The organism is Bradyrhizobium glycinis (assembly GCF_016031655.1).
Taxonomy (GTDB): Bacteria; Pseudomonadota; Alphaproteobacteria; order Rhizobiales; family Xanthobacteraceae; genus Bradyrhizobium; species Bradyrhizobium glycinis.
Window position 1 is genome coordinate 1 of record NZ_JACCHQ010000034.1, and the last position, 81919, is coordinate 81919.

At 58.8% G+C, this 81919-nt stretch carries 48 protein-coding genes, 15 pseudogenes and 1 riboswitch; of the genes and pseudogenes, 35 read left to right on the top strand and 28 right to left on the bottom strand.

Features of this window, described 5'->3' with window-relative positions; all coding sequences use genetic code 11:
- Positions 1–234: transposase (locus tag HZZ16_RS32495; protein ID WP_197949286.1), on the bottom strand; the 234-nt coding region annotated here is incomplete at its 3' end.
- A gap of 76 nt (positions 235–310) precedes the next feature.
- Positions 311–453 (bottom strand): annotated as a pseudogene (locus HZZ16_RS38475) (transposase); the annotation flags it as partial.
- Positions 454–1241: 788 nt separating this feature from the next.
- Here HZZ16_RS38475 and HZZ16_RS32505 point away from each other — a divergent pair.
- Positions 1242–1851 (top strand): annotated as a pseudogene (locus HZZ16_RS32505) (isocitrate lyase/PEP mutase family protein); the annotation flags it as partial.
- A 33-nt stretch (positions 1852–1884) separates the two neighbouring features.
- A riboswitch (cobalamin riboswitch) is annotated at positions 1885–2106 on the top strand.
- A 90-nt stretch (positions 2107–2196) separates the two neighbouring features.
- Positions 2197–4541, top strand: a pseudogene (metE, locus tag HZZ16_RS32510) (5-methyltetrahydropteroyltriglutamate--homocysteine S-methyltransferase).
- 266 nt (positions 4542–4807) lie between these two features.
- Here metE and HZZ16_RS32515 read toward each other — a convergent pair.
- Positions 4808–5020 (bottom strand): hypothetical protein, encoded by a 213-nt coding sequence (locus HZZ16_RS32515; RefSeq protein WP_197954308.1) that lies wholly within the window; start codon positions 5018–5020, stop codon positions 4808–4810.
- A gap of 1070 nt (positions 5021–6090) precedes the next feature.
- Here HZZ16_RS32515 and HZZ16_RS38020 point away from each other — a divergent pair.
- The 4 genes and pseudogenes from HZZ16_RS38020 to HZZ16_RS32530 all read left to right on the top strand — a co-directional run.
- Entirely contained in the window at positions 6091–6225 is a 135-nt protein-coding gene (locus HZZ16_RS38020) for a hypothetical protein (protein ID WP_283815890.1), read from the top strand.
- Between the two features lie 982 nt (positions 6226–7207).
- Positions 7208–7798, top strand: a complete 591-nt coding sequence (locus tag HZZ16_RS32520) for a DUF6088 family protein (RefSeq protein ID WP_197954309.1) — start codon at positions 7208–7210, stop codon at positions 7796–7798.
- Positions 7791–8807 (top strand): nucleotidyl transferase AbiEii/AbiGii toxin family protein, encoded by a 1017-nt coding sequence (locus tag HZZ16_RS32525; RefSeq protein WP_197954310.1) that lies wholly within the window; start codon positions 7791–7793, stop codon positions 8805–8807. Before HZZ16_RS32520 ends, HZZ16_RS32525 begins: the two co-directional genes overlap by 8 nt.
- A gap of 103 nt (positions 8808–8910) precedes the next feature.
- A pseudogene (locus HZZ16_RS32530) lies at positions 8911–9048 on the top strand (transposase); the annotation flags it as partial.
- A gap of 502 nt (positions 9049–9550) precedes the next feature.
- Here the strand turns inward: HZZ16_RS32530 and HZZ16_RS32535 are convergent.
- On the bottom strand, positions 9551–11203 hold the full coding sequence (locus tag HZZ16_RS32535; RefSeq protein WP_197954311.1) for an NEL-type E3 ubiquitin ligase domain-containing protein: 1653 nt from the start codon (positions 11201–11203) through the stop codon (positions 9551–9553).
- Positions 11204–12636: 1433 nt separating this feature from the next.
- On the opposite strand from HZZ16_RS32535, the gene HZZ16_RS32540 reads away from it, so the two are divergent.
- The 7 genes from HZZ16_RS32540 (at position 12637) to tssG (ending at position 21152) form a co-directional block, all read left to right on the top strand.
- Positions 12637–13269 carry a Ulp1 family isopeptidase gene (locus HZZ16_RS32540; RefSeq protein ID WP_197954313.1) on the top strand — a complete coding sequence of 211 codons (633 nt, stop codon included), beginning with the start codon at positions 12637–12639 and terminating at the stop codon, positions 13267–13269.
- Positions 13270–14332: 1063 nt separating this feature from the next.
- Entirely contained in the window at positions 14333–15988 is a 1656-nt protein-coding gene (tssA, locus tag HZZ16_RS32545) for a type VI secretion system protein TssA (RefSeq protein ID WP_197954318.1), read from the top strand.
- Between the two features lie 38 nt (positions 15989–16026).
- Positions 16027–16518, top strand: coding sequence for a type VI secretion system contractile sheath small subunit (gene tssB, locus HZZ16_RS32550; protein WP_197954327.1), 492 nt, complete (start codon positions 16027–16029; stop codon positions 16516–16518).
- Positions 16519–16553: 35 nt separating this feature from the next.
- Complete coding sequence (gene tssC / locus HZZ16_RS32555) at positions 16554–18038, top strand: type VI secretion system contractile sheath large subunit (RefSeq protein ID WP_197954334.1); 1485 nt, start codon at positions 16554–16556, stop codon at positions 18036–18038.
- A 12-nt stretch (positions 18039–18050) separates the two neighbouring features.
- Positions 18051–18446 (top strand): type VI secretion system baseplate subunit TssE, encoded by a 396-nt coding sequence (gene tssE, locus HZZ16_RS32560; RefSeq protein WP_197954340.1) that lies wholly within the window; start codon positions 18051–18053, stop codon positions 18444–18446.
- Positions 18447–18453: 7 nt separating this feature from the next.
- Positions 18454–20202: a type VI secretion system baseplate subunit TssF gene (gene tssF, locus HZZ16_RS32565; RefSeq protein ID WP_197954348.1), complete on the top strand. Its 1749-nt coding sequence runs from the start codon at positions 18454–18456 to the stop codon at positions 20200–20202.
- Complete coding sequence (tssG, locus tag HZZ16_RS32570) at positions 20166–21152, top strand: type VI secretion system baseplate subunit TssG (RefSeq protein WP_197954352.1); 987 nt, start codon at positions 20166–20168, stop codon at positions 21150–21152. The genes tssF and tssG overlap by 37 nt, the downstream gene beginning before the upstream one ends.
- Positions 21153–21360: 208 nt before the next feature.
- Here tssG and HZZ16_RS32575 read toward each other — a convergent pair.
- Positions 21361–22292: pseudogene (locus HZZ16_RS32575) on the bottom strand (IS630 family transposase).
- 164 nt (positions 22293–22456) lie between these two features.
- Here HZZ16_RS32575 and HZZ16_RS38025 point away from each other — a divergent pair.
- From HZZ16_RS38025 to HZZ16_RS32610, 7 genes are all read left to right on the top strand, one after another.
- Entirely contained in the window at positions 22457–23050 is a 594-nt protein-coding gene (locus HZZ16_RS38025; protein ID WP_197954353.1) for a papain-like cysteine protease family protein, read from the top strand.
- A gap of 1161 nt (positions 23051–24211) precedes the next feature.
- The gene (locus tag HZZ16_RS32585; RefSeq protein WP_246510571.1) at positions 24212–25933 is read left to right on the top strand and encodes a type VI secretion system-associated FHA domain protein; all 1722 of its coding nucleotides are present in this window, start codon (positions 24212–24214) and stop codon (positions 25931–25933) included.
- Positions 25933–26442, top strand: a complete 510-nt coding sequence (gene tssJ, locus HZZ16_RS32590) for a type VI secretion system lipoprotein TssJ (protein WP_197954363.1) — start codon at positions 25933–25935, stop codon at positions 26440–26442. Before HZZ16_RS32585 ends, tssJ begins: the two co-directional genes overlap by 1 nt.
- A gap of 37 nt (positions 26443–26479) precedes the next feature.
- Positions 26480–27859, top strand: a complete 1380-nt coding sequence (gene tssK / locus HZZ16_RS32595) for a type VI secretion system baseplate subunit TssK (RefSeq protein ID WP_197954373.1) — start codon at positions 26480–26482, stop codon at positions 27857–27859.
- Positions 27860–27873: 14 nt separating this feature from the next.
- Positions 27874–28752 carry a type IVB secretion system protein IcmH/DotU gene (gene icmH, locus HZZ16_RS32600; RefSeq protein ID WP_197954375.1) on the top strand — a complete coding sequence of 293 codons (879 nt, stop codon included), beginning with the start codon at positions 27874–27876 and terminating at the stop codon, positions 28750–28752.
- Positions 28753–28784: 32 nt separating this feature from the next.
- Positions 28785–32327 carry a type VI secretion system membrane subunit TssM gene (gene tssM, locus HZZ16_RS32605; RefSeq protein WP_197954383.1) on the top strand — a complete coding sequence of 1181 codons (3543 nt, stop codon included), beginning with the start codon at positions 28785–28787 and terminating at the stop codon, positions 32325–32327.
- A gap of 297 nt (positions 32328–32624) precedes the next feature.
- The gene (locus HZZ16_RS32610; RefSeq protein WP_197954385.1) at positions 32625–33494 is read left to right on the top strand and encodes a serine/threonine-protein kinase; all 870 of its coding nucleotides are present in this window, start codon (positions 32625–32627) and stop codon (positions 33492–33494) included.
- Positions 33495–33527: 33 nt separating this feature from the next.
- Here HZZ16_RS32610 and HZZ16_RS32615 read toward each other — a convergent pair whose 3' ends face one another.
- Complete coding sequence (locus HZZ16_RS32615) at positions 33528–35027, bottom strand: hypothetical protein (protein WP_197954387.1); 1500 nt, start codon at positions 35025–35027, stop codon at positions 33528–33530.
- Between the two features lie 1480 nt (positions 35028–36507).
- On the opposite strand from HZZ16_RS32615, the gene HZZ16_RS32620 reads away from it, so the two are divergent.
- Positions 36508–38007: a type VI secretion system Vgr family protein gene (locus tag HZZ16_RS32620; RefSeq protein WP_197954388.1), complete on the top strand. Its 1500-nt coding sequence runs from the start codon at positions 36508–36510 to the stop codon at positions 38005–38007.
- 541 nt (positions 38008–38548) lie between these two features.
- A complete protein-coding gene (locus tag HZZ16_RS32625; RefSeq protein ID WP_197954389.1) occupies positions 38549–39061 on the top strand; it encodes an Hcp family type VI secretion system effector in 513 nt (170 codons plus the stop codon).
- A gap of 977 nt (positions 39062–40038) precedes the next feature.
- Here the strand turns inward: HZZ16_RS32625 and HZZ16_RS38030 are convergent.
- The 8 genes from HZZ16_RS38030 to HZZ16_RS32665 all read right to left on the bottom strand — a co-directional run bounded on the left by HZZ16_RS38030 (position 40039) and on the right by HZZ16_RS32665 (position 48977).
- Complete coding sequence (locus HZZ16_RS38030) at positions 40039–40173, bottom strand: hypothetical protein (protein ID WP_283815891.1); 135 nt, start codon at positions 40171–40173, stop codon at positions 40039–40041.
- A gap of 78 nt (positions 40174–40251) precedes the next feature.
- Positions 40252–40551 (bottom strand): hypothetical protein, encoded by a 300-nt coding sequence (locus HZZ16_RS38035; RefSeq protein WP_197954390.1) that lies wholly within the window; start codon positions 40549–40551, stop codon positions 40252–40254.
- 266 nt (positions 40552–40817) lie between these two features.
- On the bottom strand, positions 40818–42524 hold the full coding sequence (locus HZZ16_RS32640; RefSeq protein WP_197954391.1) for a tetratricopeptide repeat protein: 1707 nt from the start codon (positions 42522–42524) through the stop codon (positions 40818–40820).
- Between the two features lie 71 nt (positions 42525–42595).
- The gene (locus HZZ16_RS32645; RefSeq protein ID WP_197954392.1) at positions 42596–43252 is read right to left on the bottom strand and encodes a DUF3540 domain-containing protein; all 657 of its coding nucleotides are present in this window, start codon (positions 43250–43252) and stop codon (positions 42596–42598) included.
- A gap of 17 nt (positions 43253–43269) precedes the next feature.
- Positions 43270–44223, bottom strand: coding sequence for a hypothetical protein (locus HZZ16_RS32650; RefSeq protein WP_197954393.1), 954 nt, complete (start codon positions 44221–44223; stop codon positions 43270–43272).
- Between the two features lie 33 nt (positions 44224–44256).
- Positions 44257–44664, bottom strand: a complete 408-nt coding sequence (locus tag HZZ16_RS38480; protein WP_197954395.1) for a DUF4150 domain-containing protein — start codon at positions 44662–44664, stop codon at positions 44257–44259.
- Positions 44665–44680: 16 nt separating this feature from the next.
- Positions 44681–45742 (bottom strand): pentapeptide repeat-containing protein, encoded by a 1062-nt coding sequence (locus HZZ16_RS32660; RefSeq protein ID WP_197954397.1) that lies wholly within the window; start codon positions 45740–45742, stop codon positions 44681–44683.
- Positions 45732–48977: a DUF2169 family type VI secretion system accessory protein gene (locus HZZ16_RS32665; RefSeq protein WP_197954398.1), complete on the bottom strand. Its 3246-nt coding sequence runs from the start codon at positions 48975–48977 to the stop codon at positions 45732–45734. The genes HZZ16_RS32660 and HZZ16_RS32665 overlap by 11 nt, the downstream gene beginning before the upstream one ends.
- 447 nt (positions 48978–49424) lie before the next feature.
- Here HZZ16_RS32665 and HZZ16_RS32670 point away from each other — a divergent pair.
- Together HZZ16_RS32670 and HZZ16_RS32675 are read left to right on the top strand one after the other, a co-directional pair.
- A pseudogene (locus HZZ16_RS32670) lies at positions 49425–50798 on the top strand (alpha,alpha-trehalose-phosphate synthase (UDP-forming)); the annotation flags it as partial.
- A 2105-nt stretch (positions 50799–52903) separates the two neighbouring features.
- A complete protein-coding gene (locus HZZ16_RS32675; protein ID WP_197954400.1) occupies positions 52904–53839 on the top strand; it encodes a M35 family metalloendopeptidase in 936 nt (311 codons plus the stop codon).
- On the opposite strand, the pseudogene HZZ16_RS32680 reads toward HZZ16_RS32675, so the two are convergent.
- Positions 53836–53958: pseudogene (locus tag HZZ16_RS32680) on the bottom strand (DUF7146 domain-containing protein); the annotation flags it as partial. The gene HZZ16_RS32675 and the pseudogene HZZ16_RS32680 overlap by 4 nt on opposite strands.
- Before the next feature lie 9 nt (positions 53959–53967).
- On the opposite strand from HZZ16_RS32680, the pseudogene HZZ16_RS32685 reads away from it, so the two are divergent.
- Positions 53968–54415 (top strand): annotated as a pseudogene (locus HZZ16_RS32685) (DUF2493 domain-containing protein); the annotation flags it as partial.
- A gap of 332 nt (positions 54416–54747) precedes the next feature.
- Here HZZ16_RS32685 and HZZ16_RS37665 read toward each other — a convergent pair.
- Entirely contained in the window at positions 54748–55152 is a 405-nt protein-coding gene (locus HZZ16_RS37665) for a hypothetical protein (RefSeq protein ID WP_246510575.1), read from the bottom strand.
- Positions 55153–55446: 294 nt separating this feature from the next.
- Between HZZ16_RS37665 and HZZ16_RS37670 the strand changes: the two are divergent.
- A pseudogene (locus HZZ16_RS37670) lies at positions 55447–55887 on the top strand (hypothetical protein).
- A gap of 378 nt (positions 55888–56265) precedes the next feature.
- On the opposite strand, the gene HZZ16_RS32695 reads toward HZZ16_RS37670, so the two are convergent.
- Entirely contained in the window at positions 56266–57969 is a 1704-nt protein-coding gene (locus tag HZZ16_RS32695) for an outer membrane beta-barrel protein (protein ID WP_197954401.1), read from the bottom strand.
- A 330-nt stretch (positions 57970–58299) separates the two neighbouring features.
- On the opposite strand from HZZ16_RS32695, the pseudogene HZZ16_RS32700 reads away from it, so the two are divergent.
- Positions 58300–58950: pseudogene (locus tag HZZ16_RS32700) on the top strand (integrase core domain-containing protein); the annotation flags it as partial.
- A gap of 160 nt (positions 58951–59110) precedes the next feature.
- On the opposite strand, the gene HZZ16_RS32705 reads toward HZZ16_RS32700, so the two are convergent.
- Positions 59111–60436, bottom strand: a complete 1326-nt coding sequence (locus tag HZZ16_RS32705) for a DUF3422 family protein (protein ID WP_197954402.1) — start codon at positions 60434–60436, stop codon at positions 59111–59113.
- Positions 60437–61746: 1310 nt separating this feature from the next.
- Here HZZ16_RS32705 and HZZ16_RS32710 point away from each other — a divergent pair.
- Positions 61747–62300, top strand: a pseudogene (locus tag HZZ16_RS32710) (7-cyano-7-deazaguanine synthase); the annotation flags it as partial.
- An 11-nt stretch (positions 62301–62311) separates the two neighbouring features.
- On the opposite strand, the gene HZZ16_RS37675 reads toward HZZ16_RS32710, so the two are convergent.
- The 3 genes and pseudogenes from HZZ16_RS37675 to HZZ16_RS32720 all read right to left on the bottom strand — a co-directional run bounded on the left by HZZ16_RS37675 (position 62312) and on the right by HZZ16_RS32720 (position 64732).
- On the bottom strand, positions 62312–63043 hold the full coding sequence (locus tag HZZ16_RS37675; RefSeq protein WP_246510576.1) for a DUF1016 domain-containing protein: 732 nt from the start codon (positions 63041–63043) through the stop codon (positions 62312–62314).
- Between the two features lie 66 nt (positions 63044–63109).
- On the bottom strand, positions 63110–63646 hold the full coding sequence (locus HZZ16_RS37680; RefSeq protein ID WP_246510578.1) for a DUF1016 N-terminal domain-containing protein: 537 nt from the start codon (positions 63644–63646) through the stop codon (positions 63110–63112).
- Positions 63643–64732 (bottom strand): annotated as a pseudogene (locus HZZ16_RS32720) (tyrosine-type recombinase/integrase). Before HZZ16_RS32720 ends, HZZ16_RS37680 begins: the two are co-directional and overlap by 4 nt.
- A gap of 204 nt (positions 64733–64936) precedes the next feature.
- Between HZZ16_RS32720 and HZZ16_RS38600 the strand changes: the two are divergent.
- Positions 64937–65952, top strand: a pseudogene (locus HZZ16_RS38600) (IS110 family RNA-guided transposase); the annotation flags it as partial.
- Positions 65953–66265: 313 nt separating this feature from the next.
- Here the strand turns inward: HZZ16_RS38600 and HZZ16_RS32730 are convergent.
- The 4 genes and pseudogenes from HZZ16_RS32730 to HZZ16_RS32745 all read right to left on the bottom strand — a co-directional run.
- Positions 66266–66873: pseudogene (locus HZZ16_RS32730) on the bottom strand (IS256 family transposase); the annotation flags it as partial.
- A gap of 1985 nt (positions 66874–68858) precedes the next feature.
- A complete protein-coding gene (locus HZZ16_RS32735) occupies positions 68859–69743 on the bottom strand; it encodes an Effector protein NopP (protein ID WP_246510582.1) in 885 nt (294 codons plus the stop codon).
- A 1294-nt stretch (positions 69744–71037) separates the two neighbouring features.
- Entirely contained in the window at positions 71038–71841 is an 804-nt protein-coding gene (locus HZZ16_RS32740; protein WP_197954403.1) for a GH12 family glycosyl hydrolase domain-containing protein, read from the bottom strand.
- A gap of 1046 nt (positions 71842–72887) precedes the next feature.
- The gene (locus HZZ16_RS32745; RefSeq protein WP_197954404.1) at positions 72888–73103 is read right to left on the bottom strand and encodes a hypothetical protein; all 216 of its coding nucleotides are present in this window, start codon (positions 73101–73103) and stop codon (positions 72888–72890) included.
- A gap of 714 nt (positions 73104–73817) precedes the next feature.
- Between HZZ16_RS32745 and HZZ16_RS32750 the strand changes: the two genes are divergently transcribed.
- Positions 73818–74183 carry a hypothetical protein gene (locus tag HZZ16_RS32750; protein ID WP_197954405.1) on the top strand — a complete coding sequence of 122 codons (366 nt, stop codon included), beginning with the start codon at positions 73818–73820 and terminating at the stop codon, positions 74181–74183.
- 716 nt (positions 74184–74899) lie between these two features.
- On the opposite strand, the gene HZZ16_RS32755 is transcribed toward HZZ16_RS32750, so the two are convergent.
- Positions 74900–76189 (bottom strand): Fic family protein, encoded by a 1290-nt coding sequence (locus HZZ16_RS32755; protein ID WP_311974436.1) that lies wholly within the window; start codon positions 76187–76189, stop codon positions 74900–74902.
- Positions 76190–76910: 721 nt separating this feature from the next.
- Between HZZ16_RS32755 and HZZ16_RS37695 the strand changes: the two genes are divergently transcribed.
- The 4 genes and pseudogenes from HZZ16_RS37695 to HZZ16_RS38485 all read left to right on the top strand — a co-directional run.
- Complete coding sequence (locus HZZ16_RS37695) at positions 76911–77321, top strand: HamA C-terminal domain-containing protein (RefSeq protein ID WP_311974437.1); 411 nt, start codon at positions 76911–76913, stop codon at positions 77319–77321.
- Between the two features lie 79 nt (positions 77322–77400).
- A complete protein-coding gene (locus tag HZZ16_RS37700) occupies positions 77401–77586 on the top strand; it encodes a hypothetical protein (protein ID WP_246510584.1) in 186 nt (61 codons plus the stop codon).
- Positions 77587–77592: 6 nt separating this feature from the next.
- Positions 77593–77898 carry a DCL family protein gene (locus tag HZZ16_RS32770; RefSeq protein WP_246510586.1) on the top strand — a complete coding sequence of 102 codons (306 nt, stop codon included), beginning with the start codon at positions 77593–77595 and terminating at the stop codon, positions 77896–77898.
- Positions 77899–78028: 130 nt separating this feature from the next.
- Positions 78029–78150, top strand: a pseudogene (locus HZZ16_RS38485) (S16 family serine protease); the annotation flags it as partial.
- A 188-nt stretch (positions 78151–78338) separates the two neighbouring features.
- Here HZZ16_RS38485 and HZZ16_RS32780 read toward each other — a convergent pair.
- Positions 78339–78692: a HigA family addiction module antitoxin gene (locus HZZ16_RS32780; RefSeq protein ID WP_197954407.1), complete on the bottom strand. Its 354-nt coding sequence runs from the start codon at positions 78690–78692 to the stop codon at positions 78339–78341.
- Positions 78693–78712: 20 nt separating this feature from the next.
- Positions 78713–79651 (bottom strand): hypothetical protein, encoded by a 939-nt coding sequence (locus tag HZZ16_RS32785; protein ID WP_197954408.1) that lies wholly within the window; start codon positions 79649–79651, stop codon positions 78713–78715.
- 389 nt (positions 79652–80040) lie between these two features.
- Between HZZ16_RS32785 and HZZ16_RS32790 the strand changes: the two genes are divergently transcribed.
- Positions 80041–81756: a Fic family protein gene (locus HZZ16_RS32790; RefSeq protein WP_197954410.1), complete on the top strand. Its 1716-nt coding sequence runs from the start codon at positions 80041–80043 to the stop codon at positions 81754–81756.
- Positions 81757–81919: the final 163 nt, after the last annotated feature.

The following is an 81919-nucleotide window of genomic DNA, read 5'->3' on the forward strand; positions in this document are numbered from 1 at the left end:
CGCATTGTCCAGCATGGCGTCAGCCAGGAGCCGCTTCAGCTTCGTGTTCTCGTCCTCCAGCGTCCTCAGCCGCTTGGCCTCGGAGACGTCCATCCCGCCGTACTTGGCCTTCCATTTATAGATGCTGGCGTCGCTCAGGCCGTGCTTGCGGCATAGATCGGCGACCGACACCCCGGCCTCGTGCTCCTTCAAGATCCCGATAATCTGCTCTTCCGTAAAGCGGCTACGCTTCATGCTCTGGTCCTCGTCGTGGGCCAGAACGAACTTCAAGCTGGATTAAGCTCCGGGGGCAAGGTCACCGGAGCTTATCCACCCAGCGTCGTAACACCGAGTCGCGCAGACCGAGTTCCTTGGCAACCGACCCGATCGATCGACCGCTCGATACCGCTAGACTAGTTCAACGGCTTGGCGCTTGTAATCCTCTGTGAACGATCGACGTTGACGTTCTGGCATTTGACACCTCCGGGCTCTCTGAGCCTACTACAGGTGTCCACTCAGTCGGAGGAGCTTCATAAACCCGGGCACAATGATAAGCTGACATTAATGGGGAGTAGTGCGGATGCGACTTGGCGTCCCTTTATCGATCGGGGGATCTGGGACAAAGGCGCTGTTTCTGCCGCATCCGCACTTCCGGGGAAGTTAGTGGTAACGTGAGCCCTATCTCTGGAGCAAGGAAAAGAACCTGCCTTTCACGCGCCGCTAACTTCTGTCTCTCCCTTTAGGCATGATCCAATACTAACCACATCCGGCTTCCCGCGAGGTTCGGTCATGGGACACGATGGGTTGTAGCGAGAAAGCGGTGTTGAGTCGCCTACCCGAACTGGTAGGTCTTGACGCCGCTCAACCTGTCAGTCTCGCAGAATGATCAGAGCGCCGAGGCGCGCTGATCTCCCCGTTTCTCTGCTTCACTTGCACAAGCGAGCCCGCCTAAGCGCTCGCTGAAGCATTGGTCGATCTGTCGTATCTGTTCTCGATCGGCTGGGCGGCATTGCGTCGACCACACGAGCGGTCTCTTGCATGTTGAACGCACGGCACCCATTGCCCTGCCGCCATCCACGGCGCGGGATCTAGCCCGTGCCGGAAGCCAGTTCGGGTGTGGCCCACGCGCGTTCTCGTATGCGCCGGCCCGGCTAGGGAATTTCAAGAAGTTCTTGGGAAAACCGAATAGCGATGATGAATCTAGTCTCCCGCGCAAATGATTTTCATAAATTTTGAGTGAGAGAGTGTTTTCAGAAGCTGCTCATGCAACCCGCATCTTTGAGGATTCCGGCGCGGCCGCTCTGCATCTGGGAGAGATTCTGACCAAGAAGTGTGGCCACTAGAACGAACGACAAGAAGACTGTCGACGCGCACGACATGGCGGAGAAGGTTGCCGCTGCTTCAAAGGCCCGTTGCGATCTCGTGATCATTGCCAGAACGGACGCGGTCGCCAGAAGAGCTCGATGGCGCGGTCAGCCGCGCCAAGTTTTACGTAAGGCAGGCGGATCCGATCTTCCCTGACGCGTTGCATTCAGCGGAAAAGTTCCGCGTTTTCGCCGAGCGAATGCCTGGCGTGGCACTACTACTTGCGAAGATGACGGAATTTGGAAAGACGCCCTTCTTTACTACTGCTGAATTTAAAGCCATGGGTTACGCGCTGGTGACTTGGCCACTGTCCTCCTTACGTATGGCCAACAAGGCACAAGCAAAACTTAATTAGCGATTGCACGTGACGGCGGCACACACAAGCTAGTCAACCGGATGCAGACGCGTGCGAACTCTACGCGACGATCAGATCACAGGATTATGAAGCGTTGGATTCCGTCAATGGTGCAAACAATCAATCCGGCCGGCATGCCGCAGCGGAAGTGAACGTAGAGAGGTCGACGCCGCCATCCCATTGCAGGTAATCGGAGCTGTCGAGGTTCTCCGGGTCCGCTTGACCCGGAGCTAAGAGGGAAGCCGGTGAGCGTTCGGTTACGCGAACCGTCGCAATGCCGGCGCTGCCCCTGCAACTGTAAGCGGTGAGCCCGCATCCATCAGTGTCACTGAAGCGCAAGCTTCGGGAAGGCCGGATGCAGGCGATGACCCGCGAGCCAGGAGACCTGCCCCGATAACCTAATCGTCCACGGGCGGGGTGTCCCGGTGGTACGCCAAGCAGCTGCCGCATTCGCGGCTGTCCTGCCAGCGTCCGCCATGGCCTTTTGCCTCACCACAATGGGGTTAAAGCTATGTCTTCTCTCTCTTCCGGTTGCTACACTCGGCACGCCCGTATTGGGCCGCGTCGCGAACTCAAGACCGCGTTCGAAAGCTACTGGGCCGGCAAAACGAGCGAGCAACAACTGCTGGAAACCTGCGTTCAGCCTCCGCGCAGCCAATTGGGCCCGCCAGAAGTCGCTCGGTGCGACCATCATTCCGTCCAACGACTTCTCGTTCTACGATCAGGTGCTGGAGACGAGCGTCCTGGTCGGCGCCATTCCTGAGGCCTACGGCTGGAAGGGCGGCCCCGTATCACTCAAGACCTATTTCGCGATGGCGCGCGGCTCGCAAGGAGAGGAACAAGACGCCAGCTGCGAACACGCGCATCAGGGCCACGGCGCAGCCGCGCAGGAAATGACCAAGTGTTGGACACCAACTACCACTACATGGTCCCGGAGTTTCAGATGGGCCAGCCTTTCAAGCTCTCCTCCCGCAAGGCAATCGAGGAATATGACGAGGCCAAGGCACTCGGGTACCAGACGCGCTCGGTCCTTGTCGGTCCGGTCACGTCCTGAAACTGGGCAAGAGTGCCGATGGATTGTTCGATCCGGTTGCGCTGCTCGACAGCCTCGAACCCGTCTATGTCGAGGTGCTCCAGGAGCTCGCCAAGCACGGGGCCGAATGGGTGCAAATCGACGAGCCCTGTCTCGTGCTCGACCTCGACGATGCCGCAAGAGACGCACTCCGGCGCGCCTATGCGCGGTTCGCCCAAGAGGTCCCTGGTATCAAGATCATGCTGGCGACCTATTTCGGCGCCATCGGCGACAATCTGGCAACCGCGCTGGCGCTGCCCGTGGCCGGTCTGCATGTCGATCTCGTCCGTGCGCCTCAGCAGTTGAGCCAGATCGCCGCATCCCGCATCCGCTCAGATCTCGTCATCTCACTCGGCGTCATTGACGGCCGCAACGTCTGGCGTTCCAACCTTCCGGCGCTGGTCGACCGGCTCAAGCCGGTCGTCGCAAAGCTCGGCGAGCGGCGCGTTCAGATCGCGCCGTCCTGCTCGATGCTACATATTCCGATCAACCTGGAGCTTGAGACTGCTCTCGATCCCGACGTGAAGAGCTGGCTCTCCTTCTCGGCGCAGAAAATCGTTGAGCTGTCGACCCTGGCCAGGGCGCTTGCCGGCGATACGGGCCTCGCCAACGCTCTCGGTGCGTCCGAGCGTGCAGCTACCGCGCGGAAGACCTCGCCCAAAATCCACGATGCAGCCGTCGCCAAGCGGATGGCCACGATCGACCCGGCGATGCGCAGCCGCAAGAGCGCCTTTACAAGCCGTGCCAAGGTTCAGCGCAAGCGCTTTGGTTTGCCCGCCTTCCCGACCAGGACGATCGGCTCGTTCCCTCAGACGGCCGACGTCCGCAACGCCCGGGCTGCACATGCCAAGGGTAAGCTGACCGACGCGCAGTATGAGCAATTCCTCAAGGAGAAAACCGCCCGCACCGTGCGCTGGCAGGAGGAGATTGGCCTCGACGTACTCGTTCACGGTGAGTTCGAGCGCAACGACATGGTGCAGTATTTCGGCGAGCAGCTTTCCGGATTCGTCTTCACCCAACATGCCTGGGTGCAGTCCTATGGCTCCCGCTGCGTTCGGTCCGCCGATCCTGTTCGGCGACGTCTCCCGGCCGAAGCCGATGACTGTGGAGTGGTGGCGTTATTCGCAATCGCTGACCAAGAAGCCGATGAAGGCGATGCTGACCGGGCCGGTGACGATCCTGAACTGGTCTTTCGTCCGTGACGACATGCCGCGCAGCGAAGCCTGCCGCCAGATTGCGCTCGCGCTCCGCGACGAGGTCACCGATCTCGAAAAGGCCGGCGCGACCATGATCCAGATCGACGAAGCCGCGCTTCGCGAAGGGCTTCCGCTGCGCCGGGCCGACTGGAAGACCTATCTCGACTGGGCGGTGGAGAGCTTCCGCATCTGCTCCACGGGCGTTGCCGACGCCACGCAGATCCACACCCACATGTGCTATTCGGAGTTCAACGCTATCATCGACGCGATCGCGGCAATGGACGCCGATATCATCTCGATCGAGACCTCGCGCTCGAAGATGGAGCTGCTGGACGCGTTCACAACCTTCAAATATCCGAACGACATCGGTCCCGGCGTCTACGATATCCACTCGCCGCGCGTGCCTGATACCACCGAGGTGAAAGAGCTGATGACCCTCGCCCGAAAGCGGCTCTCGGACTCGCAGCTCTGGATCAATCCGGACTGCGGTCTGAAGACGCGCAGTTGGGAGGAAGTCCGCCCGGCGCTCGTCAACATGGTCGCGGCCGCGCGTGAACTTCGTAAGGCGTCTTGATGTGGCCGGAATCTCAATCGTTAAGGCCCTAATTCCGCAAGGGAGACTGCCGATGCACTTCTGTACCCCTTTTGACAGCGGCAAGCCTTATCACGTCAATTTGTCGATGGTCGGGGGCCTCTGGCTTGACTGCGACAAGACGATCACCTCCGGCCGCTTGCCACGCCCATGTCCAACTCAGCCAGCATCTCAGCGGTAATCGAAGCCCGGTCGCTAAATCTCCACTCTCAACTCCCGCGGGCCATAGGTCGGCAGGATCTTTCTAGCTAGCCTTCTCGGCTGGCAATGTTGAAGCTGTCGCAAATAAGTGCGAATGAGTTTTTCGCTTCGGCATCCTCAAAGCAAAACCTGGTGCCGACCTCCGCACGATCAGTCCACCAGCCCACGTTGGCCGCTTTCGCGATGCGCGCGGCCTCGCCCCTCAACAGATCCAGTTGTTTCCCGGCAGCACGAACAATCAGGCAATTTTCCTTGGGCATATAGGTCCTCCGTCGCAATGATGACGTTGCAGGTCGCCGATCAGATCGCGGTAGCAGCTCGTCAGCACAAAGGCCGCAACAGCGGCCGCTGTGGCTTCATTGGCCAAAAAGCTCCGGGTGAAAAAGGTTAAGTGAAATATGTCGGCAACCCGGTAAAGGCGACCATATAGCAGCCCTCCCGGCAAGCCATATGATCTATTTCATGTTCCGCAGCAGGCTCAACGTGCATTAGGATAAGGCAAGGCCCGCCGGGGTTGGCGAGCTCGCGGGGCTGCCTCTGAGCCAGGCCGCGTATGTCCCTCACAGCCCGTCCCAGTTTCGACGTTGCGGAGATCAGTTAAGATTTCCTAAACCTTGTTCGTTTCTCTATTGGCAGGCGCAAGGTTGGAGACTTTTGACCTTGGGTCGGGAGCCCGCTAGCCGACGCACCTAGCGGGCTTCAGCATTCTTTGAATTATTTCTTTTCTGAGTTCGCACCGAATATCGCAGCGCCAAATGATTAGGAATCGCAAGCCCAAGGAGTGGACGGCGGCGGAGATGCAGCTGCTTGTCGAATTGGTCAAAAAAGGAGCGAGCACCTCCGAAATCGCGGCCGCTCTTGGTCGGTACACCGCCTCCATCAAGCGCCTAGCGCGAGATATGTGTCTGCTGCTGAAGAAATGATCGGCCCTGCAACCGCCGGCAGCTGGGGGGCGTTTTTTACTTGTGCAGACTAGCGAATATTGAGCGCAGTAAAAATGCTGTCACGATGTTTGCTGTATTCAAATCATTTTATGGGCTGAGGATATGATGATTACCCTTGATCAAGCGGATTTCCATCGCACCATTGCCCTCCAGCAATGATTGGCCTCTCTCAAGAATCAGATGGGCGAATTGGCCAGCCTGCGGAACCGACTGGCGCACGCTGAGCTGCGGCGCTCTCGATTGAGGAGGAACCGGCTGGCTTTCAAGAAGGTGGCGCGACACCGTATTTGTAGATGACCTTCCCTCTCACTACGCAGAATTGCCAAGCTCCCGCCTCTCAGCGCGATCTATTGGGAAGCCTGGGTCGGGTGAAGCCGTTTGGGAGCATGTCTATCGAAGAGCCGTGGCAACTGCACACGGTCGTCAATGATATTCTCGCCGAAAGACTCATGGGGAAGAATGCAGAGCTCAAACGACGGCTGGAGTTCCTCAACGGAGGAGACAAAGATGATCTCCAATGAGGCCGTTGCAATCAGCCCGCCGGTTCTCGCTGGCGGGCTTTTCTCGTCATGACAGGCACGCCACAATGGCGAGAGCTACGTCATAACCCAAGTCACCCGAGTACATCCAAAACAGGATCCCAGCACCAAGGGCGAGTACGAGCGCTTTGAGTGCAATCATCTGAAGTCCCTCTCTTTTCAATGAGAGAGGCTGAACCGTGATTGTTTCCAGGCTGCTTCGACGAGGCCGGCAAATGGTTTCATTCACTCAGCCCTTATCCGCGATCCGCCGGTTCACGCTGGCGGGCCACTGTGCTAGCGGTTGCAACGCCGCGCCGATCGTGCGGAACGTCGCGGCAAGGCCGCAGGATCTGTACCAGAGCAGCGCCTGCGGCCTTTCGTTTTTTGATCAGCATGCGTTGTGGGAATGGCGCCACACTTGAGATGATTGGGAGGAAGGGGCGGAACCTCATCTCGTCGGCCGGCTTATCGGAACGGCGACGGTCTCGGTATCACGGGGCAAGAGCCTGTCCGGGAGGCCTCAGCATCATTACGCCCCCCGGCCCGATGCTGAGGCCGCCACGGACTGTATTATTGTCGCGAAAACAGCATCGGGTGCGGCAGAAACAAACAGGGGCGCGGCTTACAACAGCGCAATTCGTTGTCGCTAGCACAGGTGTCGATCTCGTCTGCCTGTTTTCCCGGGAGCTGGAGATCTTCTGGGTGGCAGGCGGGCAACCCTCGTCGGAGGTCGGTAGTCTCTAAATGCGATTGCGGTTGCTGCGCCCGGCTCTTTCCCACCAAGGACCGATAATAGACGGGATTGGGATGCGGCCCCCAGCTCGTTGGACGGGAGGCCAGAACCGCTTTTTGGCCCTCAATAAGGGGCCGAATCGGTCTCAGTAAGGGCAAGTTATTGATTTTACGAGGAAACCTTTTTGAAACTTAGCTCTTGCAGAATGTCAGAAGTCCTCCTATGTTTCTGACACCTGGAGAGAGAGCCATGACCGCCCTTAGCACCCGGATTTTGGAAGTCACCAAAGAACTGCCCGAAGGCGCACCGATTGCTGCCAAGGGGCTTTTGCATCTTGGAAAGCGTGCTGCTGTTGATCAGGCCCTTTCGCGTCTTGCCGTGCGAGGAAAACTTCTTCGCGCGAGGCGAGGGGTGTATCTGCGTCCGGTCGAAAGCCGTTTCGGAGTTAGAGCTCCGTCGGTCGAAAAAGTCGTTGAGGAAGTCAAGGCTCGCAGCGGTGAGACCATTGTTTCCAGCGGCGCGGCGGCTGCCAACCATCTTGGTTTGACAACGCAGGTACCTGTCCGTCAGGTTTACCTGACCTCTGGTCCTTCTCGCGAGCTCCACCTTGGCAAGCAAGTTGTTCAGCTCAAGCATGCGCCGTTTTGGCAGCTTACGCTGGCCAATCGTCGTGCTGGTGAGGTGGTGCGTGCGCTTGCCTGGGTTGGTCCCAAGACGGCAGAACGAGCATTGCGGTCGGTCAGTCAGAAACTGACCCCAACCGAAGTGAGTGAACTAAAGTCTGCGGCGTCTTCATTGCCGACTTGGCTTGCCAGGCCGGTAAGCGAACTGCATGTCTGACAAGTTCCTAAATCTGTCTGACGCCGAGCGCCGAGAGGCGCTCGGTGTTGCTGCTTCCAATTCAGGACGTCCGGCACATCTCCTTGAGAAAGATGTCTGGGTTGTTTGGTGCTTGAATGCACTCTTTTCCTCTCCACTGGGAGAGCGCCTCGTTTTCAAGGGCGGAACGTCCCTTTCCAAGGCGTACGGCGCAATCCGCCGCTTTTCAGAAGACGTCGACCTTACCTACGATATTCGGGCAATAGCCCCTGATGTCGTGAAAACAAGCGAGAGCAATCCCGTCCCTCAGACCCGCAGCCAGGGCAAAAAATGGAGCGACCAGGTCCGAGAGCGACTTCCAGTTTGGGTGAAAGAAAAGGCGCTTCCCGTTATCGATCAGTGTCTGGAAAACGACAAGCTGAGTGCAAAGGCGGAAGCAGATGATGACAAAATCTTCGTCCGATACGCTTCCTTGGAGACAGGCAATGGCTATGTAAGCCCCGCCGTCATGCTTGAATTCGGCGCAAGATCCACCGGCGAGCCGAGCGAGCTTCACGACGTGGTTTGCGACGCCGCCCAGTATCTTGAAACTCTCAAGTTTCCAACTGCCAAGCCAAGGACCATGAAAGCGGAGCGCACCTTCTGGGAGAAGGCGACTGCCATCCATGTTTTTTGCGTCCAGGGTAAACTGCGAGGCGAACGTTTCGCTCGCCACTGGTACGATCTCGTGAGGCTGGATGACGCGGGGATCGCGGACGCTGCATTGAAAGACCGAAAGCTGGCTGACACGGTGGCAGAGCATAAAACATGGTTCTTCTCTGAAAAGGACCGTGCCGGCACGACGATTGACTATCACAAGGTGATCAATGGTGCGCTGAAGCTCGTCCCTGAAGGTGAAGCGCGAGCCGTTTTAGAACAGGACTATGAACACATGGTCGACGACGGGCTCTTGCTGGACGAGCCAGAGACGTTTGAGACGCTAATGCAACGGTGTGCGAACATCGCAAATCTAGCGAACAGACCGGCCTAAACCTCCAAAGATGGTCGGAGTTCATGCGCCTGCCTCGACTGACCTTGCCCCCGGGACTTAATCCAGTTTGAAGTTGGTTCTGGCCCACGACGAGGGCCAGAGCATGAAGCGTAGCCGCTTTACGGAAGAGCAGATTATCGGGATCTTGAAGGAGCACGAGGCCGGGGTGTCGGTCGCCGATCTATGCCGCAAGCACGGCGTGAGTGAGGCCAGCATCTACAAATGGAAGGCCAAGAGGGGCTAGCTGACGAGCCTCAAGACGATTTGGTTTGGGATTGACCGAGCCCTGCAAATGGTACGTGGAAAGGTTCGCCAGAACAATGTCTCTCTACTCCGGGCGAGATCAACTCGGAATGGATCAAATCGGAATCATGGGCGACTTAAAACCGGAATGCCTAGGCAAATCACCAGCATCCGCTCACAGCCGTTGAAGTATGCGCGTCGCACCGGACTTTGATGCAGGGCAAACGAGTTCTGCATGTTGCGGGCCATCAGCTCTCAACGGACTTCGAACGATCCATCTTATTGAGAGGAGTCCCTGATCACGGCTGCGTGCCTCGCCGCTGCTCTGGAAGGCTAGGCACAATTTATCTGCTGTGTGAAAATCCGACGCAAACAACGACCGCGCAGCCACTACTTCACCGCCGCGGGATACGCTGAAAAGAGATCGGCAGACCCTCTTCGGTTTGGCGCAACGGTCCGTGGAACCAGGCATTGAGAGCCCCCTGCGACCGAGGGCGCGCTTACAGGCTGAGGCCGCGCTGCGCAAGAAACTGGTTCGTAGTCGGTCGCATGATCTCTCGAGCGATTTCGTCGTTGACCTGGCGGCCGAGCTCCCGCTCGGCATCGGCATCGCCTATCAAACCATGCTCCTTGAGTCGTTGATTCAGACGTGCAGAGAACTCCTCTTCCATCGCCTCGGCAAGGCGCGTCTTCATGGCTGCATGGTCTTCGGGAGCAAAGCGCTTCAACACTGCCTGCCAAGGTTCCCAGCGTGTGGCCAAAAAGTCGGCAAAGCCAGCGGCCTCCTGCTCGCGAACGGATGTTTCGGCAAGGGCGATGTCGGCCTCCGTAACGTAAGAAAACCGCTCGAAGCGCATCTTCGGGGCCACGGGCTGCAGTTCCAGTGCATCACGCAGCTTAACTTGATAGGCCAAATAGACCTCGACTTCGTCGACGAAACTTAGTGAGCGAACCTTCTCGCGAGCGATCCGCTCCAGCACGTCCAATCGGAACAGGATACGGCCCCTCTCTAAGATGCCTTGGAGATTCTCGTCAAAGTCACCGTCCTCGACCTCAACATTTAGACGCGCGGTCTGCATGCCATTCCAGGTCAACGTGATGCGATCCTGGCAGGTTGAGATCGCATCGAAGGCTAATAGGAAGTACTGTCCGCGCAACCGGGGACTTCTCGCCGCCTTCCGCAGGTCATCGCGCACCGCATCCTGGAACGCCTCATCTCCGTAGTTCACGGTCTGCCGCAACTTGTCGAGAAAGCGTGCGTAGTCCTGAGCACCGCGCTCTCGGCCGAAGCTCTGCCAGAGGGCCAGCGTCTCCGGTTCGTCCTTAAGCCAGTCCGCGACTGCCTCACCCAGAGGTCGTACCGACCCTTGCGTCGTTCCTCCCGCCGTTGAGAATGAGTAGGAGACCAGGGGCCCTTCATAACCCTCAGCATGCATGGCCGTCGCAAGGTTCGTCTGCACCCGCTCCGACAGGGGATTCCGACGCAGGCTGACTACGGAAGCATGTCTCAGCTCCGTCAGCAGGTTCTCGGGTAAGCTCGTCAGTCGGTTCCCACTAGCGTGGAGCGTTATGAGGCTGGCGGGGAAGGAGTCGGGCAAGTGAGTCAGCCGATTGTCGGAAACGTCGAGCCGCCATAGAGTGTCCGGAAGTGCGGCGGGCAGGTGAGTCAGCTGGTTCTGGTCCACATGCAGAATGTAGAGCCGGGGCGGGAGAGTGTCGGGCAGGCTGGTCAGCCGATTGTCGCTAAGGTCCAGGCGTTGGAGTCCAGACGGAAGGCCAGACAGGCTGGTCAGCCGATTGTGTGCAACATCCAGGCGCCGGAGCCCGGGCGGGAAAGTGTGGGGCAGGCTGGTCAGCCGATTCGACCTGGCGTAGAGCTCTTGAAGACCGGTCGGAAGAGATTCCGGCAGATAGGTCAGCTGATTGTTGGAGACGTCTAGGCGCTGGAGCAGCGCCGGGAAGCCCGGTGGCAAGACCGTCAGGGACAGCGACGTAAGGTTTAGCTGCGCAGCGGTTGCGGCCGCCTCCCACACTCCTATTCTTCTTACCGCCTCTAGCCGATCTTCACGTCCGTTCGGCACCTCTTCTGCGGCCCAAGCCTGAAGAACCTCGTTCTGCGGCGATCCGCGCGGAAGCGGAGCCTCATCGTTCATGGTCGGCGGCCTCCCACGCCAGTTTAGCTCGACGGACCTGATCATCGTCCCGGCGGGACCGCATCCTTCGTCTGACCGTCGATCTCGTTCGGAAGAGCGAGATGCATTGCGAACACTCGGCTAACACTATCCTTCGGACCATCAATACCGTCTTTCAGTCGTCAATTTTGAGCAGACGCCCTTCAATTGATGCTCCTGGAAGCCGCCGTGGTCATCATGGAGCTCACTGAGGGATGCAAAGGGATGCAAAAACCAGGCCGATTAAGACTACGACTCGCATTGGACCGACCTCTCAGTTTTCTGCCAAGGTGTCGCCGACCTATCGAGGAAGCCCGGAGTCGCTTGGCCATTGTGACGACGCACGATCTCTTGCCCGACGAGTCGGCGAACCGATCCACCCTTCGCATACGGCGGAGATCTCTAGCAAAGTGACAGGTCGGGCGTTAAATCCGCGCATTCCGTCGCTGAGCGGATGGTTCGCGCCGGATTGGCGAGAGTCGCGGCATACGCTGCCACGCTTAGACCGCGATGCGCCGAACTCTGTTCAGTCGCTGATCATGAGCGGAGGCAACTTGCGCAAGATGGGCGAGAAGCGCTGGTCTCTCTTGTGGAACTGACCTCGAATGACTTTGCCGAGCCCGATGCCCGTCATTGATCGAGATCAATGACGCGGAGAGCGCTGGGCATCGTGTGGTATAACTCCAGAGGTTCGAGTTCACTTACCGCAGAAGACTATCATGACTTCAATTTTCCGACCATTCAGGATATGATTCTAGGAGAGGACGCCGCCAATGTTGCCGTCGCGGATCGCTAGGGCCGAGCCTTCACCGCCGTGCCGCCATCTTGAGCGACCGGCGCCTGCGGAAGCTAGCGCCGCTTGGAGCCATTTGGATCCGCAACCCAAGTTGTCTGGCCCCGCGCTTGATATACCAGCCAGCGTGCCCACGGAGAGCTTTCCATGCACGAGGGACTTCACACATATCGTCGGCTTGGGATGGGAACATGGTTGCCAGTCAGCTCCCGATGCCTTGATCGGATCACTGAGCAGGCAAGGACTTTTACCAACGACACCGCTCCATTCGAGAGCACATTTTTACATCCATGGTCGGCCTTACACACCCAAGTTGCGGCAAGAAACAAGAGAGCCGACCCCAACAAATCCGAGCGGGCTTAGTGTAACGCTCGTCCCGGAGCATGGGCTTGAATCTCACCGGCCAATCGTGGCGGGCATCTATAACTTCGCCTGGCCTGGCGAAGAATCATCATCGACGAGAGCTACGACCTCCGCGATGCCGAGGAAGGATGTCAAAGGCTGTGGACTGTGGGGGTGTTTCAAGTCCGGCCTATGCAATGCGTTCCGAGCGAGCCGACACGAAAAGTCGTCGGCCCCTCTGGACCAGCCGGACGGCCAAGTCTCCGGATCAAGCGTCCGGATGCGGACTCCGCCGCTGCTCCGTCGCGACTGGCTAACTGACGAGCATATCAGGAAGGATTACGAGCTCCTGGAGCGGGAGCTGCAAAGGGACCATCCGGATCTGGCTGCTCGGATCCGGCTGCTGCGGCCGGTGCAAGCTCAAATGCTGCGCTTGACCGACAACACGGCCGAATTGCTGCTTGCCGTACAAGGAATCTTTTATGATGAGGATGAGAACGATACCGCCGATTTCCTGCTCGTGCCAGTGAACGATGGCAAAGGTGCTAAGGCCGACGACGGCAAGCACTGGTCGCTACTGCTCGTTGATCGCCGCAATCGAGAGAACGTAGTTGCATATCACTACGACTCCTCTAGGAGAAAATCTAACGTCGCTAGCGCACGGCAGCTCGCCGAACGCCTTGGCGCCAACCTTCAGGCCGCCCGCATGGCGCAACAACGGAACAATCATGATTGCGGCGTCTTTGTGGTGGACGGCACACGGGCGCTGGCAAGACGCTTAGCGGAAGGAGAGCGGCCTGATGAAGAGCCGCTTCACCTGGACAACCTCGTCGCCGATCGGCGGGCACTCCAAGATCGACTGAGCGGTCGTACGCATTCGCGGTCCCCCAACCCGCTGATGCGTTTGGGCTGATGGAGCTGGCTGGTGCGCCTCTTGTCGCACCAGAACTCTAGGCGGGTGCCAGGACGTGTGAACGACTGGGGCGGCTCGCACAGACCCCGTCCTGGACCGGGTCGTGGTAGTCGGTCTGTGATCGACCAGCCCATCGGACGCGTCGAACACCGACTGAAAAGCGAACCTCTCCGCACGGCCGGTCTGTCTGAGCGGTGGATCGACACGTGCCTGCAAACCCATCAAGAACATTTTTCCGATGTGGACTCAGCGTGGTTGCCGCAGGTGGATGGAAGCATCACGCCCAGCCTCCGACCGCGGACTTTAGACTAGCCTCCTTTAAATCGGGGGGAGCTTGAGTCGACCCGCGAGAGGCTGAACCGCTCTCCGCAGAGCTCTTGAAATCGCTGAGGATCTAATTGAGGCGTTCCGTGTCGTCTGGATAGATGCTGCATGGGCGCTTGCGGCGGGTCACGGCCGTTCTCACCACCGATGCTGAAGGCGAGCGGACGTCATGACCGCTGTCAACGGCAGGTCCTGCACCAGGGTTGGACATAGACCGCCAAGCAGTGATTGAGGATTCGCTACCGGAACGCGCCTTCTGTCCTTCGGGGCTTGGCGCACCGCGATCCGCGCTAACTGAAGACGCACCCAAATCCCGCGGTTCAGAGTGCATCCGCTCCGGGGCAGAGCTGCTCGCTCGGTAAGTCGCGTACGACATGAGATGTTCCAACGACGATCCAGCGACGTATCGAGTTGACACTCGTCCTCTTGTCTTCTTTCCAAAGTTTACCGAGGCGGGCGCGTGCGGCCCAGTTTGCCTGAGAACAAAGCTCCTTCAGGTCAATGACTAAGCCGACCCAACAGCCACCACGGGCGATGTCAGGTTTGCAACATGCTGTCGGGGCCGTGACGCCTCGATTCAGAAAAATCGGCTTTACTAATCATGCCATTGCAATTGGCATAAGGCTTGAAAGGGTGAAAGCGGAAGGCCCAGGTCATGCAGCAGGGGCTGGCGCAAGGACAGTAGTGATGGCTTACAACGGCGACGCCTCTCGGCTTATTCTATACGGCGGGTACGACGTTGACTTTCCGCAATCCGTCGCAATGCACGTTCGCGTATGGTTTTGTCACAGTGGTTGATCGCTGGGCGGCGGCTCGAGACGACATCGATGCGCGTGCGCGGCACGGTGCCGCGCCTGTGCCGGGCCCCGTGCCGGCCGGCATCAACATTCGTGGTGCGGCCGAATTTGAACAGCTCGAAACCGAGGTCCGGCGCATGGACGCCGACGGAGCGGTTGCGGTTAATTGGAGCAAAGTCAGCACGCTGTCGCGCTATATCCTGTCGAACCAGTCAAAGGACATTTTGGTTGTCTGTTGGGCCACCTATGGTCTGTTCCGGACCGAAGGATACCAAGGCCTTGCCGTCGGCCTGAGCGCTCTGTACGGCATGGTGAATGCGCATTGGGAGGGGCTCTTTCCGCCGGTCAAGCGGGAACGGGCCCGGGTCGGAGCAATCAATTGGCTCGTCGGTCGCCTTGGGCCGGAGGTGGCCGAGAATGTGCCGATCGAAACTGAATATCCGGCAGTGCTCGCCGCCTATGAGGCGCTTGACGATCTCGATCGCCAGCTGGGCGACAAGCTGGTCAATGAGCAAGCCTCTTTGGGCGAGTTGTTGAGGGCTCTGCGGCCGCACTATGAAGAAGCGAAGCGCGCAAGCGCCGTGCCCACGGAAGGTGCGGCGGAGGCGGCCCGAGCTGTCGAGCAGACCGACGTCGCCCCGGCGGAATTCACTTCGCCGGATAAGGTCGCTCAACCGGCAACACCGGAGGTGGCAAGACCGCCTGGTGCCGATGGCGACTGGGCCGGCTGGATCGACCACTTGCCTGATATGCTGCGCCTAGCTTCGGCCGCCCGGCGCGTTACCTCCCCCGCAGACCCGAAGGTCTATCTGCTCAATCGTGTCGGCTCCTGGATGCGCTTTGACGCCCTGCCGCCGGATACCGGCGGCAGCACCACGATATTTGCGCCTGCGGACAATATCGCAGCGTTGGAAGCCAAAATAGCGGCCGGTCAACACGCCGAGGTCTTGAATTTGGCCGAAGAGATCGTCTGGATGTCACCGTTCTGGCTCGACGTTCATCGGCATGCCGCGAAAGCATTGGAGCACATGGGGCCACTCTTTGAGCCGGCCGCCGCGGCAGTGCGCGCAAGCGTAGCCCTGCTGGTCACCCGCTATCCGCGGATCTTGACATTCCAGTTCAATGACGGGCGGGCGTTCGCGGATGAGGAAACGCGCGCCTGGGCGGCCATCGGTGGTGCGGACGTGCCGCCGGGCCGTGATCCTGCCGACGACGCGGTTGTTAAAGCACATAAGCTGATTGGCGAGGGGCACCCTCAGGCTGCCCTCGAGACGCTGTCACGTGCGCTGGATGGCGCGAGCGGAGAACGAGCGCGGTTCGTGGGCCAGCTTGCGCAAGCACGTTTCTGTATCGAAACCGGGTTCGTGACGACCGCCGTCCCGCTGCTCGAGCACATGGAAGAGGTGATCGCCGAGCGCAATCTCGAGCGTTGGGAGCCTTGGCTTGCACTCGACGTCGCCGAATTACGCTTTCGCGCGATGACCCATTCCGACTCTCAGCAATTGATTGACGAGCCGCGCCGTCGGGCCGTGCTCGAGCAAATCCGCAAGCGGGTCGCTAGCATCGATATCGCACGGGAGAGCCAGCTTAGCCGCTAGCTGACTTTATCAGGGCAGAGTCTAAAACAGGAGCTGAGATGGCAAAGGAAAGCTCGGTCGCTCCAAAGGAGCGCATCAATATCCGCTTCAAGCCGGCGACCGGCAACCTCAAGGAGGATGTCGAGCTGCCGCTTAAATTGCTGGTCCTGGGCGACTTCACCGGACAGGCCGATGACCGCCCGATCGAGCAGCGCGAGCTTGTCAATATCGACAAAGACAATTTTAACGCGGTTGTCAAAAGCCAGCAACTGACTCTTCATATCTCCGCCGAGAATAAGCTCGACGATCAGCCTGAGGCTGGCAAGCTGTCTGTGTCGCTGCAGTTTCAGAGCCTCAAAGACTTCGAACCCGAGCGTATCGTTGAGCAAATCCCGGAACTGCGCGCTTTGACTGAACTACGCGCGGCCCTGATCGCTCTGAAGAGCCCGCTCGGCAACGTGCCGGGTTTCCGCAAGGCCATCCGGAATCTGCTCGAAGACCACGGCGCGCGGCCGCGGCTCCTAAGCGAGCTCACCGGCAAGAGCGAGTGAGCGGATCGACGAGATTTCCTTGAGGGGCGAGTCCTATGACCGATACAAGTGCGCAGCAGCCGGCCGAAGTCGCCACAAGGGCCACTGACCTTTCGTTGCTGGATCAGGTCCTCGTCGAAACCAGGATGACCCCGCGCGACGAGGGTTATGACCTCGCCCGAAGGGGCGTCGCAGCTTTCGTCGCCGAGCTCATCAAGCCGAACCGGGCCGACCAGCAGGTCAACAATGCGCTCGTCGATCAGATGATCGCGGAGATCGATCGCAAGATTTCGGCTCAGCTTGACGACGTGCTGCACACAGACCAATTCCAACGGCTCGAGTCGGCTTGGCGCGGGCTTAAGTTCATGGTCGACCGCACCGATTTCCGTCAGAACATCAAGATAGAAATGCTTAGCGTCAGCAAGGACGAATTGCTCACCGACTTCGAGGACAGCCCGGAGATCGTCAAGTCGGGCCTGTATAAGCATGTCTACACCGCAGAATATGGCCAGTTTGGCGGCCAGCCCGTCGCGGCCATGATATCGGCCTACGAGTTTGGCAGTGGCAGCCAGGATGTTAAGCTGATGCGGTACATGAGCGCAGTGGCCGCCATGTCGCATGCACCGGTCATAGCTTCCGCTGCACCGGACATGTTCGGCGTCGAACGTTACGAGGAGATCGCGGGTCTGAAGGACCTGCAATCGGTGTTCGAGGGACCAAAATATGCCAAGTGGAACTCGTTCCGCGAAAGCGAGGACGCTCGCTATTTCGGCCTGACGCTGCCGCGGTTCCTGCTGCGGTTGCCCTATGATCCAGAGACAGTTCCCGTGAAGGACTTTAATTATCAGGAGGCCTCGGACGGCGAAACCGACAAATACCTCTGGGGCAACGCTGCCTTTGCGTTTGCGACGCGATTAGCCGAAAGCTTCGCCAAGTATCGCTGGTGCCCGAACATCATCGGCCCCCAGTCTGGCGGTGCGGTTGAGGATCTCAATCTGCATACCTATCAGGCAATGGGACAATTGCAGACCAAGGTGCCGACTGAGGTGCTTATCTCGGACCGGCGCGAGTTCGAACTAGCCGAACAGGGCTTCATCGCGCTGACCATGCGCAAGGGGGCTGACAATGCTGCTTTCTTTTCGGCCAATTCCGTGCAGAAACCGAAATATTTCGGGAACAGCGAGGAAGGTAGGGCGGCCGAGCTTAACTACAAACTCGGCAGCAAGCTGCCCTATATGTTCATCATCAATCGTTTCGCCCACTACATCAAGGTGCTGCAACGCGAGAACATCGGCTCCTGGAAGAGCAGGCAAGAGTTGCAAGGCGAGCTAAACAACTGGATCCATCAGTATGTCGCCGATCAAGAGAATCCGTCGGCAGAGGTGCGCTCGCGGCGGCCTTTGCGAAAGGCGGAGATCATCGTCGAGGACGTCGAAGGTGAACCGGGCTGGTATCGCGTTGGCATCGCCGTCGTTCCACATTTGAAGTACATGGGCGCAGATTTTGCTTTGACGCTTAAGGGTAAGCTCGACAAGAAATAATGGTGATAGGCGATGTTCGACCGCAGTCTTATGGAGCGCTTGGAGGACGGAGCGGCGACCCATCAGATGTCGTTCGACCGTTTCCGGGCAAGCGTCCTGGAAAACCTGCGTCGGGTTCTGAACTCGCGCCAGGGCTGCTGCGAGACACGGCCGGACCTTGGCATGCCCGACCTTGATGAGGCGGCAGGGCGGGGAGCCGACGCAGTACGCGAGCTCGCCCGTTCGCTCAAGCAGCAGATCGAGACATTTGAGCCCCGCTTGAAGAATGTGTCGATCCACTTTCATGCCGATCCCGACAACCCGCTGCAGCTGAGCTTTCACGTCAACGCAACGCTTAATTATGACGACCAGATGAAGCAAATTTCCTTTCATGCGATCTGCGACAAGCACGTTCGGATAAGGGGTTGAGGCGGCGGTGGCCCTTAATCCCTACTACGAGGACGAACTCTCCTATTTGCGCGAGCTTGGCGCCGACTTCGCGTTGGCCAATCCGAAGCTTGCGCCCTTTCTCGGGCGGGATGCCACCGATCCCGACGTGGAGCGGCTGCTCGAAGGCTTTGCGTTCCTTGTCGCGCGACTGCGCCAAAAGCTCGACGACGAATTCCCCGAATTTGTCCACGGCTTGTTGCGGATGGTGTGGCCGCAATATCTTCAAGCCCTACCGCCCATCACCACCCTGTCTTTTGCCTTGAAATCATCGGCGAGTGCTGCGAGCCTGAACGTGCCGGCCGGCACGAGCGTGCGTTCGCGACCGATTGGGGGAACGAACTGCACGTTCGCCACCTGCTACTCAATTGACGTGCTGCCGCTTGAGATAATTGATGTCCAGCTCGAGAACCGGACAAGTTCCGCTCGCCTTACATTGGGTATCAAAGCAACCGGCCAGCAAAACCTGTCATGTCTCAAAAAGGGCCGGCTCCGTCTTTTCTTCTCGACCGAGCGAGAGCCGCAAGCGGGACGCTGCCTATTGGCATGGCTGTGCCGTCACGCCTCGTACGGACATGTGACCGTCGCCGATCGACAGGTCGCCGCAATCGGCTCAGCACAGATCGCGCCCGTCGGCTTTAGCGATGATGAGGCGGTTTTGCCCTGGCCGCACAACGCTTTCTCAGGGTTCCGAATCATTCAGGAGTATCTGAGCTATCCGTCGAAATTTCTGTACGTCGAATTATCTGGTCTTGAGCCGCTTGCAGCCCACACGGAGACTGAGTGCAGGCTCACCTTCGAGTTTCGGCGCCCGTTCCCTGCCCAGTTACGCATCGGCAAAGGCCAGATTTGCTTGAACTGCACGCCGGCAATCAATGTATTCAGCCATGAGGCCTCACCAATTCGGCTGAATCGGACCAAGACCGAATACCGCGTGCTTGCCTCGGGAGGGCCAAACTTCACCATCCGGTCTGTCGATGGTGTGACGGGCTATGTCCAAGGCCGTCCCGAACGCATTGAGTTCCAGCCATTCGACCTGTTGCGCCACGATTTGCCGGGCGCCGAGCGCAACCGCGCATACTTTCGCGAGCGTATCCGGCCGGCGGTGGTCGGCCGGGGCGTTGATCACTACGTGAGCTTCGTTGACCGGCTCGACATCGGCCAACATCCGCCGATCGACGTCGCATCCCTGCAATTGACCTGCTCTAACGGACCCATTGCTGACCGTTTACCCATCGGTAGTGTGGATCTGCCGACCTCTGATACACCTCGATCGTTGACCTTCTCCAACATCACGACGGTGGTTGCAGAAGTGCCGCCACCGGTGAGCGATGGCTTGTTGCGACGTCTGTTGACCAATCTGGCCCGCAACTACGGAGCGATGGCTAACGTCGATGCGTTGCGGACTGTTCTTGCCAGCTACGAATTTCGTGCAGTCTACGACGTTCAGGCGCGTCGCCGCCTGGAATTGTTGCTCGAAGGCCTTGATCAGTTCGTGAGCACGGATACCGATCACGTGGTGCGCGGCGCTCCGATCCGAATGCGAAATATCGAGCTAGCCGTGATCGACAGCAAGATCGGTGGCGAGAGCGAATTGTTCCTGTTGGGAGCGGTACTTGACGCTTTCTTTGCGACGTTTGCCGACATCAATACGCTGCAGCAGTTTTCGGTTCGTGGCACGGAAAGCAACGCACATTACCTATGGCCAGCGAGAAGTGGATCGATGACGGCACTCTGACGGCGCCCGACCAGCGCGATGAGCTTTCGGCATTCGGGTTCTTTTCGCTGGTTGCGCATCTCGAGCGGCGCTTCCGCGACGCTCCCCCGATCGGATCCACCGACGATCCCGCGCGGGAGGCGGTGCGCTTCCGTGCGGCGCCAACCCTTGGCTTTTCTGCCGAAGAGATCGCGGGCATCAGACAGGCCAAGGCCGCCTGCGAGCGCGTGGAGGTCAACGTCAACTTCCTCGGGCTGCATGGCCCCTCCTCGCCGCTACCGCCCTTCTACACCGAGCGGATCCTGCATGCAGACGGCATGGGATCACTCGGCGATTTCTTTGATTTTTTCAATCACCGTCTGATCAGCCTGCTGCTGCAGATCTGGCGGTACTACCGTCACCATTTGCGATTCGAGGAGGGCGCAACCGACGCGATTTCGGTGCTCATTGGCACGCTCTTTGGACTCGTGCCCGGGGAAGACACAGCCACGGAACGGGAATGGCGGGCGCGGCTACTGCCGCATGCCGGCGTCCTTGCCTTGCGCAGCCGGTCCGCCAAGCTTGTGGCCGGCTTGATTTCCAGCCATCTCAACATTTCAGCCCGGGTCGAGGAATTCATCTGGCGCGAGATCGATATTCCGCGGCAGGCGCAGTGGCGCCTTGGCCGACCTGGTCTTGAGCTCGGCGTCGATACCCTTGCCGGTGAAACCATGCCGGACATGGTAGGCAAATTCCGAATTTCCCTCGGCCCGCTCAACCAGCAGCAGTTTCGGTTACTGCTACCCGGTTGCGAGGGCCATGCCATCCTTTGTCGTCTCATTAGGGTTATTCTGCGCGAACCCTTGGCGTGGGATCTCCAGCTGGAATTAGCGCTCGGGCAGACACCGGAATGGGCGTTGGGCGAAGGAGAGTTAGGTTGGACGACATGGATCGACCCGCCCAATGGAACGGGAAGCCTTGTTCTATTGTGATTGTTTTCGAGTTGTTCGGGTGTATCACTGCGGTGGCGGGATACTGAACCATCATCGCGCGTCACGGATCATCGGTCGGACCGGAGTCGCACCCAACCCGGTTAGACGTTGCCCATAGCGCGCTGCTGTCCGATGGCTTGTATGATCGAGGGACTGCTATGCCGGTGCACCGAGTCGTGTCCTGACTCCTTACGACCGCTAGAGCGTTTCACGTTTTGGCTGAAGCATAACTGGCGTTGGCGAAGTAGTTGGCGGATTCGCGAGACTGGATGTCTTGGACGAGGTGTCCGACGTGGCGCCAAGTGTCCTCGATGGTGCGCTTCTGAGCCTGCCGCATCCAGTGTTTGCTCTTGGAGAAGGCCTGTTCGATCGGGTTGAGGTCGGGCGAGTATGGCGGCAGGTACCAGAGCCTGACGCCAGCAGCCTCATCATCTGCATCATCTGCCTGACAGCTCTCGACTTCTGACGATGTCGTCTTCGCGCAGGGTTGGCAGGAGAAGGTGCTTCACATAAGCGCGGAAGCATTCTCCGTTGATCGGACCATGGACGACGCAGCGTGCCGTGAGTTGATCACGGCGGAGCGCACCGACGAATGTGAGGGTACGCCAGTGAGCGTGCGGAGCGAAGCCGCGTAGGCGTGCTCCTTTGGAGTCCCAGCCTCGCAAAGGGGCCATGTTGGTCTTGATCCAGGTCTCATCAATGAAGACGAGCCGGCTCGGATCGAGCCCGGCCTGCCAGGATTGCCAACGCTGGCGCTTACGAGAGACGTCGGTGCGAGCCTATTCGAGAGCGAACACGGTTTTTTGAACCGCAGCCTTTCCCGGCGCAGAACAGCCAGACCGCATTGTGTGAGACCTTGACCCCACGGGCTGCCAGTTCCGCCTTCAGACCATGCAACGTCAGGTGAGGCGTCTGAGCGATCCGCTCCACGCTGAAGGCGCGGTGCGGATCAAGCACAGACTTGCGATGACCGCCCATCTTACCTGGCGCAACCGAGCCGGTCGCCCGCTGCCGCTGTGACCACTTCACTACCGACGAGACCTCCACATCAAACCGTTCCGCCACAGACCGGCAGCTCTCGCCCGCCAAAACCGACGCCACCACACGCTCGCGAAGATCCAGGAAAAGAGGTCGGGTCATGCGATGCTGGCCTCCAATCCAGTCAGCATCTTGAACACAATCGGCCAAAAACCGGAATCCCCTCCGACTCAATTGAGCAATGAAATGCGCTAGCACGCCGTCACCTGCATGCGCCGTTCGATGCGGATGCAGCGAGCGCGGATTGCCGTGAGGTCGCGAAAACCATGTTGCTCAACCCCGACCAGCCCCGCCGCCGTTCGGCACGCCATTTGCTCAACCCGGTGATAAATTTAGAGGGCTGTAGAGTGCTAAACGTAAAGCTGGATGTGCCGCTTGTCGGCCAACAACATGGCTATGGCGGCCAATTAAACCTGCGACGAGACTATGCCGGAAATGTACGACCGCATGGGGACCACAATTGTTGGTATGCTTGTGCTTGCATGCTGTCGTATTACTTTCGCCCAGGGCCTCGGCTGGGTCTACCTTCCGTTTGGGGAGCTAACGTAGGCATGAATAGATACCAGTTTGACTGGTTAGCGCGCACCGAAGGATTAGAGAGGCTCGAGCAGCCAGATGACGGTTTTACGCGTGATTTTATTGCAGCAACATTGATCGCACGAGGGCCAATCTGGGCTGCGCTATGTATGCCGCCAATCTCCGGGAACAAAACACTATTGGACGGGCATGTAGTAGTGCTGACTGGTCTGATAGAAGACATGCTGTTCTACAATAATCCGTATCATCCAGCGCGTGAAGTGATCTACTTTTACAGTCTCTTGCTCGACAGCCTTTTCGTCAAGAATCCCGACTGGCTGTGACCTCTGGACTGCAACGCCTTCGGTTGCGAACGCCCGAGCGAAGACATCTCCTCCTGCTTTTGTATCCGATTGGTGACATCTAAGGCCAAAAGCCGCCGCGAGGCGGCGCGAGTGGTTGGCCGGGCATGGCGTCGAAGCGCGCTCCCTTTTGTCCGCAAGCGTGACTGTGACGTGTGATGGCTTAGTTGCTTGACCGTGACGCTCGGCGAGACAGCCAACGCCCCTCACCACGTGTGCGCGGTCTTTTCAGCCTGCGCGCAATCTTTTTGCGTTCGGCGCCGTCGCCTGTATCGGGGCGTTGTGCACCTCCGCGACGCCTAGACCTTGCCCTCCTAGAGCGGCTTTGTCTTGCCGTGAATGACGACGAGAATGCGAATCTCGTGAAGCAGAAAGCCGATCGGGCGCTACACCCGGACCGCATCTGCTCTCTCTATGGATAGCGACAATTTCAAACGGCCCGCGGCAAAGAAGTTTTCCTGCCAAATGCCGTCGATATTGAACTCCAATATGCGAGCTCCGGGCAGAACTCGCGTCCACAATAACTTGGCGGGGACCCGGACTTCTCGCCGCTCGTTTCAAGACGCAAGCACTGCCGGGTCGTCGAGTACACTGCCTGCCGCAAGCGGCGACGCATCTCCGGGGTCCCAGATCAACACCATCTTGGAGTCAACAAGCTGCAGCTGTCCGTTTGGTCAGGGATAGCGGAGATGACGTTGGGCCGCCAAAAGTTGCCTGAGGGGCCACTTTGTCCGGTGTCTGACGGCTGCACGAGCTTCTGTCAGTTTAAGAACAGCGATGTCATCGCCGAACCAAAGAGTCTTATGTCCAATCAGTGGCTTAGATTGGAGTTGCCACTGGCACGGCCGTTGCTACTGAATCTGGCAACATTAATTGGCGGGGTGCACGTAGATGCATAAGACTACCGCGCTTCTTTGCTTGCGTTCGCATGCCCTTGTTTCTGAGAGAGAAAGCCGCGCGCGGCCTCCGATGCAGCCGAGCGCACGAAGAGACCTTCCGTTGCGCCGTCCGCCACCGGCGAATGAGATGATCGATCGGTCCAGCGACAAGGCCATCCAATCGAAAGTAATGCGGCCGCCACGGCAAGTCCGATGGGGCGCTCCGATAATCACGTGTGCCGGCGAGCAAGCCTGAAGGTGCGAGATGCATCTCACACTCGGAGTCCTCGGGGAGAACGCCGCGACCTTGGGCCGCAACGCAACGCAGGCGTTTGGACCGGAAGGGGGCTCCATCGGTCGCGGGCCTGGTTGCTACTGGCGGCTTCTAGATCCAACCAACACGCTGTCAGGACACCACGCGTTGATCGCATTCAATGGCGTCGGTTTCACGATCACCGATACAAGCACCAATGGCGTCTACATCAACACGGTAGACGCCCCGCTGGGGCGCGGCAATACCGCGCCGCTAGCTGATGGCGATACGCTATACTTGGCGAATTACATCCTCTCGGTAATGATCGAGGACGATCCTGTCGAGGAACGACAACCGCTAGGCTTAACGGGGTCGAAAGCGGTGTGTGTCGGCCGGACAACGCCGACGTTGCGCTCTCCTGCCCTGATCCAAAAGTCCGCAAACGCAGCCGTTCCGACTTCCGGACGGTCGGCTAGCGATGCGCATGTTCCGCTCGAACCCTCCAGAGTGAGCGGCACGCGCCAGATCTTCTATTCAGCGGGCCAATGCGAGTCGCCGGCACCTTATCTGCCATCATCGCCTGGAGACAAGCCGCTCAGCAGCGACATGGAGGCTGTGGACCCGACACTGGCTGATCTTCCTCGGCCACGATCGAGCGCTGCCACGACTCAGAGGCCATTCTCGCACGAGCAACCGGGAAATGTCGGATCAATTCTGTTGTCATCGGCCGGCACGCCATTGGTCAAGCCATCGCAATCGCTGCCCCCTGCCCCCTCCAATGACAGGAGTGTACCGCCGGATGGCCATCCTGCGCCAATCATCCCTGAGGATCTCGATCTTGGCGATCTATTGCCCGAGTCGGTCTCGTGCTGCACGCCGTCGGCGTCATCGCAGCGAACAAAGGTGCGCATCAATGAGCCGAACGAGCTCCAGATCGCGCCTAGGCCGACCGCCTCTCCTCCGGCGAATCACTTCGGGAAACTGCCGAATTCTGGTTCAAGGACGCTGCCGCCCGATCATCCGGAGATCGATCGGCGGCCATTGAGACTGAAGGAAACTGCTGCGCCGCGCGTGGTCGGCACTCCTGAGACAAGAAGCGAGACAAGGAGTGGTCCTCCGCCGTTGCCTGCGACCCCTTCATCCGACACAGACGAACTGCAGGCGCTCTGGGAGGCGCTCGGTTTCAATCCGGATCTTGTGCCGCCAGCACAGCTTCGAGAGATTTTTGCCGAACTCGGCCGTGCGGTCGCCGAGATGACGGACGGGCTGCATTCGATACTGGCGGCCTGGGCTGTGCTCAAGAACGAGTGTGAAATCAGGCCGACGCAGACACCGGCCGGGAATGACAACGCATTACAATTCACCAAGAGCAGTCACGTCCTCCGCGAGGCGCTCGGAAAGGATCGCGGATTCCGGTTGCTCTCCCGGTCAGTGCGCGCAGGCTTCGATGACATCAAGGCCCATGAGCTCGCGGCAATGGCGGCAATGAGAGGCGCCGTCAGCAATGTGCTCACGCACATGAGCCCCCAGCGTATCGAGAGCGACGGTGCAATCAGCGGGCTTTTCGGCGCGCGCGTCAATAAGGCCAAGTTGTGGGACAGATATGTGGAACTGCACGCATCGATGGTCAATGACATTGATCAAACCGCTCGCTCCTACGTCGCAGAAGAGTTTGCTCGAAGCTATGAAACGCAACGCTCAGAATCTGGCCGCAATGAAGGGAAGACGGCCTGATGGCGCCGCAGAATACAGCCCATCGTTTGTCCGTGGTTGGCGGTGCGTTGCTGATGGCCGCTGCAGCCACCAATTGTTCGACTGACAAGTCGGCCAAGTCGACGCCGATAAAGTTCGTGATCGAGGCCGATGAATTCGTCAATCCCAACGTGTACGGCAAGCCGTCGCCGGTCGTCGTCCGCATTTATGAACTGAAGTCGACGACCACCTTCACCCGAGCGCAGTTTTTCGAGCTGTTCGACGATGACACCAAACGACTTGGGCCGGAGCTGGTGGCCAAGCGCGAAGTCGAGCTGGCGCCTGGCGATAAGATGGACTTTGAGCGCGATACGCCGATCGAGACCAAAAATATCGGCGTGATCGCGGGCTTCCGCGCGGGCAACGATGCCCAGTGGCGCTCAACTGCCGAAATCAAGCCCGATCGTAACAATAGAATCTCGGTAAAATTGACTGCTCAAGCAGTCAGCATTGAGCACGAAGCCACTCGAAACTGGTGGAAACTCCTCTGACGGGTCCGTCGTGACCACTAGCAGCCGCCGGGGGCACATGCAGTTTTTGGAAAGTCAGCGAAGAGGCGACGAACTGGTGTCTGCGACAAGCAAACCGATCTGGTCCGAAGGCATGTTGGTGCGGCCGCAGCACTTTCAACAATATGACCGCTGGGTCGAACAACTAGTCGAGAACCGCGTTGCCGGTCTGCTCGGCTACGGCTGGGGCATTCGACGAATTGCCTTTGATCGTAATCTTCTGGCGCTTGGCCAAGTCGCACTTACCGAACTTGAAGCCATTATGCCGGACGGCACGGCCCTTCATGCGCCGGAGCATGTCCGCCTTCCGACCGGACGGATCCCTCCACCGGCTGCGAAGAATCTGCTGGTCAAGATCGCGGTGGGTACGCGCCGGCAGGCCGGCAGCGACGTCTGTTCCGGGGATACAGTAACGCGCCGACACGATCAGGAAGTCTTGCAGATCCGGAATGCGACCTTGCCGGAAAAGGCTCCGGTCGATATCAAGGTTGCGTCGCTATCAACACAGCTCATCTTTGACGGCGAAGAACAGGGTGATCTGATCACGCTGCCTATCTGTCGGATCCGTGATATCGATCCGGCTCGCGCGATTACGTTATCCGACACCTACGCTCCGCCCGCCATCGACATCCACGCAGCCAAGTCGCTGATCGCGCTGTTGAACGAGGTCAGATCGCTGCTGCGGACACGCGCAGACGCCCTTGCTGCGCGCGCGGATCCCTCGCGGATGACGGCGGACGGAGCCGGACTGATTGATCTTATCACTTTATCGATCGTGAATGGCGCAGAAGCCGTGTTTGACCACTTCGCAGCAACGCGGTCGCATCATCCCGAAACGCTCTTCCGCGCGTTGCTGAGCCTGACCGGAAAGCTGTCGAGCTTCGTTGGCGATCGGCGGAAGTCGCAAGAGGTGCCTTCCTATCGGCATGAGGACCTGGAAAGCTGCTTCACGCCGTTGGCTCATATTCTGCGCGGGCTGCTGGCTGTTGTGATCGAGAGCGCCGCAATATCGCTTCCGTTGCAGGACCGAGGCTATGGCATTTTGACCGGCCTGATCACCGACCGCACCTTGTTCCAGGACTCTCGGTTCGTTCTCATTGCCGTGGCAAGCGTTCCGGGCGAGACGTTGCGCAACCAGCTTCCGGCGCAGTTGAAGGTGGGCTCGGTCGAGCAGATTCGCGATCTCGTCAACCTTCAGCTCCCAGGTGTTCCGATTCGCGCGCTCGCCGTGGCGCCCCGTGAATTGCCCTACATCCAGAATGCCGTCTATTTCGAGCTGGACCAGTCGGTGGAGCTGTGGCGAATCCTGCCGCGCTCGGCCGCCTTTGCGTTCCACGTCAGCGGTGACTACTCGGATCTCCATCTCGAGTTCTGGGCCATCCGTAGGGGACGTACGTGACGGGCCCGAAACACATGGATGAACCGACAGTCATCGGTCGCAGGCCGGTCGGTCCGACCCGTAACGCTCAAGTCGGGCAATCCTCCGCCTGCGTTGCGCCGAAGATTGCCCTCCCGGCCGGCGCTCTGCCGTCGCGGGTATCTGAATCCAACGAGGTGTGGGCAGCGAACCATGCCGAGATGGTCATGCAAAGCCTTTTCGAGCCAAAGGCAATGGAGGACGCCCTGGTCGCGGCCGCAACGCCCATCCTTTTGGTTGTCGCGCAGCTTCGCGTCATCAACAACGCCGATATCAGCGTGCTGCGACGTGAGATGGTGGACCAGATCCACCGTTTCGAGCTGCGTGCGGCTAAAGATCAGGCCAGCGGCAGCGATGTCACAGCCGCCCGTTACGTGATATGCGCGTTGCTGGACGAAGCGGTGATGACCACGCGCTGGGGCAGTGAGAGCGCTTGGAGTGACAAGAGCCTGCTCAACCATTTCCATAACGAGACGTGGGGGGGCGAGATGGTTTTCCAGATACTCGAACGCGTGCAGGCAAAGCCGGCCAAATACCTCGCCTTGCTCAAGCTCATCAACATCTGCTTGTTGCTGGGGTTTGAGGGCAAATATCGCGTGGTGGAAGGAGGCCGCGAGCGGCTTGAAGACCTGCGTTCCGACGTTCGGCGTCTGTTGCGGGATCATACGAGCGAACCAGTGGCCGCGCTATCGATCCGGTGGCGCGGCGCCAAAATACGTACACGCATGCGTCGGTACGTACCGCTATGGATCATCTTTACCGCTGCGGCCGTGATTGGGCTTACCGGCTACGGTGTCTTTCATTGGCGCCTGTCGGACGACCTCGCGCCCGTTGAGCAACTGCTCGTCATAGTCGGCCAGTCTAGACCGCGCTAAGAGGGAGGTGCAGGTTGTTTGGCGCTCGATTCGTGGCCCTCGTTTCGGCTCGAGGCATCATTACGCTGGTCTCCTTGTTGCTGGTCGACACGTTGATCTGGTTCGGCGGCTCCCACCTTCACGTGTTCGATCAGCGTCCGCTGGTTTCGATGCCGGTTCGCGCGGCCACAATCGGTTGCTTCTCCTTGACGGTCGTCGTCACCATCCTTGTGCGTTACTGGCTAGCGCGCCGTGCTAACCGACGTGTTATCAAGTCATTGATGACGAGCGAGGGGCTCGTCATGACTTCCAAAAATCGTGGCGAGGAGGAGATCGATCTCATCCGTGGACGCTTCGAGGACGCGCTGAAGGTCCTGCGCGATACAGCGTTCGGCGGCAAGCGCGGACCGAGCTATCTGTTCGAGTTGCCGTGGTACATCATCATTGGACCATCAGGGGCCGGAAAGACAACGATCCTGCGCAACTCGGGGCTCGAGTTTCCGTTGGCCGAACGGCTCGGCGTCGATCCGGTGGCCGGTGTCGGCGGTACGCAAAACTGCGACTGGTGGTTTACCGAAGAGGCGGTGTTTATCGACACGGCGAGCCGTTATACGACACACGATGCGGATGCCGAGGTGGATCGCGCGGCCTGGCATGGCTTTCTCGATCTTCTGATCGTCCATCGGCGCCGGCGACCGATCAACGGGATCTTGGTTGCGGTCAGCCTGCACGATCTCTTATCGGGCCAGGACAACCAGCGCAGGCTCGTCAAGTCGGTTCGTTCGCGGATACAGGAGCTCGCCAAGACCTTTAGTATGCGTATTCCGGTCTATGTTCTGGTAACCAAATGCGATCTGATAGTTGGCTTCGCCGAGTATTTCGACGATCTCGACCATGATGGTCGTGCCCAGGTCTGGGGCAGGACCTTTCCTCTCGAGGGACCAGGCGATCACATCGACGACTCCGTAACCCAGGAGATTCAGCAACTTGCCGAGCGGCTCGAGAGCAACTTGGCGTTCCGCATGCATGGCGAACGTGATCATGACCGTCGGGTAATGATGTATATGTTCCCGAAAGAATTGTGGAGCCTGCGGACCGCGGTCAGCGGCTTCGTTAGCGAGGTCTTCCGGCCGAGCCGATTCGAAGTGGAGCCGATGCTCCGTGGGGTTTACTTGACTAGCGCTGCCCAGGAAGGAGTGCCGATCGAGCGGATGAGCGGTGCCATCAGAAGGAATTTCGGTCTGCACGCAAGCCCACCCACGCCCTCGATTGGGCCGGGAAAAACATTCTTCATCAAGAAGTTGCTGACCGATGTGATCTTCGCGGAGCAGGGGCTGGTCGGCCGCAATCTCAAACTCGAGCGCAAGCTTGCGATCGTCCACTGTGGTGGCTCTCTCGCGGCAGTCATACTGACGGTCGCCGCGCTCACGCAGTGGTACGACGCGCTCGCTCGTAGCGAAACACGCATCGCTGAAACCAAAATGGCCGCACAGACAATGCAAGCGCGCCTGAACGAACCACACGAGTCGCTGAATCTGACTAGGCTCCTGCCGACCCTCAACGCCGCGCGCCGGCTGCGCCTGACAGCTGGCGAGAACACTTGGGTTGCATGGCTCGGTGGCCTCGGCATTTCAGCGACCCCGGTGCTCGCGCCGGCTACACAACGAACTTATGATCAGATTCTGGTCGACCGCCTGTTGCCGGTGTTTGCTGGAAGGCTCGCCGTTCGGATTGACGCGATATTGCAGGCGGGCAACGATACTATGCTGGACCAGGCCAAGGAAATGTTCCGCATCTATTTGATGCTGAGCGACCCGAGCCATTTCGATCGCGGCAAAATCGAAGAGGCTATGCACAGGGAAGTGGCGCTTACGTTTGCGCTCGAGACGACATCAGCTCGCGAACTGCAGGAGCATTTTTCACGTCTTATTGAGTTGCTGCCGAGACCCATCACGAGCGACCGGAAGTTCGTGATTGCGGTGCGCTCGCGGCTGATGGAACGTCCGCTCGTCGAGCAGGTCTACGCGCGGCTCTTGCGCGAAGCCGCTGAGAACGCGCAGCTCCGGCCAATCGACCTCGTTAGTCTGCTGGGATCCGGTCAGCTGGAGATTAAGCCCCAGACTAATTTCCCCACAATTGGTCGGCAGGATCTCCCTTTTTCTGGCGGCACCGCGATCATTCCGGGCATCTTCACACGGGATGGTTTGATGGGTTTCCTGCTGCCGCAGCTTCCCCGCATTGTCCAGGACGAGCAAAATGGCGATTGGGTCCTTGCCGGAAGCTCGTTCGATACGGCGGACACACAACAGCTCGTGCGCAAAGTCATCGATCGCTATGTTGCCGATTACATTCATATTTGGACAACCGCACTGAGCAGCGTCCGCGTTGTCAAGTTCGACGATATGCGCCGGGCTTCGGAAATCCTGCGCGGGCTAGCTGGTCCTGAAAGCGCATTGCAGCAGATCATTTCCCTCCTACGCGACAATACCAACCTGCCGCGGCCCGGAGAGCAGATCACTGCCAAGCCGGGTGAGACAACGGCTGCCGTGTTCTCGGCTGCATTCGGCGACGCCCCCTGGCCGGGAACACGGATCACGGAAGCCTTCCGGCCTCTGTTCCAACTGGGCGTAGGCGGAGCCTCGGGACAGACGCCGAGCATGGATCACATCCGCAATCTTTTCGGCGCCTTATATGCGACAATGGTCAACATCGCGACCGCGCCCGATCCCGGCCAGGCCGCATTTCAGCTTTTTCAGCGACGCGTCAGGGATTCTAGCAACGATGCCTTTGGTGCCTTGCGCGCTGACTCAGCGCTACGACCCGAACTGGTCCGTACCATCATGAACGACATCGCGCTCTCGACATGGAGCGTCTTGCTTCAACAGGCACACGGTCATGTCAATGCCGTTTGGACACGGGAAGTGGCACCGATCTGCCAAGCTGGCGTCTATCAGCGTTATCCGTTCTTTGCGGCCGCGAGCGAGGACGTAACTTTAAAGGACTTCAGCAATCTCTTTCGCCCCGGCGGTATTCTCGATGAGTTTTTTCAGAAGTACCTGTCGCCATTCGTCATCGAGGACAGAACCGGCCTTGCGCGGGCAACTCTCGACCGCGCGGCGGCGCCGATTGATGCCGATGCCCTGACTCAATTTCAAAGCGCGAGGGAGATTCGCAGGTCCTTTTTCAACGGCTCAGGTTCCGCTCCGGCCGTGAAGCTCAGCATCAAGCCAGTTTATCTCGCCTCTAGACTTCTGCGCGCGACTTTTGTCATGGATGGCAAGGAGATCGTCTATCGTCACGAGGCGCCCCGCGCTTACGACCTTGAATGGCCGAGTCGAACCGAGGCAAGCACGGCCTCAGTCGCCCTTACCTCTCTGGACGGAACCGAGGAGAGGATTGAGCGGTTAGGCCCTTGGGCTCTATTCCGTCTGATCGATGCCTCGCGACCCGCCTCGCGTGGCGCTACCGATCGTTTCACGCTCACGATCGGACGGCCCGAGCGGCCAGACGTGACATATGAATTGCGGGCGGAAAGTGTGAGCAATCCGTTCAGCTTGGGTGTCCTTCGTTCGTTCCGATGTCCGGATCAGCTATGATAGGAGCGCGGTGAGAGTGCTCAGCTTTGTAGTTAGGAGGCAGGCACATGCCGCTGCTGGCACCTTGGCACGAGTGGTGAGGTCGGCCGCAATGCTGGTGCGCGGCCCGCTGGTGGTGATGAGCAAGCGACGCGACGCGCTTTACGCGGGCCAGAATTAGATCGCAACGGCAACTCCATTCATGAGCTCAAGGTATTATTGGGGATCGACGTTCCAACGGGCAGGGCCTTGCGCTTTTGCGCCACAGGCGACCGACGATATCAGTGCGATCATCGAATGCCTACTCGAGGCTGTGCTGTGAGTGAGCCCCCCCTGGGATACGTGCTCGGTGGCCGCTTCGAGCTGGCAGAGGTGATTTGCGAGGGCGGCACTAGCACCGTCTATCGTGCGGTCGATCGGATCGGCCTGTGGGCGCGTGAACAAAGTCCAGAAATCGCAGTGAAGGTCATCCAACCACATGTGAAGATGCGCCAGAAATTAGTACAGCTGTTGCACCGCGAGGCGCGTCTTTTGCGTGACTGCGTACACCGGAATTTAGCGCGGATCTACGATTCCGACTATGACGGCAAGTACCATTACCTGGTCATGGAGCTCTTGAAGGGCCGCTCGTTGGCGCAGGTCCTGGCCGATCGTCAGAGACGACCGCTGTCACCCTCCGTGTCCTTTCAGATCGTCCGCGCCGCTGGGCAGGGCCTCGCCCACATGCACAGTCTAGGGATCTTGCATGGTGACCTCAAACCGGGAAATATCTTCATGACCTCGACCGGCGAAATCAAAATTGTGGACTTTGGAACAGTCATCTTGCTCGACCTTCCGCCGCAAGGCGAGAAGGCCACCGCTCTGACCGACGACATTGGACTATTGACACCGGCATATGCGTCACCGGAGATGTTGATGGGGGAGCCACGGACAGAAAGCGATGATGTCTATTCTCTCGCAGTGGTCGCCTATCTGAGCCTGACGGGCAACCACCCGTATGCGCAGCTGCCAGCCAACGAGGCACTTAACGCAAATCTCACACCGGCGCCGCCGCCGACTATTTCGCCAGCGCAATGGCGGGTGCTCGCTTCGGGCCTTGCCCTCAACCGCCGTGACCGGATCGACACCGTTGGTGAGTTCCTCCAACGTCTTGCCCGCGCGCGCTGGTTCTATCGTTGGTGCGGTTAGCCGATGCCTCTGTTTCCAGCTCAAAAGCGTTCTTTAGGGAGCTCGGAGGCGATGGACGACAAGGATGCGGCCATCTGGTCCCGATTCGGCTGTGTATCGCTCGCGGTGGATGTAGAACTGTGTCATTGGGATCTGGCGGGTCGGCAGAAGTCCGAACGCCCCGAGTATGCTGATCAGCAAGCCGTCGGCCACGCGCGGGCCGTGGACCCAGTCACGGCCGACACTCTCTCCGATATCGGGCAATGGCCCAATTTGGTCTCCAGGGTGAGGTTGCAGCCCTAATTGCCCGTATCCAGGCGTGAGAACATAGTTTTCGCCTTGCGGATTATTTGGAGTTACGGGCGCCCGACCTGGCCACAATAGCGCAGCATAGCGCATACCATTGATAAGCACACTTTGTGGTCGCAACCACGCCGGAAGGAGGCCGCTTTCTCGCAATTCGGCGATCAGCGAATCCGGGGCAACGCCACCCCTCCAACCCGGTAGGACATACGCTCCGAAGTCACGCTGTGCCGGGTTATCCCTTGCGTCGGCTACAAGGATCGGTCCATCAGACGGCATTATTGGTGCGGCCGGTACTGACGACGGGCCGCCGATTTCGAAGCGCCGGAACGTCGCCTCCCTTGCGGGTGCATGGTTCTCGGGTTGGATTTTCCGGTGGAAATCCCGAAGCATATCTCGCAAATTCAGCAGACGGTTACGAAACCCAGCAATGGTGGGTGCGTCGCTCCCTATGTAGGCGCGCACATAGTCCTGTATGTCCGTATCCAACGACGGCAACGCAATGCGGGGAGCCATTGGAGGTCTGTTGGTCTCGCGGATCCAGCTGAGGAAATCCCTCATATCGTCTGCGGCATGATTGGCGCTGCGGGCGCGGCTGTTCGGGAGTTTCTCGGTAAGCCAATTCCAAAAGTCCTCGTAGCACCGCAAATCCACATCATAAGGGCCGGGTCCCCGACTCGAGCTGCTGCTGTCGCTCGCATGCGTCACACCGCTGCTACCGCTGCCCGGTGACGATGGCCTGGCTTCCTCAAAGGCCTGAAACATCAAGTTCCTTTCACGAGCCCAGTTCTCAAATTGCAGGTCCCGAAGCATATCTCGCAAGTTCAGCAGGCGGGCACGAAACCCAACCATCATCGATACATCGGGCCCTATATGGTCAGTTGCATAGGCTTGCAGGTCGGCGTCGAACGACGAATGCGCAATCCGGTCGGCGATTGGCGGTCTGTTGGTCTCGCGGATCCACGCAAGGAAGTCGTATATGTCGCCTGCGGCCACGGCGGCACCGTGGGAGCGGCGCCGCGGAAGCTTCGCAGCCAGCCAGTTCCAGAAGTCGTCATAGAGTTGCGTGTCCACCGGATAGGGGCGCGGCCACTGATTGGAGTCGGTGCTGCTGTCACTCACGCGAATCTCCGGCAAAAACTGCAATTGCAGGGTTGAGGCATGCTCGCTCGATCCGAAGCGCGATGTTACGTGAATTCGGTTGGGCCCGAGCTTTAAAAAATGAAAAGCGGCGCGATTTGTCGCGATCACTTTTGCCGCAGCCTATACTTGCTCGTTAGGTAGCTCCATATATTGCCGCGATGACTACGAGAACTCTGACGAACACAATCATCTGGGCTTCTTGATGTTCGTTCTGGGGGTCAATAGAAGGCAACCTCATGGGAGCAAGAGCGAGACGGTCGGCTGCAGTCAATCCGGAGAGACGAGAGGCTCACGCGGGCGGCTCACCTGCCGACCATGACAAGCCGCTTGGATCCTTTTCCTTTGTCCGGCTCGGACCAAACTCCGTGGTCGTCCTATCGCCTCGTAATGTCCGCGTCCTCGATAGCTTCAGAGTAATCGCGGCCCTGCAGCCAAAGTGGTTCGAAAACAGGGGCCAGAACTTCGGCCGCGCCTGAACTGACATAATGCTTCCCTCTTACCAGCGTAAGGCACCTCGTGCCTTTTGAGATGCTTAAGCGGGCAAAGATATCCACTCGAACGCGGTGCCGGGAACTGAAGCAGACCGGCCTGCAGCGTCTGTTCGATTATGATATTATCGACAGGCCCTTCTGTCGGACGATTCTAAGACCCGAAGTGCTATTTCCAATCCGGTAGCTCAGCACCCGATAAAGCCTTATCTTCCAGGGCCGTACGTCGTCTGCCGATCAACTCGGGCCGTCCATCTGAAGGTCGGCCATTCAAAAGTATCGATCCTTCCCAATCGACAAATCACGTGATGCGGCAAAAGGAGTTCAGGGTTCGGGCCAGCTTAACTTTGTGGGGTATCTGACAAACGCGCCGCCTCTGTCAGCTTGACAACACTAATTGGCAAACCGCCTTCAAACCTATCAGCAGCGCTGCCATTGGCACAACTGTTGCTCTTGAGATGCAGAAACACCGATGCGCAGACTACACGAACCGTTGGGAATGACGTTCGCTTTCCCTTAAACCCGCGCGCATCGTTTCGCGAAGGAAACCCGACATATCCCCGCCATGCCTGAGACCACAAGCAACAGGTGCATCGGCAGTCGATTGGGCTCAGGACAATGGTGCGACAAACGTGGCCAATGCTAGTGCCGCAGCCAATTCGAAATGCACCATCCGGCCGTCGGTCTCTTGTGAAGGCAAGGCTCACCGCAGGATCCGTCTTGCGCGCGGAGCATTGGAGAAGCGATGAACTCATCACAATCAAGGGCGCCAGATCAACGGTTGGGACGTGCACCATGCCGCGCCAGCCGATCGCGATATCCCATTCATGGCGACGAGAAACTGACGCCGGGCTGGCTGGCCCCCTACCATTTCGCAAGCGAAGCGGCGGGATCGCTTCAGGCATCGACGCTACTGTATCGAGCCTATCGACGAGTTCGCCTTGCGCCTCGATCATCTGGAGTCCGACTCTGCTGTCGGCGCTTACCGCCCTCGTAAAACGGGTCGGGACCGCGAGATTCGTTTGCACTAGGTGTTTGCCCCTTGGTCGGCGGCACTGTGACAAGCGTCGTTAGCTCTGCCGCAGTTGTTTGGTGCGCCGATGACCAATGAATCCAATCTCAGCATTGAATTAGAAATTCACAGCAAGCGCAGCATTGAGCTCAACGTCCAAGGGTTCGAGGGCACAGAGTGTATCTCCTTGCCGTTTAGCTACGTCATTTACGCGACGACCTCGAGCGATGTCGATACCAGCTCTCTGATAGGCGAGCGCGCCGCGCTGTCTGTCAGAACCGCATGTGGGCGATGGCTTGCATCGGGCCTATGCGCCCAAATCGAGGAACTCGACCCTACGGCGACCGACCTGCGGGTGCTCCAGTTTGTCCTGCGACCGCGCTTTGCGGTCGCCGAACTCTCGGTTGCAAGCCGCATTTATGGCCCTGATCAACCGATGGGAGTCGACGACATAATCAAATCGCAGTTGGCCAAAATGAGCATTCCAATTCCCAGCGAATACAACCTTGATCGCTATCCGAAGCGAAAGTTCATTGTGCAATACAACGAAAGTGATCTGACGTTCATCTCGCGCCTTTGCGAACGGAATGGAGTTTTCTACTTCTTCAAGCAAGAAGACGACGGTGAAACTGTCGTTTTTGGCGATAAAAATCTGGCCTTTCCTAACGTCAAGTTCGGCGATAAGTCGAAGATTCTTTACGCGCGCCCGCACGAACGGCAGGCCCCCCGAAGCGTTGACGAAAGCGCCGTTCGCTCGTTCCGGCAGCGCCGGGTTCTCTCAACAAAGAGGGTCGCGCTCCGCGATTACAATGAATCGGTGCCTTCCGTCATCTCAGTCGATCAGCAGGTCGGGCAAGGCAGCGGCTTCGTGGGTATCGCCTCGCGCTTCGGGGGGCATTTTGCGGACGAAGCCGAAGCGACCGCGCTAGCCCGCATTCGGGCGGAACAGATCTGCGCCGGCCAGACAATGTACATCGCTCACACCGACGCGCCGGAGCTACGAGCTGGCGTCATCTTCGAACTCGAAGGCCATCCCCGCTTCGACGGCAAGTATCTCGTTATCGCAGCGGATCACTCGGCCTATTGCCCGGCCCCGACTGGGTTCCATGCATCCACGCAAAATGGGCGAGCGTACCAGAATATGCTCCATTGCATCCGCTCGGACGTACCTTTTCGACCGGTTGCGATGACGCCCGTGCCTCTGGGCGTGGGCCTCCACAGCGCGACGGTCGATGGAGAAGCCTGGAATGGGCGGGCCGAGATTGACGACCAGGGACGCTACAGACTGCAGTTCATATTCGCCGAGGAACTGGCAAAAGGCGCCGGCAGCGACTACGTGCGCAAGCTCGAGCCTTATGTAGGTCCGAATCAAACGGGTTTGCATTGCCCGTTGGTGCCAGGAACGGAAGTTCTGGTCGGCTACTTGAATGGAGACATCGACCGGCCAGTTGTAATCGGTGCGATACACAATCCGGATATGAAGGGAGGAGTGACCTCAGACACGCACTTGTTCAATCGCCTCAAATCGCAATCAGGTGCCTCGATCGAAATCTTCGACGGTCCTGCGATGCCTTCTGGCGCGCTGTGACCGCCTGGCGTCCAGCAACTCATGAGATCGATCCGCTATTGGAAGCGGTCACCAATACGATACGCGCAACTATCTTGCCGGCAGCGTCGATCAACATACCGCCGCCATCGGCTGATGGCATTCGGTCGCAACAGCTTCGTGATGGGCGAGAATTGCGCCTCAAATTGTCTACGCATTGCCTCGGGCAGGAACAACGCGGACCTCGCGCGGTGCTCGTCTACGCGCTGAAAGGCAGGGTCGTGTTGGATAACAGCACGGGTTACGGTGTAACTGGGCGGGCTGTCCTCGACGTCACCACGCGTGCATTTCTCGATGTCTCGTGTAACCTGAAGCAGGTCGGCCCGGTTACGCCCTGACAGCTCGTTGTCATGATCGCGACGATGTCGTCGCTCGATGTTGCCGGTGTCTGGACAGCGCTGCGCCGTCAGATCGGGAAGGCTCGCGATATTTGGTAGCGGATGGCGCACCGCTCGTGGCATGGATTTTGCGATATCCATCGCGCCGGTGCGTGCCGGCGTGCGTCAAAAAACAGGAGAGGAAAGTGTCTCTCGAAGCCTACTTGAAAATAAAGGGAAAGAAGCAAGGTGAGATCTCCAAGGATGCCTCCAAGCCGGAGAGCATCGGGCAGGTCGCCAAGGGTGACTCGGGTAAGCAAGGGAAGATCACCGTGGTCGCCTTCACCGGCGGCATCATCGTTCCACGCGATGCGACGAGCGGGGTCGCCACCGGCGCTCGCAACCACCAGCCGGTGCTCTTCACCAAGTTCTTCGATCGTGCCTCGCCGTTGCTTTGGCAGGCGCTGGCAACGAACGAGGTGCTCGAAGATGTGGTTTGCGAATTCTATCGCACTGACCCCGGGGGCATGCCGCAGCCGCAGAACTTCTTTAGAATAACCTGGAAGAATGCGACGTTAGTCGAGGGCAAAGCTTATGTCCCGCTGACGATCAGTCCGCAGAACAACTTCTTTCAAAACATGGAAGACTGGTCATTCACCTACAAGGAAGTGAAATGGGAGCACGTTCCCTGCAGCACCAGCGGCGAGGATAAATGGTAGCTCACCGTCACGTTTTGCAAAGCCAAGGACGATGACTTAGTCCGAGGTGCCGAGCGGGCAACGAGGATATATTACGCACGTCGACGCGTCCGCTGGCCTCGAAGTGGTCATGATTAAGGATCTCGAGATGCATTGAGTCGGGCGTGTTCGGACCGAAATGTCCGCGCGCGCCAAGAGGGGCCGCAATCGGGCTGTTGATCCTGCATCATGGATGTGATTGACGAGCATGAATTGTGAATTGGGGATATCCAGCGCGGACGATGTTCGCCACCCAGCCGGCGGTCGTTCGTAGACTGCCTGACAGCTTAGCTCGATGCCAGCGCTCCACGAAATGGGCAATTCCCTTGCTGCTCTACGTTCCCGGGTTTGGCGATCGTTGGCGGGCAGGCTGAGGCAAGCGTCCTCAGAGAGCCCCACCCAGCGGACCATTCACTTGCTGCGCTTCGCTCCCAGGTTTGGCAAATAGTCGGCGGACGGGCCGAGGCCCGGAGTTCGATGACTGCGCTCCATGCAGAGCTGCATTTACTTGCTGCGGTCCGTGGCCGGAATGTAGCAACTCCAGACGGGAGGAGCTCTGTGGTGAGGCAGCTTGGGAGGGAAACAAACAATGAAGGAGGAGGGAAAGGCGGGTGCGGAGACGGGCAAAACGTTGCGCGCGCATTGAAATACGTATTGTATCTGGTGGGCGCGGGCTACCCCCATTATGAGGTCGGAAACAACTTCTTCCTTTCTACGACATCACTGCACGACGGGAAGAAGGGCTTCACCAGTAACGAACGGCTCAGACTGGCTCAGACGAAGGCAAGGGAGTAATACACGTCGTATCAGGCTGCCGATTCTGACACTCGGCGCCTCAATGAGCGTCCCCCCAATCCAATCCGGACCTGCGGTAATAGCCTGTTCGTAACGACGATCGACTACCGGGCGGCAACGTATGTACACGTTGGTCGCTTCTTACGATTACCCACATTTTTGAGTCAGAGTTTCGCTCCCGTTGCGATATCGATGAAGCGCGATAATCCGCGCCACATGATCAGATCCCCCGGTGGCGGATCGTTGGCGCGGGCGAGATAGCCGCCGAGCCTAGCGATCTTGATGAGATAAGGTGACAATGTCTTTCGTTGTGTGCTGGTTGGATTCTTGTCTTTGACGGCAATCCGCGCTGCCTCGGCGAGGGGCCGCGCGCGATCTTATGCTGTTTCGTCGGGATCCGAGAAGAACACGTTCGGTCCAGCAAAACCCTCAGACTTCGTTGCCGCCGTCAGGTTGGTCCGCACCCGCGCAGGCAGCGGGTTATCGTCCGGATCAACGAGGCAGCCGGAGCCGAGCTGGGTTAGCAGGGTCTCGGGAAGGCAGGTTAACCGATTGTTGTCGACGTGCAGTTGACGGAGTCCGGCTGGGAGGTTGGTGGGCAGGCTGGTCAGCCGGTTTCCGCTGGCGCGAAGGCATTCGACGCTGACCGGGAGATTGATGGCAGGTTGGCGAGCCAATTGTTTCTTGCGTGGAGGGTTTGCAGACCGCTAGGAGGGATATCCGGCACGCTCGTCAGCTGATTGCCGTCGATGTGAGGTGTTGGAGCCCCGCCGGGAGAGCGGTGGACAAGGTGGTCAGGGACAGCAATGAAAGATCCAGCCACGGCGGCTCATGGGCCGCTGTTTCCCGCCAGCTCGGTTCGTCTTACCTTTTTTTGCCGTTCTCATGGGAAGCACCAATTGCAGCTTGAGCAATCAGCGACTTGGGCTCCCCGATGCTGTGCTTAGTCAATCAGTTGTTTGCGCAGCAGGATCTCGAGCTGGCGCCGACCTTCGTCGATCGCGCCGTGCCAATGCCCGAACCGTTCCTGTACGACAACTTTGAATGAAGGATACCACAGTGGCTTTCCGTCAGCCTGAGCCCAATACCAGGGATAACCGCGCGGCACGAAAACCACGCCGGAAACGCCGAGCGCTCCCGCGATATGGACGACGAAGCTGTCCGGCCCGACCACCGCGTCGAGATTGCCGATCGCCGCGATCATCTCGGCAGGGTTCTCGATGTGCACGCCAGCATCGATCGGACGAGTCCATCGCTTCATATTATGCCGTTGCGCGCCGCTCATCAAACTGACCGGCGTGACGAAGGTTGGAATCGCAGCCGCGACTTGCTCCATCGATAGGCCGAGCGCGCCACCCTCCCACACGATGCCCACCAGAGGCCTTGCAAACGCCGCCAATGCATTCCGCCATTTGGAGAACAGTTCGGCCTCGGGCCGGAGGTAGGGAATGCCATCGGCAATGTTGCGGGCGTCGATCGGCAAAACGCGCAATAATGTTTGTAGCGGAATAGCCGAGACCGCTGGCCTCGGTTCGTCCAAAATCACCTGCTCGGCGAGGTTGGCAAGAATACCTTGATACCGTGGATGCGCGACCACATGCACATCTTGCGGGCTCGGCAGCCGAAGTAAGAGACGAGCGAGTGCGATGAACTCAAGGGCGCCCATCGTCGGCGGCACGACTATCTGCCTCACAGGTGCCGAGGCGGACGGCTCGGGCCTCGGGAACTGACCGAGCGTCAGTTCAAGGGCCGCCTGCAGAGACTTCGCTGCATCATTCTCAGGTCGCGTGTGCACTACGTGACCGACAAGTGCGAGGGATTCGTCGAGCCGGCCAACGAGCTGTAGGACACGAGCCAAAGCCAGCGCAGCTGTAGGATCCGATTTGTGAGCGCGCACGAATTCCGTCAGTTGCGCAATACCGTGGTCCTCCTCACCTTTGGCAATTGCAACACGGGCCAAGATTTCTCGCGCACCAACATGAGCGGGCGCATAGGCAAGCAGCTTCTGGCAGGTGGCCTCCGCTTGCGGCCAGAGTCCAATTGCGGCGTGGCAATAAGCCAGATGCAATAGCCTAGCTGTATCGAGCGGGGCGCGCAAATGCGCGCGAGCGGCAAGGCTGAGCGCCTCGTCGAGGCACCCGCGTTCAAGGTTGAGCACCGATAAATTGCCCAACGCGTCGGGATCGTCCGGAGCAATCTCCAGCGCACGAAGCAGGGTGGTCTCAGCCGCCGAGGTGTGGCCTAAGGTGAACTCGATGGCGCCAAGTTGAAGGAGCGCACGCGCATTCCTGGGCTCGTGGTGGACGACGGTCTCCGTCATCGCACGGGCTTCCTCAACCTCGCCACGGCTCAGCAATGTTTGAGCGAGCGCCAGCTTGATTTCCTCGTTGCGCGGTGCGAGAGCCGCCGCGCGTCCGAGGCAAATCACCGCCGCCTCAGTGCGGCCGAGCAATCCATGGGCTATGCCGAGATTGGTGGCGAGGCCGGCGTGTTCGGGGTAGATGGTCGCAGCTTCAGACAGCATGTCAAAGGCAAACTCGATTCGGCGGCGCGCAAGTGCCAGCGTGGCCCTCGCATTGAGCGTATCGGGATCGGTTGTGGTGGCGACCTCCTCCAGAAGAGCCTCCGCCTCCTCGAGACGGCCGGCCAATATAAACTCCTGGGCCGTTCTAACCCTCTCCTGCCGGGTCGGAGCCGGCATCCCAGTGAACAGCATCTGTGCTATGCAACCGTGACGCGCTTACCATCGAGGCGGAGGTCCTCGCTCACGGCAATCACCTTGGTGTGCGCCATCTCGGAGGCAATGCCGGTGACTCTAATGGTCTGGGTCTCGGTCTGCAATGTGTCGATACGCTCGATCACCGCAACACGCTCGACCGCTTTGACCGTAAGTTGCTCGGCACTCGCTTCCTGGAGCCGCGCTGAGCATCGGACACGGTCCGCGATCAATGTGTAGAGCTTGCCGATCCAAGTGCCTTTGTCTGCAAGCACAGAGAGCAGCTTAGTCTGCAGATCGATACTATCGGCACGCAAGGACAGACGCTGGCGCGCGGCGATCGTAATGGTCTCGCCCTCAATGGACATATTGCGCCCCCCGGGCAGGCCAACCATGCCCCCATTGGGAGCCGCCCGCTCCAGCACAGCGAGGATGAAGACTTGCTCCACGTTAGTGAAGAGCAGAATTACGTCTTGTGGCATAGGTCGGACAAGGCAGCCAACGGCGACCGTCGCCGTGTGACGGGCGCCAGCGACCTCGACCTCGATCGTAGAGCCATCTTCGCTGATCGACACGACACGCGCCGTGTGATGCCCAGGCTCAAGCGCGCGTTCGGCAATCGCCAAGATGTCGGTGCTTGTGGTACGGATCGGCATCGTCATCCTTATTCTCCAGATCGCTACATGAAATTTACCGAATTTTTTTGTATGACTTCCTCATTGCCGGAACTGGATGTGATTTCAGCTTTTCGGGTCACGAGCTTGTACTCTTCCACGTTCGACTGTCCCTTTCTCAATTCTTCGTCCGTGTTTAATACGCTGGTCTTGCAGAATTTCATGTCGCGACCGACCGACTTGAAATCTTCGGGAGCGAGCTTGAAATCGCTTTTCCTAAGAATCTTGGTATCGCTGTCAGCCGACTTGAAATCAGGTCCAAAAACACACTTGGTCGAGCTTCCAATCACTTGCTTGACGTCGTGTCCTTCGACAACGTCAAGTTTGTTGCCGATCGTCATAGAGTTCATATCACTGAGATTGACTGAACATTCTCGCGCAATCTTGAACGTGAACGCTTCTCCAAAGAACATGCTTACGTTCCTGGCCATCGTCAGCGTGGTAGCTGCGCCTCTCATGCAGGTGAATTTAGTGCCTTGAAACAATTCCTTGGTGTCGCCCATCGTCTGTTTTTCCGAGTTGCCAACGGTCGTCTCCAGCTTGTCGCCGTTATTGATGAGCTTGACTCGGTTTGAGGCTGTCAGGATGATGTCCGCCGGCGTCCCGTTAGCGCCAGCACTGATTGACACGCCATTCTCGGCGGAGATCTCATAGGTACCTTTAGAGACCTGATGTTGGGAGTTGCCGTTCGTGACCTCCGTGGTCTGGCCGCGACCGATTTTGAGCAGCGCGGCGCCTTCGATATTGGCCTGGAAGTCCTTGTTGGTGAAGGCAAGTAAGCCAGCATTGTCGCTTTCATGTTTGTTGACCGCAGCTGGAGTTTCGCCAACAGTCGTTGCGAGACCAGTGACAAGTTTTTCTTCCTCGTCCGAATAAGATCCGAGGCGCAGATAAGTTGACTTCGTCAGGGGAGAAGCCAGGCTGTCTGGAACGAATAGTCGCGTATAGGCGTTTGGCATAGCGGATACCCTAATCGGATGGCCGTCGGCACATTAGCGCTGGGCCGTTAAACGGGTTTGAGAGGGCGATATCGAAAGTCCGAACGCGTTCGGGTTGGTGCCATTCTGCTTCGTCGGCATCCCCATTTTGGTTGCCGGTGACCCGCCGATTGACAAATTGTCAGATCCCGCTTTGGCGCGGCCTGGACCCATAACAAGGCCAGAGATGACGCCGAGGGCCACACCTGCGCTATCACCAATCGATATGGCGCGATCGGTCGTCATGTTGTGTGCAGGCATACACATGATGAGGCACCGAGACTGTGTAGGAATAGCCGTCGTGTTCATAGCGACGTTTGAATAGGGTATAGGCACTACGCCGAGTCCGACTGGTGTGTTGCAGACGTCGGGAAACGCTTGATCCTGCGCCGACATCGGGCCACTTGAATTGACAAACGTCATTTGTTTAGCTCACTTCCTAGAGAGGGATGACCCGGCTTGGGTCATAGAGCTCGGCGACGGCGCGTTCCGGCACAGTGTTTAAGATACCATGCTGGTTCACGAACCGGCTGCATTCGGTCGACGCGCAGTGAAAGTCAGTGCGCAGAAATCGCGTGCCGGAAAAGTCGCTGCCATCGACCATAGCGTGGTGCATCAGCGCATAGGATAAGTCGGAGCCGGCAAACGAGGCCCCCCTGGCCGATGCACGTGTGAATACGGCTGTTCCCAACTGAGTGCCGGACAGATCGCAGCCATCGAGGCGCGCTTCTACGAAGATGCATTGCGTCAAATTGGCATTGCGCAGCCTGGCGGCTTGCAGGTCAGCCCTGACGAACAGTGTGTTCGGGGCCCTCGCGCCGGAGAGATCGGCACCCACGAGGCTCGCGCCTGTCAACACGGAGCCGGACAGGTCTGTTCCGGACAGGTTTGTGCCTTTCAGCTTGGCTCCGCTCAGGTTTGCTCGCGCGAGCATCAACCCGGAGAGATCCCGTTCCGACAGATCGCATTCGGAGAAATGGATAGTGTCGCAGCTCAGTCCCTTGAGCTGTGCAGTCCGCAAATCGGCCTGCGTTATGGCGGCGTTCGTCAGCTTGGCGTTGTCGAGCACGACATTGTCGAGGTCACAACCCATGAGCGCGCTTTGAGATAGGCTGGCCTTTCTCAGGATCGTATGGGCCAACACGCAACGCATCACTGTCGTCTGGTTCAATCGCGACTCGCCGAAGTCGCTATGGCTGAAATCTGATGTCATGAACGCGGACTGGCTCAAGCGGGCCCGCCGCCAGTCTGATCCGCTAGCCCGGCAATCGACAAATGTACATTTGTCGACGGAAGCATCGGCGAAGGAAGCGCCGCTGAAATCGCATTCCTGAAAAGTCATGCTGGTCAGGCGGGCACGCGTGAACTGGCTAGCGCGAAAAGAGGAACTCAGTACAATGCCATCGTTAAGGCGTAGTCCAGATAGCGTTTCGCCATTGAGGTTAGCTTCGCGTACGGGGAACTGATGGTCGATCGACTGCAATAAGAGATCAATTGACATAACGGGGGACCATCAGCACGGTGCGGTCGATATTTGCGTTGCTCAAATCGGCCGCGACTAAGGAAGCATCCATCAGGTCTGCGCCATAGAGATTTGCATGGCGCAGGCTCGCGCCTTCCAGGTTAGCCTCGTTGAGATGCGCCTCAAGCAGGTTGGCCGCATAAAAGTCGCTGCCGCGCAGATCGTTGCCCGTGAAGACCGCGCGTTTCAGCGATGTCATTCGGAAGGTGGTGCGCGCGAGGGTCGACTTGCCGAAATAAGCCCCATTCAGTCGAGCCATGGTGAAGTCGGCACCGCTGAGGTCGGCCGTCTGGAAGGAAAGCGCCTCGGCGCTGCTGCGGCCGAATCGAGCGTCGTGCAGATCGACATCGCCGATAAAGCTGACTTGGTCAAGTTGCGCGCCCGACAAATCGAGTAGGGCCGCTGTCACCTTGAGAAAGCAGGTTTGCTCAAGTCGCGCCCCAGCAAAATTCGCGAAAGATAACGACAGATCCATGAATTGTCCGCGCTCGAGGACAGCGTCCCCCCAATCGGTGTTATCGAGGACGGCTTTGATGAAGAGGCATTCACGTATTTGCGCAGAGCGGAGAGTCGCCCCGATCATCGGTACCTGCAAAACCTGGAGCTCGCCAAGATACGCTTGGTCGAAGCATGCGCCCACCATGCGTGAGCCGAGAAGATTGGTGCGCACAAGCTGGCTGCCCGCGAAACGCGTTCCGCGGCAGTCGGCTTCACCGAGATTGGCTTCGGTGAGATCAGTCGCGCTTAGATCAGCGTTGATGAGCGTTGCGCCGGTCAGTGCGGCTTTCATCAGCTTCGCACCGGCCAGGTTCGTCCCGTTCAGCTTCGCGCCTTCAAGAAAAGCGCCGGAGAAGTCCGCGTTCGCGAACCGTCGCCCAGAGAGGTCGGCGCCGGCGAGATCTCGACCAGCAAGCTGGCCGCCGCGTCGGAACTCCTCTTCCACCAGATCGCCTAGCGCGCGTGCGACAGACGGTGCCAGCCTCGCTTCGGGGTTGAGCGGCTTGGGTGAGGCAAGCCTCGCGGCGGCCATGCCGGCTGCCAACTGGCCTTCCGCTCTATCGATCTCGGTCCGTAGGACAGTCACCGCTTTTGCAGTCTCTGTCTTCGCTGCGGCGATCCCTACTCCGGGCTCGTTCCTGTTTACCGCTTGACGGGTTGCACTCGATGCCTCAAACGGTGCGCGATCATCGGACAGTAATCCAGGACGGACCCTTCTGAGCGCCGCTTCAGCATCGGTGAGGGCCGTACGCGCTCGGTTGGCGGCGTCAGGCGGTGGATCGGAGGCCTCGATCTGCGCCAGTATCTCGTCAATGGTTAGGCGCGGCAGAGCCTCTGGCGTGCCGCTCCGCGAGTTTTCCGGCAGGTCCGGCTCAGGGATATCGGGAAGCAAAAAGGCATCGTCCGATATCGCGTTGCGTATCGGCTCGAGCGGACGTCCCGCCGCCAAGTCAAAGAAACGAGCATGCGCAAGTTCGAATTGTTTTTCCTCGTCGAGCGGTTGCGTTGCCGTGCCAAGAACAGCACCGCGCCAGTCTTTCGCCCGAGCAAGCTTGTCTTCGATATCCTTTATGAGTCCCGGATCAGTATCCGGCAGCTCAGAGAATGATGAGACCTGGTCAATGCTTGCCTCCATCGACTGCGCGGCATCCGTAGACGAGATTGCGGCAAGCACGGCGTCAATATCGCTCGGCGCGGCGCTTCCGCTAGCAACCTTTTCATAGGCTGCACGTATCGGTCGATATTGGGCCTCAAGCCTATCGACATCAGATTCTGCTTTTGCCCGGACCGTCTCCAGCGCGTCGAGGATCTCGGACAATTCGATCTCGCCGCTCTCGAGTTCCTCCGGCAACAGTGCGGGAATGCTCGATGGTTCGATCGAGGGTATCTCGATAGTCGGACGCAGCGAAGGCGGGAGCTCGATACGTGCGAACTCCTGATCGAGCGCCCAGCGCATGGAGGCCAGCTGTTCCGTTGCGCGCTGTTGGGCAAGATGCCGACGCCGAGCTGTACGACGTTCGCGTTCGGCAGTCGAAATCTCAGGTGCAAGTTGACCTTCCAAAAAGGGATAGCGTGGAGCGCTCTCTGGATCTAGCCGCAGCCGCCGAACATTCAGATAATGATCGAACGGCCGCGCCGGTTCGTGTCGTTGTTCGTAAGCGACCATAATGTCGCTAACGTCGCTGCCGTCCAATTCCTGCACGGCAATTGCTGCGCGGTAGATCATGACGCCGCGGCGGGCTCCTGCGAACAGCCACAGAGTATCTATGCGGGTCTGAAGTTCTGTGACGCCGCGCCCCGCATCGTTCCAGCCGATGAAGCAGCGCACGCGAAAGGTCGGCAGGCGGCCTTCGATCAACGGATGTTCGGCGGAGAAGTTCTGCAGCGCGTAGGGTTCTCCGCCGCAGATGAAGCCGCTCAAGCGCTGGTCTGGCGGGGCGAGCAGAAAAAGTCGCGGATCGGAATCGCTCGCCAGAGCAGGGGCAACTGATTGCAGCCACGTTGCATCATAGGTGCCCGCGTACCGCAGGCGCTCAATGTTATCAAGTCCCATTGGTCCGAAGGTTGCGGGTGGTGCGATCGCCTCGATGAACTGAATAGCGTGCTCGGGGCATTCTATATTGGGTAGGGCCACCAGCTCGCCGGCCATGCTGCGCCGGAGAGCCTCATGCCCGGCCCCGAACCGGTTCGCTGCGCAGCCAGGCCCGCCAAATGCGCGTTGGTGAGTGAGCGGCATTTGCTGGAATGGTCGCGCGTCAGTCGGTCGCCAGCCGTTGATGGTGGTCTGCCAATAGCGGTCGCCCGTCACCAAAAGGTGCTTCTGGATCGGTCCGAGTGCCCAGCCCAACATCATCCGCTCGGTCGTCCGTCCCTCAGGCGCCGCCGCATGTCCGCTGATAAGCAGCTCGGCTTGCGGCTTGGGCATACCAATGTCGAGAGGGGTGCCGGGCGGAAGCTCCTTCGCGGCCATCACCCAAAGCTCCTGCTCGCTCTGCAGACGATCGGCGCCCGGGTTGGAGAGGTCGAACATCGCGAAGACCGAAATGATGAGGCTCGCCCCTGGAGGACGACGCTCGCATTTGGTTAACAGACCCAGTGTGCGGGGCTTTACAAGAATGGGCATGAGGCCGGCCGAGGCGATGTTGGTTTCGTACCAATATTTCTGGATCGTGACGAACTTTCGGCCCCAACATCCAATCGCGTCTTTGTGCCACATACCAACTTAGGTAGGCAGCCATTCAGCACCGCGTTACATAAGTGGTCGCTCCGCACATCGACGGTTTGATGGTCGAGGTAGCCGGGATTTGCTCCTGAGGAATCATCGGCCCGCAAGGCTGCTCGAGCGCCAGATAGGGATCAGAGTGCGCCTCGCCGAAAAGTACAGGCCGTTCTGTCAGCACAAACCGATGCTTGGTACGATTGCGAAATCGCCTCCGCGGATGAAGCCGTTGGCGCACGCGGCGCCGGAATGATCACGTTCTGCGCGGAAGGCCTACGTGGTACGGCCCGTTATTCGAAGCTGCGCGCTATATTCTTAGCAGCCTACGAGCCCGCATGAAATCGTCGAAGGAGGGCGGGTGTCAGGCCGTAAAAGCCAGCGATCAGCCGTGGCAAATTGATCGAACATCCGGCAAACGCAGATCCAGATGGGAAAGGATGGCTCGTGAAGCTCGTCGTGGTCGCGAACCGGGTTCCCGGCAGCAACGCCCTTGAACCAAGGACAGGGGGGCTCGAGGCCGCGCTGGTTCCCGTGATGCAACAATCCGGCGCAATTTGGGTGGGGCCGAGGCGGCCGTTGGAGGTTGAATTGCCCGTCGTGGCGCTCGGCCGAGGCAAGCTCGTGAGGGTGGATCTGCCTGCCGAGGATTATCGCCGCTATTACGAGGGCTTTTCGAATTCGGAACTATGGCCGGCGTTACATTCGCTGACGGAGTGGGTCTCCTCTGCGGCAGGTGATTATATTAGCTATCGCAAAATCAACGCTCTCATGGCGGACGCGCTGCTTGATTACACAGACGGGGGCGCGTTCTGGGTGCATGATTATCATTTCCTCACGCTCGGCGCCGAGATGCGTGATCGGGGCGTCGACCGACCTATCGGCTTCTTCCTCCACACGCCATGGCCGGCGCCCGACGTGCAGCTGGGACCGCATCGTCGCGAACTTACTGAATCGATGCTTGCGTATGATTTGGTGGGCTTTCAGACCGATGAGGACCGGCAGAATTTCCTTGCCTGCGTTCGTGCCGATCTCGACCTCATACCCAGCGAAGACAGTGTTGTGATTTCACACCGTGATGGCATCACAAGATGCCAAGTATTTCCGATCGGCATAGATACAGAAAAATTTGCACAATATGCTGCAGACGCGAGTTCGAATGCCGATGTCTCGTCGCTACTGGAAGGTCTCGATCGTGAGAAGCTTGCCATCGGCGTCGACCGGCTCGACTACACCAAGGGTATCGACAATCGCGTTCGGGCTATCAATAACGTTTTGAACAAAGACCCGCGCAGCATCTGCCTTTTGCAGATTGCGACCTTCTCGCGATCCGGCATCAAGAGCTACGATGACTATCAGCAGGAAGTTGCGGCTCTTGTCGACTATGTAAATGTTCACCATGGCTCGGATGGCTGGGAGCCGATCCGTCACGAAACGAGGCCTCAGAGTCAGCCGGTGCTCGCGGGTCTGTACCGCGCCGCACGCGTCGGCGTGGTAACATCGTTGCGTGATGGGATGAATCTTGTAGCGAAAGAATATGTTGCTGCGCAAGACCCCAGCAACCCCGGCGTGCTCGTTTTGTCGAAACTTGTCGGCGCGGCCAAGGAACTCGACGGGGCGCTGCTCATCGATCCCAACGACATCGAAGACATAGCAGAGAAGATTTCGACCGCACTTTCAATGTCACTGCCCGAGCGCATCTGCCGCTGGGAGAAGATGATGGCGAAGCTTCGAGCGTATCCCATTCAGAAATGGTTGGCGCACTTTATCTCCGAGCTGGAGAAAAGTTGGGCCGAGAAACTCGCAAGACAGAGCCCGCGAGATGTGGGGGAGTCCAGCCGTTCCAAAAGAAAGGCCGAGGGGAAATTGGCCGGAGGCGGAAGCCATTTTGACCCGCCGCGGCAATTGACATTCCCAGCATTCGGTGTACGGGCCAGGAAATTAAATGAGGATTTCACCCACATCGTAGGCTTGGGCTGGAATCACGGTCCTCAAGCGGCTCCAGACGTCCTGCTCGGCGCGCTGAATAGCGTAGATGCCATCCCGAAGCCGTACCAGCCTATGACAGATATTTACATCCATGGTCACCCGTACATGGCACAGTTGGCTGCAGGCATGAGGGAAGTGACGCCCAATAATCCGCTAGGCGCTAACGTTATTCTCATACCTCGACTTAAGGGCGGCTGAACGCGCGTCGTCTCTTGTAATTGGCGCCTTCTGCTTGAACGGTCGACATCAAAGGTCTTGTCATGCGATGTCGTCCTATCGGCCGTAGCCTGCTAGAGGTCCAAGTTCGGGATGGTTGACGAATCGAGGCCGTAATCGTCCTTGAATGCATTTGGCTAAACGTCCTTGCCAAAATCGCTGCGCAGTTTACCGCGATTTGTGCGAATAGAGCGGCTCGGATCCGGCCCAAAATCGGCACAGGGGCGTTTGTCGTTCGTTCGCTCCATAATCATTCACCTGTTGGAACGTCGCTTCGTAGAGATTTTCCCAGCACCTCCGCCAGCCCCGTCGCAGAACTCTTCGCACCAACCCACGGCAGCCGTTTCCCTTTTGCCGTGAATGCCTCAGGCGTGTGGCTGCGTCGTCATGCACCGCTCGCTCGATTTCGATGATCATCGAGCGTTGGCAGGAGTGCGTTCTGTCGAGCCAAATGGCGTCAAGTGCGGGGCGCCAAGGTCCACGCTCCACCTTTGCTCCGCCTTGGACTGGAAGCGAGGACGTGGCAGCGGATTTGGAGATAGCTGCGCCTAGCCGTTCGGCGCGCTATTTGCGTAGCTTCGAGCCTCGATCTAGCGAATGCTGTCAAGTGCGAGATATACAAGTGAATGTTTCGCTTGCCGGCCAACAGCACAGCTATGGCGGACAATTGAACATGCGACCAGATTCTTGCTGAAAAATCTGGCCGCAAGGGATTAACGCTTGTTGCGATGCCTCCGCTTGTATGGTGTCACACTACTCTCGTCCGGGCTCGTTTCTGCCGTTAAGACGATTGGGCACGAGGGCCGATCTGGGCTGCGCTGCGTCGGCCTCAGGAGCTCTGCATGTAAGCGTAATGACTGGTCTGGAAGCAAACACGTTGTACTACAACGATCGTTGAGACCAGCGCGCAAGCTGATTAACTTAATTGCGATCCGCGGTGAACACGCCCCCGAAGTTTAGGCCCGGCTTTTGCTGGGACGGATTGAGTTTGAATCGTTCGCGCTGGAATTTCAGCATTTGCAGATGTATTCAAAGGATGTGAGGCCGTTCAGGGTCTTCAAGTCGGCGACACGAAGGGAATTTTGGGAGTGGCTGATGAACCCGCGAGGTTGCCGCTTTCGACGGAGTTTCGGTTGGGAGTGGACTTGGTTAGCCAATTGCCAGCCCGCAATTGGAATACACCTAGCCCGCTCCAGGGGAGGCCGTGGCCCGCTTATATGCCTGAGCAAAGTGTACGCGCGCCTGCGGCTCCAAATTTAGCAATGTACGTTCGAGCTTGGCAGCACGGCGACCAACCCGCATCGCCCGAGCTCAGGGCCGCAATGCTCTCCAACGGAGTACTGCCGGGCGCATCTCGGCCGGAAACGAATTTCACGATCGGGCACGTGAACTACACGGCCATGTTCCGCCTAATAGGCAGACCAGACGAGATAATCGTCCGCCAAGCAGATACGTTATTGCCCCGCGTACATAACGCCAATTCCGGCAGTCTTAGCGGACGTGATCATTTGCTTCCAACAGAAGACAAGGATTCGAGGGCTACTCGGCCTACTAGCCGTCCCCTAAGGTCGCCCGTGTACGATATGGAGAAGTACATGACAGCCGATGGGAACGTTCGTGACTCTCTCAAGCCGGCGTTGCCTCATCTCAGGAGCCTCACGTCTGGCAGGCACGAACTCCAATCAGTTTGGCCCAGGCCCCTCATGATGGGGCGTCGAAGAATGGATACTTATCTCGGCGACGCCCGCATCAACGACATCGACAGCTATATCAATTTTAATTTGTCGTCGCTAATCAATTCTTCAAGCCCCAAGGGGGTCGAGGTACACGGATCACCTCAACAATTGTACAACTACGCAGACATTGTTGCGAGGGACCATGAACGAGCGAAGGGCTTTGTCCGCGTCACCATCCAGAAACTGGAAGCCTATCTCGAGTCCCTCACGCGCGAAGACGTGGAGCAAGACGTGAAAGCGGCCCTGAGCCAATATTTTGGTATCGTGGGCACGAGCAAACAGGACGTCGCCGACATCGGAGAAATCCTCGCGAACTACAGGAAGGTGGCCAGCTATCTCGATCGCGACGAGCCACTAACGCGAGCGCAGCGTTTTAAGGCGTTGTTTGTCGATGTTCCTCTTTATCGGATTCGGCCGAAATCAAATGTCACGGTGGCTTACGTCAGGGGCGGCCCCATCTGCTGGCCGGACTGGCGCATCGTTCCGCGCTCACTGCGGTTACGTTCGGTCAGCTCGGGATGGTCCGGTTTGGGCCTTTTTCTGGCGGGAGTGGGCGCCTACCAACGCGGTTCTGCGATGCTCCTTCGCGAAAGGTCTGTTGAGCAACGGCACGTAGAGCGTGCTGTCGCGCTAGGTGCGGTGTTGCTCGGCGGATTGGCCGCGACATTGATCGGCGCGTCTTATGGGATAAGTCAACTCAGGCGCTTGACTTCCGAGAGCGGTATCAATCTGCACGAAGGGCACTTCGCCTACTCAGATCGCATCCGATCCTCAACCGTCGTGCACGAGGCAACACATCTGTTGTTTGCCACCGACGACCATGCGTACGAGCACGAACAAAGATTCATTTGCCTATCGACAACCCAACACATGACCAACGCCGATAGTTACAGCCACTTCGCTGAATGGATCAGCCGATAGCCACCGGGGTCAAGCCAGGTGCGATGCGCGCCGGTCAGGTGGCCGGAAAGATCGGTGACGGCGATCATCGCCGGCCAGGTCTCGGTCGGACTGTGGTCGTCGGGCCGGTAGTAGCAACGCGAGTCAAGGTCAACCACCTCAATTTGACGTCCGCCATGATCGACAGCCGCGATTTCCTGGCCGCGAGGAAGCGCGCGAGTACCCAGGTGCTCCTGCCACTCGGCCCAAATATCGCGCTGACCGGCGGGCTCGACTTCAATGATCACCGGCTAGTCTGGGCCAAGCTCGATCAGGTGCACGCGAAGCACCCGGACATGGTGCTGTTGCACGGCGGTTCGCCCAAAAGGCGCCGAACTGATCGCGGCCAAATGGGCCGATCATCGCAAGGTGCCGCAGATCGCGTTCAAACCCGACTGGACGAAGCACGCCAAGGCCGCTCCGTTCAAACGCAACGACGCGATGCTGGAGACGCTCCCCATCGGCGTGATGCACTTCCCCGGCACCGGCATCCAGGACAATCTCGCCGATAAGGCCAAGAAGCTCGGACTCCCGGTCTGGAGGTACGGCGGCACATAGACGCCGCCATCGTCTTGCAAAACGACAAGCGAGCTGAGAGCTCAATCGCGGCACAAATATGGAGCAGGCTCAGGCGTCCTCGTCATAATAATGCGAGTCATCAATGGCGCCCGATGTCTCCAGCTCCGGCCGCCTATAGCCGATTCGACCGGCCACACGCTCAAACGTCATCATCGTCGTGAAAACGATGGAATCCCCGCTGAACGGCTTATCCGGATCGTTCTCTCCATTGAGGGGCGCCTGAGACGTTTGCCACGAGCACATCGTTTCCGACGTCGAGACTTACTTTATCGATATAAAGCTCGTCAAAAAAAGCGTTCGTCATAGCCATCTCACCCGAGAGAGCGTCCTCGATCGATGGGATCCTCTTGAATGAAGGACACGTCGATATGCTCCGCGAGATCTCGGGTGTACCACACGTCGCCTGTAAGGTAGCCGTTTGCACTGAGAAAGCTGGACAGCTGCGACGCCAGTTCGTCAACGTCGGGTAGGCCTGTGGGAAGACCATTGAGCTGCTGCAGGCGCTGATCCATCAAGCGCAGATCAGGTATTAGGATGGCGGCTTCGTTCAAAGCAGAAACCTGGTATTTGGGCTCGGCCCTTAAAGCCGCTGCGGTGCAATAGCCAAAATACGCTGCGACGATCTCGTGAGCGTGACCTGACCCAAGCTTGCTTCCGGTCAGATTGTTCAACGTCGTACGCAGAAAGTCTGCGCATTCCTTTTGGATCGTAGACATGGCAAATCCATTTCAGTCCGGCGTTTTAGTGGCAGTCACAAGCGCTTCATGACCACCGCGCGCCGGCGGAATGGTTGCCGTTGGGGTGTTCGATTGGGAAATCGAGATGCCGCCTTTTGGGTCGCTTGCAGCCCGGGCGATCGGCTCCTGACGCTCAATATGGTCACTTTGGCTGTCGCACGCAACTGGATTTGTGATGATTCCGTCGCCGCCGTTTGCTGCTATACTGCGTTCGCGCCCTGCTGGTGGGGGAAGGCGCGACCGTCAGACCTTTATCTCACGGAACCCACCACCATGATCACCTTGGGACCACTGCTTGTTTTCCGCGTCATAGGGTTCTTCGCCTGGGTGCTCTTCACGCTTGCGGCCTTCGCGTTGCCCGTCTTCGCCCGCGTAACAATTGGCCTTGGGCCTTCCACACGGGAGCCGGCGCTCTGGGCGGCATCGCTGTCGCCCTCATGGCTGGCTGGCCGCAAGCTTCGGCATCGGCCAGCTCGCGCTCGCCCTCTCGAGATGGACTTGGCTCCGGCTCACAGTCATCATCTTCTACGTCGCACCCGCCACCGGCGCCAGTTACAGCGCTACGCACGGAATTGCCAGACGGCGATGTCTTCACCCAGGTCGCAGACGGTTTTCGCGGTCGTCGGAGCCGTTGCCGTCAGCATCGCAGCTTTCATCCGCTTCACTGGAATGGCCGCAGACGGACCAGCAAGACAGCGCTTGGCTCGGGGCTGACATGTGTATGGGGCGGCGGCCCCGTATGACCAGTCACGACGGTAACTTGAGGACGCTTGCATTGAAACTATCGTTCAAGAGCGAAGTGAAATTGCTGACATTTACTCCTATTCTCATGAGACCATGGAAGGAGCTTGGAAAATCCTTAGGGAAGGTCTTGCGTGCAACTGTGTCGGCACTGACGCATCCGGGGCCGGAAGGGACTCGAGAGGCGTGTGGGGCTCGCACCGGTTGGCACTCATTCTTTGCAAGCAAGCTGAGCTCTTTCCTAGGTGTTTCACCATCATTACCCACGACGTCGGCGTCATGTTTGGCGCGGACGTCGATGCTTACGAGCAGGCCTGGATGGCTCGAGAAGTCGTCTCAAGCCGGCCAAGATCAAGTCTTTGAGTCGAACTTGTAAGAGGCCTGAAAGAATGTACCCCAGCGCTCCACGCTGTACTTCGCAAATGAGCGCGGCTCACCTACGCAGCCGCTGCTGCTGCACAAAGAGTCGCTGTCCTTTTTGGTCCACATGGCCCAATAGCGGCCCCCGACGCCGACGCTGATGTTCTCGGTGAGGAAGTAGGACAACACGCCTTCGATCTGGACTCCGCCGCCACCATTGCCGTGTTGCTCGTCAAAGATGGTCTTTGGGCGCAGGAGGTGATACTCACGCCCCTTGAAATCGGTCCAGGGCAGGTAAGCGATATCAGCGTTAAAGCGCCAGCGCTCGGTCAGCATAGCTTCGGCGCTCAGGCCGATCCGGGGCGCATTCCATTGCGTATTCTCGCTGCCAACGATCCTGTTGTCACCCGGATTCAGACATTGATTGCCCGGATTAGCGAACTCAACGCAACCGGTCGAATCCGAGCTCTGGCCGTAATAGGTCCAGCCTAGAAATCCACCGGCCTTGTAGTTCGTGCCGCGCAGGAAATCGTATCCGACATCGGCAGTGTAATATGTAAACTTTCCGTTTGACTCATCTGAAAGAGTGTTCTGGTAGGACAGTCCCTTGTCGGGCGACCAGTCTTCATCATTCGACTTCCCTTTGTTGAAGCCTCCGATACCCAGATTGCTCTTCAGGAACACTCCCCAGGGACTGTCAACACGGCCGAATAACTCCCCGGAAAGTCCGTCCAGTCCATGATAGGTGAGCCTCGACATCAGCAAGCCGGGATCTTGGTCTTCGTCCGCTGCGCTGTGATCCCACTGGAATTTCCCCCGGCTGAGCCAGAGCCGCGAGGCGCCTTCGAATGACCAGCCGGGCGCGTAGGGGATGGGCCGCGCGCTGGCTGGCGCCTTCATGTACAGTGGCGCATTAGACCACTCTGCGGCCTTTGGGTCGGCGTCGAAATGGTAGTTGAGGCCAATCTTTCCGATGTGGTAGTTGCTGGACAGGCTGGTTGTGTTCGCTGGCAGAATTGCAAGCGGTGGCAGTTGTACTGTGGGAGCCGTTGCCACACTCGGACCGCCAAAATGCAGATAGTCATACTCGACGTTCACCGACCATGCAGGTGTAATCGCTTGCTCGATGCCCAGCCCGATGACGCTACCGAGACGACCATAGTCGAAATGGGTTTTCTCCTGAGACAGGTACGGGTATTCATAGTTGTTGACGACATCGCCCCTATTGTTTTGCCAGGCTACGCCTCCCTTGAGATATGCCAGCGTGTGGCCGAGTGCGCCAAAAGCGTAGCCAATGCGGCCAGTCCCGGTGGCGAAGAGGTTGGGACCTGCGTTGCAGTTTGCGCTCACAACCAGGCCCGAATGAGCGAGGCAGGTATTGGTGCCCTCGGAAATAACACCGCTGGCATCCAGTTCGACGCCAAACACCCAGCTGCTGCTCTGCCAATTGTAGCCGATCTGGCCACCCGCAAGAAATGCCGGGCTTTCCACGGTACCGCCATAAATCGAGGAACCGTAGGGATTGCTGAAGGTGGTTTGGCCGTACCCACCTCCGACGTGTCCGCCGATATAGCCACCCGACCAGTTCCATACGACCAGCGGCAGCTTCGGTTCTGGCTCAAGGCGCGCGTTGGCCGCACCGCTGGCCATGACTGCAATCATCGTGGCACCCAACAGAATAACTCTCGACTTCATCAAAGGCCTGCACTTTCCCGGTCCACAGCGTGTTCTTAAGATATCGCCAACGGTGAATCTTCGCGACAGAACTGACACTCGCGACAACGCGTGCCAGATCCGCTCCGAAAACACCGCACTACGATCGGTGATGATGCCCGAATGAGGCAATGTATGTGCCAAACTGAATTCGTATATTTTGCAGGAGCTTCGTCGATCTGTTGCGTCATCTTGCTGACAAACTGTCTCAAGTCTGACAATCGGACTTTCCGACAGTCTTTCAATTTGCGAGCGGCATTGTCGACATTTCTCAGAACTACGAGTGTCAGGCTGAAATGTGAGAAGACGTCGCTGCCCATGGTCGACGATCACTCGCGCTATGCCCTTTGCCTGAAGGCATGTGCCAATGAGCAGCGCCCCAACGTGCAGAAGCATCTGACCCATACCTTCAGCTGCTATGGCCTGCCGGACGCCTTTTACATCGACAATGGCTCACCATGGGGCGATACGTCAGGCGCCCGCTGGACTGCGCTGAAGGTCTGGCTACTCAAGCTCGGCATCCACGTGGTGCACGCCAGGCCATGTCATCCGCAGGGCCGCGGCAAGAACGAACGCTTCCATCGCAGCCTGAACGCGGAAGTGTTTGCCCTGCGCTCGTTCCGCACTTTGCCGGAAGTCCAACGTGCCCTGGACAGCTGGCGCACGCTCTACAATCTGGAGCGGCCTCACGAGGGGCTTGGCAGGGCCGTCCCAGCCGATCGCTACCGGCCGGGCTCGCGGGCCATGCCGGGCCGCATTCCGAAGGTCGAATACGACGTCCGTGAGATCGTTCGCACCGTCTCCTCGACCCGCAGCTACATCTCCTTCAAGGGACAGATGTGGAAAGTCCCACAAGCCTTCTGCTGCGAGCGCCTTGCAATCAGACCGCTCGACCGCGACGGCAACTACGGAATCTTCTTCGCCAGCTGGCAGGTCGCATCAATCGACTTGACCGATGGCTAACCTGTCAGCGATGTGTCGGAACAGGTGTCAGCCATGTCCCGGTCTAAACATTAGTCCGGGCGGGGCATTACCTTGCGCAGGAGCCGGCGGCGATCTTGCGGCGGCGTCTCACCGACATGCGAGCTTCGCAGGATGGACGCACTGATTGCCTCAAGGAGCTTCAGTCGCAAGCAACCGAGGGCGCGTCGTCGTGCTTGAGGTGTCGCTTTCGGACATTGTAACTCACCAGCCAGATCACGCCGACTGCGATCGGCACGAAGGCTGCGGTCAGGAACGAGGGCTCTACTCGCAGTCCGACGTCATGCGCGCCCTTGGCAAGATAGCTAAACAAGCTGACCACATAATATCCTATCGCCCCGACCGATAATCCTTCGACCGTGCACTGCAGCCGAAGTTGCTGTCTCGCGCGCTCGTTGATAGCCTGCAACAGGTCACGATGTTGTCGTTCGATTTCGACGTCGACACGGGTTCGCAACAGATCGGCGGCACGCGCGAGCTTGACTGACAGAGCCGCCTGACGATCCTCTACGGTCGCGCAGGTTCGCATTGCGGGCGCCATGCGGCGCGCCAGAAACGACGACCAGGTTGGATAACCCGAGACATCGTTGCCTTCGATGATGGATAGTCGCGATTGGACCAGCTCGTTGTAGGCCCTGCTGGCGCCGAAGCGAAACAGGCTGCCGGTCGCGCCTTTTTCGAAGGAGGCGGCCAGCGCCGTCAGCTCGGCAAGCAGATGGTTGTTGAACTGCAGCCCCTCACCGCTTTGCATTTTTTCGAGCGCCTCAACAAGACGGCGGTCGATGCGATCAACGGAAGGTGCAAGCTCAAGGGCCGCCGACAGGCCAAGCAACGCCAGTGGACGGTAGGTCTCGATCTCCAGGAGCCGTTGCACCAGCGCTCCGAGATCGTGCGGCGTCAATCCGAGGTCGCAGACGAGGATTTTCGTAAAGCCTTTTTCGTCTACGCGGAAGTCTGAGGCGGCAACGCCTGCGCCGCTCTTTGTGGCAACCATGGCTAGGCTGTTCTTGTCAAAAACCTGTTCGGCGCGCCTGGTCGGCGAGGCGTCCTGCTCCACTTCTAGCCTGATCGCGACCAGCAACTGTCCGGTCTGACGCAACGCGTGGATCAGCGATCGGACGGTACCATCAACTTTGTCAAAGCGGTCTGCGGCAGAACCATTTGTGTTACTCCAGATCCAGGTGAATGTTGTGAATTCCGAATGCTGCTCCCAGCGTAGCGTAGCGGACCCGATGACAATCTGATGAAGTTTCGCCGATTGCTCAGGTGGCGGAAGATTGCGCTCGAGGCAAAAATCGATAAAACGGCAGCGATCGCTTGTGGCCGCCTCACCCTGCGCAAGAAAAGCCAAGTGGATCACGCTGAATGGCGAAACAAGGCGCGTGAAAGGGCGTGCGTGCACTTCGCCGAGCACGGCGTCGCGTTGCGGATGTAGCGTGAAGGTTCGCAGATCCAATTCATCGACCATGGATTGAAGCCCCTTTTCAGGGTGGGCAAGCAGCCGTCAGCCGCGCGAGGCCGTGGCAAGCAGGAGCGTCTTCCGCTCCCCCAGCGTGGTGCAGACAGGCGACCTCCGCTGCGGCAACCACATTGTCGATTGACAGATCGAGGCCCAAACACGACTCCCCATCTTGCTGCCGCCGCCCATGACGCGGAGAGGCGGTGCAGGATTCGGGCCAGCACTGTAGAAGGGGCACGCTCGCGTCCTTTGGCGCAATGTGGCTTTCGAAGACAGTTGGAGGCGGGTTTCAGACATGAAACGCGCCTGTATCAGGCCACAGAAAATTGCCTGCTTCGCACGGTGATCGCCCGCCAGGCTGCTACATTATCTGAGACGCCATGCTCTGGACGGATTTGTCTATACAGAGGCCGGCGACTGACCGCGCCCGGACCAGCCGGGCAAGGCTTGCCCGATTGGCTGATAACGTCACGTCGCGTGAGGTTGGCGTGATCACGCAGCCGGAACGCACGCCGTCATCGTCGTTTGAGATGACATTCAGGGCAGTGCAAGCACCGCGGCTCGACCGCAGTGGGGCACATACGTGGCGAATGTCGTGAGCGATCGGCCGAATAGCGGCGGATCACAAGTACGGCCGACTCGACTTGGCGGGCGTATTGCTCGAGTGCGGTCGCGGAGGTTTTGATCCGTCGTAGCCGCGCGGCCGAGATCCGGTTTCCGTTGAATTCGCTCGCCGGTCTTTGTGCAGGACACGAGGATCGCCACGTTCTCGGGCGCAATCGGCGCGAACTCGCGGACTGCGCGCCAGCCTCCAATGGCTTCTAGGTGCAGTTGGAGACATCGGGCGCCATTCAGGTGCAACCCTGCGCGTGGGTGACCATCAGCCCGAAAGTTGGCATGCCCAGCGGGCTCGGTGTTTAGGATGAAGCGCTGCGGCGTGGCAACGAGATCAAACGTTGCGCGGGCAAGCCTGCCGACATCGAGAAGCTCCTGGCCCTCAACATCCCTCGCGAGTTCATGCCGATGATATGGCTGCAGCCCTTGAGCAAAGCCGGAAGGCGACGAAGCTTGCAGTCAGGAGGCGACTGCGTGCGACCGGCGTGTCAGCATTCAGACGCACGAGTTTCTCGGCGTGCGGTAAGCAACCCAGAGCGCGTTAAAGCGTTCTGCGGCTTTCACCTTAGAGACGATCATGAATTGCGTCCTCTAAGACTGAACTCAATAGGGAAAGCGGCATTCATCGCAGGCTTCTTTGCCGTTGTTCGCCATTGCCAAGCGCGCCTGATTTCAACTCTTCACATTCTAAGCGAATCCTCTCAATGACCAATTTCACATCCGAAAACACGCTCGTTCTATTTTCTGGCGGACAGGAATTCCGTCGCCTGCCTCGCTTGGGCGCTGTCGGGCGTTGCCCGGGTTGAGACCGTCGGCTTTGCCTACGGCCAACGCCAAGTGATCGAGCTGACTTGCTGCGATCGGTTGCTGAACGGACTGAAGAAGCTGCGCGTAGACTGGGCGAGCAAGCTCGGCGACAACCATACGCTTGAGATCCCCACACTGGGGGCGATATCAAAGACCGCACTGACCCGCGAGGTGGCGATCGAGATAGGCGCGGACGCGATGCCTAACACGTTCGTGCCAGGCCGCAATCTGATCTTTTTGACCTTTGCCGCGGCGCTCGCCTATCCGCGCGGGATTTCTCATATCGGGCTGTATGCGCGAGAAAGATCATTCCTGCGCCCCCGATTGCCGGGACGTGACCATCCGCGCGGAACGGTGCGCTCAACCATGGCATGTTGAGGGACTGTCAGTACACACGCCGCTGATGTGGCTGGACAAGGCGGTGATTTGGCGGCTTGTCTCCGAGCTCGGCGAGAGCCGGGCTCAATTTTCACCACGGGCGTTTCGGTCGCCGAGCTCCTTCAGAAAGATTGTTCCGACATCCACGGCCCGCTGCGCACTTTCCGGATCGACGTCAACGCCGTGCGCTGCCTCGTTCATGACGCGGATCGAATCGAGAAACTGTTGCGTGCTGGCCGGCGCGAGCCCACGGCGCTGGAGCTCTCGCAGCATGATGCCAAGACCGGTCGGCCGGGATGGCGGAAAGCCGTTTGCGGTAGCGAAATCGCGCAGCGCGCGCTCAATCTCGATCCGCAGCTTGACGATGGACATGAGCGGAAACTCGCGGGCGAATTCCTCGACGGTTGGCAAATCTTGCTGAAGCTGAGGCGGCAGGGCTGGCGAGAGTTGATAGTGGGCGACACCCATCGGTTTGCAGGTATCGCGCAAAGCATACTCGACGATGACCTCGTTCCGGCCTTTGCAGAGAATTATGCCGATCGTCGGCTGGTCATCCTTGTGCCGAAGCTGGTCATCGACCGCTGAGAGGTAGAAGTTCATCTTTCCCGCGAATTCGGGCTTGAAGTCCTCGATCTTCAGCTCGATCACCACGAAGCAGCGTAGCCGCAAGTGATAAAAGAGAAGGTCGAGATAGTAGTCCTGGCCGCCGACCTCGAGATGGTATTGGCTGCCGACGAAGGCGAAGCCCTTACCGAGTTCGAGGATGAGCGATCGAAGGTGCTCGATCAGCCCGCGTTCGAGATCCCGCTCCAGCATTTCAGGGCCGAGTGAGAGAAAGTCAAAAGTGTAGGGGTCCTTAAGGATCTGTTGGGCAAGCTCAGACTAGTCCGCGGGCAAGGTCCGCGAGAAGTTTGTGAGCGCGCTGCCTTGACGGGCGAACAGGTTGCTGTCGATCTGATGGACGAGGACATTTCGACTCCATCCGTGTTCGATTGCCTGGCGCGCGTACCAGGCGCGTTGCTCAGGTGCCTTGAGGGCGTCGAGCAGTCGGACGTTATGGCCCCAAGGCAATAGTGCAACAACCTGTTGCACAAACTCGCTGTCCGGCCAGGCCTCCGCGAAGGCACGCATGTACTTGAGGTTTCGGGCGGACAGGCCGGTCATCTCGGGGAAAGCACGGCCAAGGTCATCGGCAAGGCGATCGATGACCTTGGCGCCCCAACCTTCTTTCTCCTGCCGGATGAGAATGTCCCGACCGTCCAGTACAGCAAGATCAATTCGCGATTGACCGAAAGGCCGGCGCGATGTCTGGCGTCGGCGATCTTCGTCTTGAGGTCGCCAACGAACTTTGTGCGTCGATCTCGGTCGCCGTCTCGCGCCTTTTCGCAGTGGCGTGGGCTTGGAGGGTCGCTTTGTCATGCCGCCGCCTTCAAGCGCTTCTTGGCAAGCATCGCGCGCACGAACGTATCCCACTTCGCCATGCCGGCACGCTTCTCAGGCATGTAGTGCCAGCGGTCGTAGTTCTTGGAGCTGACGTCTTGCAGCGCATGATTTTGCAGACGGTCTCGGATCTCTTTCGAGACGCCGGCCTTGCCGGCCAGAGTCTTGAATGTTCGCCGGAGGTCCCGATTTGTCGCATATGGGATCGTGAGGCTGAAGATTCTTGGTCTTTGACCAGTCGATGATCCGCTCCTTGGCATCCCACTGATCAACGTGGAAGCGCGCGATTTCCTCGACGCGCTGGCCGGTCAGCATGAGGATTTGAACGGCGCGCAGGTACGAGGGCGTGACGGGGGTGTCCGGGCATTCCAGCCAGCGGTAGAGCTGCACGAACTCGTCCTCGCTCAGCCAGCGCGTCCCTTGGACCTTGGGCTCGGTGGGGATGCCGGTCGCCGGATTGTAAGGGATGCGGAAGCGGCGAGGAGAGGTGTTCCGAGAGTCGTTGTCCGACTTCATGCCCCAGCTATAGGCCGCATGGATGTAGCACCGGACATGGTCCGCCATTGACCGTGCGCCTCGCTCAAAGATTGGCCGGATCAACTCCACGATTTCCTCTGACTCGATCTCGCGGGCGAGACGGTTGCGGCCGAGTGTGTCCGCGATCTTGTTCAGGCCCTTCTCCGTCTCTTTCCAGGAAGGTTTGTCGGCGGCTTTGAGCGACGCGATATAGCCCTCGAACAGATCGGCGACTGTGCCTGGGCGCGTGTCGGTAGCGATCTTGATGCTCCGGCCCTTCTGGATCACGTCAGCATAATCGCGCTTGAAGATTTCTCGCGCCTGCGCGAGCGACATTGAGGGGTAGGCACCAAGCTTCTTCTTGGTGCGCTTACCGTCTCGCCACTGCTGCGCCATCCAGTCGGCCGTGACGCGCTTCGGCATGGGTTTGAGGACCAGGACGAGACGACCAGTGCCGCGCCCTTCGCCGTCCGCGAGGTTCTCTTGCTTCTGGCCCATTTCGACGCGCTTCAGCGCGTGTCGGATCGCGGTGTCGGTCAGGCTTGGCATGGTGTTCCTCCTGGTCCCGCAACTGGGATCGGTCGAGGAGAAACGGGGATCGTTAGCTGGGATCGGAAAGCCGCTTTCAACCCCTCTAACCGCCCCCAATTTGCCATAACCGCCCCCTGTACGCAATGCGCAAAAAGCAGCTATTTCCTTGATGATTCAGCGGTATTGAGCGTAATCGAAGGTGATCTCAGAGGGGATAGTGGGGTGGTTATCGCCAATCCGTTGCAGGTAAAGGCGATCGCCCAAGCTCACGTCAAGACCGATAAGATCGATGCCGGCACGCTCGCCAGTCTGCAGGCGGCCGGGTACCTTCCGCAGATCTGGACGCCTGACGCGGAGACCGAACGCAGACGCAGACTGGTCGCGCGGCGCTATCAGGTCGTGCGGCATCGCACGCGTCTCAAGAACGAGGTGCATTCGATCCTGCACGCGCACCTAGTCCCGAAGTGCCCGCATGCCGATCTTTTCACCGCGCGCGGCCGGGCATGGTTGGCCGCTCAACAGTTGCCGGACGGTGAGCGAGCGGCCATTAATCGGCACGTCCGTGAGCTTGACCGGCTGGCGGAAGACTTGGCCGTGCTCGACCGCGAGATCGCGCGGGACGCAATTGAGGATTCCCGCGGTTAACAGATTGATGACGATGACCAGCGTGAACCTGGCGGTCGCCGCCGGCATCATGGCAGCTATCGGCGACATCAGCCGATTCAACAGCCCGCAGAAGCTGGTGAGCTATTTCGGGCTGAGCCTGCGGGTGCGGCAGTCCGGGCTGGGAGCCGCCCACCACGTCCGCATCAGCAAGATCGGCCGCAGTCATGTGCGCGCGATGCTGGTCGAGGCGGCCTGGGCCGCGGCGAAGGCGCCCGGTCCACTGCATGCGTTTTTCGTACGAATCCGCACCCGGCGCGGCCATCAGATCGCCGCTGTGGCGGTGGCTCGGAAGCTCACGGTGCTCTGCTGGCATTTGCTGACGAAGGGCGAGGATTACCCGTGGGCGCGCCCGGCGCTGGTCGCCAACAAGACCCGCGCGATGCAACTTCAAGCCGGGCATCCGCAACAAAAAGGGAGCCGGCGTGGACCAGCCTATGCCTACAACATCAAGGCGCTGCGCGAGCGCGAGATGTTGATTGCCGCTCAGGCTGAGCAAAGCTACGAACGATTTGTGTCGCAATGGAAACCGCGGCGGCCAAAAACCGGCGCGCGGGCGCCTCAGCTCGGCAAGACAAAATAGGCGGTCCGGTGATGCTTGCAGCCGACGCATCACGCTTCGCCACGAGGTCGCCCGCGCCCCACAACCATAATCGCGGCTGACGGCAAGTTCTAGCCACGAACGCAGTCCTGTTCCACGCCAGCGTGCCGCCGTGCTCGGGCCGGTCAAGGCCAAGCCTTGCCGTGGCCGCAAATGCGGCCAGCTTTGACCGCCCCTGCGCGCGGCGGCTACGAGATCGGTGGCCGGGGCAGAAGAATGCCCGCAGCGCAGCCGAACAAAAGAATGGACTTCAAGCGATCTTTGACGTCCCGGCCATGAAGAAATCGCTTGTCCATCTCATCCCTCGACTTCATGTGCTTGCGGTGCACCAGCGGCAGGCGGAAGTAGGTCAAGGTCACCTCGATGTTGTCCTCGACCCAGCCGGTGAGCTTGGGGTATTGGCCGCCCCATTTGGCAAGCCACGCCGCCAGATCGCGCCGGACCTCGCCAAGATCGCTCCGGTCGTACATCCAACGCAGCTCGAGCAGGCAGTCGTCGTCGACCTTGCGCGGCACGTAGTCGAGCGCGTTGCGCAGGAAGTGCACATAGCTGCGCTGCCAGGAAACGCCGGCGAGTCCTTCGGCGATCGCCTTCTTCAGCCCGGGATGATCGTCGGAGACCACAAACTCGACGCCATGCAGGCCGCGCGCCTTCAACGCTTCCAAAAACTCCTTCCAGCTCGACCGGCTCTCCCGGTTGGCGAGCTCAATCGCGAGCACCTGGCGCCGGCCTTCCCAGTCGACGCCGATCGCGATCAGCACCGCCTGGCTCGCGATGATGCCGTCCTCGCGCACCCGCTCATAGCGCGATCCAGGATCAGATAGGGGAACGGTTCCTTGAGCTTGCGTTCGCAGAACGCCTTCAGCAACGCATCCAGCCGCTTGTTGATCGCGCTATGCAGCGACATCCGTCCTAATCTTTGTCACGGTCATGGCGGGTCCAAGCTCCTTTACGAGCGGTGATCTTCGCAATCACCGGACTTACCATGACCGCTTCAGCCTCTCAGCTTTTGCAGAACCTCCCGCATACTACCCGTATACCCGGCGGCTTACACATAAGCCCGTCGGGAGTCCGGCGCCGATATGGGTCCACTCCAATGGCGTGTGTGGTGAGGTCCATCGATGTGATCGGCGCGTCAGGTGGTAGCAAAGAGGGCGAAGCCTGCGGAGCCGAGCTGGACTACTTAGCGATCGCGAACTGGTTCGCATCTGAACAAGCACGCCTCCGCCTTGACCGCTCTGAAAATGTCCATCAGCGTCGCTTCCGATCGCGCGGGACTGGAGCTCTGCGGTCATTTCGGTTGTGCGAACCTGGATAGATAGCTCACCGCTTAGCAGTGGATTGTTCGCGCTGTCAGCGTAGCATCATCGGGTCCGCCGGCGACCCACGAGATGCACGGTCAAGCGATCGTCGAGGATTTACGTACTGCGACAATGAGCAAGGCGGCCGCTGCGCAACATGCCGCCCATACTGGGAACCGATTGTCAGGTTTGATACGGCCGTCCAGAAATCGACACTTACGTGGGCTGGAAACGACTGGAGAACCTCCAATTTATGCGGCACGCTGCTTGCGCCATCGAAGCCAGGCGGACCCTGTTCCCTATGGCCGCACTTTGAATCCGACAATGTGCTGGCTGGCTTCAGGACAAGCTCCATTGAAACTTCGCTGAGGGCTCTGGGTGCAATAGCTTACAAGCGGCTTGCGCCGAAAGACGCCGCGCACCTAGTTCTCGTCCTGCCAGAAATTGTCGAGACCGCGTCCAATGGGAGACCATCCTCAACGTGACTGCGTAAAGCCTGTCAGCTCGCGGTAAGCTATCACAGATACAGAGCCCTTTGAGGTTAACGGAATGTGGCAGGGACAGCGCTATTGCTCCAGACCGATCAGTGCCGAGTCACTTTTCGCTAGCCTCAACGGCAGTGCGGATGTGGCCGGCACTACTTGGCCTGGTTTCAGCCCCCAGTCGGCTAGCACCGAGCCGCGCCCGCACTGCTTTACATCTCGGTCCGACCGATCACGGTCGCTATCCAGACAAGCTTTGCAGGCACTCTGGCGAAGGTCGATACGCCACCTGAAAAGGTGTGGGCCACTATGGCGCGACAATCAGGATGAAAACGCGTATTGCCTCACGCATCGATGCTCGCGGGCGCGACCGCTGGTAGCCGGTACATCATTGTGTCCTCGTGACCTCTGACTTTGGTGGCATTTTCTCCGTAGGAGCGAAGAGCAGCGCATTCGCTTGCTCGCTCCGCCAGGATTCAGGCCGCCGTTGAAGAGTTCGAAGAATCTTGTTCGGCTAAGATGCGCGAGTGATCTTGACCGCAAGCCGGGCACTTAACGCCCTCCCCGCGATGAAAATCGCAAAGCTCTCTCCGGAAGACCGGCTCATTCACGAAAACCAATACGCGATCATGTACGCACTGCAAAGCCTTGTCCGCACGGATATGCCTTGCATGCTCCGTCTTGGAACGCAGTTCGCCAAGACGGAGACCGCAGGCTTGTGCGGCGAAATTGTCGCTCCCGCTACGGATGGGAGGCGGCGCAAGGGCACTTGAAGAACTCATCCGCGTCGCTGCGCGGCGGGGCGAGCCTAACCACCTCTCAGTCGTCGCGAGCGACGCGGCTTCCACGCCGTCTTCCGCGTTGCGAGCGGCACCGGCCATTTCAGCGCCAACGACAAAGACCTGGTTAAAGCTCTCCGCGGCGCCCTTACAACCGCGAAGATGGCCCGCGCTCCGCGCGGCCCATCCATGAAGCCAACACCGCAGCCCGATCCGGTCAGCACCGACGACGAAATGGACTTCGGTCGATGTCTGCCGACTTCAAGCGCAGGAGAGAGCGGGCCTCAATGCCATTCTCTCGATGCCCATTTGCTTCGGCTACATGAAGTCGTACTCATCCTCCTCCCACTCGGGCATCCTCTTCGCTGAACGTGACGAGCTTTCGGCATTCCTGCCATCGCTCTCCTCAGTCTTCGCGAGAGAAAGCGCAGGCTTGTCTGCTCGCTGCCACCGACCCGCGCTATTATACGTCCACTTATCGGACTGTGTAGGGTCAAGCACCATCACAGAATCGCTCACCTCAACAAAACCGAGAGTCGCAGCCCGCTTCCTTGCCGCCTCATTTATTGGATGGGATAGCAGCAGCGGTCTGTCGCCATCCAACCGAAGCTGATGCTCTAGCAAGATGTCCCCTGCATTATCCACGAGGGGATGAGTGACCCGAAAATCGACCGTTGACGTGGTTTCCTTCCGTCCAGGGAACAGTTTTTCAAATTTGGCGCGCGCACGCCTATCGTCGAACACCTCTTTGACGGAAGCTCCACTTTCCGTGCGCAGAAGCCCGACACTTTTGTTCCCAAGATCGTAGCTGAAATACCTCGCGTCTTCTGAACCTTTTTTCCCATGATCATAGGCAACTTGAACCGTCCGTTCGGCTTTCTTTGCGATCGGGTCCGAATATATCTCCTGCTTATTGGCGATCATCTGGATTTCGTCGCCATAAAACTTTTCCAACTTGTCGAGGAATGCGCCTCGCGAGAGTTCTACCACAGGTGCCTCTGAGGTGAGGAAGTAGGGGCGTGAACCGCTGGAAGTCGCGTAAGGGTTTGGAGAATCAGTTATTTGCATTCCAGAAAGGGCGTCTTCGAAGCTTCGCCCATATGCGTCGGTGTGCGCGCTTGCGAAGGTGGTCTCTGTTGTCTCATCACTGCTGTGAGAGGCCGCCCATGGAAAACTGTATGATTCGTTGACTCGATTGTACATGAGGTTGGCGCTGCTTTCCGCGAAGCTGATTTAACCGAGCTTGGGGCCGGCTCGGTCCCGAGCGGAAGATCGATAAGCAACCTGTCTGACGACAAACTTACGACAACCCATCTAGGTAGGATTTAACGCTCATTTCTTTGAACTGCTTTCGCGCTATCGCCCGAGGTCCGCATTCCAGTTCAGTTGGAAAACGGTCCTGCGCGAGGTTTAAGTGCCCGCAATGACCGGCCCCGAGGATGGGAGCCTTGCTCGTGAATGAGCCCACACGAGGCGCTCACCGTTGTTGCCGACGCGCGCATTAAGATCGCACGACGCACGCGCTGATTCCATCCGTCACTAGAATCAGTGCGAACGATACGACTACCTAAGCGCATCGCATCGCAACCCACCCGTTGCTTACGTCAGCCCCGAGCTGGGCATCTACGACGCGCGGTACAACAGGCCATTTCTGCTTTGTCGGCGGTTTATCTGTCCAAGTTAGGAGTGAGCTAGTTTTGCTTCATGCTTGTGAATGGGAGACATCGAACGCTGGCTATGGATGAGCGCCAAGGCTACCACAACCGCGACTGCGAGACGAAAACCCTTCGCGGGGAGGCTGCCAAGTCGCTGCTGGAAAAGCAGATATCTCACCATAACACGGCATCTTATCGGGGCTGGCCAAATATCAGCCTTCAAGCGCCGTACGTGCCTGGCATGACACCATCCGCTCTATTGAAAAGTTCATCAATATTCTGCTGGTCGCCCTCGCACATGAGGCCTTAATTCACTGGCTGGCAGCGATCCCGCTCGACGATCGATTTCTCCGCGATCCCGGCAAAATGTGGCAGGCGGTTGGCCAGGCGCTCGACCCGCACTTCGAAAGGGGGGCGGTCGAGCGGTTTTGTCGACGGATGATCCAAATAGCGGCTATCGGCAGCGGTTTACGCCTTAACCGCCGGTGGCAGTTTCACGCTTGCCTCAAGGTCTGCCGCTTTGGTCGCATCACTCGAGGATTGTTGTGGCTCCCCAATGAAGAATTCCAGATCGCATCCCTATTGCAGCAAAAAACGTAGGTGTGCTTCTCTGATCGTGGTGCTCTTAAAATCCCACAGGTGGTCACTCTTCGTGTCAGGGTTCGTACCCACTTCCCTCACAGGCCTCTCAATAATGCGCCTGCGCGCAATGCTCCGCTTTGCGTGATAGTAGGCTGAATTCAGTCTTGGTAACCTTCAAGCCGTGTGTCCTGGCGTGAAGCCGCTCTCTCCTCGCCGGCTTCGAGCAATCCAACAGCCGCAGCAAACTCAGAAACCGGAGTTCACTTTGAGGTCACGGCCCAATTACTGAACTTGAAGTTCATTCCGCCGGGCGACGAGGTGATCTCGACGCCGTATTGGACGCTACCCACGTTTATGTCGCCGAAGTAGCCCTTCGACTTAATCCACTCCAGGATGCCTTTGATGTCCACTGTCCCGCTGTTGCTCTTCGAAATGGGCACGAGTGAGATGACGTTGTGACCATTGTTCCCTTCAAAAACGTTCCAGGTGGTCCCTCCCACCTGGACGTTGCGGTAGACCGGAATGGCCGCCCCGGAGGGATCCTGCCGATAATGATAAGAAATTGGCTTGACGTTGCCGCTGCCGTCCGGATTTCCGGTGTAGTTTGTCCAGATCATGATCTCATGCTGGTTTGAGCTGTCCCAAATATCATAGGCGGTGTCCCAGGCGCCGCCTTTAGGTACGTCCTGAGTGAACGTCGAGCTCAAGGTGTTAATTGCACTGAGCGGCTTTCCGACATGAACGGCCTCGTGCGGATAGCTCTTGATGCCACCAGTTGCTGGTTGGTTCGACCACACACTCCACTGGTTCGCTCCATACACCGAAATGGTCTGAGGCCCGGCACCCCTGCCCCACACGTCATTATTCCAGGAGTAGCCATCGCGTGAGAAGCTCCCATACGGAGCGCTCGAACTCCAAATCGGGGCCTTTGCTGGTGCAGGAGCGGCAACCGATCCCCCGACGGCGTTCACGGCTTGCCTAAAAAGATCATGATGCTCCTGTGAGCGAACGTACTCCATCGGGGCCTCTGGCGAGCCGGCACGGTTGATCCGATTGGAATCCATAATGCTCTCCTTTGCTCCTATGGGAACAGCGTCTTGCCAACCGCCCAGCGGGTACCCTGGGTTTGTGACCAGTTCGGTCGGGGGCGGCATCGTTATCCAGAGACCGCCTTCCTAAATTTAAGAAGGTTTGCTTTCGAGAAGCTGACTAGCGCGAGAGTGCGCGGTGGGCCTATCCGCTCCTTCTCCGACCCACGCATGCGGCGCAAAAAGAAGATTTTGCCCGAGCGTCATCACGAGCTCTCCGGGACCAAGATCCGGCGCAATCCATGACGCCATCTGCATTCTCAGTGTCGCGCGACTATCGCTGGTCAGCGGTGCCGAGACGCTCGCGATCGCGGGCGGCACTTCGCCGCCGGCGCAGGAGGCAAGTGCTGCTCGCTCCTATTTTGTAGAGCGCCTCGCACCGCTTGGATCACGGGCAGCTATAGCGCGACAGTCAGGATGAGAGCGCACTTTAAGCACCTCTTGATACTTGCGACGCAGAAACTCGTGAGTCTGTCGGGTTCGGAGTTCCTCACGAACTCTTGGAAGCCGCTGGGCTCTGCAGACGAAAGGAAACCGAAGACGCTCCTCTTTGCCCGAACTGACGGCGGGAAATCGGGCCGAGTACCGCGGCCATCACGGGATGGAGCGGCTAGCAGCGATCGAGTCGTTGGCCGAGAGCAGCGCCTGCGGCCTTTTGTTTTCGATCGACATGTGTTGTGGGAATTGGGCCACACTTGAGATGATTGAGAGGAAGGGGCGGAACCTCATCTCGTCGGCCGGCTTATCGGAACGGCGACGGTCTCGGTATCACGGGGCAAGAGCCTAGGCCTCAGCATCATTCCGCCCCCCAGCCCGATGCTGAGGCCGCCACGGCTTCTATTGCGAGCCTCTGGTTTTCACTCTGGAAGTCCGGCCGAACGTCAGCGCGGAGGTACCCGCACTCCTGGGAGACACACTGCGCGACAGGCGCACCTCATCAGCTCAGAGAGACGTGGTGGCCGCAGTGGCAGAGACCACGAGCCCGCGCAGGCCCGTGCAAGCTATTTCGCCGAAGGTGATCTTTAGTGGCTGGCCATCATTTTGCCTGGGCGTCCCGCGTCGGGCAGCGAAACACTCGTCTCGATGTTCTGTCCGGCTGGAGGAGTCGCCGAGGGTGCAAAATGCGGCAGCTCGCCGACAATCGATCTTTGCATGAAAAAGTAATCACAACCCCGTCGGTTCACGTTGGTGGTGACTTCGGGATCTGCATAAGGACGTGGTGCTGCGAACTTCGTCATGTTTCATCGCTCTCAAGCCAAAGGCTGGTGATGGCGACCTTCGGATTACGTCGGTCGAAGTCGAGCCGGAAATCGCGCCGCGAGCGCCGCTGCCCTGACATACGGAGCGGGGCTCAAGGACCGGCAGCCACGCTCCGGCCACGGAGCCCCGCGCCAGTGGGAAAGATCAAGATTCCGGTCAGACCCCTGGGCGCAGAGCCGAATGTAGAGGCACAAGAGGATCTGGTTATCGATGCTCAGTTTCTCCTACATCATCTTATGATTGAACACGGCGTAAGCCGTGCAGAGTTGGCCCACCGCCTTGGAATCAGTAAAGCGTGCCTATCTCAGGTTTTCCGCCCCGGCGCCAACCTGACGCTTAGGACTCTTGCAGCGCTTTTCTTTGCCTTAGGAGAGACAGCAAAGGTCAGTCGCCCGAAAGCGCCTTCCCTCCAACCGAAAGCTGCACCCGATCCCGAATGGGCGGAAGCTGATTTCGAAGAAAGTCGGTCATGTCAAAGCACTGACACAGCGCGATGCCGCTACTGTTTTTGCTCTACTGGGCTCGCGAATTAGCTTTGAGTGCGCAGAGCCAGCCAATGATTGGCATGCCCCAGTGCTAATGACTTTGAGGCAGCGGCCTAAGATGGCTGAAGAAATTACGAACGGCCAACCCGAGCTCGAAGATGCCCAGCGGCGAAGAGTCGAATACAATCGGGCCGTCAGAAGAGCCAGTTGGCTGCAATTTTATTGACGTCGGTCGATTTCAAAGTGGATCGTGACGTGCTTGATCCGGGTGGGAGCAATCAAATTAAGCCTTCGTATGGAGGGCGCGTGAAGGAGGTGGCATTCAATGCGGATCAAGGCAATCTGATTTGTACCATTGAGTGGACGGTTGACTTCCGATCAGGTCGTAAGCGCTTTGTGAAATGTGCCGCAGAATACGAAGTGGCATATGAAGGGCTCGAGTCATTTCAGGAAGCGACCGTTTCGTTGCTCGCCGAAAATGTAGCTCGGCCTGCATCCTATGCATACTTTCGAGCGCTCTTCGCCAATCTAGATTGGTCCGCCGAACTGCGATCGCCGCCTCTGCTGTCGTGAAGTTTCATCCAAAGGTTTAGGCAGGTATGGGCTACCGACAATGGATGACGTGAAGAGGTCGCCCTGTACTTGGGGGACTCTATCGCAACCACCAGGGTGTGTCGGCAATCGCGGGCGGCAGGTCTTGGCCTCGCTCGTAAACAGGTCCCAAAGCTCCCGCGCGACAGCATCACTGACGTCCGCGATCTTCGCTGAAAGCGCTTTGGTGAATGGGCCGTTGTACGGCGGGGTGCGGCGAATGATGCAGTAGCCGCTCAGGTGAGGGTTAGTCGTGATCGCCATCGCCGCCCCAACTTGCTACACTTGATTCTTGAGAGAACGGGTCAAGCGGCTCCAAGTTTGGTGCTTACCCGCGCGGCCCGCGCTCGCTCGGCGCGCACCGCCTGCGCCGGCATGTCCCCCCGTGTGGCCACCACGCGGGGAAACAATTCGGACGAAAAGGAAATCCAGCGATCCGATGTGCGCGAGGCCGGGACGAGAAAAGCCCCGGTTCTTGGAGCGCCTCTGTGTGGATCGCTCGCAGGTGCGCGTCTTCCGCGAACGGGTCGCCTAACATGGCCTCGTCGTCCACGAAGAAGCTGAGCGTTTCGGCCTCCAGCTCATCCAGATCCAACCGCGCAGCAAAGCCGATCTGCACTGCTAAATCGGTGGCATGGCGTTCTTTGCTGATGCCTTCGCCATGGCGAACTACCTGCGACGTCGAAGCGAGGCGGCGCTCACAAGGCAGCCTCGCGGCCATCTTCCAAGAATGAGGATCGGTAAAGCTCTTCGATCTTCCCCACTTCGTCAGCTGTAAGTTGGGCAAACTCGTTCTCTCTCGCTCGCTTCGAAAGCTTCCCCTCGTTTTGCCGTAGAGAGCCGAAAAGATTGTTCAGCATCCGCTCCGGCATGTCGATCATGTTCTCGATGCCCGCGCGGAAGGTGTCAAAGTTGCGAAGGAAATTTGTCTCGTTCGGCAGGTCCTGTTCAATCGTCTGCCGTACGCATTCGTATAGAAATTCCGCATGGGGGGTCGCGTCGAAGAAACGGTAAAAATCGGCGGTGTCGTTCAGAACGTTCACATTATTTTCGGGGGTCGCTTCCCACTGAATGCAGGGAAGTAGCCTGCCCGAATAGCTCTCCAGCACACTCTTGTACTCGGTGATCCGGTCGAGAATGGCCGACGACACCGGGAAATGTACCCCGGTCGGATTGAATCCGCGACGCGCAAGAACGTGATGCATCAGGTATCGATGGAGGCGTCCGTTGCCGTCCTCGAATGGATGGATATAGACAAAGCCGAAGGCTAGAACCGCCGCCGCGATAACGGGATCGATTTCGCTCTCTGCGGCATGATCAAACGCGATCAGCCCCGCCATGAGAGAGGCGATGTCTTCATGCCGCGCGCTGATATGGTCCGGGATAGGCCGCTGCGTATCGCGGTCGTGCTCGCCGACGAAGCCGCCTTCCTGCCGGAAGCCGAGTCTCACGAAACGCTCATCGCCGATCACGATGCCCTGAAGCCGCAAAAACTCCTGTACATCTAGCGGCGCGCGTCCGGCCTCGCCAATGGCGCGGCCCCATCGTTGTATACGGTCCTGGGGCGGCCTTTCCCCCTCGATGACGTAGCTTGACTTTGAATCCTTCAGCAGGAGAAGCGCAGCTGTGCGCGCAAGCAAATCCTTCGGCAATTCGCTCACGACAGCGCGCGCACGCTCCTTCAAGTCCTGCGTGATGAACTCATTCAGGGTGGTTGTTCTGAACACGAGCGGACAGAACTCCGGCGTGCCGGGCAGGTTATTGCGAACGCGATGTCGCGCTGAGTTCTGGCCGGCGCCGCCGAACTGGATATCGGTATCGACGGCGTCCACATACGAGACCTTATCGGCGGCTGGCAGCTTCAGCTGCTGGCCGAGCAGCCACTCGTACAAAAACCAGATGCGGCGGGTGTATATGCCGGTCGGCTTCTGCCGGACAAGCTCCGCGATTTCGCCTTCCTTCACCGCAAGGAAAAGCCGCTTCAGCACGGCAAGGTCCAGCCCCTCGTTCTTGAGGGCAAAAGTCAGGTGACCCTCAAGCGAGGCCTCGGGAGCATGGCGGGGCGTGTAGATGCGCAGCCTTCCTGCTCGATGATGCGATGCTTGGTGCCAATGGCCGAAAGGGTTCGGGGGACCGGCACCGGCAGCTTGTAGGCATCGATGAGGGCGGCATAGCCCGCCGGGACGGCCGGCTCGGGCAGCCTCCTGTCGTGAAAAACGCTCACCGAACCTGAAAATTGCACGCTCACCTATGATCCCCTGAAAAACCTTCTCCGAACTCGAATTTCCTTCACCAAAAAGGCCGCAACTCGAAATCTTACCTTACCATGCGAAAAGTCGTCTCTCCCCCTAAACATCCTGAAAAACGTTCACCGTCTCTGCAGGTAGGCCGGCTCGATCGGGCTAAGTTCTTCCGATCCCGAGCTTTTTTGCACTCGCATAAATTGCCCCTTCACGGCCCAACTAACCAATGCGATATTCGACAGGTGAGTCTAATGGGGACCACAGCGTCCTCTGCCGCCTAACCTCGCTTAAGCTTTTGAAGCGGGGACAACGAAGACCACGGAACTAGGAAGGGAGGCATTTCTGTCAAGCATCACCGCAGCCGATCTGGCAGCTGCGCTCTCCGGTGATCCCGAAGCTCTGGATGTTCATCTGTCCCTCGTTGAACGCGACGTCATCATCGACGGATGCCAGGTCAAGATTCACTGTGACTGCCTCACTGTCGACGGCAACGGACGCATACAGCCGTCGTCTCGCGGAATTCATGCGCGATGCAGTTGCCGATTACGCGATCGCGCGTTCCCAGCTCGCCAAGGCAAAGGCGCGCGACACCAAATTCAACAGCACCGAGGCCGTCACGGCGCTCGTCGAGCAGGCTCGCCGATCGTTTACAGACCTCGCTAAGACTGGCGAAGGCGGTGAGATGCTGCTCTTCCTGCTGGCGGAGCGGTTTCTCAAACTGCCGCAGGTCCTGTGCAAGATGGATCTGAAAATTGACTCACGCATGCACTATCACGGTGCCGACGGCCATTTCGGCGCCGAAGTATTTGTCCGTCTATGTCGACGTTCTCAATATGCACCTAGTTGCATTAGGGCGGGAAGACCTCATCGATGGTGATGTCGATATAGGAACGCAGCTCGAGTTCGGCGTTTCTTCGCGGACCTTACTCCCGCTGATCGAGCTCGGATTATCGCGCGTGAGCGCTGTTGCGCTGTACGAAAAGATCGCAAGAGATGACCTCAATAAGGAAGAATGCATTTCTTGGGTAAGAGAACGCGACGCTCAGTTCGAGGGCACGGACATTCCGGCCATCATCCTGCGTGAGATTCGCGCCAAACTGCTGCCTGAGGGCAACGCAGGAGCTGCCACGTCAACATCCTAATATTGATTGGGAGATTTTTATGGTCAAAAGGCCGGTTACAATGGCCCTCATCACTTCAGTAAGAAGGGAGATGCCGCCGGGTTTTTGAATGCAATGCTTCATAAGTATGATGTTGGAGACAAAGTCAGCGCGGGCGATGCCGAGGTACTGCTTGCAGCACTGGCGCTCCACCCGGATGCGACTACGAAGATGGGGATAGGCATCACTCACTTCAGCGTCAGGAGCGCGGACTTCGGCTCAAAATGCTTCTGGGCCAATCGTGTCGATGGAAGCAGCGAAAGGTTTTCATACAAGGCCTGTATCCGCGGTTAAACTATTGAATAGAGACCCTCCATTTCGATCCAAGACCTGCCCGGTACTTCACTGTCCGTCTCTTTGCCGCCGGCATCTCGGATGCTCACCGCACTTTGCGGACCTACCAATAATTGTAGATTGCCCACGGCTCACGATGTTCACGGCGCTCACCTCGCTGCTGACCAACAGAACCGTGTGGAAAGACGCCGCCATGACCGGCGAGATTTCCCCGCGTGGCCTGGTGCGTCGGCGGCATCAAAGAGAAAGGTGCTCTCGGCGGCCGCGGGGGGCTTGATGCGCGTCCTTCGACGACATTCCGAAGGGCGCCCCGCGACGCGCTGGAGCTCATCTGGCTCGAACGCGTCGATCAGGCCGCCGAAGCCGCTTTGGATCCACCGCGAAATGAGTCCGGTCCGAGGCCAACCTCGCCGCCGCGCGATTTCGGCGCAGCGGGTCGGTTAGGCCGGCGTTTCCGTTATGAAATCGGTCGCCGGCACTAGGCAGCGAACCGCATCGGCCGCGCCGCCCAGTTTCTTTTCGGCGTCGAACAGATCGACAGCCATCTGCAGGTTCATCCACAATTTCGCCGACGTGCCGAGCGCCTTGCTCAGCAGGATCGCGGTCTCGGCGGTAATCGCCCGCTTGCCGTTGACGATTTCGTTGACGCGAAAGCGCGACACGCCCATCGCTTCCGCGAGTTGGTCCTGAGTGATTTCGCTCGGGGTGAGGAAATCCTCGCGGAGCACCTCACCCGGATTTGTCGGTCGTCGTTCGGTCATGTCGGCCTCGATGGTCTTAGCCAGTGTCTTCAAGCGCGATGTCGACAGCCTTCTCATGCTGCCATTGGAACGTCACCCACCACCGGCCTTCGGTGTTGCAGCAGAAGGTGGGCGGCGTAGTGTTGCGACGCTTTGCGATGCGTCCGTGTCCCGCAATTCGACAGTCCTCGAGCTTGTCGGCTGCGAGCAGGATGTCGATTTGCCTGGCGGCTCTGGCTGCGACGCTTGCGGGCACATCCGTACGATGTCGGCCGCTGTAAACGTCCTCTGTTCGCTGGTCTGCGAACGTATGCATGGTAGTTCTCCTCGGAGATAGAGATCGATGCTGAGCTGGACGAAAAGGTCGTCCGGTTCGGGTCGATCCCAGGAGGAGAAATCCCGGTTCTAACGCGGTAGCTGTGGATCGCGACGCGCACCGCGTCGTCGTCGCACGGGTATGCGCGGGTCCATTTGAAGACGAACCTCTGGACGAGGCGGACGCGCTTTTCGATGGCTTGCTTGACAGCGAGCTCGATGCGCTGGACATCCGCCTCGGACAGATGCACGTGCTCGATCTCGTGGTGGAGACAAAAGTACAGGTCCGAATCTGGCTCCGCAGGAGCGTTTTCCGGGAAATCGTGATGTCCGGCGACGATGACCGGACTCGGCAGGATGCTCTTGCAGAGGTCGATGACCTCGTCGCGGATGGCATCGATCTTCTTGCGCGAAATGTACGCTTCGTCGATTTGCGCGTGCTCGCGCCAGAACGGCGTGGCTGCGGCACGGGCGACGCCGCAGACCTCGGCTTTTTCAGACACCAGCAGCGACGACGGCTTAATGTCGGAATGACTGATGGTCGACCAGAAGTGTTTCTTTCCCAGCGTTCCGTCGACGGTCAGCACCGCGATGAGCCGCGCCAAGTCGGCGGCGTGCCGGTGGTCGCGATCGTTGTGGCTGAGGAATACGGCGGCCTGGGTGGTCGGCGGGGAGACCGTCGTCTCCTCACTGAACAAAGCTATCTTTAAATCTGGCCGTATCCTGTCCGTCATGGTTCCAATATGTATCACATAGTGTGACATTTACAAGAAGGTCCAGAAAATTCTCGGCGAGCCTGTTTCGATAGCACCAATGTGTCAGCAACCGGAAAATGACAATACAACAGAAATTACAACGGCTTGTGCAGGCTCGTCACTAAATTAGCGAAGTGGCGCGAAAGTAGTGCAATTATACGGCGTTAGATTAGTGTTTTCATACGACGCCAGATTATTGTAAATAAACGACGCGAAAGTAGCGTAACCGAACAGCGCAAATCTAGTGTAATTGGACGACATGAAACTAGTGTGAGCCGACGTCATCAAATGCGTGGCGATGATCACCGCAACCGCCCCTGGGAGAAAATCGCATGGCGAGCCTCAACGAAAAACTCGCGGGCTCTCTGAGCAATCTGCGCGAACTCAGCAAAAACGGCGATAGGCGGGTCTTCAAACTCGCCGAGCTGGGTCGGGCCGACCGCGAACGGCTATCGGAAGCGGGATTTCTGAGCGAGATCATCCGAGGATGGGTCATGATGGTCCGTCCCGGCGAGAAGCCCGGCGACACGACCTCATGGTATTCGTCCTTCTGGCAGTTCTGCCGGGCGTACCTCGACGACCGGTTCGACAAGAACTGGGTGGTATCTCCCGAAGCTTCGATCGTCCTCCATGCGGAGAATTTGAACGTCCCGCCCCAGGTCGTCGTGCATTCGCCGGCCGCGAACAATCAACGGCTCGATCTGCTGCACAACAATTCTCTGTACTTGCTCAGAGTGCCGAAGCTTCCAACGTCGACCGTCGAGGTCGCAGGTATGCGCGCCTTTTCGCAGGCGGACGCTTTATGCTTGGCTTCGCCCACGTTCTGGCAGAACAACAAGAACGACGTCATCGCCCTGCTCGGCTCGATCAGAGGCACCACCACGATCCTGAATGTCCTGTTGGCCGGAGGCTACGTGCTCGCGGCAGGCCGGTTGGCGGGTGCCTACAGGCTTCTGGGAAACGCGCGCGCAGCGGACGAAATCGTCGCCACCATGAAGCGCGCCGGACACGAAGTCCGGGAGGACGCCGATCCCTTCAAGAGCCCCATGACCACGCAGCTATCCGTCACCCGCCCGGTGTCTCCCATCGCGACCCGCGTGAAACTGATGTGGGCGGAGATGCGCGATAAGGTACTGCAGAACTTCGACGTCGAGCCCCGAAGGATCAACGATCGCGACGGATACCTGGCATCCATCGACGATCGGTACACCTCGGACGCGTACCATTCGTTGTCGATCGAGGGCTACACGGTCACCGAGCAACTCATCGAAAAGGTCCGACAGGGATCTTGGAATCCGGACGGCGACGCGGACGACCGGCAGCAACGCGACGCGCTTGCCGCCAAGGGATATTGGGACGCGTTCCAACAAGTACGCGCCGCGGTCGCCCGCATTCTCGACGCCGAATCCGCGGAGGAAGTCGTCGAGCGCGAACACCTCAATTGGTATCGCGCTCTCTTTCAGCCGTCGTTGGCAGTCGGCATCGTCAAGCCGGAGAATATGGCGGGGTACCGACAGCACTTTCTGCATATCCGCGGCTCCAGACACACGCCCGTGAACTGGGAAACCGTGCCGGACGCGATGGAATCGTTCTTCGAATGTCTGAATGCCGAACAAGATCCGCGCGTGCGCGCGATCCTTGGGCATTTCGTCTTCACGTTCATCCATCCCCTGCCCGACGGCAACGGGCGCACCGGCCGTTTCATCATGAACTCGATGCTCGCGTCGGCGGGAATTCCCTGGACCATCGTTCCCGTCGACCGGCGCGACGAATACATGAGGGCGCTCGAGGATGCGAGCGGCGGCCTCGACATCGTGCCTTTCACGAAATTGGTGGTCGATTGCACTAAGCACGAGCCGCCGCCCCCCAGGCGGAGCAAGCCTGGCGAGACATTGGCCGAAGTCGACCTCAATGTGCCGATTCCGAGGTCATCGCGCGCACCGTACCGAGTTGATGGCGCGCAGGGTTCCGAAATGATCGCGCGCGGCGTTCCGAGCATTCTCCGCGCAGCATTCCGACTTGATCGCGCGCAGTTTCGGATGGTGTGAGGCCTGATCGTTGGCCATTTCTCTGGCTGGAAGCAGCTTGGAGAATTGGATGCCGACGAGGAGGGTTATCATGCGCCAGGTGCGCGAGATTGTGAGATTGAGCCTTGAGGCTGGGCTCTCGACGCGCGTGGTTGGCGAGCGTGTAGGCGTCGGGCCGACGACG

Coding starts and splice junctions, on each gene's coding strand:
- HZZ16_RS32515 (WP_197954308.1), bottom strand. CDS start 5,020: ATGCCCAAGGAAAATTGCCTGATTGTTCGTGCTGCCGGGAAACAACTG.
- HZZ16_RS38020 (WP_283815890.1), top strand. CDS start 6,091: ATGTCTATCGAAGAGCCGTGGCAACTGCACACGGTCGTCAATGATATT.
- HZZ16_RS32520 (WP_197954309.1), top strand. CDS start 7,208: ATGACCGCCCTTAGCACCCGGATTTTGGAAGTCACCAAAGAACTGCCC.
- HZZ16_RS32525 (WP_197954310.1), top strand. CDS start 7,791: ATGTCTGACAAGTTCCTAAATCTGTCTGACGCCGAGCGCCGAGAGGCG.
- HZZ16_RS32535 (WP_197954311.1), bottom strand. CDS start 11,203: ATGAACGATGAGGCTCCGCTTCCGCGCGGATCGCCGCAGAACGAGGTT.
- HZZ16_RS32540 (WP_197954313.1), top strand. CDS start 12,637: ATGCGGACTCCGCCGCTGCTCCGTCGCGACTGGCTAACTGACGAGCAT.
- tssB (WP_197954327.1), top strand. CDS start 16,027: ATGGCAAAGGAAAGCTCGGTCGCTCCAAAGGAGCGCATCAATATCCGC.
- tssC (WP_197954334.1), top strand. CDS start 16,554: ATGACCGATACAAGTGCGCAGCAGCCGGCCGAAGTCGCCACAAGGGCC.
- tssE (WP_197954340.1), top strand. CDS start 18,051: ATGTTCGACCGCAGTCTTATGGAGCGCTTGGAGGACGGAGCGGCGACC.
- tssG (WP_197954352.1), top strand. CDS start 20,166: ATGGCCAGCGAGAAGTGGATCGATGACGGCACTCTGACGGCGCCCGAC.
- HZZ16_RS38025 (WP_197954353.1), top strand. CDS start 22,457: ATGTTGCTCAACCCCGACCAGCCCCGCCGCCGTTCGGCACGCCATTTG.
- HZZ16_RS32585 (WP_246510571.1), top strand. CDS start 24,212: ATGCATCTCACACTCGGAGTCCTCGGGGAGAACGCCGCGACCTTGGGC.
- tssJ (WP_197954363.1), top strand. CDS start 25,933: ATGGCGCCGCAGAATACAGCCCATCGTTTGTCCGTGGTTGGCGGTGCG.
- tssK (WP_197954373.1), top strand. CDS start 26,480: ATGCAGTTTTTGGAAAGTCAGCGAAGAGGCGACGAACTGGTGTCTGCG.
- icmH (WP_197954375.1), top strand. CDS start 27,874: ATGGATGAACCGACAGTCATCGGTCGCAGGCCGGTCGGTCCGACCCGT.
- HZZ16_RS32620 (WP_197954388.1), top strand. CDS start 36,508: ATGACCAATGAATCCAATCTCAGCATTGAATTAGAAATTCACAGCAAG.
- HZZ16_RS32645 (WP_197954392.1), bottom strand. CDS start 43,252: ATGACGATGCCGATCCGTACCACAAGCACCGACATCTTGGCGATTGCC.
- HZZ16_RS32650 (WP_197954393.1), bottom strand. CDS start 44,223: ATGCCAAACGCCTATACGCGACTATTCGTTCCAGACAGCCTGGCTTCT.
- HZZ16_RS38480 (WP_197954395.1), bottom strand. CDS start 44,664: ATGACGTTTGTCAATTCAAGTGGCCCGATGTCGGCGCAGGATCAAGCG.
- HZZ16_RS32660 (WP_197954397.1), bottom strand. CDS start 45,742: ATGTCAATTGATCTCTTATTGCAGTCGATCGACCATCAGTTCCCCGTA.
- HZZ16_RS32665 (WP_197954398.1), bottom strand. CDS start 48,977: ATGTGGCACAAAGACGCGATTGGATGTTGGGGCCGAAAGTTCGTCACG.
- HZZ16_RS32675 (WP_197954400.1), top strand. CDS start 52,904: ATGGATACTTATCTCGGCGACGCCCGCATCAACGACATCGACAGCTAT.
- HZZ16_RS37665 (WP_246510575.1), bottom strand. CDS start 55,152: ATGTCTACGATCCAAAAGGAATGCGCAGACTTTCTGCGTACGACGTTG.
- HZZ16_RS32695 (WP_197954401.1), bottom strand. CDS start 57,969: ATGAAGTCGAGAGTTATTCTGTTGGGTGCCACGATGATTGCAGTCATG.
- HZZ16_RS32705 (WP_197954402.1), bottom strand. CDS start 60,436: ATGGTCGATGAATTGGATCTGCGAACCTTCACGCTACATCCGCAACGC.
- HZZ16_RS37675 (WP_246510576.1), bottom strand. CDS start 63,043: ATGCTGGAGCGGGATCTCGAACGCGGGCTGATCGAGCACCTTCGATCG.
- HZZ16_RS37680 (WP_246510578.1), bottom strand. CDS start 63,646: ATGACAAAGCGACCCTCCAAGCCCACGCCACTGCGAAAAGGCGCGAGA.
- HZZ16_RS32735 (WP_246510582.1), bottom strand. CDS start 69,743: ATGTACAATCGAGTCAACGAATCATACAGTTTTCCATGGGCGGCCTCT.
- HZZ16_RS32740 (WP_197954403.1), bottom strand. CDS start 71,841: ATGGATTCCAATCGGATCAACCGTGCCGGCTCGCCAGAGGCCCCGATG.
- HZZ16_RS32745 (WP_197954404.1), bottom strand. CDS start 73,103: ATGACGAAGTTCGCAGCACCACGTCCTTATGCAGATCCCGAAGTCACC.
- HZZ16_RS32790 (WP_197954410.1), top strand. CDS start 80,041: ATGGCGAGCCTCAACGAAAAACTCGCGGGCTCTCTGAGCAATCTGCGC.